This is a genomic window from Enterococcus sp. AZ188 (assembly GCF_050544075.1).
Lineage (GTDB): Bacteria > Bacillota > Bacilli > Lactobacillales > Enterococcaceae > Enterococcus_D > Enterococcus_D entomosocium.
Genome location: NZ_CP172943.1, coordinates 1,075,001 through 1,189,867, shown reverse-complemented (window position 1 = coordinate 1,189,867; position 114,867 = coordinate 1,075,001). Strand labels below are relative to the sequence as shown.

Here is a 114,867-nt window from a genome sequence, read left to right as displayed (position 1 = left end):
CTTATAAAAAACAATCCATTTTTAAACATGATATCACCTCACTATTGACTAACGACGTTAAAGTATAGTACTCGACCCCAATCAGTATTTTTGATTGCGTCTTTGGCAAGTTTCGCTGCTTTTTCTTTGTCTTCTGCCGTTGTTTCAAAAATCAACTGAATCCCTTTTTTTTCTTTAAAGGTATACTTGATCTCACCTTCTGTCAAAGACTCAAGTAATGCTTTGATGTTGTCTTGTTGCATCGCGGAATTTACAATAATCATTTTTTCTCCTCCTAAAAAAGATAGCTAGATGGGTGAAGCCACCCATCTAGTTTATTTGATTAGTTCTCTTGGTCTGCTGGATTGATTTTGTTGGCAGCAATAATAAATGGTGCCCAGATCAATAAAGCTACAGCCAAATTAATAATTGTCAAGATGATCGCACGCCAGTCTCCACCGGTAGCTAAGAAGCCGCTTAGGATCGTTGGCATTACCCAAATCACATTTACCACAACTGGTGCAACTAACCCTAAAGTTGTTGCAAAGTAAGCAATCGTTGCTGTAACTAACGGTGCAACAATAAATGGAATGATAAACAATGGGTTTAACACGATTGGTAGACCAAACATTACTGGTTCATTGATATTGAACAAACCAGGTCCAATCCCTAGTTTACCAACTGTCTTATAGTCGGCACGTTTAGAGAATAGCAAGATTGCGATCAAGAGCATTAAAGTCACACCTGCTCCACCAGGCCAAACAAATGCTTCGAATGAACCTGCTACCCATTTATAAGGAACAGCTTCCCCTAATTGATAAGCATTAGTATTTTCAACCATTGCCACACCGTAGATCGATTGTAGAACAGGTCCCATGATATTTGTTCCATGTAATCCAAAGAACCACAAGACATGGACAAGTAAAACAATGATAAATACGGCAAAGTACCCTTGAGAGAGACCCAATAATGGTTTTTGGATCGATTCGGAGATCCAGTCAATTATCGGCATACCGACAAAGCGTTCAAATAGATAGTAAATCAAACCTGAAGCATATAGTCCGGCAATCCCAGGGATAATCGCTGCAAAGGCACGGGAAACTGCTGGTGGCACTGAATCTGGCATTTTGATAATAATATTTTTTTGCATCAATTTTGCAAAGATAATAACTGAAACGAAACCAAAGATGATTGCCGTGAACAATCCAGAGCCACCCATATAGGCGCTAAATGGGAAGTAGCCCCAGCCTGCAGCGCTGATCGTTGAACCATCTGCTGCAAATCCTGATGTAGCACTTGTACTGTTGATCATGTCTACCACGTTTGCTGGTAGTGCTTCTTCTAACGCTAAAGAAAGAGAAGCAGATTGTGGAATACCCATAATAAATGCTGCTAAAGAGACCAACGCACCTGATAGTGCATCAACATTGTAAGCCTTCGCTAAATTATAACCGAATGAAGCTGAGAAGATAACCGCCATAATTGCTAAGGTACCTGTCCAAACTAAACCATTGACTGCGATCACTGGCGTGAAAAATTTCGTGATTGCATTGTCCGCACCAAGATAAGTGTTTGGAAAATCACGCATGAAGGCGTTCAGTAATACTGCAATTGCCCCAGCCATCGTTGCTGGCATCATTCCGATAAAAGCATCCCGCAAGGCAACCAAATGCTTTTGCGCACCAATCTTAGCTGCAACCGGGAGAATGTGTCTCTCCATCCAACTTGTTAATCCATCCATTCTTAATTCCTCCTATAAGTTCTATTCGTCAAAGAAGATTTTTTGATTCATCGACAATAACTACTTCTATCCGTTCAAAGATTATTCGTTATTTAGACGTCGATAGACATCAATGATTTCTTTCGCTAAATCGGTAAATGCGATTGACGTCATTAGGTGATCTTGTGAATGCACGGTCAACAATGTCACGGTCATATGATTGCCTTGCGCTTCTTGTGTCAACAATCCTGTTTGCGAATGATGCGCTTCCACAAGAGATGCTTCAGCATCTTTGATTTTTTGGTCAGCTAATTCGAAGTTCCCTTCTTTTGCTGCCGCGATTGCTTCCATTGCGTCACTTTTTGCATTACCACCATACATGATCAATCCCATAATGGCTTCCAAATTTTGCTCATCCATCTTTAAAAATCCTCCTTACACTTCGATCCTAAAAAATCTTAGTTCATTAATGTTTCTGCTTGTTGCAATACTTTTTCGCCGTTCATCATGCCATAGTCTGCCATGTTGATCACGTCCAAAGGAATGCCTTTTGGTGCTAATTTTTGTTCAAATTGTGATTTCATGAAACGTACTTGTGGTCCTAACAATAGAACATCGACTGGTTTTGACTCCAAATGTTGGTCGGCTTCTGAAGCTGAAACAGCAAAGATATCTGCTTCCATTCCTTTAGCTTCGGCTGCTTTTTGCATTTTTGTCACCAATAGACTGGTACTCATTCCTGCTGAACAAACCAGCATAATCGTTTTTTTCGCCATCGCGCATCTGCTCCTTTCTGTTGTAAGTTACACTTTACTATAAAGCAAAAAGTGTGCCAAAAAAAAATAAGTTCAGACCTTTATTTATCAATGGTCTGAACCAATTTCTCGTTTACACACTCGCAGTTTTTTCATTACACACTAAAATTGTGTGCGGATTCATCATAATTTTTGATTTTGTTTTCTAAAAACATTTGGGTTAAATAGGCGATCTCATCTTCAGAAAATTTGATTTGATAATTTTTTTCAATTTGTAATAAATGGGTTCGTAAAACATCCATTTCAATTCGGTACCGTTTTTGGAAAGTAGCTAAGTTGACGAAAGTACGGGAAGGCTCCTTCTTCAATAAACTTTCTACCAAAAAGGCTAAATGAATGACTAATCCTGCATCGACGGTTGGTTCTACAATCACATGCAATTGATTTTGAATCTGATGAACGATTCGTTGCAGACTTTCGATCAGATGATAGACGGACCCAACATGAGTTATCGTATTTTCCAATGAACGCACGATCTTTTCGATCGGCACTTCATCTGAAGCGATTCGTTTTAGCACATTCAAGCGATTGTCATCAAAAACATCATAGGCGGAGAAAAACGGAATGTTTTGATAATCGATCTCGACGGTGCCGGCAATAGCTTTGATCTCATATTCTTCTAGCAAGCCGTCAATATGTTTTTTGAAGGTTTCTTTTTCAATAAATTGCATTTGGATGATCTCGACTTTTGATTGATCGACGACGGGATAAATTCGTTGATAAAGTTTGGCAGCGACACCTTCCCCAGTAAAGCAAGTAACGATGACTGCCTTTTTATTTCCTTTTGCTTCACGAACCGTACGGAACTGTTCTTGTACGATGGTTTCAAAAGAACGCTGAATGTTTTGGTAGATATCTTCTAAACTGCGCCCACTCTCTGCCATCCGCAAAGCTTCTAAAACAATCATCGTGCTGACCATCGAAATAGCTTTCGTACGAATCCCCGTCTCTTCGGAAATCAAATTCGCAAAGGAATTGAGGGAGCCCATATCGGTTAAAAGCAATAAGCCATTGCTCATCTTCTCTTTGTTTTCATTGATATAATTCAACAGCTGGTCATACATTTGCCCGACTTCCATATCCAAAGACATATTCATTGCCTTGCCATGGTCGGTCTCCAGCAGCTCTTGGGCTGTCTCCAGCATACTGCTGGCAGTTGCCTTGCCATGCATCAAGACAATGATCTCGATTTTTTCAAGGGGCAATGGCGAAGGCTGTTTGACTTGAATCGCTAAAAACATACTGATAAAGCCGATTTCATCAAATGGGATCTCGACATGACGTTCCTCTTCAATGATCGTCGATAAATCCATTGCCACTTGAAATTCGGATTTTAAGTTTTTTCTAATCGTGTTCAAATCCGGATGAACGATCATATGTCCCTCTTTAACACGTTCCAGCGTACTTTGCAAATGCAACGCAAAGGCAAAACGGGCTTTTTCACTATAAGTTCGATCTAACCTCTGACCTGCCAAGTCATAAAGAACATTGGTCAGTTTCCAAATGTCTTCTGGAATCAACTCTTTATGAACAGGGTTTTGGATCAATTCTTCGACATATTTTTCAAAGTAGGCATCCACATCCTTAGAGATCAAGTTTTCTAAATCAACATTGGCTACACCGGTTTCAATCAGTGTGCTGACTTTTTCTTCGATCTCATTGTACACCTGCATATTCCGTTGCGGATCACGAGACCAGACAACATCTGGGTCGCCGGGTTCGAAACTCAGAAAGTCGCCTTTGCCATCTAAAAACCGATCCAAGCGTTCTGACATTTCTTTGATCTTCAACAGCCCTTTTTGAACTTGCAGTGAGCAATCGCCTTTTCGAATCAGGAGGTGTTTTTTCCCATAGGTCCGATAATGTAAGAATGCCTTCGCACAGACGAGTTTCAGGTCTCGCTTGATTTGACCGATGTTGCCTTCTGCATCATAGAGCATAAAGGCCAATATCGCATCTCGCTCGACATCGATCCGCTGATTTAGACGGGTCGCCTCTTGCTTGATAAACAAGGAAATGATTTCATACCGTTCATCTAGCGAACGACTTTCCACATTTGGCAAAGTAATAGCCATGGGAATTCGCCGATTGAAGGTTGTCAAAAAGGTTTCTGATGATTCAGTGGTGGCACCAATGATCTGCACGGCGGCTTCATGAACTTGGTTGCTTTCCCCTAATGGGCGGTAGATCCCTTTGTCAATGAAGGTAAAGAGCATTTCTTGGCCTTCTGGCGGCAGTCGATGGATCTCATCCAAGAACAATATGCCGCCATCGGCTTTTGCCATAAGTCCTGGACTATCTTCTGCAGCACCTGTGTAGGCCCCTTTTTTGATGCCAAAGATGTGACCAAACAACAACTGCGGATTTTGTGCATAATCCGCACAATTAAACGATACGAAAGGAGCATCTTTTTCTAACATATTTGATTCAACCGCAAAGTGATACATACATTCGGCAAATAAGGATTTACCGGTACCTGTCTCTCCAAAAATAATGGTATGGAGTCCTCTAGGCGGATATAAAATTGCTGCTTTGGCTTGCTGGATACTTACTTTTAAAGAAGCTTGAACCCCAACAAGACTTTCAAAACTCACTTCAGAGGAAACATCCACATGCACCGTTTCTTCTAATGGCTCATAAACGACCGGACGGCCGGAACGTTTGCCGATTTTCTTTTCTTTATAAAGCTCACTGAGATAACGGCTTGCATTGCTGCGATCGATTTGTAAGATTTTAGCGACGTCAACTGCGGTCAACCCTTGCTTATGCAGTTCGATCGTTTGAAAAATCTCTTCTTTTCGCGAATTCATTCGATAGCCTCCTCATTTTTTTACACACTAATAATAAACAACGTTAATGGTAACACAAAAAGACACTCAATGGCGTCTTTTTCCTTTGTCTTTTTGCTTTTTCGTCTTTTTCTTGGTCTTTTTAACAGGAGTGTGTAATTTTTCAGATGGTTTCTTGGAAATTTTCTGCACACTTACTATTTTCGTTTCTTTCTTGCTTTCCTTTTCGATAACAGGTGCTTCTGTGTGTAATTGTCCCCCATGCAGATAGACTTCCTTGAGTTCTATGGACAATTGATTCGCGATTTTTTTCAAATCCTTCAACGAATGGTCTTGAACGATCGTGACGACGGTTCCTTCTTTGCCCATTCGTCCAACACGTCCTGCCCGGTGCAGATAGGATTCTTTTTCTAACGGGACTTCCGTATTGATGACATAAGGCAAATCCACCACATCTAAGCCGCGAGAGGCGACATCGGTCGTCAATAATTCTACTAGTTTTCCTTGACGGAAGCTCTCCAGTGCGCCTTTTCGGGCAAGTTTGTTTTGGTCAGATGCTAATGATGCCACCGGCAAGCCGTGAAACAGCAGTTTTTCTTCTGCATTTCCCATTGCGCTTAATTCATTGAAGAAAACCAAGGCTTGAAAGCTTGGTAAATGAGCAAAGCGCCTTAAAGCATCCACGATTCGTCGTTGCGGATAATTCAAATAGTAGTGATGGATCACGCCTTTGCTCTGATCTTCTTGGGTAACATCAATGATCAGCGGCTCTTTTGTCACCAATGGTCGAATCTCATCAATCACTTCGTTAGCGGTTGCTGAAAAGAAACTACGCTGGATTTGTTTTGGCAATGTTTGATTGATCTTGGCAGCCAGTGTGAAGGCCCCTTCTTTCAATAATTGGTCAACCTCATCTAATACCAACGATTGCAACTGCTGGGTCTTGATTTTTTTTGCTTTGATCAATTCTAACACTCGGCCTGGGGTGCCAATCAAGACCTCGGGCTTGTCTTTCAGTCTTTCCACTTGGCGTTTTGTACTTGCGCCACCAATTAGCGGCAGAACGGTCAAACCAATGGCTTGGGCCCATTCCCGGGCCACTTCTGTGACTTGCATCGCTAATTCTTGTGAAGAAGTCAAAATCAGCAACTGATTGCCTTGCTTTGCCTCGACTTTTGTTAACAGTGGCAAGAGGTACGCCAAAGTTTTACCAGAACCGGTCGGTGAGACTCCAATGACAGACTCACCATCTTTTAAAGGGCCAAAGGTTTTCTCTTGTATCAAGGACGGTGCGTGATACCCTGCCGCCTGCCATTTTTCCTGCCAGATGTCTGGCAATTGTGTCAATTCAAATACTGTCATAAATGTTCCATTCCTTATTTTTTATCTGCATCAAAAATGATGCCTGCTTGTTTACGCATAAGAGCGATGGTTTCATTGACACTGCGAGCAAGTTCCACCCATTCCTCATACCGTTGTCCTTGTTGGGGATCATTTTTGTTTTCGATGATGTCTGCAAAGTCTTGTGCTTCTTCGATCATCGGGTTTTCTAAAGCACTTACTGCTAATGCCTGGGTTTGTTTTGTTTTTCGCTCATAAAATGCGGCTTCTTCGATGGCATTGACGGCATTTAGGTCTAATGTACCGTCTTCAAAATAGATTTCTGAACGCAACTCTGAATCAGCGATTTTTCCTGTTTGGATTGTGACATCAAAGTCAGCATAGCGCAACACTGCAGTCCCGATACCATCTACACCAGTCGGTAATTTACGGGCAAAATAATGAACATCTTGCGGTTTGCCAAACCAAGCGACCGCCGCATAAATCGGATAGACGCCCAAATCTGCTAAGGCACCGCCAGAAAAATGTGGAGAAAAAATATTTGGTTCCTCCCCAGCTAGTACAGCGTCATAACGAGACGAATATTTCATATAAGAAAAGTTCGCCCCAAGAATGGCACCGCGTGTCGGTAAGAATTCGGCTACAGTAGAAAAACTTGCTTCATGGATGTTGCGAGCTGCTTCAAAGAATAATACCTGTTGCTGATTTGCCAATTCGATGATCTCCGCCATTTCCTCAGGCGTTGAAAAGGCTGGCTTCTCCACAATGACATTTTTTCCTGCTAAAATACCTTGCTTGGCTTGTTCAAAGTGCAAACTATTCGGAGACGCGATGTAGACCGTGTCCATATGAGCTAAGCCAAAAAAAGTGTCCAGATCGGTCGCATACTCGATATCCCCATATTTTTCTCCAAAACGTTGTGCCGTTGCTAACTTTCTTGAGTATACGGCAACCAATTGATAGCGTTTGGTTTCGTGGGCTGCTTGTACAAATTGATCGGTGATCCAATTTGTGCCGATAATCCCTAAATGAATCATGTTTTTTCCTTCTTTCTTCTATAGATTAGGGTCGTCAAAGACGACATTCAAATCAAAAGGGATTGGTTCTTTGACCGTGATCATCCCTTGGTTTACTTGGCAATTATAGGCAAACACTTCGACACCCTTGCTTTGCGCTTCAGCGATTTTAGTGGCCAGATCCGGTTGCATCTGTCGATGGATCGTGGCGATTTGCACCGCTTCAAATTGGATCATAAACAAAACCGCCGCATAATAGCCAGCTTCTTTGGCATGGATCAATTCATTGACGTGTTTCAAGCCACGAATGGTTGGTGCATCTGGAAAAGCACCGACTTGCTTGTTTTCAAGGGTCATTCCCTTGATTTCTAAAAAGCCTTTTTCTTGTTCATCTGTTTCAAAATAAAGGTCGAATTTTGATGTCCCATAGACAACTTCCCTTCGCAAAAGCGCGATTCTCCCTTTGATATTTGGCAACTGGATCGTGCCATCCAAGAGGCCTTCATAGCCTAAACGATTCGGTACTTGACTATCGATGTTGATCCATTGGTCTTGTTTCTTGACTGAGATCAAGTCGTAATTGGTTTTGCGTTTCGGATTGTCCCAATATTGCAGGGTAACAAGCGCACCTTTGTGCAAGAGCTCTTTTCCTCGTCCGGTATTTTTTACATGGACGATTACTTCTTGACCGTCAACGAGACATCGGGCAATGAACCGGTTGTCTCGCACGAGAAACGTGGCTAAAAGGGTATTCGGATAATTCATTTTCTCACCTGCTCTTTTGAATCATAGCATATTTTGATAAAAACTTCTAAACTTCAAACTAAAGTACCATGCTTTTTTACCTTCTCATGGTATACTTATGGCAATTATTTTCTAGTGCGAAAAAGTGGACACCTGTCCACAAGGCACAACTTGATGAATCGTAAATGATAGGACGTGTATAAATGAAGAAAAGGTCTATTTTGATTGGTTTATCTCTTGCAACGGGCGTGGTCAGCTCCTTGCTGTTGCGAAAAGAAAAACAAAAAAATGAGAATCGCCAGAATTTCATTGGTAATTGGCGTTTTACTTCCAAGACAAAAGAAGATGTCACGATAGAAATAGCCAATGATTATTCGTTGACCATCGAAGGCAAGCCTTTGACTGCTTCCATCGTTGAATTGACTCCGATGCGGTTAGTTTTACTGGACACATTTGGCTATCATTTAGTTCTTGAACAAAAAGGCTCCGTCATTACTTTATATGATGAAGCAGAAGATTGCCACTATTCTTTGACAAAAATCATCTAAAATCGCTGAGAAAGACAAGTTCATGTTTTCTTCACATTTTCTTCGGTCAATTCTCAGACTTTTTATCAGCATTTCTTGGCAATCCATGCTATCATTAACTTAACAAGTGGTTGAACAAGGTGTTCCGTTGAGTGATGTTTGATCGTTCATAGATTAAGGTGTAGGTTCGATTCCTACCTTCCACATTTATTTTAAATAGAAAGAAGGGATTTTTATGTTAACGACCTTTATTTCACTCTTTTCCATCTTTGCTTTAGCTGCATTGTTAGCTGGGACATTCTTTTTAGCAAAATTGGCTATGCAACAAGAAACGAAGGCGGTGAAAGTTCCCGTCAGAGTCCAAAACCAAAACCCGAGAATCCATTCCAATCGTCGCTAAGTGAATCAGTTTGACCCTATGTCAATTCACAAAAACTTGCCTTCTATTTTATAGGAAGGTAAGTTTTTTTGTTAGCTATTATTTACAGTAACCAACCTTAGTCACGTAACGTCTCAGTTTGTCTACTGAGGGATCGGTCTTACGCAATTAAATGCTAAGTTTTCTCTTAGAGTATTGCAACGGTGGATACTCTTTGTTAAAATTTTTGCTTAGATACAACTTTAAAGGAGCTACTACATATATGCAGAAAATAACCAAGTTCGGGTATTCCATCGTTGCTGCTTTGGCAATCCTCTTTGCTGCTGCCGGCTTACCCGTCGTTTCGTATGCTGATGATACAGCTATGAGCGCCGAAGAGATCCAAGATTTTTCAGTCGATGCAAAAGCCGCTTACTCCATTGATTTTGACACAGGCAAAGTGTTGTATGATCAAGATGGTGAGACCGCCATGGGCATCGCCTCCATCACCAAGATCATCAGTCTCTACCTTGTAGCTGAGCAAGTAGAGCAAGGAACCATCGCTTGGGATGATCCTGTCCCTATTTCAGATTATGCCGCGAATCTCAGCGTGTCGCCAAACTTATCGAATGTCCCTTTGCATCAAGACGTTACCTATACAGTAAAAGATTTGTATGATGCCAGTTATATCCAATCTGCAAATGCTGCAATCGTAGCGCTCGCGGAGCTGATTGCTGGGTCTGAAAGTGCCTTTGTTGATCAAATGCAAGAAAAAGTGCAATCATGGGGCATTACCGATGCAAAGATCGTTAATGCTTCTGGCTTGAACAATACTTATTTAGGGGACAATATCTATCCCGGGTCAACTTCCACTGACGAAAACGAACTATCCGCAAAAGATGTCGCCCTGATTGCTCGCCATTTGCTGCAAGACTTTCCAGACGTTTTAGAAGTAACAAGTCTTTCCACCAAACAATTTGGCGAAGGTTCCTATTCGCCTGTCGAGATGGTCAATTGGAACTGGATGCTTCCAGGTTTTACGAATACTAAAGATGGTGTTGACGGTCTTAAGACTGGTACGACAGATATGGCAGGCGCCTGCTTTGTCGGAACCGCCGTCAAGGATGGTCAACGAATTATCACCGTCGTGCTAAACGTTAATGGTCATGCGGAAAATCCAAGCGTACGTTTTATCGAAACAGGTCGGTTGATGGACTACTCCTTCGATGCTTGGGAACAAGTAGAAATTCTACCAGAAAATGCACAGTTAGAAGATACACAGACGGTGGCAGTCAAAGATGGGAAAGAATTGAGTGTTCCCGTTGCCTTAAATCAAGGTTTGACCTTATGGGTACGTGGAGATATGGATGCAACAGCCTTTGAAACAACCATTGACTTTAATGAGCATTATCGTGATTCTGCCCTGCAAGCGCCATTGACTGAGGGCACAGAAGTCGGTACTGTAAGTGCTTCGATTCCAGCTGATACGCTTGGTTATATTGATGCTTCTGATCATGACGAAACTGCAGGATTGGTCACAACACAAACGGTAGAAAAAGCCAACATCTTTGTTCGTGCTTGGCGCGGTGTGTCTACCTTTTTCGAGAATCTTTTTTAATCCAAACCAAAGAAAAAATCTGTCCTGAGCAAAGATTGCTTCTCGGACAGATTTTTTTTATTCTACCGTTTCCACCGTTGCTGCTGCCAAAGGCTCAACAGGGAAAAACAATTCAACTTCCCCTTCTTTAAAATGAGGAAGATATCTTTCTTGGATCGCTGCTGACAAGTGGACGTTATTTTCTGGTAAAACTTCCATCAACATTTTTTCAGTCATCATGGTCAAGTTTTTTTCATCCGTTTTTACAACGAGATAGGTCATTGCGGGCATTTCCCAACGGACCCAACCGACTGGAGGAAAATTTTCTGTATGGACTTGAACGCCTGCCAAATAACGGCCGGTTTCTTGCCAAGGCTCTAACCAATTAGTGCCATCACTCATTAAGCCCCAAAATTCCAGTTCTTCTGCCTTTTGATCGCTCACTAGAAATTCGATCTCTTCAAAATCCTTTGTTGCAAGTTCCCATAGCGCTGGTACCCAAGAAGCTCCTTCTTCCGCTAATCCCTTGCCTTCTTTTCCGATCACATAAAAAGCGGGCCGTTCAACACGAATCACTTCACCTAATTGCATGTTCCTTCCTCCTTCTTTTCTTCATTTTAGCGAATTGCAAGAAATTCAGCAACTTTGACCTTAGCAACAAGCAATTTTTGTCATTTTTCGGTATACTAGGTGTATCGTTAAAGGAGTGAAAAACATGGATTTTACGCAATTGCTGATTTTTGCCATCAGCTATTTGACGGGTGTGATCGTCGTTCAAAAGTGGCGCAAGAGTAAAGATGAGCCAGATATTTTCTTTTTTGAGTGCTGTTGGACGATTTTAGCCCTGCTGATTTATTTAGCCGTCTCAGAATTACGGACAGGCAGTTTCTTTATTCTAATACCAGTCGCCTTCGCCGGCCTTTTTTTATTTTCTTATCGGCGCAACAAGCACCGACTCGTAAATGGCTTGCTCTTTAATTTGTTTGTCTTAGCATTTGGTGGCTACCTAGTCATTAATCTATACCGAACACAAGATATTCTTGTAGGTGGTCTATTGGCTGTTTTGCTAGCGATCTTCTTTGCTGTATTATTATTCGGCTTAGCCATTCTCGTGGTCTTTCTTTACTGGAATTCCATTATTGTTTTACGAAGAGAGTCGCGATCAATCGCCAATCTATTGACCCTGATCTTAGCAGTGGTTTTGACCGTTTTATTATTTTCAGATACCCTTTTGCACTTTTTCCCAGATTGGATCCGAACCTTATTCGGCGTTGTTCCCCTAAGTCTGATGTATCTATTTGTGGTCTTTTTGAACTTTTTATCGATTTCAGTCATTTATCAGTTCAATCATCCTCGTTACAATCAAGATTTTATCATCGTCTTAGGAGCAGGTCTTTTGAATGGCACCACGGTCTCCCCTTTATTGGCCAAGCGTATCAATAAAGCAATCTCGTTCTACGAAGCGCAATTTAAAGCGAAAAAAACCGCTCCTCGGTTACTGATGTCAGGCGGCCAAGGAAGCGATGAAAAGCTGCCAGAAGCTGTCGCGATGAAAGAATATGCAGTTGCGCAAGGAGTGCCCGAAGGAGAGATTTTAGTAGAAACAAATTCCACGACTACTTATGAAAACATGAAGTTTTCGAAAGAAATCATGGATTCCTTAAAGCCAAATGGCTACAAAGTTATTTTTTCCTCCAACAATTACCATATTTTTCGTGCCGGTCTCTATGCAGATCAAGCACAACTTAAAGCGGATGGTATCGGAGCACCCACCGCCTTTTACTATTTACCAAATGCCTTCTTACGAGAATTCGTAGCGATCCTTTTTATGCACAAAAGACGACACTTAATGGTATTGATCACCTTACTGATCCTTTATGTAGGCGCAGCGATCCTCCAACTTATTTTTGGCTAAGCAAACAAAAAAAGTTCTTTGAACCGGCTGGTTCGAAGAACTTTTTTCTTATTGAATCGTACGATGTTTCTTCCAGAAACGTTGTTGCCATTTTTCTTTCATACTTTCTGTAAGTGGTTCTGATGCTTCTTTGATCGCACAATATTTGTCAACCATTGTGACAATATAGCTTTCTTTATAACGTGGCGGCGCAATCGTTGCTCCCCACATATGTTTCAAGATGATATCTTTTTCTAGATCACTTAGTTCAGTGATTTTTTCAGCATTTTTTACTGCAATTCGTGGATGCATATACGCATGGGTACCTTCATCAAACTTTGTGGTACGCCAGTCATAGTAGAATAAATCATGAAGGAGTCCTGCACGAGCTGTTGCACGAGCATCGCCGCCCCATTTCTTGGCCAATTTGTAACTATAATAAGAGACGCTGATCGAATGTTCCAAACGTGTGGAGTTCATATGCTGCACAAAGTTGGCTAATTTTTTTACAGCTTCTGTTTCTAACAGGTCAGCCACGTAAGACATATATTCGCTATCTTCTTGCCATTTTTCTGTCATAAATTTTTGTCTGCCACCTTTTTTTGATCTGCTTGATTGTTACAAGACAAAGTATAGCACCTATTCATCGAAGATTCTAGGTGAGGTGCAATAGATTCAAATAGTTTAACAGTTCCTTAAAAATCTAACTGACAGAAAAATACATCAAAATTCCGGCTGCAATGGCGACGTTCAATGATTCCGCCTGACCATAGATGGGAATATACACATTTTTGTCAGTCAAAGCCAACAGTTCTGGGTGAACCCCTTGTCCCTCGTTACCTAAAATGAAGGCAGCTGTTTGTTCTTTAGGAATCTCGGTATAAGGAACGGCTTCTTTATTTAATTCGGTGCCATAAATCGTCACGCCAGCTGAGCGTAGCTGCTTTAGAAATGGCGGGATCGCTCCTTCTAAAATCGGTAAATGATAGTTGCTTCCTTGCATGCTGCGCAAGACTTTTGTGCTGTAAAGATCTGCTGTTCCTTCGCCGAGAAACACCCCGCTAAATCCAGCAGCATCCGCTGTTCGAATCATGGTACCAACGTTCCCGGGATCTTGCACATTATCTAAAATCAACCAATTACCCGTCAGTGTCTGTAAGTTTTGCTCTTGCTTTTCCACCACGGCAAAAATTCCTTGTGGTGTTGGTAAATCAGAAAGCATCGCTGCGATCTCCTCTGTGATCAAATAGCTTTCTTCCTGATAATCATCGAGCTGCCCGTTGGCTTCACTTAACCCTCGCGGTGTCACCAACAACGCTTTGATAGGTACTTTGGCCTGCAGCGCTTCTTGCACTAAATGCCAGCCATCGATCAAATACGTATTGGTCTGTGTACGGTGTTTTTTTTGTGTTAGTTTTTTGATTTCCTTGATAAAGGTATTTTTTTTCGATTGAATTTCTTTCATGTGGTCACCTCGATTTATTATAGCATGAGTCAATCGATCTAACTTGTTCTTTTACTGAAAAAACGCTATCATTATAAGCAGAGGAGGGATTGTCCATGAAGAAACTACGAATCCATGTTCAAGGGCGTGTCCAAGGTGTCGGCTTTCGTTATACCACGAAAATGCTTGCCGATCAATTAGGGGTCACAGGATCTGTAAAAAATGAGGCAGATGGTTCTGTTTCGATTGAAGCGATGGGAGATGAAAAAATCATCGATGCCTTTGTTGCCGGAGTGAAAGATTCTCCTTCTCCCGCTGGAAAAGTGAACCAAATCGACATCCAACCAGACGATACCATTAAAGAACGTACTAGCTTTGATGTAGTCTATTATTGATAATTGAATGTTTTCTAAGTCGAAAGATTGATTTTTCAATGAATTTCTCTTTGTACATTGAAATAGTCGGTCTTTTTTAGTATAGTTATTTTTGTCTAAATTTATTGTGAAGAGGAAGAATAGAATGTCTAAAATGAATAAATGGCTGCTTTCATCAGGATTATTTGGCCTGTTATTAGCATTATCAGGCTGTGTCAGTACCAATGCTGATGGTACGCCGAAAGAAACAGGAATGATTTATCGCTTTTTGGTGAAACCTTTAGGTGATATGATCACGATGCTCGTTGAAAACTTCAACTGGTCTTACGGCTGGGCGATCATCGCCGTAACGATCGTTGTCCGCGTCATTATCTTACCATTAGGGATCCATCAGTCTCGAAAAACGATGATTCAAAGTGAAAAAATGCAGTTTCTGAAACCTCAAGTGGATATTGCGCAAGCCAATTTGAAGAAAGCAACCACTCGGGAAGAACAAATGCAAGCGCAAGCGGAGATGCAAAAAATCTATTCTGAAAACAACGTCAGTATGTTTGGCGGTATCGGTTGTTTGCCTTTACTGATTCAGATGCCGATCTTCTCTGCCCTCTACTTCACCGCCCGTTACACACAAGGAATCCAAAACTCTGAGTTCTTTGGCGTATCATTAGGTGACCCCAGCATCCTCTTTGTGGCGATTGCTGGTATTTCCTACCTGGCACAAGGATACATCTCAACCATTGGGATTCCGGAAGAACAGAAAAAAACGATGAAAACCATGTTGATCGTTTCTCCATTGATGATCGTTTTCATGTCAATGAGTGCACCAGCTGGTGTGACGCTTTATTGGGTAGTCGGTGGGGTCTTCAGTTGTATCCAAACATTTATCACGAATGTCATCATGAAACCAAAAATTCGTGCCCAAGTCGAAGCAGAAATGAAAGCCAATCCGCCAAAAACGGTGGTTACGCCTCGCAAAGATGTAACTCCTGAAAAAACAGAAGCTGTCAAAAAAGCGTTGAACACGACAAAGCCTAATGGAAAAGGTCGTAACGCAGGCAAGCAGCAACGTTAGTAATTCTTGACCAAATTGCTCAATGAGTGGTTTGGTTTTTTGTTGTTTTCAAATGGGAATCAGTTGCTTCTTCTTCTGCCTTTCGCTATAGTAAATGAGAGGTGAGCACATGTTTCAAGCATATATCAATATTTTTGTCATTTTCAGTCTCATGTTTATCGGTTATTGGTTGTCTTACAAACAATGGTTTTCTAATCGAACCGCCGATACGTTTTCAAAATTGGTATTAAATGTCTCATTACCAGCCAATATGTTTTTAACGATTATTAAAAATTTTACGAAAGATGAATTTCTTTCATTGGTTTCGGGGATGATCATCCCATTACTTTCCATGATGATCACTTACTTCGCTGGTTATTTATGGCGACGTTTCGCGCAAATTGAAGCCAAACACCAAGGCGCATTTTCCGCCATGTTTACCTTTTCCAATACGATCTTCATCGGCTTACCGATCAATTTAGCTATTTTTGGTGAAAAAGCCGTTCCTTATGTGTTGTTGTACTATATTGTAAATACGACATTATTTTGGACCATCGGTATTTTTGAGTTAGCAAAAGACAATCCTGATTTTGGTGAAGCCCGGATTTCCTTTCATCCATTGGTCATGCTAAAAAAGATTTTTTCACCAGCCTTGATTGGTTTCATCATCGGTTTAATCTGGATGCTATTCACCTTACCGCTGCCCTCATTTGTTGATGGCCTTGGAAGCTATCTAGCAGATTTGACGACACCCTTATCAATGTTTATTATCGGAATCATCGTCTACTTTGGGGGACTCAAAAATTTGCGAATGACGAAAGACATTGTCGGTGTTTTGTTTGGTCGTTTCGTTCTTTCGCCCCTCGTTGTGTGGCTGTTAAGCAGAATCATCCCTGTTCCTGAATTGATGCTTTCTGTGTTTATTATTCAAGCCTCTATGCCCGTCCAAAACTCTGTCCCGATCCTTGTACGAAACTACCAAGGGGATGAAGAATTTGCAACTTCATGTCTAGGCTATTCCGTCTTACTGTACATGGTGTATTTGCCTGTTTTGCTTTTTTTCTTTTTTTAGCTATTTAACGAACTTTGTCGAAAAATACTCGTTACCAAAGGCATTCGCTTCTTTCGGTAACGAGTATTTTTCTCCTCTTTGTATGGTAAAGGTTCGATTGATTCGCTACCAAGGCTGGGCCCCTATGATTTCCCACAATAGACCACGATCTTTCTGATTTTCGTCAGATTGTGGCTGCTTAGATCGATTTCACAAACAAGACAAAAAAGCACATCATGCAGAAACTAGCTATACTAGCCATTATGATGATGTGCTTATTTTTTATCTTAAGTGAACAGCCGGTGGTTTACAACATATCAAACAACGACAACTGATTTTCATCAGGTAAATCTTTTAGAACACCGTTATCCGTCATGTATTCAATCAAAGTCTTAGAAACTTTCCCGCGATTGGCGAGATCTTCTTTCGATAAGAAAGGACCATTTTTCCGTGCTTCCACGATTTGTTTCGCTACGTTTAGTCCCAAACTCGGCACTGCTCGAAATGGTGCGATCAATTTTTTTCCGTCGATCACGAAGTTTTCCGCATCCGATTTATACAGATCGATCATCCCAAATTCATAACCGCGCTCTAACATTTCATTGGCTAACTCCAGAACGGTTAACAGATTCTTTTCTTTCGTTGACGCATCCAATCCTTTGTCAGTGATTTCTTGCATCCGTTCTTTTACGGCGTCTTTTCCTTTTGACATGGCAATCAAATCAAAATCATCCGCCCGGACAGAGAAATAAGCACAGTAATAGAGAATTGGGAAGTACACTTTAAAGTAAGCCACCCGCAACGCCATCAAAACATACGCCGCCGCATGGGCTTTCGGGAACATATACTTGATCTTCGAACAAGAATCGATATACCATTCAGGGACATTGTTCTCCCGCATCGCTTGCAAGTAAGTGTCCCGCAAGTCGTCAGGGATCTTGTTCCATTGCCCTTTACGAACCGTCTCCATGATTTTAAAGGCCATCCCGTCATCTAAGCCAGCATGGATCAAGTACACCATGATATCATCCCGACAGCCGATTACTTCTGCTAGACTGGCATCTCCGCGACGAATCAGTTCTTCGGCATTGCCCAACCATACATCGGTACCATGGGAAAGACCAGAGATCTGCAAAAGCTCTGCAAACGTCGATGGATGGGTTTGATCCAACATCCCCCGCACAAATCGGGTCCCAAATTCTGGGATGCCTAATGTACCTGTTTTGGAGTAGATCTGCTCTTCAGTCACACCTAGCACGTCCGTACCACCAAAAATACGCATCACTTCCGGATCATCCGTGGGGATCGTTTTAGGATCGATTCCTGATAAATCCTGCAGCATCCGAATCACCGTTGGGTCATCGTGTCCCAGGATATCCAGTTTTAAAATATTGTCATGAATGGAATGGAAATCAAAGTGGGTCGTTTTCCATTCTGAATTTTGATCATCTGCTGGGTATTGAATCGGCGTGAAATCATAGACATCCATATAGTCTGGAATAACGATGATTCCCCCCGGATGCTGACCAGTTGTCCGTTTGACGCCAGTTGCACCCTTAGCCAATCGATCGACTTCAGCTGCTCGATAATGGAGATTATGATCGCGCTCAAAGCCTTTTACGAAACCGAAGGCTGTTTTATCGGCTACTGTACCGATTGTTCCGGCACGATAGACATATTCTTCGCCGAAGAGCACTTTCGTATAGTTATGGGCCTCTGGCTGATATTCCCCAGAGAAGTTCAAATCGATATCGGGGACTTTATCGCCATGGAAACCAAGGAAGGTTTCAAAAGGAATATCATGGCCATCTTTGTTCAGACGTGTGCCGCATTTTGGACATTTTTTCTCTGGCATATCATAACCAGAACCATACGAGCCGTCTTCGTAAAACTCAGAATACTGGCAATCGGGACAATAATAATGAGGGGCTAATGGATTGACCTCAGTGATCCCAGTCATCGTTGCTACGAAACTAGAACCGACTGATCCCCGTGACCCTACTAAGTAGCCGTCTTGATTGCTTTTATGAACCAGTTTTTGTGAGATCAAATAGATCACGGAAAACCCATTCCCAATGATCGAATCAAGCTCTTTTTTCAAACGTTTTTCCACAATTTCTGGTAATGGATCACCGTATAGCTCTTTGGCACGGTTGTAACTCAAGTCGGTGATCTCTTGTTCAGATCCGGGAATCTTTGGTGTATACAGATCATCTTTTACCGGAATGACTTTTTCACAGAGATCAGCGATTTTATTTGGGTTCGTCACCACAATTTCTTTCGCTACTTCCGGACCTAAAAACTGAAAGGCGGTCAGCATCTCATCGGTTGTTCGGAAGTGTACATCCGGTAAACTATGTCGATTCAAGGGATTGGCGCCCCCCATCGAATTGATCAAGACCTTACGATAAATGGCATCTTCTTCGTTCAGGTAGTGGGCATTCCCAGTAGCAACAACGATTTTCCCTAACTCCTCACCCATTTGGATCAAATTCCGAATAATGTCTTCTAGGTCTTTTTCGCTTTTCACGAGCTCCGTTTCTAGGAGATGGGCATAAACTGCTTTGGGCATGACTTCGATATAGTCATAAAACTTAGCAAGTTCCCGCGCTGCATCAACCCCTTTTTGCATCATTGCGACAAAGACTTCCCCTTTATCACAAGCGGTTCCGACTAACAATCCTTCCCGCAATTTCACCAATTCTGAGCGCGGGATCCGCGGGACTTTATCATGGAAGTACTTCACATTCGACATCGAGATCAGCTTGAATAAATTCTTCAATCCCGCCTGTGTTCGGGCTAAGATCGTGGCATGAAAAGGCCGAGCTGCTTTATAGGAGTTCTCGCCCCCAACGTGTCGGTTCAAATCTTCGTGCAGCAGCATGTCATGTTTTTCCATCGCTTCTTTGACAAAGATCCACGCTAAATGACCGGTTGCCTCGGCATCGTAGATCGCTCGGTGATGTTGCTCCAAACTAACGCCGAATTTTTTGGAAAGGACACCTAAACCGAATCGCTTAAACTCTGGATACAAATAACGAGCGAGTTCCAATGTATCAATGACGGGATTTTCTGCTTCTGGAATACCGTATTTTCGATAACTTGTATTTAAGAAGCCCATATCAAATGACGCATTGTGGGCAACTAGAATGGCTCCTTCAGAAAACTCACGGAACAAACGTAAGACTTCTTCTTCCGATTTTGACCCCCGAACCATTTCATCGGTGATCCCCGTCAATTCTACGGTCGTTCGTGATAAAGGATGGCCAGGATCGATGAATTCATCAAAGGAGCCTTCCACGTTGCCTTTATGCATCCGCACAGCGGCCAATTCAATGATGGTGTCGTACACTGCAGACAATCCGGTGGTCTCCACGTCAAACACGATATAAGTGGCATCAGTCAGTGGGACAGGCTTCGGATTATAGGCAACCGCTACCCCGTCATCCACGATATTGGCTTCCACACCGTAAAGAATTTTTACCCCGGCTTTTTCTCCGGCGTGATGGGCATCAGGAAACCCTTGTGCGCCGCCATGATCGGTGATCGCAATCGCCTTATGGCCCCACTTGCCAGCTTGAGCGACAAAGTCTGCCACATTGTTGGTTGCATCCATCGTACTCATATTGGAATGCAGGTGAAGTTCGACCCGTTTTTCGCCTTCAGGTGCATAATCTTTGCGGGCCTCGTGTTTGACTTCCAGCAAATCTTGCGCATTCATAACGAGATCTCGCATAAAAGTATCTTCTTGAACACTACCACGCACTTTGACCCAACTACCTTTAGCAATGGCATCAAAGACTTGTTCATCTTTTTCATTATTGGAGAATTTTTTCACACTAAACGACGACGTATAGTCGGTGATTTTCAAAATCAAAATCTTCCGTTTTGAACGCAATTCTCGAACTTCTTTATCAAAGACATACCCTTGGATCGTAACTCTGCGTTCTTCCTCAATGATATTGATCATCGGTGTCACAGGTTCATCGGCAGGAATATTACGTCCCAAGGCAATTGGTCCGTCAAATTCGACTGTTTTGACTTCTTTTTTGCGTTGCTCGTGGGCCATTAAGTTCTCAGCGGCTTGCAATTGGAAGGCTGCCGTTTGTTCTTCTTTTCGTGCTTCAAGTTCTTTCAAGGCTGCCTCAGCCTGTTCTTTGTCTAGCTGCGGCAAGATCCGAAATTTTTGAAACCCGAAAGTCCCATAATTTTCCTCAATGATCGGTAAGTACTGTTGCTGCAAAATCGTGATGACCGCATCATTGTTGACGGGTAAAATCACTTTGTTCTCTTGAATCATAGGCATTTGATTTTTAATCACTTGATGAACTAACGGCCGATCACAATTTTGATTGGCTAACGCTAATGGCCAGTATTCTTGAATGAACTGCTCATCGAAGGAACCATCTTGAGCTTCAATGACAATGCGAACTTCCGCGATCTCTTTAAACGCTAGTTCAATGTGTTGTTTAAAGGATTGATACACCATCACCGGTAATAAACGTTCAAATTGGAAATAAAACGTCCACGCTTTTGATTGTCGATGCACGGTTACTTGTCTGATTTGGGCAGTCTGCATCAACGGATGCTGCCGAAGATTTGGGGCAGCTGCAATTTGGTCTAATAATATCTCAAAGGTCTCTCTTTCTTTTGACAATTGAAGATCCTCCTTTTCTCAGTACTCACTAGTATACCTCTTTTTGTCTTCACTTTCATTAAAAAATCGAGAAAGGATTTCCTCTCTCGATCTACCATTTGTTCCGATTTATTCTTGGTTGGCTAATAAAATCGTCAAGGTCGAAGCGACTTCTTCTTTCCTCACTTCAACGGTTGCGCCAGTATGCTTGATTTTGATCTCCACGATGCCTTCTACGGCTTTTTTACCGATGGTCAAGCGAATCGGACAACCAATCAAATCGGCATCTGCAAATTTGACCCCTGCACGTTCATTGCGGTCATCCACCAATACTTGATAGCCGACTTGGTTCATCATTTCTTCTACTTCTTCACTTAAGGCATTTTGATAGCTATCTTCAATCGACGTTTGGATGATATGCACATCAAATGGGGCAATTTCTTGGGGCCAATCGATCCCAAACTCATTGCCGTATTGTTCGACGATTGTTGAAAGCAGCCGAGAAACGCCCAGACCATAACAGCCCATGATGATTGGTTGTTCATCGCCATTTTCATCGACAACCGTCGCTTCTTGGGCCTCGCTGTACTTGGTTCCTAACTTGAAGATATGCCCAACTTCGATTCCTCGCGTAAAGGTTAAGGTTCCTTTTCCATCTGGGGAAGGATCGCCTTCTTGAACCAAGCGAAAATCGGCAAAGGCTAGTGGTTGAAAATCACGGCCTACATTTGCATTGAGAAAATAGCTCTGTTTTTCTGCCGCTGGGACGATCAGATTCGCCATATCTTGGACATGCTGATCCGCATACAATTGGATCGAATCAGCAAGCTCAATGGGGCTGCGAAGTTGTGTGTCACTGGTCAGATAGGACTCGGCTTCTTCAGCAGTCAGGACCTTCACTTGATCAGCCGCTAAAAAATGCTTGATTTTTGTTTCATTGAGACTGTGATCACCTCGAAGCAATACCATAATGACTTGCTCGTCAACGAGCAGCAAAAATACTTGAACGATTTTTTGCAAATCCGTATCGTGTGTTTTCGCCAGTTCCTCTAACGATAATGATTCTTTATGAACGACTTTTTGTAACTCTAAGTAGGTCTCATGAGATTTTTTAGCGATATACTGACTAGTTGCTAGTTTCCAATTGGCGACATAGTCGCTTTCAGTCGAATAACAGATCAGCTCTTCGCCGATTCCAGACAATGCCAAAAACTCTTTTGAATCTCGGCCACCCATCAAGCCATTATCCCCGACCACTGCCCGATACTCGATCCCACAGCGTTTCAATATGGCATGGTAAGCCATTTCGTAGCGATTATAGGTTTGATCTAAGCTGGCTTCATCGGCGTGAAAAGAATAGCCATCTTGCATGATAAATTCACGGCTGCGAATCAATCCAAAACGCGGCCGCTGTTCGTCCCGATATTTCGTTTGGATCTGATATAAGCTCAAAGGCAGCCGCTTATAAGACGTGATCTCGTTTTTGATCAATGTCGTGAACGGCTCTTCGTGAGTGGGCCCTAAAACGATCTCTCGTTCGTTTCGATCCGTCAACCGATACAAAGACTCACCATACAATGAGGCCCGTCCAGACTCCTTCCATGGTTCATACGGAAGCAAAGAAGGCATCGCCATCTCCACAGCATCGATTTCTGCCAGCTCCTCACGAATGACCCGTTTGATCTTTTCTAACACCCTTTGAGCTAATGGCAAGTAGACATAGATGCCTGCCGCCACTTGTCGAATATACCCTGCCCTAACTAACAGTTGATGACTTAACGTCTCCGCATCGCTGGGGGTTTCCCTCAATGTCGGAATCAAACATTTTGACTGTTTCATTTTTTTCTCCTTTGCTACAAAAAATCATGTTCACCCGATCAACAATTGATTTGCTTGTGCGTCTTATTTTTAAAAGAAGAAACGTTGGATATCATTCCAGGTAACGAGAACCATCAGCAGCATCAAAAACCCAAACCCAATCAGGGTAATGATGCCTTCTTTTTCTTGACTGATTGGCTTGCCTCGCACACCTTCTAAAATATTTAAAACCAGTTTCCCACCATCTAATCCAGGAATCGGCAATAAATTAAAGATCCCCAAATTGATGGAAATCATCGCCATCATGGCGATCACCGTTGTGACACCTTGCGATGCGGCTTGAGAAGACAGTTGGAAAATCGCTACCGGTCCGCCCAATTTATTGATATCTGGTTGGGCGATCAAGTTGCCGACTGCTCTAAAAATAACCAGCGAATTGTCAATGGTCGTTTGTAAGCCACCCAGTAAGATGTCTCCGATCCCAGTTTTTAACGAAGCCGTGATCCCTAAGAAACCGATCGTGGTCTCCCCTGATTCTTGACTCGCAGGAGTTGCTGTCAAATCAAGTGTTTCCGCTCCTCGTTTGACTTCTAGAGTAATCTGAGTAGCTGGGTACTTTTGGATCTCTGTCGTCAATTCTGACCAGTTGGAAACATCGACGCCTTCAACTGCTAGGATTTCGTCGCCATTTTGCAGCCCGGCTTCAGCAGCCGGGGTTCCTGCTTCGATTCCTGTCACGACGGTTGCATCTTGATTCGCGACACCACCTTGCGCAAACACCAACCCAGTGAATAAAACCAAGGATAAAATAAAGTTATTCATCGGTCCTGCAAAATTCGTCAGCATTCGTTGCCACAGCTTTGCAGACTGGAATTGAACGTCTTTTGGTGCGATCCGAACTTCAACGCCATCTTCATGAATGATCGTTGCGTCATGATCCACAGCGTACGTAACCGCTTCTTGTTCATTGCCGTTGATGAAGCCAGTGATCGTCAACTTCTCCTCCAAGTCAAAGTCGGTCACTTCCATGGGGATCGCTTGCGGCAATTGGATCTTTTTGCTTGTATTGATTTTGATGACTCTGCCAGTTGCATCTTGAACCAAGGAGACTGGCATGCCAGGCGTTAATTCAGTCTCATCTTCGCCCCAGCCTGCCATTTGGACATACCCGCCTAATGGCAGCATCCGAATCGTGTAGGTCGTCCCATCTTTCGCTTGATGCGCGAACAATTTAGGCCCCATACCGATGGCAAACTCTCTTACTAAAATACCTGCCCGTTTTGCAAAGAAGTAGTGTCCAAATTCGTGAATCACTACCACCACGGAAAAGATAATGATAAATACAAGTATCGTTTTCATGCTCGTTCCTCTCTTTCACAGCATCCCTCTCATTCAGGGCAGCCTTTCCTTATTTTATCACACCGGTTCCCGTTGAGGAACTCACATTCCCGTTGTAACAAGAATTTAAAAAAAGAAGCGCAAGCCAAGCCTGCACTTCTTAAAAATTTTCTAAAAGACACCGAATAAATACATGATTGGAAACACAAACAACATGCTGTCGAAGCGATCTAAGATTCCTCCGTGACCTGGCAGGATATTCCCTGAATCCTTCACGCCATAGTGACGTTTGATCGCGGATTCCACTAAATCACCAAATTGCCCAGCGATCGAAAAGAGGACCGTCAATAAAATCATGATGGCACTACCGTGTCCAAAATAATCTTTCCCAGGAAATGCTAATAGATACAAACCAGCTACGACCACCGCAGCAGCAATCCCGCCTAGGGCCCCTTCGATGGTTTTATTAGGAGAAATCTCCGGCCATAATTTTCGTTGGCCGTAACGCCGTCCCACCATGTAAGCCCCAATATCCGTTGCCCACACGATAAACAGCCCGAAAACTAAAACAACTAATCCATCCGTTGCTGACCGTGCCGTCAAGAAACGTTCAAACCCGACACCGGTATATAAGCTAACGATCACCGGAAACCCAGCTTCATCGATGGTATACGTATTTTTCGAAATAACCGCGATCCCTAGTAACAAAAGAACGATCAGATAGTACAAGGCACTTTTATCTGTCCCCTCTGGCAAAAAGAAAAACCAGCGTTCTTGAGGCAAAACTAAGATCACCGCTCCGAGGATTGAAAGAATTCCTTCAAAACTGAAAATAGCTAGTCCTTTCATCCGAAATAATTCATAAACACCAATTCCTGCCATTGCTGCTGCCAGCAATTCGACGGCAATACCGCCAACATAAATAATTGGCAGGAAAAAGGCTAATGCGACGACCGCAGTGATTACACGTTGTCTCACTCTTCTTCCTCCTCTGTTTTCAAACCGCCAAAACGCCGGTTTCGTTGTTGAAAGCTCCCAATCGCGTCCTCTAATAACGCAGCATCGAAATCAGGCCAGAGCGCCTTCGTAAAGAATAACTCGCTGTATGCAATCTGCCATAACAAGAAATTACTGACACGTTCCTCACCACTCGTTCGAATCACCAATTCAGGATCCCGCAAAGGGCTTGGTAAAAAACCAGTCATCAAATGCGTCCCCAGCATGTCTTCCGTGAGCTCTGGTAGGGCTTCGCCGGAAGCCGAGAGTTCTTCATAAAGCGCTTGGACAGCTGTCAAAATTTCTGCGCGGCTGCCATAATTCAAAGCAAAATTCAAGATCATTCCCGTATTGTCTTTGGTTTGGTCGATCGCTCGCTTGACCGCTTCTTGCGTGTGTAGGGGTAAAGAATCCGTGAACCCCATCACTTTGACTTGAACATTTTCTTTGATTAGCTCAGGAACAAAGGTGTCGAAAAAGTCGACTGGTAGTTGCATCAAAAAGTCTACTTCCTCGTTCGGCCGTTTCCAATTCTCTGTAGAAAATGCATAAAGCGTCAATACCTTCACACCTAAGTGTGAAGCGTGTTTCGTGATTTTCTTTACCGTCTCCATGCCTTCTTTGTGGCCAGCTACTCTTGGCAAGCGCCGATTTTGCGCCCATCTGCCGTTACCATCCATAATGATCGCGATGTGTTGGGGAATCGGCAGTGATGGATCAAATTCATGTTCAGCCGCTTCTTTGATATATTTGTCTTTTTGTGGAAAAAAACGCAGCATCGTATTCGCTCCTCTTCCAATTCTTGAAATTCATCTTTTACATTATAACAATAATCAGATTTCTTGCCTATGAAAACCAAGAAAAGATTTCCATATTAAGAAAAAACAAAAAAACAGCTGTCATATTCAAGTACATGAGCTAGTTTCGCCCATAAAAAAAGAGCCGCTGAAGCGACTCTTCGTCATTCCTTTTAAACTTCAAGTAATTCTTGTTCTTTTTCAGCTGCGATGGCATCGATTTCTTTGATGCTGTTATCTGTAGCAGTCTGCACTTCTTTTTCAGATTCCCGCAAATCATCTTCTGTGATGTCGCCAGCTTTTTCTTGTTTCTTGTAAGCTTCCATGGCATCCCGACGAATGTTACGGACGGCGATTTTCGCATTTTCAGCTTCTTTTTTCACGTCTTTTGCTAATTCTTTACGGCGTTCTTCCGTTAATTGAGGAATCACCAAACGAATCACTGTTCCGTCATTGGCAGGCGTGATACCAATATCACTTTGCATGATGGCTTTTTCAACTTCTTGGATCATTGTTTTGTCAAAAGGTGTGATCATCAAAATTCTTGCTTCTGGAATCGTAATTGAAGCCATTTGGTTCAAGGGTGTTGGTACACCATAGTAAGTAACCATTACGCGGTCTAAGATGCTCGCGTTCGCGCGGCCAGCACGGATTTGTCCTAGTTCCCGCTGCAAGTTTTCTGCTGCTTTTTTCATTTTGTCTTTTGCTTCTGTTAAAATTTTGTCAGCCATGTTATTTCCCCCTTACTGTCGTTCCAATATGTTCACCTAAAATGGCGCGGCGAATGTTTCCATGCTCATTCAAGTTGAATACGACTAATGGAATATCGTTGTCCATACTTAATGAACTTGCGGTTGAATCCATTACTTGCAATCCTTTGGAAATGACTTCTAAATGAGTCAATTCTTCAAATTTCACAGCACTTTGATCCGTTTTAGGATCTGCTGAGTAGACGCCATCAACATTGTTTTTTGCCATCAAAATGACATCGGCGTTGATTTCAGCTGCCCGTAAGGCTGCGGTCGTATCAGTTGAGAAATAAGGATTCCCGGTTCCGCCAGCAAAAATGACGACCCGTCCTTTTTCTAAGTGGCGTTCTGCTCTACGACGAATATAAGGCTCAGCGATTTGACGCATCTCGATTGAAGTTTGGACACGCGTTGGTACACCAGCGTTTTCTAGTGTATCTTGTAATGCTAAAGCATTCATCACAGTCGCTAGCATGCCCATGTAATCAGCTTGGGCTCTTTCCATCCCCATTTGCGCACCGATTTGTCCACGCCAAATGTTTCCGCCGCCGACCACGATCGCCATCTGTACACCTAATTCGTGGACTTCCTTGATCTCTTTAACGATCTCCTGGATGGTCGGTGGTTTGATCCCAAAGCCTTCGTCACCCGCTAATGCTTCACCACTTAATTTTAATACAACACGTTGATATTTTGGTTTGCCCATCATGATTCCTCCGTACATTCTCCAATACTATTGTAGCATATTGGTGCTCTTTCGTTGAAAATTATCTACACTATTTCTTCAAAAACCGTTTTTGCTTAAAAAAAGGGAGCGCACTTCCATGCGTTCCCATCTGTTCGAGGAACAGAATTATTTTTTCACTTGGCTCATTACTTCTTCAACGAAGTTGTCTTCGCGTTTTTCGATACCTTCGCCGACTTCAAAGCGGACAAAAGATTTCACAGTTGCGCCTTTTGATGCAACATATTTTTCAACTGTCATATCTGGGTCTTTAACGAATGGTTGGTCAACCAAAGCGATTTCTGCTTTAAATTTCTTCAAGCGTCCTTCAACCATTTTTTCAACGATGTTCGCTGGTTTGCCTTCGTTCAATGCTTGTTCTGTCAAGACTTGTTTTTCATGATCCAATTCTTCTTGAGAGATTTGTGCTTCGTTCACGTAGCGAGGGTTGATCGCTGCAACGTGCATTGCAACATCTTTCGCAACTGATTCGTCAGTTGTTCCTTCAAGAACAGTCAACACCGCAATACGTCCGCCCATGTGTAGGTAACCGCCGAAAGCAGCATTGTCATCTTTTTCAACAACTTCAAAACGACGGAAGCTGATTTTTTCTCCGATTACTTGTGTTGCTTCGATCAACGCAGCATCCATTGTGCCTTTAGAGGTTTCTAATTTTAAAGCAGCATCCATATCAGCTGGTTTGTTCGCTGCGATTACTTCAGCGATTTCTTTTACTAAGTCTTGGAACATTTCGTTTTTAGAAACGAAGTCAGTTTCTGAGTTCACTTCAACGATTGCTGCTGTGTTGCCGTTGATTGCTACAGATGCTAAACCTTCAGCAGCAATACGGTCGTTTTTCTTCGCAGCTTTTGCCATACCTTTTTCACGTAATAAGTCAACGGCTTTTTCGATGTCGCCTTCTACTTCAACTAATGCACGTTTTGCGTCCATCATTCCTACACCAGTCATATCGCGTAATTCTTTTACTAATTTAGCTGTTACTTCTGCCATTTTTGTTTCCTCCTAAATGTTTTTAAACAAGATTGCTTGTCTTTAAAAAAAGCTGTTTCAAAGGAGAGTGAGGCTTGGCGCCTAGCCTTTGAAACAGCTCCATCATTTATTATTCAGCTGATGCGTTGTCGCCTTCGACAACATCAACGATTTCTTCGATTGAAGTTGCGTTTTCTGTTGATTCAGCAGCAAAATCTTCTTCTGCTACTTGGTCTTCGCCTTGGTTACCTTCGATGAAAGCATCTGCCATTTTCGCAGTGATCAATTTAACGGCACGAATAGCGTCATCATTTGATGGGATAACAACATCGATTTCGTCTGGATCACAGTTTGTATCGACCATCGCTACGATCGGGATATTTAATTTGCGTGCTTCTTGAATCGCGATACGTTCTTTACGTGGGTCAACAACGTACATTACATCTGGAATTCTTGGCATATCAGCAATACCGCCTAAGAATTTTTCAAGACGTTCGCGCTCTTTGTTCAAGCCAACGACTTCTTTTTTAGGAAGAACAGCAAATGTACCATCTTCTTCCATTTTGTTGATTTGTTTCAAACGAGCAACACGTTTTTGGATTGTTTCCCAGTTTGTCAATGTTCCACCTAACCAACGATGGTTAACATAGTATTGACCTGAACGGATTGCTTCTTCTTTGATTGCTTCTTGTGCTTGTTTTTTAGTACCTACGAACAATGCAACGCCGCCTTCTTCAGCAACATTTTTCATGTAGTCGTAAGCTGCGTCTACTAATTTCACTGTTTTTTGCAAATCAATGATGTAGATGCCGTTTCTTTCTGTGAAGATATATTTCTTCATTTTTGGGTTCCAGCGACGAGTTTGGTGACCAAAGTGTACGCCGGCTTCTAGTAATTGTTTCATTGAGATTACTGCCATGTTGTGTTTCCTCCAATTTGGTTTTTTATTTTCCTCTCTTGCTCTTTTACTCCTTGAAGAACTGAATCGATCAGCACCGCTTCGCAGATGGAACAAGATGTGGGATTGACGTGAAAAACTCACGCCTTAAACAGTATACAGTAGCTAAAAAAGAAATGCAACTGATTCAAATGAAAAACTACGATTCGCGATCCAGCTTTTTTTAACACTCTAAATCTTTTCTTATAATATCTAGGTTTTTTCGGCGTTATCTGCTATGATAAGGCTGACTTAATCAATCATGCTTAAAGGAGTTTACCTATGCGAAAAGCTGATCGCCATTTACTTATTAGACAAATCATTACTGAACATACTGTACGCACGCAAGAAGAATTATTGCATCAATTGGAAGCCCAAGGCGTCTCCGCCACGCAAGCGACTATTTCTCGCGATATTCGTGATTTGAAAATCGTGAAAGTGCCCGATGAGTCAGGTCAGACAAAGTTTGTCATTTTTCAAGGAATGCAAGCTTCTGAGGATGAAAAAGAAGAAGAGCAGCGTTTGATACAGATGATCGAAGACGTTGTCACTAAAGTAGATCGTGTGCAATTCATGACCTTGATCCATACCGTTGCGGACAATGCGCCTTTGCTTTCGGCAGCGATCGATGAAGTGACCATGCCAGAAAAAGTTTGCTCGTTGGCGGGCTTTGATACAGTAGCGGTGATTTCCCGCAGCGACGAAGACGCTGAAACTTTTTATCAATTTATCAGAAACCACGCGGTCTTATAGCGCAAAAACAGCTATAGGATCTAGCTGCATTCTTCACTACAAAAAAGCGGCTCTATAATTTATGGGACTGATGAATCAGAATTGATTCTTCAGTCCCATTTTCATTTTAGGTATTAAAAAACATATCGTTCTCTAGTATGATTAAATCACCACAAAATAAACAACTGAGAGGACGATATGCTATATGAATGATTCTATCAAAAAAATGCTGAGAATAATAGAGAAAGATTTGATGATTATAGAGGTCTCTTACGAGACCCTTCAGAAGAAAAAGACGTTGGTCGTCGATGCTGTTCTCTCGCCTACTCCTCGTGCTTGTAGAAGTTGTGGTTCTACTGTGGTAGATGGAAACGGGAAAGCAATTATAGTGAAAAATGGGAAGAAGGAAACGATTGTCCGTTTTGAACAATACAATCATATGCCTTTGGTTATGCGCCTAAAAAAGCAGCGCTATACCTGTAAAAACTGCCGAACCCATTGGACTGCTCAAAGTTATTTTGTCCAACCCAGACATTCAATCGCAAATCATGTTAGATATAAAATTGCTTCTTTACTGACTGAAAAAGTATCTTTATCTTTTATTGCGAAAAGCTGTCAGGTATCTTTGACCACCGTTATTCGTACATTGAAAGAGTTTAAAAGCTATTTACCAAAGCAATCTAAGAAGATTCTCCCCAGAGTATTGATGGTTGATGAATTTCGTTCGCATGCTTCCATAGAAGATAAAATGAGCTTTATTTGCGCAGATGGCGAAACAGGAAAATTAATAGATGTTTTGCCTACGCGTAAATTACCTCGATTAACAAGCTATTTCTTAGGTTGTACCAATCCAGAAGAAGTAGAATTCTTGGTGACAGACATGAACGCCGCCTACTTCCAGCTCACCAAACGTGTTCTGCCAAATGCGAAAGTAGTGATTGATCGGTTTCATATTGTCAAACACATGAATCAAGCGTTCAATGAGTTGCGTATCCGTGAAATGAATGAACTTCGTAAAGCGGGACAGAAAAGCCAGGCAGAAAAACTGAAAAAGAACTGGCGCTTTTTGCTAAAAAATCGTGCAAACATCAACCATTATGAATACAAAACATGGAAAAGTTTCCGAGCACCAAAATACCCATTTCTTACTGAAGCAATGATGATTGATCGATTGCTTGAGTTTTCTACGCCCCTGAAGGAGGCGTACCCCTTTTTTCATGAATTAGTTGAAGCCTTTCGAGACAAAGACCCTGACTTATTTTTCTGCATATTGGCAGAACTTCCCGAAACGTTAGATGACGGCTTTCGGGAGAAGCTTCAAAACCTTCTGACTTATGAAGAAGGCATCACCAACGCAATGATCTATCCTTATTCCAATGGAAAAATAGAAGCGAAGAATACCCACATAAAGACAATGAAACGAGTATCCTACGGATTTAAATCATTCGAGAACATGAGAATTAGAATCTTTTTGATCAATCAATTAATCAATGTAAGATAACAAAAAATCTGAGCCAGAATGTGGTTCATTCTGACCCAGATTTGATTTTGCACAACTCATCAGTCCTTATTGACAAAGAGCCAAAAAAGCTGTGCCCTTGTCGAAACAAGAAGCACAGCTTTTTTTGTTACATTTTGTCGGGTGCGTGTAAACCAAGCAACCGTAAATCTTCTTTCAATAGAGTAGTTACTGCATAAACAAGAGCTAGACGTGCGTCTTTTTCCGTATCTTCGGCTAAGATTTTGACATTGGCATAATACTTGTTAAAGGCTTGTGCCAACTTGATGGCATGTTTGGCAATGACGGATGGTTCATATTTTTCCGCCGCTTGCATGACCGTTTCTGGGTAGCGCTGAATCAATTTGATAACTTCCCAGCTCTCAGCGTCTGCCAACGCCAGACTGCTGACAGCAGCGGGATCAAAGTTGGCTTTTTCAAGAATGCTCATGGCACGGGCATGAGAGTATTGCACGTATGGTCCGGTCTCTCCTTCAAAACGGACGACTTCTTCTAGCGTAAAGTCGAAATTATTCAATCGGTCATTTTTCAAATCGTGGAAAACGACTGCCCCGACACCGACTTGTTTTGCTACTTCTTCTTTGTTTTCAAGTGTTGGGTTCTTTTCAGTGATTTGTTCTTTCGCTAAATCGATCGCTTCATTCAATACTTCTTCCAAAAGAACAATCTTGCCTTTTCTTGTAGACAGTTTTTTCCCATCTTTGGTGATCAACCCAAATGGTACGTGGGTCATATCATCTGCCCACTCAAAGCCCATTTCCTTCAAAACAGCTTTTAATTGTTTGAAGTGATAACTTTGTTCATTCCCTACCACGTACAATGATTTTGCAAAATTGTAGGTCCGTTTGCGGTAAAGCGCTGCAGCCATATCCCGTGTGATGTAAAGGGTCGCACCATCGGACTTACGGATCAACGCCGGATTTAAGTCATAGGCAGCCAAATCAACGATTTCTGCCCCTTGGTCTTCTTTTAGCAAGTGTTTTTCTTCTAATAATTCCACGACTTCTGTCATTTTATCATTATAGAAAGCTTCGCCATTCAATGAATCAAAGGAAACTTCCAACATATCATAGATTTTATTGAATTCTTTTAATGATTCATCACGAAACCATTGCCACAAATCCATTGCTTCTTGGTCACCATCTTCTAGTTTCTTGAACCAAGCTCTCGCATCATCTTCTAATTGCTTATCTGTCTCGGCTGCTTCATGAAAATCAACATACAAACGTAATAGTTCGTTGATTGGTTCCGCTTTGACCGCTTCTTCTGACCCCCACTTCTTATAGGCAACGATCAATTTCCCAAATTGTGTGCCCCAGTCGCCTAAATGGTTGATGCGAATTGGCTGATAACCGATTTTTTCTAAAATAAAGCCGATCGAGTTACCAATCACAGTGGAACGCAAATGCCCCATTGAGATGGGTTTGGCAATATTTGGTGAAGACATATCGATCGGTACTGCTTGCTGATTGCCGATGGTTTGATCGCCAAAATGATTTTTTTCTTTGAGAACCAGCTCTAAGACATGGGCAGAGATTGCTTTTTTATCCATAAAGAAGTTTAAATACGGACCGACCACTTCAATTTTTTCAAAAGACGCTTGATCGATTTTTTCTGCTAAGTCTGCGGCAATTTGCTGCGGCGCTTTCCGATAGACTTTTGCTAGCGAGAAGGCTGGGAATGCCACATCCCCATGGTCGGCTGACTTTGGATTTTCCAGTAATTGCTGAACTTGTTCGATCGATAGATCTTCTTTTACTACTTGATGGATCGCTTGTGCGACGATTTCTTTGTTATTCATAGTATCCCTCCTATAATGACTGAACCCATTTTTTGATGAAACGTTGTTTGAAGCAAGCAAACAGTTGTATGTTTTTCATGCAAGAAATGATTGATAAAAACAAAAAAGCCTCTAGCGCATAACTTGCACTAGAGACGAGATTTCCCGCGGTACCACTCTGATTGTCCTTTTCGGACCCACTTTTTTCTGATAACGGCAGAATTCCGTTTGCTTAGCAAATTCTCACAAGTGCGTTTCACAATCTGATCAATTCGGCTTCCACCACCCCGAACTCGCTAACTGATACTCGAATCGCTACTTCTCTTGTTTCATCAAATCAAGGCTATTTACTTCCCAGAAAGTATAGCAAAGAAATGTTTGTTTGGCTAGCGAGATTCTGGCATTTTTCAAAAATTTTATTTTTATACTTTAGGAATAAATAGATCCCCGGCAGTCACTGCCATGATCGCTTTGATTGAGTGCAAACGATTTTCGGCTTGATCAAATTGACGAGCATACTTGCTACGAAAGACCTCGTCAGTGACTTCCATCTCAGAAATCCCATACGCCTGCGCTGCTTTTTTGCCATAAATAGTTTGTTCATCATGAAAAGCCGGTAAACAGTGCATAAAAATCACTTGGTCATTTTGCGTTTTTTCCATCAACGATTGGTTTACTTGATAAGGCAGCAGCTGTTCGATCCGCTCTTGAAATTTTTCTTCTTCGCCCATTGAAACCCAAACATCGGTATACACGACATCAGCGCCTAAAACACCTTGATCCACGTCATCCGTCACCAGGATCTTTGCGCCAGAGTGCTGAGCATAGGCTTGTGCTTGTTCGATAATGTTTGCTTCTGGTTGCAAGGCCTTCGGGGTGACGACATGAATATTGACCCCTAAAATCGCACTCGTCACTAACAAAGAATTGGCGACATTGTTGCGCCCATCCCCACAGTATGCGATGGTCAAGCCAGTCAGTTCACCGAAGTTTTCTTGAATGGTTAAAAAGTCAGCGATCATTTGTGTTGGATGCCAGTCATCCGTTAAGCCATTCCAAACAGGCACGCCTGAATAGTTGGCCAGATCTTCGACGACCTGTTGGCTAAAGCCGCGAAACTCGATCCCGTCAAACATGCGTCCGAATACTTTGGCGGTATCTTCAACGGATTCTTTAGACCCCAACTGAATATCATTGGCCCCTAAAAATTCCGGATGCGCCCCCAAATCCACCGCTGCAACCGTAAAGGCTGCTCGCGTCCGTGTTGAATTCTTTTCAAACAAAAGCGCAATATTTTTTCCTTCTAAGTAGCGATGTGGTTGATTGTTGGCTTTCATCCCTTTTAAGTGCTGGGAAAAATCAATTAAATATTGCAGTTCTTCTTTTGTGAAATCTTTCTCTGCTAAAAAACTGCGTCCTTTAAAAACTGATGTCATTGCATACCCGCCTCTCAAATAATTAATAAATATACATCAGAATATCAAATAATGAAATATAATACAACTATATCTTCTGTTTGCTCATAAATGAAACAAAAAAAACACCTAAGAACGGATCTTAGGTGCAATCATCTTAAGAAATCCTATGGGCAAAGCTGACACTTGGATCAGCATTCAATGAAAGGTCTGCTAGGTGCTGCTTTTTCAACGCAACATGGGCATAGGCACCAATCATGGCCGCATTATCTCCGCAAAGGCGCAACGGTGGAATCAACAGTTCTACCTCCGGCAATTCCTGCATTGCTTTTTGTAAAGCGTCACGCAAGCCTTGATTCGCGGCGACCCCGCCAGCGACGATCAGTTGTTTTACCGGATAGGCTTGGCATGCCCGCACTGTTTTGTGAACCAATACTTCGACTACGCTGGCTTGAAAACTGGCTGCTAGATTTTCTACTGACAATGCTTCCTCTCTTTGCTGTGCATTATGCACAAAGTTGATAAAGGAACTCTTCAAGCCACTGAAACTAAAATCAAAATTATCTTCTTGCATCATTGCTCGAGGAAAGTGATACGTATCACTACCTAGATGTGCAAGGCGATCAATTTCTTTCCCACTAGGATAAGGCAAACCGAGAACTCGACCAACTTTGTCATAGGCTTCACCAGCGGCATCATCTCTCGTTTCTCCGATGATCTCAAAAGAGCCATCTTCTGCCATATACACCAATTCGGTGTGACCGCCGCTGACCAATAATGCCATTAAAGGAAAAACCAATGGCTTCACTAGGCGAGCTGCATAAATATGTCCTGCCATGTGATTGACCGGAATCAGCGGTAAGCTGTGGGCCCACGCAAAGGCTTTCGCTGCAGAAAGCCCAATCAACAGTGCCCCAACCAACCCTGGACCATAGGTGACGGCCACGGCTGATAATTCTTCTGGTTGTGTGTTGGCTTGGGTCAATGCTTCGTCGATGCACAAAGTAATCTGTTCGACATGGTGACGACTAGCGACTTCTGGTACGACACCGCCGAAGCGCTGGTGGCTCTTGATCTGCGAAGCAACAATGTTACTTAAAATGGTGTCGCCGTTTTTAATCACTGCCACACTGGTTTCATCACAACTGCTTTCAATGGCTAAAATCAATTCATTCATTTGATTTTTTTCCGCCTACTTTCTTTTCCATAATCAACGCATCCTCTTCAGGATGACTGTAATATTTTTTTCTACGACCGATGACCGTATAGCCCATGCGCAAATAAAGGGCCTGTGCTTGTAAATTCGACACACGTACTTCAAGATAGATCCGCCGACCATCGGTTTGTTCCACGAGCGATTCCATTTGTTTCAACAATTCTTTCGCCAAACCATGCCCTTGATATGCTGGTAAAACCGCTACATTAAACAGCTCTGCTTCATCCAGCACTTGCTGAAAACAGAGAAACCCAATCAGCTCTCGGTTGGTTTTTCCATAACGAAACAAATAGCGACTGTTGCTGTTTTGCAAATCTTGCTGAAATTGCTGCAGATTCCAAGGCGAGCCAAAGGGATAGCTCTGATCCGCCAATGACCAGAGCATTTGCGGTGTCGGGATCGTTTGTTCTGCTTGTTCGTTAGTCATTTAAAAATTTCACCATATCCAATGCGTCTTCATTGCCTTCAGTGTAATACGCCGTTTTGATCGCCTGTGAAACAAACCCGAGGGTCCGATACAAACGTTGCGCATCACGATTGCCCAGGCGAACTTCTAATGTCAAACGGTCGCATTTGTTTTTCCTTGCATAACGTTCCATCTCTCCTATCAAGAAAGAACCGATCCCTTTTCCTTGATAATCAGGAATGATCGCGATATTAGTGATATGGGCATCAGCGCCTAAAATCCGCACCCCGATAAACCCAATCATCCGTTCATTATGCAAGATGCCCAAATAAAGATGTTTGACCCGTGAATAAAGTTCTGACAAAAAGGCGCTCTTGGTCCAAGGCAGTTCCCCAGCATACACGAGACGCTCCACCTGCAGCAGCTCTTTAATGTCATCACCGACTAATTCACGAACAACATACGTTTCCCCTCGTATCTCTTTTTTACGCTCTGGATATTGAATCTGACGGAAAAGAGCCAACTTTCCCGTCATCGTTTTAAATTTTTTCAACATAAGCATCCACTCCCGGTTCATGCGAGGCTAACCATTTTTCTTCGGCTTCAACTAATTTTAAATAGTCCGGTACAAAATCATGGATCGAAGCCACCGGCGCTTCTTCTTTCGCAATAGCAGCTAAAACAACGCCATTCGGGTAATTCCAAAACGACACTTGATTGATATGGGCTGTCGGCAGTTCCGCCTCGATCATGTCTTTAAATTTGACGGTATCGGCGCCGACAAATAGCACTTCTTGACCATCAACTGCTTTTAGCTGGGTCAATAACTCAGACAGTGAGATATGCTGGTCTTTGATCCTTGTTTCTAAGGTACCATTATGCCATTGGTAGGCACCTGCGTAGACATTTTGACGGCGAGCGTCAAACAACGGGACGATCACTTGCGATACGCCCACGCAATTGGCAGCGACTGCTTTCAAACTAGAAACACCAATCAGCGGGATGTTCAATGTTTGTGCCAGCGTTTTTGCTGTTGTGACACCGATGCGCAAACCCGTATACGAGCCAGGACCTTTCGCAACAACGATTTGCTCCAGCTCTTTAGGGGCCATCCCCACCGCCTGCATCAATCCATCAATGGCAGGCATCAATGCTGTGCTGTGGTTTTTGATCGCCATCGTCTGGCTTTGTCCCAACACTTCTTGACCATCGACCACCGCAACCGCCAGTGTCTGGTTTGAGGTATCAATCGCTAATGTTTTCATCTATCTTCTCCCCATTCAAAAAACTCTCTCATATTCTACCATATTCTAATCAAATGCCCAACCAAGTCTCCAAAAAGATGCCTGCGTTTAGAAAAAAAGCAATAGGACAACAATACCCGAACCTTTGAAAAAAGCAAGCACGGCTGCAGTTGCAAACCAGCGGGGCTGTTTAAAGGTTCGGGTAAGGCGATATTCATTTTTTTGTTATTTCATTAAAACTCAGTTGACGTGTGTAACGGTATCCTCCGATGATTCAACTGGTTGCTAAGAAGATTGGCGCGTAATCAGCTCCGTTGCGATCGTAACTTTTCGAGGAACGGGTGCTGCATTCGTAATGATATCCAGCAAGGTCGTCACTGCCAGCTCCCCCAGCCATTCCGTATGAACTTTGATGGTTGACAGAGTCGGAAAGACGTACTTTGCGACACTGACATCATTGAAGCCGATAATTGCGATCTTATCTGGAATCTTGATGTTTTTTTCTTGCAAAGCACGCATAGCGCCAATCGCTAAGGCATCACTGGAAGCAAATAAGGCACTTGGCAACTCTTTGTTTTGCTGCAAATACTCTTTCATCGCCTCATAACCGCCCTCTACTGTAAACGGTGCGCTGAGATGATATTGCGGGTGGTGCAACTTCAACCGACGAAGCCGTTCCTCAAAAATCCGGCGCCGAGGGTCTTCGATTTCTTGGTGATGGTCCTTGGTAAACTCAACGCCTGATAACAAGCCGATCCTTTGGTGGCCTTTTGCAATAAAGTCATCGATCACTAAATCGACCGCTTGTTGAAAGTCCACCACCAGAGAATTGACGCCCTGGGCCAATGCGTCAAAATCGACCATCAACAAATTGGATTGGCTTTTTTTCAATTGACGAATCTGGTGATCATCGAATTTCCCTAGCGCGATCGTTCCATCGACGGCGGTATCAGACAATCCTTCATAGGGTTCTTTCAGCAAACGGATCCCTAATTCTTCGGTTTTGTTTTCAATCCCGATACGGATCGCTAAATAGTAAAGATCCGCTAATTCTTCCTCGGTATCAAACCATTGGATCAAGCGCATACTACTGGTTTCTGGCTGACTCTTTTTTTTATGTTTTGTGTAATTGAGTGCTTCTGCGGCTTTAAAAATTTTCTCTTTGGTTTCAGAACTGACCGATAATTCTGAATCGTAATTCAGCACCCGTGATACAGTGGCTGGCGAGACGCCAGCCTGTTGTGCAATATCTTTAATCGTTGCCATCTTCCAGCCTCCTTTTTTTGCGGGGAACTTTTTTATAAAGTAGCTATAAAGCGAGCAAAGGCCGCTTGCCCTGTCTGGTCTCGTTTAAAGACGCCTGCATGCGTCAATACTTGTGTAAAGACTTCTCCTAATGCATTGCGCAAAATCTGCGACACGTTTTCGGCATTGCATTCTGGGTGCTGGGCTTTGATCGCATCTGCCCACGGTATATGGTAAGCCGCGATCTGATTGGGCTGATCCAATAGATAAGCAGTCACTTCTTCTAGTTCCGGAGCTAAACGCGGTGGGAGAACTGCCAAACCCATGACTTCAATCAATCCGATATTTTCTTTTTTGATATGCTGCACTTCTTGATGTGGATGAAAAATGCCGTCAGGATGTTCTTTGGAAACATTATTATCCCGCAAGACTAAGTCCATTTCAAACAGCTCTCCTTGCTTGCGGGCGATCGGTGTCACTGTATGATGAGCCGTCCCATCTTCTGAAAAAGCAAGGATCGAAACACTTGGATCTGAGTACTGTTGCCATTGGGCTAACACATATTGGCAAGCGGCGGCTAATTTTTGTTTGTTTTTCGCTTGTAATCGTATCACCGACATTGGCCACTTCACGATCCCCGCAGCTACATCAGGAAACCCAGTCAAAGAAAAGTGTTGTTCGATTGGCGCTTTTGCCATGGCAAACGTATGCCGCCCTCCTTGGTAATGGTCATGGGACAAGATCGAACCCCCAACGATCGGCAGATCGGCATTGGACCCGACAAAATAATGCGGCATCACTTCAATGATCTGCAACAAGCGAGCGAAGGTTTGCAAATTGATTTTCATAGGCCGATGGTCTAAAGAAAGAAAAATCGAATGCTCATTGTAATAGGCGTAAGGAGAATATTGGAAGCCCCACGCTTCATTATCCAAATTCATACGAATGATCCGATGATTGGTCCGCGCTGGGTAATTGACCCTTCCTTGGTAGCCTTCATTTTCCAAACACAACATACATTTCGGATAATCTACAGAAGCAGCGGTACCTTCTTGGGCAATTTGCTTCGGATCTTTTTCAGGTTTTGATAAATTGATCGTGATCTCGATCTCCCCATACTCCGTATCAACAGGAAAGACGATATTTTTAGCGATGGCCCGAGTCTTGATGTAATCATTTTGACGGCACAGCTCAAAGAAATAATCCGTCGCTTCTTTAGGATCATTGGCATAATGTTGCGCAAAAAAAGCATTGACTACTGAAGGTGGTGGCGTCAAAAAGTCCATCAACTGGGCTTCAAAGATTTCTCTTTCTGCGTGAGAATCGCCAATTTGCTGATTGCTCAATGCACATGCCACCAGTTCGTCCATCATTTCAATCGAGGAACGAGCAACAGAACGAATTTCGCTGGGCTCAAAAACAGCTTCCCCGATCATAGCTAGTACTCGGTTTTGCAAATAAATACGATCCATTTCCATCCAGCCGCCAGCCTTGATTGCTAAAGTGACGAAATCGCTGATTGTTTGGCTGATCGTCATTGGTTATTCCTCCTGCCCTTGATACCCATTTGGATGGCTGACATGCCAATTCCAAGCAGTCTCGATGATTGCTTCGACGTCGGTATAGACTGGTTTCCAGCCTAAAACCTTTCGTGCTTTTTCACTCGATGCCACTAAGGTACTTGGATCACCGGCACGGCGAGGCGCCACTCTGGCTGGGATCTCTTTTTTCGTTACATTGCGGGCCGCTTCCACCATTTCTTTCACAGAGTACCCATGATTGCTGCCTAAATTGAAGACATTGCTCTCATTGCCTTTTTGTAAATATTCTAATGCCAACAGGTGAGCAGCGATCAGATCTTCGACATGGACATAATCACGAACACAAGTCCCATCTGGAGTATCGTAATCCTCCCCAAAAATCGCGACTTCTTTTCGTTGTCCTAAAGCAGCTTGTAAGATGATCGGTACTAAGTGTGTTTCTGGATCATGGTCTTCACCGATCGAAGCATCCGACTTCGCGCCAGCCACATTGAAATAACGCAATGCGACATACTTCATACCATAGGCTTCATCGCACCAACGCATCATTTTTTCCATGATCAACTTGCTTTCGCCATAAGGATTTTTAGGATTTGTTGGGGTTTCTTCCGTGATTGGACTATGATCAGGTTCCCCATAGGTTGCTGCTGTAGAAGAAAAGACAATATGTTTCACTTGATGTTCCTTCATCACTTCTAAGAGGACCTGCATCCCATACACATTATTGTTGAAATATTTCAATGGTTTTTCTACGGATTCCCCCACCAAAGAGCTGGCAGCAAAGTGAATCACGCCGTCGATCGTTTCTTTTTCAAAAACCGATTGTAAAAATGCTTTGTCGCGAATATCCCCTTCATAAAAGGTTGCTGCTGGATGGATCGCTTGGCGATGTCCTGTCAGCAAATTGTCAATGACAACTACTTGTTTTCCTTGTTCGATCAATTGATCGACTGCATGAGAACCGATATAGCCGGCTCCTCCTAATACTAAAATCGCCATATTTTCAGCCTTCTTTCTAAATTCCTTCATCATTTCTTATTCTACAGTTTTCGTGCACCATCATCAATACTTGCTTGATAAATGTCGGTTGCGTAGCCGATTTCTGCTAAATAGGTTGCTTTGACGGACGCTTCAAAATCAGCCCATTCACTTGCTTTGACCAATGCGATCCCGCAGCCGCCAAAGCCCGCACCAGTCATCCGCGCACCTAAAACAGCAGGATGCGCTTGAGCAGCTGCGACCAATGTATCTAGTTCACGCCCTGTCACTTCATAATCATCCCGCAATGAAGCATGCGAAGCATTTAACAACTGGCCGAATTCTTCAAGATCACCAGCAGTCAAAGCGGCTTTTGCTTTTAATGTCCGTTGGTTTTCCGTCACTGCATGTTTCGCCCGTTTGATCAAGCGTGGATCATCGATCAATGCTGTATTTGCAAAAAAGGTTGCTTCGTCCAATGCGCCCAATGAATCAACGGCTAATGATTTTTGCAAACGAGCTAATGCTTCTTCACATTCTGCACGTCGTTCATTGTATTTAGAATCAGCCAATTCGCGGCGCTTATTGGTATTCATGATCGCTACGACATAATCACCAAATGCCGCTGGTACGACTTCATAATTTAAAGTGTTCGTATCTAAAAGCAATGCATGGTCTTTTTGACCCATTCCGATCGCAAATTGATCCATGATCCCTGAGTTAACGCCAATAAACTCATTTTCGACTTTTTTGCCGATTTTAACTAAGTCCAAGGTCTTCAGGGTTAAATCAAAGAGATCTTTTAGACAAACCCCCGTCAGCAATTCAATCGATGCAGAAGAAGAAAGACCTGCGCCATTCGGAATGTTGCCATAAAAAGCGATGTCAAAGCCACGATCGATCCCTTGCCCCGCTTCTTTTATGAAACGAACGACCCCTTTCGGATAGTTTGTCCAATCATCTTCTTTTCGGTAATCTAGCTCATCTAACTGAAAGGAGATCACGCCTTTTTCTGGAAAATTCTCTGAATAGAGTTGGATCAACTGGTCTTCACGTTTTCGTGCTACTGCATACGTCCCTAATGTGATTGCCGCCGGGAAAACATAACCGCCATTGTAATCTGTGTGTTCACCGATCAAGTTGATTCTCCCTGGCGCAAAATACATGCCTGTGCCTGCTGTTCCAAATTTATCAATAAATATCTGTTGCAATTGCTCCATTTTTCTCACTCCCGCTTTCTTTTTAGTAAACTTATTGTAAATTATTTACTAAATTATTTCAAGCGTTTTCAATCCCAAAAGTGATTTTTTTTGATATTTTTTCCGTTTTCATTCATAATGAACCTATAACTAAAGGCGAGGTGTTTAATGATGAAACGATTTCTTTCAGGATTTTTAGTAGGAACAGTCGCAACGGTTGCTGCAGCTGCAAGTGTTGTTATGACGGTCAAGAAACAAGTGATTGATCCAATTGACGAACAACAAGCAGATCATGATGAAAAACGGAAACGCGCGATGCGTAAAAGCGTTGCCCGCTAATCATTTGCTAAAAAAGAGCCGTCAGCCTTCAATAGGCTGGCGGCTCTTTTAGGTAATCATTCTGCCTTCTCCAGTAAGTCCTGCAAAATCACGGCTTGATTTTGTTCTTCATTTTTCGCTCCGTAAAGTAAGGTCACGGTCTGTTGTTCAGCAACCAACGCTTTTAACCGTGCCAAGGCATCTTTAGCTGGCGCTTTCTCTAATTCTTGTAGATAGCAGCCTTTAAACGCATCAAAACGTTCAGGATCATGCCCAAACCATTTGCGCAATTCAGTACTTGGTGCGACTGCTTTGAGCCATAGATCGATCTGGGCTGCCTCCTTTTTCATTCCTCTAGGCCAGATGCGATCCACCAATACCCGATAGCCATCTGTCGTTTCCGCCACTTCATAAATTCTTTTTCGCTTGATCAACGCACACTCTCCTTATCGATAGACCTAAGTTCTATAAATAAAGGCAAAAGCCCACAATGTAAATTGAATAATGACTTACTTGAAACACTCCGTTTGGTGTTTCGTCGCTCATTCAAATTTGCTTGTGTTCTTTTGCCTTAAGTTCTCTCTTTTATAAACTATTTTTCTTTTTCGTCTTGCCACTCCAGCCTTCATAACCTTCTTTTAGGATATAGACATTGGTAAAGCCTTCTTTTCGTAATTTATTTGCTGCGCGAATACTCAACGATTTACGCGTGTCATATAAGTAGATTGGTTGATCTCTACGAAATGCGCTGAAGGAATTGGTTAAAACCGTAAAGGGAATATTACGCGCCCCTAAAATATGCCCACTGTCAAATTCATTTTTTTCCCGAACGTCGATCACTTGGGCTTTCTTCATTCCTGCTTTAAATTCATCTTCTGAGATGATCGTTGCTGAACGGCGTCCCATAATTTGAAAATACGCCCAGTTCAAAGCGATTGCTAAGATTATTAATGCCAAAACCAAGTTTAGCCACATAATTGGTGTCATTTCTTCTATTCCTCTCTATTGTAACAAACATTCTTTTTTGATTTATGCTGCTTTAATCTATCATTGCCTAGCAGCTTGTCATCTATGCTTTTGCTGCAAACTGCAAAGCTAATGATGCTGCCCCAATCACACCGGCATCATTCCCAAGTTCGGCCAATTTGATTTCAGTACTTTCCGTTACCTGTGGGAAGGTAAATTGAGCAAAGTAGGCAGCAACCCGTTCACGTAAAAATTCACCGGCTGCTGATACGCCTCCACCTAAAACGATACTTGATGGATTTAATGTGTTTCCTAGGTTTCCGCATGCCAACCCAAGGTAGAAGCACACTTTATCAACGACCATCAAGCCAAATGGATCGTTTGCTTGAGCCGCTTCAAAAATATCTTTACTTGAAACATCTTCCCCATTGTCCAGCTGTTGTTTCAATGCCGAGTCGCCAGCATATTCTTCTGCCAACTGTCGAGCAACTCGCACAACACCCGTCGCACTAGAAACCGTTTCTAAACAACCACGTTTGCCGCAAGTACATTCGAACCCTTCAGGATCAACAGTGATATGACCGATTTCTCCGGCACAACCAGCAACCCCATGAAGCAATTGCCCTTCCATGATGATACCGCCGCCAACACCTGTACCTAGTGTGATAAAGATGACATCAGGATTGTTATCCCCTGCCCCTTTCCAACGCTCACCTAAAGCTGCTACATTGGCATCGTTATCGATGGCAAAGGGGATTTTTGTGCCTTTTTCAATCAGTTCTTTGACTGGCTGAAGTGTTTCCCAGTTCAGATTGTAGGCACCTATGACGGTTCCTTTGTCACGGTCGACACTTCCTGGTGTCCCCATACCAATACCGATAAATGCTTCCGGCTGTAAGCCATATAATTCTAGGCGATGATTGATCGATGCCACGATTTCTGGCACGATATGTGAGCCTTCATCAAGAATATTGGTGTCAATACTCCATTTTTGCTGAATCTCGCCTTCGCTCGTTAAAATAGCGAATTTCACAGTTGTTCCGCCTAAATCAATTCCGATGATTTTTTTGTCCATCACTTGTTTTCCTCCCGGCTTTCTTCAATTCGATGCTCCCGCGTAAGAATTCGCCGGGCAGTCAGATATACATCCCGATCTATCAAGCGACTGTCATAAAAGTTTTTCAACTCGATTTGCATCAGTTCTATATCGTAGATCCGCTTGCCGACATATACGTAAACACCAAATTGTTTCAGTAATTGTTGTACGTCATATAACGTTTCCATTTAACCACTTCCTGCTTATTATACAAGTAATTAATATTTTTTAAAACCATATATCACAAAAATAGCCAATAAGAAAACAAAGAGTCCGCCAGAGAGGATTCTGGTGTGGATCGAATATTTTCCATAGTTCTTTGGCAATGCCAAAAGATTTCCTAACAATAACCCACCGAGGATCCCGCCAATGTGTCCCCACATATCAATCGTTTGATCAAACACCCCAAAAACCAGGTTCAATCCAACGAATAGGGCAAATTGCCGTACCATTGCTTGGATGCGGTAATCATTTCTAAAATGCCAACCTAAAATCAAAAATGCCCCGAAAAGCCCGAATAATGAAGTACTAGCGCCTGCTGATTGAACCCCTATTTGGTTGAAAGCAAAACTCATGGTATTGCCCATGATGCCGCTTAGTAAATACAAGGCAAAAAAACGGCTATGACCATAGATGGCTTCTACTTGTTGCCCCATATAATAGAGAATCACAGAGTTGATCGCAAAATGTGCCAACCCGAAATGCAGAAAGATTGGGGTAACGAAACGCCAATATTCATTTAAATAGACGACAAACGGACCAAACATCACCCCGCCTGATTGAATAGAGGGACTAAAATAACCCAAGATAAACACAATAGTTTGGATAGCTAAAAATAGATACGTGAAGATCGGCTGATTCAGCCATCTTTTCATTTGAGAATTCATTGACGTGCTCCTTTACGTGCGAATAAGCGAATCCGTATAGATTTTATCGATTGGAATGTCGAATACATCTGGTGTCCATTGATCGTTGAATTGTTCTCCGAAGACCAAAGAAACGGTCTTGCCATCAAAAGCAGACAAGAAACGATCATAATAGCCGCCGCCAAAGCCGATGCGATAGCCTTTTTTCGAAAAAGCCAAGCCGGGAACAATGAGTAAATCCAAGTGATGGGCTTCTTGCTCACTGATCGGCTCTTCAACCCCAAATGCCGACGTTTCATAACGCGTTACCGGCTCCACATGATAAAACTGCAATTTTTTTTGTTGTGCTTTCGGCACTGCGATTCGTTTGTTTTGTTCAAATCCTTTAGCAAAAATAGCCGCTGTATCAAATTCAAATGGCAACGAACGGATCACTCCTACTGACTTAGCCGTTTGCCAAAGCTGAGAAGAAAACAGCAACTGCAAAATCACCGTTTCTTTCTGCTGCTTTTGTTTGCTCGGCATTTTTTTTAATGTTTGGATCATGTGCTCTCTAATGACTGGTTTTTCCATTGGATCACTCCTCTCAGAAATAGTACCAAAAACTGTGTCCAAATAGCAAACTAGAATCGCAGATTTCTTGGCAAGATCATGACTATCTGCTCATCCTTCTTTACGCCGGATCAGTAAAAAGACAAAGTACGGTGCCCCCACGATAGAAATGATGATACCAGCTGGGATCTCACCGCTTGTCAATAGTAAACGACCGATCGTATCACTTACTAAGACCAGCAGACTGCCGATCATTCCCGCTAAGAAAAAGGCACTGCGAGATTCTCTGCCGATGAGTCCCTTGGCGATATGAGGCGCCAATAAGCCCACAAAGGCTAAATTACCGGTATAGCCAACCGTACTGGCAGCCAAACCAACCGCAATCACTAAAAACCACGTCCGCAACCGTGTCAAAGAAACCCCTAAGCTAATTGCCTGTTCCTCACCAAAACCAAGCAGATTAAGTTTAGGTACGGTCCAGAAAGCTGCGACAGACAATACGATGACCCAAGGAAGCAGACTGGTAATTTGCTGCCACGAGGTTCCCCAGATAGATCCAGAAAGCCATGCTGTTACAAAGCGATAGCGGTCTTTTGATAATTCCACCGTAAAAAGTAAAGTAGCCGCGGCCAACCCTGCATTGACGGCGATTCCCGCCAGCAACACTCGCTCCATCGACAACAATTGGCGGTGTTTATAGGCAATCAAATAGACCAGTACAGCAGCCAACAAGCCACCGAAGATCCCAACGACAGGTAAAAGCTGCGATCCTTGGGTATAAACCCCTAAGTAGATCATTACAAAGAGACCCGCGCCATTGTTGATTCCTACGATACTTGCATCAGCCAGCTCGTTTCTCGTCACCCCCTGCAAGACAAAACCAGAAAAACCAAAGGCACCGCCGGCGATCAGCGCCAGACAAGCCCGTGGTAGTCGAAACTCAGTAAACGTCAGTACCTGACTCGAAGAAGCCGTACCTTGAAAGATTGCCCCTAATGTCTGAAAGGTTAAGATTGTTTTTCCCACCATGACACTTCCTAAAAAAGCGGCCATCACCAGTAGAAAAAAAACAAAGAGTGTTTTTTTCATCAGTCTTCCCTCCGTATCTTGACCAATAGAAAAGGCACACCGATCAATGCCATCAGTATCCCAAAGGGTGTCTCAAAAGGGGGATTGATCAAGCGACCTGCCAGATCAGCGGCCATCACTAGGGTCCCACCTCCAATGATCGTCAAAGGCAAAATTAATTGGTAGTTTTTGCTCACCATCCCCCGCACGACATGAGGAACCATTAAGCCGACAAAGCTGACCGGTCCTACAAGCGAAACCGCCATTCCCGCCAAAACTACGACTAACAGTAAGGCAGATGCCCGAATCAGATGCGGGTGCTTGCCTAATGAAATGACGGTGTCATCTCCTAGTGCTAACAGATTGAGGGCTTTTCCTAGCCGTAGCACAAAAACGATGGCGATCAGATAGATGGGGCCCACAAAACGCAGTTGCTGCCAAGTCACATTCGCCGCACCACCGATAAACCAAAAGGCTATCTCTTGGTTTAAATCAAATTGCAATGACAGAGTTTGACTAATGGCTGAGAAAAAAGAACTTAATGCCACACCAGCCAAAATCAGTCCCGTGGGCGACATGCCTAGTTTGGCGTATCTGGTCAGTAAAAAAAGCAGCCCAGTTGCCGCAAACGCACCAAAAAAGGAAAACAGCGCCGCTTGACTCGGTTGCACACTAGGAAAGAGGATAAATGCGATCGCTAGTCCCAAGGCAGCCCCACTATTGACACCTAAAAGACCACCATCTGCCAAGGGATTTCTCGTAATCCCCTGCATGATGGCTCCTGTAACAGCAAAACAACTTCCTACTAGAAAAGCAGCCAAAACACGCGGCAACCGAATATTGCGCAAGACTTGATGCAGCTGATTCTCATAATCAAAAGCAAAGACGGCATCCCAGATCGTTTCAAAAGAAAGGTCCGCTGCTCCTTGAGTGATCGCTAAAAAGAAACAGATAATAAAGCAGCCACTAAAAAGCAGCAGCAGCCAAGGAAACTTTTTCATATCTGCGCTCCTAACTCATAGGTCAAGACCAGCGGCTTTGTACTATTAGGAAAGGTACCTAACACGGCATCGATCTCAAACAAACGCTGCAGCCATTCTTTGGTCAGTACCGTTTCCGGTGTACCGGAAACCAAAAGCTCTCCACCTTTTAATGCGTAAATATAATCAGAAAAACGTGACGCATGATTCAGGTCATGAATCGACATAATGATCGTTTTCCCATAGGTTTTATTGATTTGCTGTAATAAGAGCAAAATTTCTAATTGATGTGCAGGATCTAAAAAGGTTGTTGGTTCATCTAAAATCACGATATCCGTATCTTGCGCCAGTGCCATGGCGATCCATACGCGCTGCTTTTGCCCCCCTGACAGCGTACTGATCACTTCTTCTGCTAGTGCCGTCAAACCAGTTGCTTGCAAAGACCAGTCGATCGCTGCAAGATCTTGTTCCGATAGACTATTCAGTCCTTTTTGATAGGGGAAACGACCGTAAGAAACAATTTCGCGAATCGTCAAGCCAATCGATGAATCGCTAACTTGTGAAAGCAGCGCAATCTTTTTAGCCACTTCTTTGGTTTTGATGTTCTGGAGGTTTTGTGTATCTAATAGGACCTCACCAGACAAAGGCTGTAAAATTCGGGCGAGTGCCTTTAAAAATGTCGATTTTCCACTGCCGTTCGGGCCAATCAAGCCGATGATTTTCCCTTCTGGAATCTCAATTGTTAGATCTTGCACAATTTTTTGTTTTTGATAGCCGACACTCAAGTCAACTGTTCGTAATTTCGCCATATTCGTCCCCAAAATAATTGATTGATAATGCTTATCAATTATGAATGTAATCCTACTATTCGTCAATAGTTCTAAAAAAAGGAAATAAAAAAATAAGATTGACAAATCAGCGTTTCTCCGTAATAATAGCAATCAGCAAATGAGAATTATTCTCAATTAAAATGATAAGTGCTCATCTTTTAACAAAGGAGGAAGTTTTTCTATGAAACAATGGTCAAAAAGAAGTACTTGGCTTACCCTGCTAGCAGCCTGCTCCCTTATCCTACTGGGTGCTTGCGGTACGAATAATGACTCAACGGATAGCAGTGGAAAAGCCACTACTTCTTCAGAAATAGCAACAACCTTTACCGATGCGATGGGAAATGAAGTCACTGTTCCCGAAAACCCACAACGGGTGATCGGTAGTTACTTGGAAGATTATTTGGTCGCTTTAGGGGTAACCCCGGTTGCTCAATGGACAGTCGGCAATGACAGTGATCAAGCATACTTGCAAGATAAACTAGCAGATGTGCCAAGAATCAACTATGATCTGCCCTATGAAGATGTCTTGAGCTTTGAGCCAGACCTACTGCTGATGGATAGCAATTCCATGGTGGAAGGCGACAAATATGATCAGTACAGTAAGATCGCGCCGACCTATGTGGTCACAAATGGCGAGGAAGTAACCTGGCGTGAACGTCTGACAGATATCGCAAAGGTCTTACACAAAGAAGAGGAAGCTGCCCAAGTAGAAGCTGATTATGATGACTTAGTCGCTACTACCAAGGAAACGTACGCTGATCAAATCCAAGGCAAGTCGATTGCTGTTTTATGGGTGGTCAATAATTCTGTCTTCATGGTTTCAGAAACAAAATCAAGTGGTCAACTGCTGTATCACGAACTCGGTTTTGAAGTTCCCTCGCTTGTTTCAGAAATCAGTGAAAGTGCCACTGCTGACTGGTCTGCCGTTTCTCTGGAAAAATTGGCAGAATTGGATGCCGATTACTTGATTTTAGTGAATAGTGATAAAGGCGCTGATTTTTTCAGCGAACAAGTCTGGCAAAATCTTGATGCAGTCAAAAACAATCATTTATGGGAATTCGGTCCTGAATCAAGCTGGCTCTACAACGGTCCTATCGCCTATACCAAAATGATCGAAGATATCCAGAGCAAATTGGACTAATGCGTTTCAAGTAATTCGTCAAGTAAAACTACTTAACAAATTTCAGGAAAAAGCTAGCATTCCCGCACAAAACATGCTATTATATTTTAGTCTGAGAGATTTCTTAGAGGATTCTTGTATCGTTAGGGGGGAAAATCATGCGCGTAAACATCACATTAGAGTGCACTTCTTGTAAAGAACGCAACTACTTATCAAACAAAAACAAACGTAACAATCCTGATCGTTTGGAAAAGAAAAAATATTGCCCACGTGAAAGAAAAGTTACTTTACACCGCGAAACAAAATAATACTATTTAAGAAGTTCGCAAACGCTGATAACCAAGGCGTTTGCGAACTTCTTTTTTTTCAGACATTTTGCAATGATAGCTGCTGCATTTTTATTTCCCTATTTACACAACCACTCCCCTATTTTCACTTATTTGCTTTGAACTTTTGAGCCAACTTTTTCTTTGAAGCGACGTATAAATAAATTTTAATGTATAATGTAAAAAAGAAACTAATGTTCAACAAAGGCGGCACATAGAACATGAACTAGCTTTTTCTTCTAGCTGTCCTTTCAATATACTTTGAGTGCCAGTCGATCCTTTCATGCTATACTGCCTATAGGAGGTGAACCCATGCTTGGCAATTTTACGTATCTACCTAGTAACTATCGTCTGTTTTATGGCGCTTTTCTTTTTGCTCTTATTGGAAATATGCTTTTCATTTTCATTAAACACCCTGCTTGGACCTTTAGCTTACCGACAGTGATTATCCTCTTCTTAATAAATGTCTTCTTTTGGACAAAATACAAGAAGAAAGTTATTCCTTGCACAACTGATGCACTGTTTTATGTTCTGCTCTTCCTATTGGTATTTTACAATCACTAACATAATGCTTATTTTGATACTAATTTTTTCTCTTCCCCCTATTTCGTCATAACGAAGGAGTGTTGATGCGATGGAGATTTCCCATATCACGTTGATCGTACAGAATTTAGCAAAGACGACAACGATGTTGGAAACATTGTTTGAAGCAGAGGAAATTTATGATAGCCGAGACCAGCCCCATTCTTACTTCCCAGAAAAATTCTTTTTGATCGATGGCTTATGGCTTGCTGTTATGGAGGATGCCTCCCAGAAGCTGCCGAAAACGTATAACCATATTGCCTTTAAAATCGATCAAACTCAAATCGATTCCTTGATTACGCGCATCCAAGGACTAGGATTGAAGATCGAAAAAGATCGTTCTCGTATCAAAGGCGAAGGTGCTTCCATTTACTTTTACGACGATGACAACCATTTGTTTGAACTACATACTGGTACGTTGGCTGAACGGTTGCACCATTACCGTCTGACAGAAACGAGGTAATCTTCATTGCTAGCAACTGCATTGACTGTTATGGAAAGAATTCCCACAAGAAAGGAAGAAAACAATGAAACTAGATATGGTTGGTATTATCACAAAAAACATGGAACAGGCACTGGCTTTTTATCAAGTACTTGGCTTCACGCCATTAGGTCAGCACTCAGAAGATTATATGGAATTAGCAAACGACGGGGTTCGCATCTCTTTGAATAGCCGCCAGATGGTTGCCGGGATCTACGGACATGCACCAATGACTGTTGGTGACACAATTGAATTAGCCTTTTTATGTGATTCCCCTGAAGAGGTTGATGCCCTTCATGCAAAAGTCGTAGCTGCCGGGTATCAGTCTTTCAAAGAACCTTGGTGTGCCTTTTGGGGGCAACGCTATGCCATCGTCAAAGATATAGACGGCAATCTCTTAAGTTTGTTTGCAATGCTACCTGCCGAAAATTGATTTAAGCTACGACAGTCGGTCCAATGGATCGGCTGTTTTTTTAATCACACCTTCGGGTAAAAAGACAAAATCACGTTTTTATGTCCAATCGGATTCTGATAACCTGAAATGAATGTATCCCTTATAAAACAACGTTTCCCATCATTATAAGCCAAAAATAATCTCTCTATAAAAAAACAAATCCACCCATCCGCTCCTGTTCGCTTGACAAAAAAGAACAAACGTTCGTATAATCTCGGTAAGGAGTGATAAAAATGGGTGGTTTTAATTATGCGCTCGAGCCAAAACGCGATATCTTATTTATCGATGTCAAAAGTTTTTATGCTTCTGTCGAATGCATCTCGCGCGGCTTAGACCCTATCCAAGCGATGCTGGTCGTCATGTCTCATTCTGACAATACTGGAAACGGCTTAATCTTAGCGGCTTCCCCAAAGGCAAAATCGGCTTTAGGAATTTCAAATGTGACCCGCAATGACAATCTGCCGACGCATCCCGATTTGTACAAAGCATCGCCACGTATGAGTTTTTATATCAAAGAAAACACCAAAGTCAATAATGTCTTTCGCAAATATGTTGGACAAGATGATTTGCTGCTCTATTCAATCGACGAAACGATGATGGATCTGACCCGTACACTGGATCTTTTCATTCCTGATAACACGATTTCTCGCGAAGAAAAACGTTGGCTGATTGCCCAGCAAATTCAAAAAGACATTTACGAAACAACGAAATTGTATGTCACCATCGGTATTGGTGACAATCCTTTGTTAGCAAAACTAGCTTTAGATAACGAATCCAAACACAACCGTTCCTTGATTGCCGAATGGACCTACGAAGATGTCCCGACAAAAGTTTGGCAAATCAGCCCCATGACTGAGTTTTGGGGAATCGGTCGACGCACAGAAAAACGACTTCACTTGATGGGGATTGAATCTATTGAACAATTGGCTCATGCCAGTCCTGATCTTTTGCGCAGTCGCATGGGAATCATTGGTGAGCAGCTCTACCATCACGCTCACGGCATTGACCGCACCATTTTAGCCGAACCGACACCGCAGGTCATGGAAAAAAGCTACGGCAATAGTCAGGTCCTACATCGCAATTATTATTTACAAGAAGAAATCGAGATCGTCATCAAGGAAATGGCAGAGCAAGTTGCCGCTCGAATTCGCCGCCATCATTGTCAGACCGCTTGTATCAATGTTTACATCGGCGTAGCCTTTGGTGAAACTGCCTCTGGCTTTTCCCGACAAATGAAAATCCCGCCAACTGACAATACACGTAAGCTTGTTGCTCATTGCCTATTTCTCTTTCGAAAATTTTATACCGGGCAAGTCGTTCGCCACATCGGTATCACCTATTCAAAATTGGTTTATACAGAAAATGTCCAGCTGGATCTTTTTGAGCAAGCAGAAACGCAATTACGCCAGCGTAAATTAGATTTGATCATCGATAAGATTCGTGAGAAATACGGCTTCACTTCGATCGTTCATGCCACAAGCCGAATGGAAGGCGCTCGTGCCATTGCACGCAGCAAATTAGTCGGTGGTCACGCTGGTGGTCTAGATGGGATCGCCAACATAGGACCTGTCCATCAGCAAAAAGAAAAAGAACCGTTTGCTGATGGTTCAAAAAATACCGGCACTTGACTCGTTTTTCTTTCCTTTTCGATGACAAATCTTAAGATAACATTAACAAACGATCCATTTTTTAAAGATTTATGTAATTTCGAGGCCCCCATCTCCCCCTTTACTTCTTTCTAAGGTACTTTAATAGCAAGGAGTGTGAGCAGATGAAAATTGACAAAATCGAATACAAACGAGTCATCAATGGTGCGGGACACCTTGAGTACGATTTGCTGCAATATTTAGAAAAGAATCGGGCGACTGCTGCACAAAACCTGAAACAGTCTGAGATCGATTACCTTCTGGAAAAAGATATTCAGCATCGGATCATTCAACATGCTCGTAAGAGTTTCTTTGGCGATACAATCGTTTTAAAGGATGAATATGCCGAAGATTATCTTTTATTAAAAAAGTATACGGATATGTTCCAAGAAACATTCTAAAAAAAACGCAGAACCAACTGGTTCTGCGTTTTTCTTATTCTTCGAAATGTTCTTGATAAACATCATCAACCGTTTGATTTGGGTCGATCACGATATACAGACTCTTCGTTTTTTCACTGATTTTTGTTGATTGGTATACATTATCCAATCCTTCCGTATCTTTGTCCTTGTATGGGAAATAAACAAGATCCGGTGTACCGTTACGGTAAAGAATTTCCATCCGTTCAATATCTTCATATTTCAACGCACGAGCAAACATCCCTAATTCAAGTCCGCCTAAGTTGATGTCATGTGTTGCCACATGATCGCCTTCTTGGAAGATTTCAATTTTGAACCCAGCACATGGATGAATCTCAACGAATTCGCTTCCGTGGATACGGCCAAAACTGGTCGTGATTTGTTTGATCCATAAGTCACCGATGTAACGGCGCTCGATCGTCCATGTTTCTCCATTACGGAAATAAAATTTTAAAGCTTTCATTTCTCTAGCCATGACAAAACGCTCCTTTTTATTAATAATACATTTTAATTCTAACACATAGTCGCTACTGGGACACAAATTAACTTTGGTTTTCGTTGACTTTTTTCATAAACCGAGAGATTTCCACCGCCGCTCGTTGATGAGTCCCTTTGGCAATGAGTTGTTGCGCCCCATCGGTCACCTGATAATCAAACTGGAATCCTTGTTCTTTTTCCCATTGTATAAGAACTGTGATTGTCGCTCCGACTGGCGAAGGTTTCAAATGATCGATCGAAAACTTTGTACCAACGGTGGTAAACCCTTTATCTAAAGTAGGCTCAAGGGCTTCCCAACAGGTGTTTTCCACCATTGCGACCAGTCGAGGGGTTGCTAAAACCGCTAAACCGCCAGAACCCAAAACAGCCGCAGTGTCTTGAAGGTCAACGAGAAAGTCTTTTTTGCTTTCCATTCTTCAGTTATCCCTCCTTCGCTAAATATGCTTGAGCAAACGCCAATAGTGCTTCTTTTTCATTAGGGATTTTTCGTGTGATGACTGCAGCTTCGGCAGCGGCCAAGACTTCTTTGAGCCACGGACCAGAAGAACGATCAACTGTCTGCAGTAAATCACGTCCATTGATCGCCAGCTCCTTCAGTGAATGGATCGGTAGCTGCTGATAGCGCTGACTGATTTTTGCAGGATCATTGGGCAGCTTGTCATAACGCAATAATCCTTCAGCTAAACAGGTTGCTTCTAAACCGAACTGATACAACAGCAGATCGTTCCATTCGCCGTTCCGACGCATTAGCAGTGCTTGATAGACCGTTTGTACTTGGCGGATGCAGTCATTCGAACATTTCCAAGCTTTTAAAAAGCTGCGGACTGCCTCAAGAGCTAAACCGATTTGGTCAATGAGCAATACCCAAGCCGTCGTTTCGTTTTCTAATGGGATCGCTGGCAGGTCTGCCATCCGCAGTAACGCCTCACCGTATTCCCGCAAGCCTGGGCAATAGATATAGCATTCGGTTTCTACTAGTGCTCGTAGTGCTTGGTTCCGATGATTGCCTAACAGCAATTTCACGAATTCAATCATGATCCGTTCAACAGAGATTTTCCCCAACAAGGCATGATTCGCATGGATAGCAGCCAATGTTTCTGTTTCTAAAACAAAGCCCAATTGACTGACAAAACGCAGCCCCCGCATCATTCGTAGGGCATCCTCATGGAAACGTTCCTGCGGGTGACCCACTGCTCGTAAAATCTGATTGTCGATATCTGCCAGACCATCGAAAAGATCAATGATGACCCCATCTTCTTGAAGTGCCAATGCATTGATGGTAAAATCCCGCCGCTTTAGATCTTCTTTCAAGGACCTGACAAAATCAACTTTGTCAGGTCTGCGATAATCCTGATAGGCGGCTTCGGTTCGAAAGGTGGTAATCTCATATTGCGCCTGTTCCCACAAGACCAGCACCGTCCCATGCTCGATACCAATGTCAATGGTTCGAGGAAAAAGCGCCTTGATTTCGGCTGGAAACGCACTGGTAGCAATATCGACATCATGGATCGGCTGGCCTAAAATCGTATCCCGCACGCTGCCGCCAACAAAGTATGCTTCATAGCCCGCGGCTTCGATTTTTTTTAGGAGTGGCGCAGCTTCTGCAAATTCTTTTGGTAATTTAGTCAGCTTCATGTACTTTCCCATCTTTTCTTTCAAAACGATACGCATCCCGCTGATTGAATTTTGCCATATTTTCCTCAAACACTTCAGTCAGGTCGATGTCTAGTGAATTGGCCATGATCATCGTCACAAAGAGTACATCGCCCAGTTCTTCTGCCACGGTCTTTTCAACTTCATCGCTTTTTTTATTTTTTTCCCCGTAATAGTGATTTACTTCTCGCGCCAATTCGCCAACTTCTTCAGTCAAACGAGCCATTTGGGCGAGGGGGCTGAAATAGCCAGTTTTAAATTGTTGAATATAGGCGTCGACTTCTTCTTGCATCGATGCCAAGGAACGTTTATCTGTCATCTTCTTCACCCTTTCTCGTTTATCTTACCAAAAGAATGGCTGCCTGCCTAGATAGAGCCCCCTCAGGATTTGTTGTACATTCAATGATTTCGTGCTACATTGATACTTGTGGAAGTTGAATAACGGAGGAAACAGGATGCGGGCATTTTTTTCATGGCGAACGATTCGCGACATTGTTTTGATTATTTTCGGTACGAGTATTTATGGCTTCGGTCTAGTCTATTTAAATATCCCAAATGACTTAGCAGAAGGCGGTGTGACAGGGATCACCTTGATCCTGCGAGCCTTATGGGGAATCAATCCTGCCATTAGTACATTGATCTTAAATATTCCGATCATTTTGATCGGTGGCAAAATTCTTGGTCGACGCTCATTAGTGTATACGATTTTAGGAACCTTTGGTTTGTCTTTTTGGTTGGCATTTTGGCAGAGTGTTCCCCTGTTGATCGATCTACAGCATGATCTACTGATCGTCGCACTCTTGGCTGGTTTGATTGCAGGGATCGGTAGTGGGATCGTCTACAAAGTCGGTGGAACAACAGGTGGCGTCGATGTACTGGCGCGCATTTTAGAGAAAAACTTTGGGGTGACGATCGGGCGGTCGCTTTTGATCTTTGATGTGTTCGTCCTGTTGCTTTCTTTGACCTATATAGATTTGAACCGCATGATGTATACCTTGATTTTTTCTTATGTCTTCACTCGTGTGATCGATTCGATCTTAGACGGCGGCTATTCAGCCAAAGGGATTTTAGTGATCAGCAATCATAGCGAAGAGATAGCTCCTGTTTTAATGGATGAATTGGAACGCGGTGTCACGTTTTTACAGGGCGAAGGGGCTTACTCAAGAGTATCGAAACAAATCATTTATATGGTGGTCAGCGGACGGGAGATTTCTGAAGTCAAGCGCATTGTTCATGACTTTGATCCGCAAGCGTTTGTTTCTGTCATCAATGTCCATGAAGTCGAAGGCGAAGGCTTTACCTACTTAAGACCTAAGTCACGGTTCTTACAGCGCAAAGCAGCGGTCTCTAAAACAAAATAAAGACTAAAAAAGCAGTCCCGGTTAAAGGACTGCTTTTTTATTTGTCAGCGGCTTTCTTCTTTTTGTTGGAGCAAGTGCCGATTTACTTCATCGGAAAGTTCTAAGAAGGCATCACGATCCCCATTTTCCAATGCTAGATCGATCTGCCGATACAAGGTATCAATTTTGGTTTTTGCTTCTTCTTTTTCAAGGTACTGGGTAACATATTGGGTCATTTCTTGATCCAAGTGGTCGTTCCAACGTTCATAAGGATTGTCTTCTAAAACTGCTAAATAAAAGGATTGCGACCAAGAATCTGGAAAGAGACATTCAAGATACAAGGGTTGTTTCCAATTCATGCGAATCTCGTGAAAAATCTGATCAATGTCATAAAAGGTCTGTCCTTCGATACTCAAGACAAAGGGTTCGCCTCCAACTTCCGTACTGCGGACACTTAAGCCCCGTTTGGCTGCGGCTGCCCCTTCTACAAAATGAACATTGGCCAAGATCGCTTCATGGTTCGCCAGATAGTTTAACACCCAAGAGACTTCTCGGCGGCTGAAGGAAACGGTCGAAACTAACCAATTAAGAAACTTTTTCTTTTCTTGTACATTGATGTTCATTTCTCTCACCTATCTTTCTAATAAGTCCTCCACGATCGACTGTACTTCTAAATCACCTGGTTCGTGTGCCAAATAATGTTGTAGCAAATGAAGAGCTTCAGGTAAACGCCCTTCTTCACGTAAGAAAATGCCGTATTCCTTCATAAACGCCGGTTCATGGTGCAAATCAGCATTGGCTTCTTCGTAATATTTTGCTGCTTTGTCAAAATCTTCTAACGCATTGAAGGCTTGCGCTAGATTCCATAAAGCGTGAGGCTGTTCATTGTCTTCCATTCGCTCGATCGCCAAGATCGCTTCTTGCCAACGCTCTTCATTCAAGTATAAATTACTTAAAGTCAGTAATGTATCCTCTTCTTTTTCACCAGTTTCCAGTGCTTTAAGTAAAAATGACTCGGCTGCTTCACTGTCATGAAGTCGGTAAGCATTCTCGGCAGCAAAATGATAGAAATCCACTTGATATGGATCTTCATGAATCCCTTCTTCGATCACACGTTGCGCTTCTTCCAGCTGTTCTTCTTCTTGCAATGCTTCAGCCAAATAAAGATACAAGGCCCGGTATTGGGGATTCATGACCCGCAACTGCTGCAAGTAGCGAATCGCTTGTTCATTTTCCTTCAGCTGCAAATAGACTAAAGCCGTTTGAAAGAGACGCTCGTCCGTCTGTTCGTCTTCTAAGCTTGCTTCAAAATATTCCAACGCCTCTTCAAACTTACCTGCCATACTCAATGACGTTCCGGTCCGTTCAACGATCGAAATCCCCGAAATATCCGTAATATCTTCTTCCAGCAATCCTTGATAAAGGTCAACAGCTTCTTGATAGCGATCCGTTGAAAAAGCTAACTCAGCTAAGGCAAAACGAATCAAGGGTTCCTCTGGCACAAGGCTTTGCGCTTCTTTTAATTTGGCTTCGCTGACTTCCGGAATACCGATCAGTTGATAGAGATCCGCACTCAATAACAAGGCTTGCAGATAAGCTTCACTCGTTGGTAGTATTTGATCGATATAAGTGAAGGCTGTTTCAATCTGGTCTTCTTCCATCGCAATTTCCGCTAAAGGAAGCAGCAAAGCTTCATTTTCAGGATGCCGCTGCTGCAAGGTTTCAAATAACGTTTTCGCCTCTTCTAAAAAACCGATCTGCAGTAATTCATCGCCTAAAGCGCCAAGTGTCTCATCATCATCTTTTTGCAGTGCTTCGTTAAAATTCAATTGTGCTTCAGCCAACTCTTCTGCGGCTAGTGCTTTTAACATTTTTTCACTATAAGTTTCCATTTAGACCCCTCGAATCTCATTGATTAATCGCTGATAAGTCTCCATCGTTTGGACAAGATCTTTCTCCTCGATTTCCGTTCTGCCCCCTATTGTACCAACTTTTGCCAAAAATAACAGTTTTTTTTCTTTTTGCTGCAATTCTAGTACACGGCTGAAATATTCGCTTAAGGAAAAAGACTCGGGCAATTCGATAGGAAAGCCTAATCGTGCAAGCCATTGGCAAAATACTGGCAGATCGACAGTCAACTGCTGCTGCTGGACTGTCCACATAAAATGAAACAAAAAGCCAAAGAACAATTTCATCGCATCAGACAGCAAGTGACCATTTTCTGTTTGATAAGCAGCATCGGCAAAGAGTTGCCCAAACTCCTCTAATTCGCGTCCCGACTGCTGATACAATTGGATCAGCTGATTGGTATAAGCTGCCAACGAGTGTCTCATCAATGCCTGATGACTGGGGTACGTTCGATAAAGTTCCTTTAAAAAATCGCTATCGGCAAGCACGCCACAACGAATCAGAGTCAAAAAATCGACCAATTTCCCATCGATCTGTTTTTCTGCGATCGTCTGATCGTAAATAACAAATTCGGGTGTATTAGGATTTTCCAGCATCGGGATATCTGGCTTTTTCACAACGATCGCTGTTTCTTTCACACTTTTAGCTAAGGCCCGCAAGGAAACGGGAATCAGCCAAAGCTGTGTCGTCAGAACCGACGTCGCGTGGATAAAGCTGCTCAATGCCAACACGCCTTCATTCCCAAACCCGACGATCAGCAGCGGCTCTTGTTTTGAAAAGCGGCCGAAGAAATCCATTGCAGCTTTAAACTCGGTAAAGTTGTTGCAATACATTTGGTTGGTACAAATATACCAATTGACCTCGCGCGGCAAAAACAGGCGGGTTACTTTTTCTGAAAAGCGGTCATAATAACGCTGATTCGTCAAAATGATCACCTGCTGCGGCTCGATCGACTGTCCTTTCATGACCGATGCCAATGTTTCCCCGTAAGAAATCTGGGTTTCTTGCTCATTTCTGTAAAAAACAGCTTCCATCGGCTCACTCCTTTGTTGCTACTACTTACTATTATAGCAAGAAGCCGCTGAAACACCTACTAAATCGCTAACCATTAGGAAGTATTTTCGCCGATTTGTCCCATGATTCTATGCCAAAAAGCAAAAAACATGGTTTCCTGTATTACAAAGGAAACCATGTTTTTTTTCTAAACCAAAAGCGAGTAAAGTGATTGATTTTGCTGAAGGTTGATGTAGCCTTGATCAAACTGTTCAATTCGTGACAGTAATGCGGGTAGATCGTTTTTTTGTTTCAACAAGATTCCCAGCATTACTGGTCCTGTTCCACGATTGATTTTTTTCGTATATTCAAACCTCGTGATATCATCATCAGGCCCTAATACATGGCTAACAAATTCCTTCAACGCACCGGGACGTTGTGGGAAATTGACGATAAAATAATGTTTCAATCCTTGATAAATCAGTGATTTCTCTTCGATCTCTGCCATGCGGGAACTATCATTGTTACCACCACTCACAATACAGACGACCGTCTTGCCTTTGATTTGCTCTTTGATCTCATCCAGGGCTGCCACGCTCAAGGCACCAGCTGGTTCAGCGACGATCGCTTGTTTGCTGTATAATTCTAGAATCGTTTGGCAGATTGCACCTTCTTCCACCGTTACCAATTGATCCACATAGCGTTTGGCATGGGCATAGGTCTGAGCTCCGACTTGTTTGACTGCCGCACCATCGACAAAGGTTTCAATATGCTCTAAAGCCACCGGTCCTTGGTGATCAAAGGCTGCTTGCATCGAGGCGGCCCCTACAGGTTCTGCTCCAACAACTTTTATATTTGGCTGCTTTTCTTTCAAATAGGCTGCGGTCCCGCTGATCAAACCACCGCCACCAATGGCAGCCACCACTAAATCGATCGATACTTGTTTTTTTTCAGCATCCGCCAACATTTCCACGGCTACTGTTCCTTGTCCTGCGATAATATTGGGATCATCAAAAGGAGCAATGAAAGCCATTTGCTTTTCTTTTGCAAATTGTTTGGCAGCCTGCGCCGCCGCATCAAAGGTATCTCCCACCAATTCGATTTTGACGTAGTCGCCGCCGAAAAAGAGAACTTGCGCGACTTTTTGTTGCGGCGTCGTTGTTGGCATGAAAATGACCGCATGGATCTGCTGTTCTTGGCAGGTATAAGCAACGCCTTGGGCATGATTTCCGGCACTGGCACAGACGACGCCACGACTGGTCTGCACAGGATCTGCTTGGGTGATCGCATAGTAGGCACCTCGTAATTTGAAGGAGCGGACTTTTTGCAAGTCCTCTCGCTTCAACAAAACCGTCGCTTGGTATTTTTCAGATAAAAAGCGATCATACTGCAGCGGTGTATGACTAACTGCTCCCCGCAGTCGTTCATATGCTTGTTCGATTGCAGAAACTGTCACCAACAAACGCGCCACCTCTAATCTTTCGCAACAAACGGCATCATTTTCCGTAACTCGCTGCCGACTTTTTCAATTTGATGGTTGCTGTTTTCTTCACGCATTTTATAGAATTCAGGGAAGCCATTTTGATTGTCTTCAATGAATCCTTTCGCGAATTGACCATTTTGGATATCTGTCAATACGGCTTTCATGTTTTCTTTGGCTTGTGCGGTGATCACCCGAGCACCGGAAACGTAGTCGCCATACTCTGCCGTATTCGAGATCGAATGGCGCATTTTTTTGAATCCTCCTTCATAAATCAAGTCAACGATCAGTTTCAATTCATGACAAACTTCAAAATACGCCAATTCCGGTTGGTACCCGGCTTCTACCAATGTTTCAAAGCCAGCTTCGATCATGCTGGTCAAACCGCCACAAAGTACGGCTTGTTCCCCGAAAAGATCGGTCTCGGTCTCTTCTTTAAAGGTCGTTTCCAAAACGCCGACCCGTGTGGCACCAATGCCTTTTGCATAAGATAAAGCTGTCGCTTGTGCGTTGCCAGTCGCATCTTGATAGACTGCAAATAAGGCTGGCACCGCAAACCCTTCGGTAAAGGTTCGACGCACCAAGTGGCCCGGTCCTTTAGGCGCAACTAGGAACACATCCACCTCTTCTGGCGGCGCGATCACATCAAAATGAATATTAAAACCATGCGCAAATGCTAATGCATTGCCGGCAGAAAGATTCGGTTCGATCTCATTTTTATACAACGATCCTTGGATCTCATCGGGTGCCAAGATCATGACTACGTCCGCTTTTTGAGTGGCTTCGGCTACTGGAAAGACTTCAAATCCGTCGTTTCTTGCAGCTTCTGCTGACTTTCCTTCACGAATGCCGATAAAGACTTCATGACCTGTGTCCCGTAAATTTTGCGCATGAGCGTGCCCTTGAGAGCCGTAGCCGACGATCGCAATCTTCTTGTCTCCTAGATTATCTGTAACTTCCTCGTTGTAATATACTTTTACCATACTTGTTTCCTCCGAATTCTTTCTTTATTTTAAGCAATTCAAAATTGCACTTACCCTCTTGTAAAGCCAGTGACACCCGTTCGTGCCAACTGTTTGATCCCGTAGGGACGCAAAACTTCGATGCATGCTTCTACCTTTTTCGTATCACCGGCAACTTGCACAACGATCGTTTTCAGTGCGACATCGACAATGTGCGCTCGAAACGGATCAATCACTGCTTGGATCTCCGAGCGGCTAGTGGTTGGTGCATTGACTTTGATCAGCACCAGCTCTCGTTCGATATGAGGAACTTCTGTAATATCAGAAACCTTCAAGACATCTATTTGTTTATTTAAATGCTTGGTCACTTGTTCTGTTTCTGCCAAATCGTTCACGTTGACAATGATCGTCATTCGTGAAAACTCTGGCCGTTCCGTTGTGCCGACAGAAATACTCTCGATATTGACCTGCCGGCGGTTTAAGACACTCGTGATGCGGCTCAAAACACCTGCTTCATTATGGACGATTGCTGCTAATACCCGTTTCATCCCCTTAGACCCCCATCATTTCATGATTGGCTTTCCCCGGTGGGATCATCGGCAACACATGCTCTGAGGGCGAGACCATTACTTCGATCAGTTGCGGCCCCGTATGTGCAAAAGCTTCCGCTAGCATAGCAGAAAGCTGAGTGGGTTCATCGATCCGACAGCCTTCGATGCCATAAGCTTGTGCTAGTTTAACAAAATCAGGTTGCTGTGCAAAAACAGAGGCAGAGCGTCGTTTGCCATGAAATGTTTCTTGCCATTGGCGGACCATTCCTAACGAACGATTATTCAACAAAACAAATTTGACATTCAAGCCATACTCATTCAAAATAGCAAATTCCTGGTTTGTCATTTGGAACCCGCCATCGCCAACAAACACCACGACCATTTTTTCTGGATGAGCAAATTGGACGCCAATTCCCGCAGGGATACCATAGCCCATCGTGCCTAGTCCGCCACTGGTGATCAACTGCTTAGGAAAGCGAAACGGATAATACTGCGCGACCCACATTTGATGCTGCCCAACATCGGTGATGACGTAAGCCTCTCCTTTGGTCAAACGCCCTACTTCTTCGATGACTTTTTGCGGTTTGATTTCTTGTGCTTGAGTGCGATCATAGCGATAAGGTTTTTCCGTCTTCCGTGTTTGGCATAGATCCGACCAGGCAGACCACGTTCCTCTAGTTGGCGGATACCGTAGCATCTGTTGCAAAGCAGCCTTGGCATCGCCGACGATTGGGATCTTTGTCTCTACAATCTTGCCAATCTCCACCGGGTCGATGTCGATATGAGCAACGATGGCCTGCTTGCCGAACTGACTGCCGGCAGTCGCTAAGCGATCATCGAAGCGAGAGCCGATATTGATAATCAAATCGGCTTCTGATAAAGCCATGTTCGCCGCATACGTTCCATGCATACCGCCCATGCCCAAGAAAAATTGATGATCATTTGGCAGTAAGCCTAAGCCGAGCAACGTTGTGACTGTCGGCAACTTGTACTTGGCAATAAATGCATTTAATTCAGCCGCAGCTTCAGCCGCGATCACGCCTGCACCAGCCAGTACCACTGGTCGCTGTGCTTTTTCTAAAACGTGCATCAATTTTTCAATTTGCAGACGGGAAGGCTCTGCATTCGGTTGATAACTTTTCCTTGTGATCGGCAATGAGCAGGTTTCAGCGGTTTCTTGCAATGTAATATCTTTCGGAAGGTCGATCACAACAGGTCCCTTACGCCCAGTTGAAGCGATGTGAAAGGCTTCAGCGATCACTTTCGGTAAGTCATCCACACAACGGACTTGGTAATTGTGTTTCGTGATCGGCAACGTGATACCTAGAATATCCGCTTCTTGAAAAGCGTCTTTGCCAATTCCTGGTACGGCCACTTGCCCCGTGATAACCACCAACGGTACGGAATCGCTCATAGCATCGGCAATGCCCGTGACGACATTCGTAGCACCTGGACCACTTGTCACTAAAACGACCCCAACATTGCCAGTAGCTTTGGCATAGCCTTCAGCGGCGTGGATCGCGCCTTGCTCGTGACGCGTCAAAATATTCGGAATCGCTGCATCATATAATTGGTCATATAACGGTAAGACGGCGCCACCCGGGTAGCCAAAGATCATTTCGACGCCTTGCTCTTGCAAGCTGTCCACTAACACTTGCGCGCCAGTCCTTAGATGCGATGCTTGATAGTCGATGTTTTCCATTGCTACTCCTCCTCATCAGGTACTCGCATAATCCCGCCCGTATTCGCAGAGGTCACTAAAGCGGTATAACGTGCAAGCCATCCTTTTTTTACTTTTGAACGAAACTTCGGTCGTTCTTGCGCACGCTTGGCAAGCTCTTCTTCTGAAACTTGCAGATTTAGCGTTCGATTTGGCAAATCAATAATGATCTCATCGCCATCGTTGACTAGTCCTAATGGACCACCGGCTGCAGCTTCCGGAGAAATATGTCCAACTGCGATCCCCCGCGTCGCTCCTGAAAAGCGGCCGTCTGTAATCAAGGCGACATCTTTGCCTAACCCACGACCAACGATACTTGAGGTAGGCGCCAGCATTTCCGGCATTCCCGGCCCCCCTTTCGGGCCTTCATAGCGGATCACTACAACATGTCCTTTTTGTACGGTATGATTGTCGATTGCTGCGACTGCTTCATCATGAGAATCAAAACAGATCGCTTTCCCTTTGAACACTTGGACACTTGGATCGACCCCGCCAACTTTGATGACACTGCCTTCTGGGGCGATGTTTCCGTACAAGATCGATAGACCGCCAACTGGACTATACGGGTTTTCTTTCGGATGGATGACTTCTTCGTTGTGGATCTTCGCTTCAGCGACATTTTCTCGTAACGTCTTACCGGTAACAGTCGGTCGATCGGGATGAATCGCTCCTTCGATATCACATAGCTCCCGAATGATTGCTGAAACCCCACCGGCTTCATGGACATCATGCATCGAATAGGCTGATGATGGCGCGATTTTTGAGAGATAAGGCACTCTTTTAGCGATTTCATTGACCCGTCTTAAGTCATAATCGATCTCTGCTTCATTGGCGATCGCTAAGGTATGCAGCACTGTGTTGGTGGAACCCCCCATCGCCATGTCTAAAGCGAAGGCATCATCGATAGCTTCTTTGGTCACGATGTCTCGAGGTTTCACTTGTTTTTCAACAAGATCCATCAACTTAAAGGCGGCTTGTCTAACTAGTTCTCGTCGTTCTTCAGACACGGCGAGGATCGTACCATTGCCTGGCATTGCCAATCCTAAGATTTCTAAGAGGCAATTCATCGAATTGGCAGTAAACATCCCTGCGCAGGAGCCGCAAGTCGGACAGGCATTTTGTTCCATAAACTCAAAATCTTCTTTTGTCATATTACCCGTCTTGTACGTCCCAACGGCTTCAAACATGGAAGATAAGGTTATTTGATGTCCCCGAGGATCAATGCCGGCTTTCATAGGACCGCCGGAACAAAAAATTCCTGGTACGTTGGTCCGCATGGCTGCTAAGATCATGCCAGGAGTGATCTTGTCACAATTTGGGATATAAAATACGCCGTCAAACCAGTGGGCATTGATGACGGTTTCTGCAGAATCAGCGATCAATTCTCGGCTAGGTAGCGAATATCGCATACCGATATGTCCCATCGCAATGCCATCATCTACGCCGATTGTATTGAACTCGAAAGGGATGCCGCCAGCTTCACGAATCGCTTCTTTTGCGATATCTGCTAACTCCCGTAAATGCACATGCCCAGGCACGATATCGATATAGGAATTACATATCGCAATAAATGGCTTGTTCATATCATGGATATTTTTAACTTGTCCTGTGGCATAGAGCAGACTCCTAGCTGGCGCTGCATCGATCCCTTTTTTAATTTGATCACTTCTCACACTCATCATCTCCTGCATTTTGGAATAAAAAAAAGCATCCCGGTTATAAAAAACTGGGATGCTTTGCCAGAATCCCATTTTACTTACGCAAATAGGACTCAAACAAACGGATAATTTTTGCTTCCGTGTTCTAAGTCCTGGTATCAATAATAATGACTAATAAATATTGATTAAAATTACGCATAGAAAATGGCTCCTTCATTAGAAATAGTAACGTTCTTGTAATTGTTTACCAATATACCCTTTGCAAAATCACTTGTCAACGAATTTTCTGAATTTTTTTTCAATAATGACAATTCCAAGGAACCCTTTCTCACATCAGATGTCATTTAATCGCTTGCTTCTTTTGATAAGAATCACTTTTAAATCACCTTTATTCTTGCTTGAGAATTAAAGTGTGCCAGCAACCCTTGTTTTTTTTAGACCAAAAGAAAAACAAAAAATATTTTTGAATTTTCTGACAATAATAACCGTTTCTTTTCCCATTCGATCCGCCTGCATAGTGGCAGTTCCTAGTTAGACAAAAGAAAAAACCCTTGATTACTCAAGGGTTTCTACAAGACTCAATTATTTCACTGCGTCTTTAAGAGCTTTACCTGGTTTGAATGCAGGTACTTTGCTAGCAGGGATCTTGATTTCTTCACCAGTTTGTGGGTTGCGTCCTTTGCGTTCTGCACGAGAACGAACTTCAAAGTTACCAAAGCCGATCAATTGAACTTTTTCACCGTTAGCTAAAGCGTCTTGAATTGTTGAGAATACAGCGTCTACTGCTGCAGTTGCGTCTTTCTTAGTTAAGTCAGTAGCTGCTGCAACTTTTTCGATTAATTCTGCTTTATTTGCCATGGATGGTTTCACCTCCTGATATTTTTTTTGATGTCATGCATCAACAAAAATCTTGAGTGGTCCAAGGTTTTTGTCAAATATTGATTACCATCAATATTCTGATATAACGTTATCATAAGAACCTTGTAATATCAAGGATTTTAACGTTTTTAGGGGGTTTTTTTTTGGTTTTTTCCCATTTTTCTAGAAAAGGACAGATTTCTTTGTAAAAAGAAACAAAGTATGATAAAATCTCTATTTTCTTCTGCGTGGAATGATCCGAATCGGCGTTCCTTCAAAAGTGAATGCCTTGCGGATTTGATTTTCTAAGAAACGCGCATAAGAGAAATGCATCAGTTCTTCTTCGTTGACAAAAATAACAAAAGTTGGCGGTTTGACAGCCACTTGCGTCGCATAAAAAATCTTCAAACGTTTGCCTTTGTCTGTTGGTGTTGGGTTGATCGCCACCGCATCCATAATGACGTCATTCAACAACGCAGATGGAATACGCATGTTTTGATTCATGCTGACTTCTTCGATCAACTGCGGCAACTTATTCAAGCGCTGTTTCGTCACTGCGGAAACGAAAATGATTGGTGCATAATCCAAATATTGGAATTCATCTCTGATTTCTTCTTCAAAATCACGCATCGTATTCGTTTCTTTTTTCAATGTATCCCATTTATTGACAACGATAATGATTCCACGGCCTGCTTCATGGGCATAGCCAGCGATCCGTTTGTCTTGCTCGCGAATTCCTTCTTCGGCGTTCAAGACCATCAAGACGACGTCTGAGCGTTCAATGGCCCGCATTGCTCGCATGACACTGTATTTTTCAGTAGATTCGTAGACCTTCCCTTTTTTACGCATGCCGGCGGTATCGATCATGGTAAATTCTTGACCGCTTTCGCTGGTAAAATGGGTATCGATCGCATCACGAGTCGTTCCTTCGATATCTGAAACAATTACTCGCTCTTCTCCAAGAATCGCATTGATCAAAGAGGATTTCCCGACGTTGGGTCGACCAATCAAACTAAACTTGATGATGGAATCGTCTTCTTCTTCCGCTTCATTGGTAAAGTGTTTGACTGCTTCATCTAGGACATCACCGATCCCTAATCCATGACTTCCTGAGATTGGGTATGGATCGCCCAGACCTAAACCATAAAATTCATAGATATCGTTGCGCATCTCGGGATTATCAACTTTGTTGACCGCTAAAATCACGGGTTTGTTGCTTTTGTATAACAAACGAGCCACAAGCTCGTCAGCATCTGTTACTCCTTCACGAGCACTCGTAATAAAAACAATGACATCTGCTTCATCGATGGCGATTTCTGCTTGATGCTTGATTTGATCCATAAACGGCTCATCACTTAAATCGATCCCACCAGTATCGATTACGCTAAACTCACGGCCTAGCCATTCACCAGTGGCATAAATACGATCTCTGGTCACTCCTGGAGTATCCTCAACGATCGAAATTCGTTCTCCAGCTATCCGGTTGAAAATGGTCGATTTCCCCACATTCGGACGTCCAACGATCGCTATTGTTGGATTTGACATTTTTTACCCTCCATTTAAAAAAGCAGTCCTTGTACGCTGCTTCTTGTATTCAATCTTACTTAGTTTACCTAAAGCCATGGAAAGTTGCAAGCTTTCTCGGCAAACAAAAAATCAGCTTATAACAAATTCAAACATCGAATCGTTATAAGCTGATGGCATACAATTACTCTTCGTCGCTGTCTTTTAAGGCATCGCCTAAGATATCACCCATGGTAAACCCAGTTGATTCTTCTGGCAATTGATAATCATCCTCTGAAACTTCTTGTGTTTCATTGGTATTTTCTGCTTTTTCTAATGCTTTGATACTTAATGCGATTCGGTGTTCTGAAGGGTTCACTTCGAGCACTTTCACTTGCACTTCATCGCCTTCTTGTAAGACTTCATGTGGTGTCGCAATGTGTTTATGGGAGATTTGTGAAATATGGATCAGCCCTTCAACACCTGGGAAGACTTCCACAAACGCACCGAAGCTTGTCAAACGTTTAACAGTCCCAGTTAAGACACTGCCAACAGCCGCTTGCTCTTCAATATTGGTCCAAGGTCCAGGCAATGTGTCTTTGATTGAAAGAGACACACGTTCTTTGTCTGCATCAACAGATAAGATACGGACGTTGACGGTATCTCCAACAGACAAAACGTCACTCGGTTTGCCAACATGCCCATGTGAAATTTCAGAGACATGGACAAGTCCATCGATGCCGCCTAGGTCCACGAAGGCACCAAAGTCAGTCAAACGAGCTACTTTTCCTTCTACTTCTTGTCCTTCATATAAATCAGCTAGTAAAGCTTCTTTTTGTTTTGCTTTTTCTGCTTCAACAACAGCTTTATGAGAAAGGATCAAGCGGTTTTCAGAAGGCTCGATCTCAACGATTTTAAAGGTCAATGTTTTCCCTTTGTAATCTTCAAAATCCGCAACAAAATGATCTTCGACCATTGATGCTGGAACAAACCCACGAACCCCTACGTCAACCACTAATCCGCCTTTAACGACGTTGGTGACTGGTGCTTCGATGATTTTTCCTTCTTGGAAATCTTTTTCGATATCTTCCCAAACTTTTTTCGCATCTAAGCGACGTTTAGAAAGGAGATAGCTGCCATTTTCTTTGTCTTTCCCAATTGCTGAAATCACAACTAATTCTAAGACATCCCCTACCTTGACTGCTTCGTTGATGTCTTCAACAGGTAAAGTCGATAATTCTTTTGCAGGAACAACGCCTTCGACACCGGCGCCTTCGATCCCTACGATCGCTTGTTTATCCTCAATGGCCAATACCTCGCCTTTAACGATATCTCCAACTTTTACTTCTTGGAAATTGTCTAAAGCGGCTTCCATTGATTCATTTCCACTCTCAACCTGATTATTTTCAAATTCTGTCATCTCTCATGTCCTCCTAACCAACAATTCTGCAATAATTGCACTACATCTTTTAGTTTAAAATAGAATGAAAAAAAAATAAAGCGATTTCTCTTATTTTCCTAAAAAACTACGGTTTTTTCGTTGAAAAAGTCTTTTCACGTCTGTTTTCTTGCTTGCTTTCATCTTTTTCGTAGGAAAAATAAAAAAACAATGGGGAACACCCATTGTTTTCGCTAGTCGATCTTTTCTTGGATCGTTTTTTTGATCGCTTCTACGACTTGCTCGATTGTTAAACCGGAGGTGTCAATTCGAACGGCATCTGTTGCTTGTTTCAAAGGGGAGACTTCCCGATGAGAATCCAAGTAATCTCTTTGCTGAATCTCTTCTTTTAAAGTTTCATAATCGGTACCGATCCCTTTTTGCTGATTTTCTTTGAAACGGCGCTGCGCCCGTTCTTCCACACTTGCTACCAGAAAAATCTTGACTTCTGCTTGTGGTAAAACCGCCGTACCAATATCGCGGCCATCCATCACGACACCGCCATCTTTAGCGATCATCTGCTGTTGTTGGACTAGTTTTTCGCGGATCGCAGGGTATGCCGATACCTTCGAAACTGCGTTGGTTACTTCTGGCTGACGGATCGCTTCTGTGACTTGCTCTCCTCCTGCAAAGACCTCTTGACCGTGTTCAGTCGGTTCAAAAGTGATGGAGTATTGATCGATCAAAGCAGCGATCGCCGCTTCATCCTCTAATGAACAGCCGCTTTTTAAGGCCAAATACGTGATGCTGCGGTACATGGCCCCGGTATCTGTATAAATAAACCCTAAATCATTGGCGATGATTTTTGCCACGGTACTTTTCCCAGATGACGCCGGACCATCAATAGCGATGTTGATTTTTTTCATTTTTCTTACTCCTCGTTTCCCAACGATGTGTATTCTTCATCGTTTCTGCTTATCGTTCACCTTGGCTTCTTCCTACCAAGAAAAAAAACCGCCAAAGCGGTTTTTTATTTAATTCGTAATGTGTCGCCAGGGTATAGCATGTAGTTGTTTGGATCAATCCCATTTAATTGATATAGGGTTTCAACTGAGATGCCTGTACGGGCTGCCACTTGTTCAGGACCTTCACCTGCTTGCACCGTCGTGTATTCCTCGGTACCAGTCGCTCCTTGCCCTTGATTATTTTGCGTAGTGTCTTGCCCTGCATTGTTTTCCTGTTGAGCCGGCTCACTACTACTTGATGGCGTTGTTGAAGCTGGTGCAGAACTGCTACTGCTTGATGAAGAACTTGATTCACTTGTTGACGAACTCGTTTCACTTGTCGATTCAGCAGTTGATGATTCCGTTGTTGATGACTCAGTTGTCGAAGATTCTGTCGTACTTTCTACTGTACTGCTCGAACTTGCTGCGGTCGGGGCATCACTGTTATGATTCAACACCCAAATACCGGCACCAACCGGAATTGCCACGATCAAGAAAAGCAAAACTAAAACGATCGTCAAAAAGAGTGAATTCCCACGCTTTTGTTTTCTTTGTTGGGATCTTGATGCAGAATCATCGTATTCTGTATCATAGATTGGTTGTTCCCACGGTTCTTGATTTTCTGAATTGTAGTCATTGTCTTTCTTGCTCACTCGTATTCCCTCCTAGTTTCCTTCCGATGTATTATACCATAGGTAAATAAAAACTGTCCTGCAAAATACGATTCAATTTATATCTTTAAAAATTTTTATTAAACGTTCTTGCCAATGAAGGATGACTTTTTTTTCTAAAAGCTCTTCTTCCGCTGCCAATTCGATCCCGTCATTGTCGCAACAATAAGGATTTGCTGGTGCTTCTTCCCCAAAGTGCGCCAATAAAAACTGGCGACGACAGCCGGTAAAATGAATATAAGCCAACATTTTTTGTAATTGTTCTTGCTTTTGCTGTTCGTTTTGTTTTAGCGTTTCCAGCCAAAACGCAGCCCCCAACTCCTTCATCTTCAGCTGCCATTTTTCTTGCAGCGGTGTCAAAGGTCCTTTCATCTTTTCCTGATCCATTCGTTCTAAAGCACGGCGTTCTTCTTTGTTTTCTCGCTGAAAGAAGTAGTGAATCTGCTCATCGTGTTCCTGATAAAGCAAGATCGCACTGCTTTGTTTGCCATCGCGGCCTGCTCGACCGATTTCCTGACTGTAGTTTTCCAGCGAATCAGGCAAGTCATAATGGATCACAAAACGAATATCTTCTTTATTGATCCCCATCCCAAACGCATTGGTTGCGACGAGCAATTTTAGTTTATTCTGAGAAAACTGCTGCTGCAACGTTTTTCTTTGATCGCTCGCTAGACCACCATGATAATAGCCTACCGAATAGCGCTGACGCAGTTTGTTATAGACTTCTTCGACTTTGCTTCTTGTGGAACAATAGATGATCCCAGCCCCGCCTAAGCGGCTGAGATAGTCTGCCAATGCCGCATCTTTGTCTGACGTTTTCTCTACGAACAAGCCGATATTGCTGCGGTTCATCGAATAACGGTAGACATTGGCGTTCTTTGCTAACAACACTTGCCGAATATCTGCTTCGACTTGCGCCGTGGCAGTAGCCGTCAATGCTAATGTGACGGGTGCCTTCAACCGTTTTTTTACTTCACCAAGCTGCAAGTACTCTGGTCGAAAATCAATGCCCCATTGGGAAACACAATGAGCTTCATCCACCACGAGCATAGCGATCTTAGCTCGTTCGAGTTGTTGCAAAATGGCTTCTTGCACGATCATTTCTGGACTTAAAAACAAAAATTTGTACTGCGATAAATGCTGCATCACATAGTGACGATCGGCAAGGTCCAGTTGACTATTAAACGCAATCGCGCGTTTTTCCCCTTGCTTTTGTAGGCCATAGACTTGATCTTCCATTAAAGAAACAAGCGGTGAGATAATGATTACGATGCCATCTATGAGGTACCCTGGCAGCTGATAACAGAGACTTTTGCCATTCCCGGTAGGCAAAATCGCCAACGTATCTTGCTGCGCTAAAACACTTTCGATGACTTCTTTTTGTCCTTGACGAAATGTTTTGAAGCCAAAGTACTGATTCAGTGCGTTTTCTAACATCGAATCCCCCGTTTCTGAGCAATCTGTAACAAACGGATCGTCAAAAAATCAGTCGTAAGAAGCTCCTGTAATTCTTGATAGCTGTTTTTCCAAGAAGTTTCTGGCAGCTTATTCAGCAATGATGTATCAAAGCGCTGATACGGAAATGTCGGATCAAGCAGTGCCCACTCAATCAAATGATCATTAACGGTTCCTCGTTTGATCCTTCTTTTTTCCATGATCTGCTCAACAGAAGCTCCTTGCAAGAACAATGCACGACTTTCCAGCATACTTTGATTCAGATTCCTATTTAGAAAAGGCGACAATCCTTGAAACAGAACCATCTGAGACTCTTTTTCAACCAGGGCTAAAAATTGATGGATCGCAGCTCCTACATAAAGATTGTCCCAAGGCTTACCTTGTACAGATTCTGGCAAAAGTTGGAAAAACGCCTGCCCCAGAAGATCAGGACCAGATAAGGTACCCGCTAAAAAATCTGCGACTTCTGCGGGAAGTTGGGCAAAAACTGCCGAAAGTTCTCGATGAGTGATCTTTTTGATTTCAGGGTATTGATGGATCAGTCGACGCACAGGTTCTGTATATAAAGGCGTGTTCTCAACAGGAATATACTGATTCGTCACCTCTTGATATGCAGCTGCTTGAACCAGCAGTCGGACAAAACGCCACGCCTCCTCCGTCGTTCGTCCATACCGAAAATAATCCGTATGATGCAACAACATTTCTCTTGACTGTTCATAATTTGCAGCGGTCCTTTTGAGCAGCAGACCATCTGAATCTCGACTTAGCATCCCTTGTTGGATCAAGTCAGCGATCGTCTGTTGATACTCCCTCTCATTCAACTGTGGCAACGCTTGAAAAAGACCTAATCGATCATAAAAAAAGGCATAACTCAAGACAGAGCTAGTGCGCTTACCAATGAGAATTTGATAAAGTGTCGATGGACGCAACTTGTCAGTATCAGAAAACAGCGCTAAAATAAAAGAATCCATATCTTCCTCCCAGAAAGGACTAAAAAATGTCACAACGCTGTAAAATTGTTCCTGAGCGCTGCATTGCTTGTGGACTATGTGCGATCTATGCTCCCGAGATCTTCGATTATGATGAAGATGGGATCGTTTTATTTGCCCAAGAACCGAGTGCACGGCAACAGTTTATCATAGAAGAACAACAAGAAAAAGTCAAAACTGCTTATCGCAAATGCCCCACCAGAGCGATCCTTATAGAAAAATAAAAAAGTCGACCTGCCATTAACAGACCTTTCGTCTGCCACAGCAAGTCGGCTCATTTTTTATTTTCCTATAGCAGAATGATGGGGCTGCTTACGAGCCAACCATGGGAGCAGTTTGGCATGTAGTGCTAAAAAGACGGCACTGACGATCGCTCCTTTAACCAAATTGAAGGGTAAAATCCCGATCGCCACATATTGCGGCAAAGACATCCCTAAAAATTGATCGGCTGTGACCCCGAAAAAGCGTAGATAAAGCGGTGTGATCACAAATAGGTTCGCCACACTCATAAAAATCGTTACCGACAAGATACCGCTGATGACACCAACCATTTTGTTTTTGGTGTGGATACCTTTGCGGAAAAAGTAGTACATTGGCAAAGTAAAGGCACATGATGCTAAAAAGCTTGCCGTATCTCCCACCATATCAGCAGGTGAAAAACCAGATAAGAACAAATGCAGGACCGAACGAATGAAGGCAGTCACTACCCCACTCCAAGGACCAAATAAAAACATCATGATCATCACGGGAATATCACTAAAATCGATCTTTAAAAAGCTGAATGCCGGAAAAATTGGAAAAGCGATAAATTGCAAAATTGTTCCCATAGCAGCACACATGGCGATCGTCACCATTTTTCTTGTTTTGTTGTTCATCAGTATAAATCCTCCTAAGTTCAGGATTCCTCTTCAAACGAACCTATTAAATTTCCTCGGCTTTCTTGTCGGCGCCAGACAAAAAATGCCCTCTTTTTTCCACAGGGAAAAAAGAGGGCATTCGAAATAGCCATAAGCAAATCAAATACGCTCTATCTTCTTTATCCAGACTGTACTGTCGGTATCGGAATTTCACCGATTCAGCTATTTCCGAAGAAATAGGTCGTGGACTATAACCACCGGTCGGGAATTGCACCCTGCCCCTGAAGACGAACCTTTATTCTATTTATTACATGTTCTATTATACACAAAATCTAAAAATTAACAATAGTTACGTTTTCAGATACTTTTCAACTATTTTGCACTGTTTTTCAGCTGGCTGACTTCTTTCTTCGACAACTCTCGGTATTCCCCTGGACGAAGACCTTTTAAATCTAACGGACCATAGTTTTCCCGTTTTAGTTTTTGCACAGGCAAACCAACTGCTTTTAGCATGTTTTTGACTTGATGATTGCGACCTTCGTGGATCGTCAATTGCACAATACTAGATTGTGCCGTTTGGTCTGTCGATAAGATTTCAAAGCGAGCAGGCGCGGTCTTACGCCCTTCGATCCGAATTCCTTTTGTCAATGGGAGCAGTTGCTTTTTATCCGCAATGCCTTTGACCTTGGCAACATACACTTTTTCGACTTCGTGTTTTGGATGCATCAGTGTCTGTGACAATTCCCCATCATTTGTCAGTAGCAGCAAACCGGAGGTATCATAGTCCAAGCGGCCGACTGGATACACCCGTTCAGGGACTTCAGCAAAATAATCCAAAACGACTTTGCGTTTTTTATCATCTGTTACAGCTGAGATCACGCCACGAGGTTTATAGAACAGATAATAGACATGTTGTTCTTGTTCGATCGGAACGCCGTCCACTTCAACGACATCTTTTGAACCGACTTGGACCCCTAATTCTTTGATTACTTGTCCATTGACTCGCACACGGCCTTCGGTTATCAGTCCTTCAGCTTTTCTTCTTGAGGTGATGCCGGCATGGGCAATCACTTTTTGCAAACGTTCCATCTTCATTCTCCTTCTGTTTCTGCTTGTTTGTAGCGGTCGTAAAAAAGATCAAACGGTGTATCTTCTTCAAGTTCATCTTCCATTGATTGGATGTCAGGCAATTCAGCCAAACTTTTTAAGCCAAAATAATCCATAAAGTATTCCGTCGTACCGTATAGGATCGCTCGTCCTGGTCCGTCCACGCGTCCCTTTTCTTCAATCAGCCGCTTTGCCACCAGTTTTTGGACCGAACCGCTGGATTGAACGCCGCGAATCTCTTCTACTTCCATCCGAGTGATCGGTTGCTTATAAGCAATGATCGACAAAGTTTCCAAAGCGGCTTGCGACAATGAACTCCCCATCGGTGATTCGGCGTATTTCTTCAATAAAGGGGCAAATTGCTTTTTAGTGGTTAAAATAAAATGATTGCCAACTTCTAGAATATGCAACGCGGTATGTTCATTTTCTTCATATTGCTGATTTAGTTCCTGCAAATGCTGATAGACACTGGCAGTATTACTTTTGACTAAATAACTCAGTTCTTCAAGTCCGATCCCCTCATCACCGACGACGAATAAGATCGCTTCTAATTCACTATATTTACTCATCTTCTTTACCTGTTGGATAGAGCAGAATCGACGCATAATTGTCTGATTGCTCTACTCGAATCGTTCCTTTTTTCATTAATTCTAACAGTGCCATAAAGGTTACCACAACTTCTGTTTTATTGTAAGAAGTAAAAAACGAATCAAAGCTGCGGCCTTTTTTAGCACTCACATGTTGCATCTCCAACTGAATCGCCGCCATCTTTTCATCGATGGTGCTTTCATCAGGAGAAATCTTGGTTTCTAGTACTTGGCGATTTTTCTTTTTCTCGATCATTTTTTGAAAAGCCAAAAAGAGATCGATCGTGTTGAATTGATTGGCTCTTAATTGATCTTCTTCCTCTTTGTATTCATCGACATCCATCGGATCTTTCGTGTAATACAAACTGCGCTCTTCCGCTTTTTCTGAAAGCTGTTCGGCTGCGTACTTAAATTTTCGGTATTCTAGCAGTTGTGCCACCAGCATATCCCGCGGATCTTCTTCGTACTCTTCGACTTCAGCAATCAACTCTTGTTTAGGCAACAGCATCTGGCTTTTGATCGCCATCAAAGTCGCCGCCATGACTAAATACTCTCCAGCGACTTCTAATTCTAAAATTTTCATGGCATGGATGTACTGCATGTATTGTTCGGTGATGGTAGCAACTGGAATATCATAAACATCGATCTCCAGTTTTTTGATCAAATGAAGCAGCAAATCCAACGGTCCTTCAAAGACAGCTAATTTTATTTTGATTTCTTCCATTCCATCCTCGATTTCTAGGCGCGCGGAAAGTGCTGCTTGTACACTTCCGTCATCCGTTTCTTCGTTATATGCGTGTAAATCTGAGTGGTCGAGATGTCTGCGTGCCCTAGCAACTCTTGAACCGTTCGTAGATCTGCCCCGTTTTCTAATAGATGGGTCGCAAAACTATGGCGCAGCGTATGGGGAGTCACATTCTTGGTGATCCCAGCTTGTCGAACCAAGGCTTTTAAATTTTTCCAGATCCCTTGACGAGACAGTTGCGTACCATGGTTGTTTACAAACAGATGGCTTTCATCCGGCGTTTTTCTCGTCAAATACGGACGCGCATCGCTGAGATAGGTTTCGATCCATTGAATCGCTAAGTCCCCTAATGGAACGATCCGTTCTTTGTCGCCTTTTCCGGTTGTTTGCAACAATCCCATACTTAAATGCAGATCGTTTAATTTTAACCCGATCAACTCACTGACGCGCAAGCCCGTCGCATACATCACTTCCAAAATCGCTCGGTCACGGATGCCCAAAACTGCTCGCGTATCCGGTGTTTCGATCAACCGCTCCACTTCTTGTAAACTCAAGGTATCAGGCAGCTTCTGCTGTTTTTTTGGTGAATCAATATGCTGCATTGGATCATGATCGGTAAACCGTTCTTGACGCAAAAATTGATGAAACCTTCGCAAACTGGAAACCATCCGAATCACGGTTGCCGAGGATTTTCCCGCTTCTTGCAGACTTTGCAAAAAAGACAAAACGATCACTCGGTCGATCTGCTGCCACTGAGTGACTTGTTTTTTTTGTAAAAACGCAAGATACTGTTGCAGATCTCGCTGGTAGCTGGCACGGGTATTTTGGGATAGCCCGCGCTCAATGGTCAAATAATGAAGATAATCAATGATTTGTTCGTTCATGGGCTTCCTCTACTTTCAGCTTTTTTATCATATCAAATTCTGGCTCGTTAAGATAGTAGCTTGCCAATAAAAAAGAGGCATCTACCCGTATCTTTTGCCCAAGGAAACACCCGAATCATAGCAGATTTTTCGGTTTCTTTCAAATCGGAAAAAAGAGCACTCTTCCTATTGGAAACCATCTGACTATCATTCGGGTGATAACAAACGTTTATTTAAGATCGCCAAAGTACAATCACTCGGCTTTGCTTTGGCACTTTTGACAGACACCATGAAAGGTCAACCGATGATCCTTTACTAAAAAATGGTACTTTTGTTCAACGATCTCTTCGACACTGCCCAGCAGATCCTCTTCGACTTCTTCAATATTGCCGCATTCCAAACACAACAAGTGATGATGAAAGTGTTTGGCACCTTCTTTACGTAGATCATAGCGAGCGACACCGTCATTAAAGCTGACTTTATCGACAATTTTCAGATCCGTTAAGATCTCCAATGTTCTATAGACGGTTGCCAAGCCAATCTCAGAATTTTTTTTTCGCACAAAAAAGAAAATCTCTTCTGCGGATAAATGGTCTTTCTCATTTTCTAATAAGACCAACAACGTCGCTTCTCGCTGAGGAGTTAATTTAAACCCCGACTCGTGCAATTGTTTCTTGGTCTTTTTTAACGCTGCTGTTGTGTTCATAGTTGCCTCCGTATGCCGTTAATTTATAACGATTCTAATCTGAGTGAAAATCACTCAAGACAAACATTGTAATCATTATAAATTAGAACGATAAAAGAAACAAGTATTCTCAATTAGGTTTTTTGATAAGAATCGTAAAGCCGTCTTTTTGCTCAATCAAACGCTGTTTCATCAAGGTTCCTAATGCCCGTTTAAATTGGCCTTTACTAATACCAAATGTTTGCAAAATCTCTTCTGGGGCTGATTTGTCCGTGAAAGGAATTTTGTTCTCAGGCGCTCGTTCTAAAAAGGTTAGAACCATGGCGGCATCATTTGAGATCGCCTCGTGGGCTCTTGGTTTCAATGAAAGGTTCAAGACACCATCTGGACGAATCCCAATCACTCGCCCTTTGACCACTTCCCCAAGGCGCGGCTCTTGATACCGTTCTGATGGATGGACGAAGCCAATATAAAAATCATCCGTCAGCAAGTAAGTACCCGCTAACTTCAAACGGTACACGCTACCTGTAACATCTTGATTCTTCATTTGCTCCGTACCATTTTTGCTCAATGCCTTAAAAATTTTCTCATCTGCTAATGAAGCCCAAATACGCTCTTTGTCATCGACCCGCAAGCTGACCATCAAACGGTCTCCTTTTTTGGGCCAAAGTTCCCGCATTGTTGGCAATTCATCTAATGAAACCACCATATCTTTGTCTTTCAAACCGATATCGACGAAAACGCCTAAGTCGCGACGGCTTCCTGTGACTGTACCAAAGGCATAATGCCCTTTGCGGCTTTTCGGAATATTCGTAGTGAGCACATTTTCTTGCTTTTGATTTTGATAGCCAAACCCTTCGACGGCTTCACCTAAATGATGTTCGCCTTCTTCCTTGGCTAGTCGGAAGGTAACCCCGCCTTTTTGAACAAAATAATTCTGTTCGTTTTCATCAATGATCAATCCGCTGAATACGGATGCTAATAAGTCTTTCATCTATTCTCTCCTTTTTCTTTAAAACTGCTCGTTCCTATAAAAAGAAACGCAACAGCGCCATAGCAATAACGCCTGTGATAACGATTTTCATCAAATCTTTGGTATAATACCCCACCAATAATGCCGGGATACAGGCAATGGTTTCTTTAACTTTCAAAATGGGGAATTGGCCTTCTCGAAAGATCAGCAAATTTTGCACCAACAATGCCGCCAAAATACACAACGGTAAGTAACTCAAAAAGATGGTGAAAGGTTCCGGAAATATGAGCTTTTTCGAAAATAAAAAAGGAGCGATCCGCGGAAGCCAAGTAACCAATCCACATACTAGCATCAGTATAACAAAATTAGTCATGGTGTGTCACCGTCCCAACCAAACATCCTGCCAGTGTCGCCGCAATTACCGCAATCTCTGCGGTCGAAAAACGCATAAATAAAATCAAGGTCCCCACAACTGTCCCTAGTATCAAGAGCGTTTGCTGGGTTTTCTTCTTAAGCGGTCGCTCTACTTGAAATAAAAAAAGACCAACAAACATAGCTACTAAGGCAAAATCTAAGCCTAACGCTTCTGGATCTGGGATAAATGAACCCAATAAACCACCCAAAAACGTCGCAAAAATCCAACTCAAATAAGCCATTACGTTCAACCCGTGGGTCCATTTCGCTGTGACTGGTTTGTCTTGTTGCAGTGCCGTCGTCAAAACGCCATAGGATTCATCAGTCAAAAGTGTCCCGATACCAATGGCAGAAAGCAACGGTGTCTTTTTAAAATAGGAAGCTACTGACAAACTCATTAAAAAGTGTCGTAAATTCACTAAAAAAACTGTTGCGACGATTGTCATGAAAGGTGCTTGAATCGCTAGTAAGGCGCAAATGATAAATTGAGCACTGCCAGCATAGACAATAATAGACATTAAAATAATTTCTAGAATAGACAACCCAACGCCTTTTCCCACAACCCCCATTGCAAAACCAATGCCCAGGTACCCAAGAATTGTTGGTACACAAGCAATGACCCCGTCTTCAAACCGATCATATCTCTCAATTTTCTGCACAAAAACCCCTCCTTGTTTGAACGATTATCTCTCATCATATCGAAAACAAGGAGGGGAAACAAGTATTTTTCACATGTGCATGTAATAACTCTGAAAATTTTCTAGTGTCTCAGGAGACTTAGCGAACGGTGTGATCGTTCCCATTGCCTCTGAAATAGCCAGTTTTGGCGTTTACCGTAAATAAGTATAGCGGGAACGCTGAATCATCCGTTCCTTTAAGCAAGCTGCCTTGGGCATTTGTCGCATAAAAATTGTAATAGCCTTCACCATTGACGATTCGTACACGTTCAAAAGTATAGCCGCCTTCTACCACATAACCGCGAGCAATCGCTGTGGCGATGATTTTTTCTTGGACACCATCTGCCCACACCCAGGCGCTATTGTTTACATCATTCAAATCACTTTGGCGGGCTGGAATAATTGGCTGATTGTTGGTATTTGTTGGTGTATTCGGCGAAAGCACATACTCTTCTTCAGAAGTACTTTGCGCGGGCGTCGCAGCGCTTGTAGATCCGCTGCTCGAAGCGGAAGCGTTGTTCTCGGAAGCCGCCGCTTGTGCTGCTTCTTGGGCCGCTTGTTGTTGCGCCGCTGCTTGTTGGGTAGCTGTTTCACGCTTCGTCAAGGCAGTATCGACTTTACGTAGTTCCGTCGTAAGACTTTCAACCAGTGAATCGATTGGCAAAGCTTGGATTTTTTTCATCAAGGCATTGTAGTTCTCACGAGTGACACTCGCCGGTGCTTCACCGTCACCACTTAAAGCCACCATGCTCTTCACTGCATTTTGAACTTCCTCGATCGCGCTGAACTCTTTTTGTCCCATGTCGATGGCTTGATTGATCAACTCATCAAAGGCATCCCCGTTCTCACGCTTCGCCATTGTGACAGCAGCAGCTTCTTTCAACGAGACTTCTTCCAACTGATCCTCCACAACTGCAGGACTGCTGAAATAGCTATTGATCTCTGTCAAAGCTGCTAATTTGTCAGCAATTGTCTCTGCTTCTTGTGACAAGATATCGTATCGTTCGTGGTCTTGAAAATCTGCCAACTGATTCGTCACAGCCGTCAGCTGTTCTGCTGTTTTGTCGCTTTTAATGAACACTCGCTCATCATTTGTATAAAAATCATTCAACTCATTTTCGATCTGATCTAACGTACGGTTCTCTTGCGCCAGTTGCGTTTGTCGGGCAGTTTCTTGTTGCTGCTGTTGATAGTAATAAGCCCAACCACCACCCGCTGCCACTAACAAACAAGCCGCTGTAATATAGAGTGCTTTGCGAGGGCTCTTCTTGCTTTCACTGGAAGAAGACGTTTCTTCTTCAGCAGTCGCCTTTTGTGGCGTTTCATCCGCTGCGGTGATTGGTTCAGGAATTGGATCGATGACTGGTTCTGGCTGCTTCTCAACTTCTTCAATAACTGGCTCCGTCACCACTTCCTCCTCGCTTGACGGCAGAGGTTCCTCGCTGGCTTGCATCTGACTTTCCTCTTCAGCAGAGGAAAGATCAATGGCGGTTTCTTCTGCTTCTAGAGCAGCTGCTGCCTTTGCTTCTTCATCAAGTTTGTGCTGTCGGATATAAGCGGCCAAAATCTCAGAGTCATGCTGTTCATCCGTACTCAGTGCATCGGTCTCATTAACTTCTTCACTGGCTGAAATTGTGTGTTCTTCTGTAGACTCAGAGTTTTCCACTGTTTTTGGTTCTTGTTTAGACTCTGATTCAAGTGTTGTTTTTTTCTCATCAGAAAAAGCCTCTTGCTGTGCAAGGTCGATCGTTTCTTCATTCGAGGATGGCCGATCACCTAAGTGCTCCTCCATTTTTCCAATCGGAACATTTTTAAAGTCAGACCAGCGAATATCATCGTTTTTGTTTTGTAGCTCTTCTGGCGTAACGGAAGAGTCAGATGATAGTTCCTGTTCATTCTCCTTTGCTTGGTTCCATTGAAACCCGCAATTGGGACAAACGGGTGTTTCTTCTATTGCTTGAAATCCACATTCAGGACATGTCTTCTTCATTGATTCAAACTGACTCCTTTTGTTTTTTGCATTTCCTTCTATGAAGCAGTACCCTACCAGATCAAACGCTTGACGCGCTCACTGCTTCCTATTTCAAAGACCGACAAATAATGGGTCTTTTTTCGCATTTCTTTTTTATTACTCAATTGTGCAGATGCACAAAATTAAATTTATCACATTCTAGGCAATTAGCCAACACTTGCTTGGTTACGTTTTTATTAAGTTCTTTACTTATCCTATGGAGAGATGACAAAACCTGAACAAAAAAGACTTTCCAAAGGGAGCCTTTGGAAAGTCAATAAACCTTAATTATTCTAAGAAATCTTTCAATTGTTTTGAACGAGATGGGTGGCGTAGTTTCCGTAACGCTTTTGCTTCAATTTGACGAATCCGTTCTCTGGTTACCCCAAAGACTTTGCCGACTTCTTCTAAGGTCCGAGTACGGCCATCATCGATTCCGAAACGCAAGCGTAGCACATTTTCTTCACGGTCAGTTAACGTATCCAATACATCTTCTAATTGCTCTTTCAAAAGCTCATAAGCCGCATGCTCTGCCGGACTTGTAGCATCTTGGTCCTCAATAAAATCACCTAGATGAGAATCATCTTCTTCACCGATTGGTGTTTCTAATGAAACGGGCTCTTGAGCGATCTTCAAGATTTCACGAACTTTTTCCGTTGGCAAATCCATTTCTGCGCCGATTTCTTCTGGTGTCGGTTCGCGTCCTAAGTCTTGCAATAATTGCCGTTGGATACGAATCAATTTGTTGATGGTTTCCACCATATGCACTGGGATCCGAATGGTTCGAGCTTGGTCAGCGATGGCACGAGTGATCGCTTGACGGATCCACCAGGTCGCATAGGTCGAGAATTTAAACCCTTTGCGATAATCAAATTTCTCAACGGCTTTCATCAAGCCCATGTTTCCTTCTTGGATCAAATCAAGAAATTGCATTCCCCGACCCACATAACGTTTGGCGATGCTGACTACCAAACGTAAGTTGGCTTCTGCCAAACGCTGTTTCGCTTCTTGGTCGCCTTCTTCGATTTTCAGAGCGAGAGCCACTTCTTCTTCTGCGGTCAAAAGCGGTACCCGACCGATCTCTTTCAAGTACATCCGCACAGGGTCATTGATTTTCACACCAGTCGGTGCAGACAAATCTTCTTGAGGTTGGGTTTCTTGTCGTTTTTCATTACTCTTTAAACTATGGACTGAAGGCTCTCCATTTTCATCCACGACACTGATGCCGGAATCCTCCAGTTTTTGAATTAGTTTGTCCATTGCATCAGCATCCAAAGTATAAGGCGTTGCTAAACGATTGGTAATGTCATCGTAAACAACTTGCCCCTTTGTTTTGTTTTCTCGGATGTATTCGGCAACTGCTTTGTCATACGTTTTTTTTGTTTCTTCTGCCATGAAAGAAAGCCCCTTTCAGTTCGCTATTTAGCTTGTTTCAACCGTTTGGTCAAATCAATGATTTCGATTGCAAGTTCAAGTTCTAATTGCTGGTTTCCTATTTGTCTTGCTTCTTGCTGCTGGATTCGTTTTTGATTGATTTCTTCAGCAATGCCCGACTTTTGAAAGACCTGCAGAATGTCCTGAAATTCTTGTTCAGACCCTTCCTCAGAAGCTTTAAGATCTGCAATATCGATCACCATTTTTTTCATTGAATCTTCTTTTAAAAAATCTAAGAACTTTGCTAAAACAAAGTGTTCTTCTGTTTCCATATACGCATCAAACAGCAGATACAGTTGTTGATAACGATCATGGATAAAGGATATACCACTCGCTCGAAAGCGATGGTTTAACGTACTGTCATGAAATAAACGGTACAATAATAATTCTTGCGCTTTTTCCACCTGTGTTTTGGGCTGCTGCCGTGTAGGCGGCGTAAAGACCACAGGGGTGTCTGTTGGCGGCGGTGGCGCTACATCTTGCATCGTCCGTTGCTCTTGCCGGTTTTGCTTGAGCTGCTGCTGCAAGGTCTCACGACTCAAATTGAACTCTGTAGACAACTGAGTCAAATAGCGGTCTTGCTCCAACAAAGAATCCACACGCTGCAATTCATTTAAAACAACTTGGACATAGTCCAGTTGCTCCTTCTCATTGGCTAAATTGCGATTCATCCGATGATAATCCATCTTGAAGGCAAAAACGGTTTCTTTGCCGTGGACAGCTAGTTTATAAAAAGCTTCTGTCCCATATTTGCGCAAATACTCATCTGGGTCCATCCGTTCCGGCACTCGCACCACAGATAATTTCAAACGACTATTGTTTTGCAGAAGCTCTATCCCGCGGTTTGTCGCTTCAACCCCTGCACTATCTCCATCGTAACAAAGAATCACTTCTTGTGCCACTCGCTCGATATGGGCGATCTGCTGATTGGTCAAGCTGGTCCCCATTGAGGCGATCCCATTTTCGATTCCTGCCTGCCAAGCGGCGATCACGTCCATAAATCCTTCAAATAAATACACTTGGCCATCTTTGCGCATCGCACGGCGTGCTTTGTCAAAGTTGAACAGAACCTCGCGCTTGTTGAAAAGGATCGTTTCTGGACTATTTAAATATTTCGGCTGGTCTTGATCACCAACTTTTTCGCTTGCTAGCCAACGACCAGAAAAACCAATTGTTTTTCCTTGAGGATTACGGATCGGAAACATGATTCGTTGGTAAAAGCGGTCTGCCAATGAGCCATCGTTTCGTTGAACAAAGAGCCCTGTATCAGGAAAAAATTCAGCTTTGGCTTGTTCATTCAAAAAGACTTTCTCCAAAAACGAGCGTTCATTCGGCGCAAAACCAATATTGAATTCTTCGATCAATGCCATCGTCAATCCGCGATCCAATAAATAATCAAGCGCTTCTTGGCCAGCAGCCGTATTCACCAACATGTGATGATAGACCTCGGCGGCTTTTTCATGCAGCGCAATCAATTGACTCGTTTGTGAGGTCGCTTCATTGATGCCTTCTGATTGCTGGTATTGCGGATCAAGAGGAATATCGTTCATTTCTGCTACTTTGACGACTGCTTCAGGAAAACTGATGCCTTCAAGCTCTTGCAAAAAACCGTAAACATTGCCCCCACGACCGCAACCAAAACAATGAAAAATTTGTTTGTCTTCTGCAACGGAAAAAGAAGGTGATTTCTCATTATGGAAGGGACACAAACCAAAATAATTCTTTCCAGATTTCTTTAACTGGACATACTGTCCCACGATATCAACAATATTGCTACGTTCGCGAATGTCGTCAATGATCGTTTGAGGAATTCGTGCCATCCACTCACCTCCATTTGGTAAGTATTCATCGTTTACTAGGTAAAAAAACGCACTAATAGGTATCAGTGCGAAGAATAATTAGACGGAATCACTCATAATGATTTTACCATATTCTATTTGTATTTCAAGCTTTTTTACTTCAGTTATTTTGTGACGATCAGGAAAAGAACCCTGCCGTAACATCGATTTTCCATCGGTTCAATTTTATTAGATCCGCATAGAACATGTTGCCGCCATTGTGATACAAATGACCGCCATTATAAAAGACCGATTGGATGCCCCAATAACGATAGGTTTGTTCTGTATCATTGCCTAATAACGGGGATAAAACCTCTCTGGAATATGTTTCTGCTAATTCTAAGGTGTTCACGCCACCCCGTTCAGCGACATAATCAATATAATCTGTACCAAAATTATAAGCCTGGACTGCGGTCCAAAGATCACAGTTCATTTGCTCTGCTTTTTCGATCAACTCGGCTAAATAAGAAACCCCTTGTTCGATGCTTTGTTCTGGCGTATCAAATTGGTTTTGTTTTCCATATACACTTTCAGAACTTTGCATCGGATCATTGCCTTGTCCTTTTGACTCCGTCAGCATGATACTCATTGCTAAAGACTGATATTCAGAGATGTCGTGGGCTTGTGTCTGCTGTGCGATTTCCGCTTCATACGCATAGACAGCTTTCAATGCCGTGTAGTTTCGATAGCCCCAAACCCCTGCTCCAATCAGCAGCACCAAGAGTGCAAGCTTCAGTACAAATCCTAGGAAACGTCGAATTTTTCTCATCAAATACATCCCATCTTTTCTAAGTCAGAATCTATCGTACTATGAAATGAACAGGCTGACTAGAATTTTTTCTCTCCTAAAAAATCCTTAATAAAATCACAAGATTATTTAGAAAAAAACAAGCAATCCTAAGCTGATGGAGGGATTGTTGCTGGTCTGACATGAAAAAGGAAACAGTGCTCCTTCAGATAATGGAAGCACTGTTTCACTGATTTTTATTTTTCGATCGTGGTCACGATACCAGAACCAACTGTTCGTCCACCTTCACGAATGGAGAAAGTCGTTCCATTTTCCACAGCGATTGGATGGATCAATTCCACATCGATCGTTACGTTGTCACCAGGCATAACCATTTCCGTTCCTTCTGGTAAAACGATATTCCCAGTTACGTCCGTTGTACGGAAGTAAAATTGTGGGCGATAGTTATTAAAGAATGGGGTATGGCGACCGCCTTCTTCCTTTGTCAACACATAGACTTCTGCTTGGAATTTCGTATGTGGTGTGATGGAACCTGGTTTTGCTAACACTTGGCCCCGTTCAATTTCATCCCGGGTGATTCCCCGTAATAATACCCCTACGTTATCACCAGCTTCCCCAAAGTCCATCGTCTTACGGAACATTTCTACTCCTGTCACGACTGCTTTTTGTGTTTCAGGTTTGATTCCGACGATTTCTACTTCATCACCGACTTTTACTGTTCCGCGATCGATCCGACCGGAAGCAACGGTTCCCCGTCCAGTAATTGAAAAGACATCTTCGATCGGCAATAATAATGGTTTATCAGTGTCTCGTTCAGGTGTTGGGATATATTCATCTACCGTATCCATCAGCGTTAAGATCGCTGCTTCAGCCTCTGGGTCACCTTCCAAGGCTTTTAAGGCAGAGCCTTTGATCACAGGAATGTCATCACCTGGAAAATCATATTCAGTCAGCAATTCTCTGACTTCCATTTCAACTAAATCGATCAACTCATCATCATCGACAAGGTCTGTTTTATTTAAAAAGACGATCAAATGTTTCACACCCACTTGACGAGAAAGCAAAATATGTTCACGGGTTTGCGGCATTGGGCCATCTGTCGCTGATACGACCAAGATTGCGCCGTCCATTTGGGCAGCCCCTGTAATCATATTTTTCACGTAATCCGCGTGTCCTGGTGCATCGATATGGGCATAGTGCCGTTTTTCTGTTTCGTATTCTACATGGGCAGTATTGATGGTGATACCACGTTCGCGTTCCTCAGGAGCCGCGTCGATACTTGCGTAATCTTGCGGATTGGCAAGTCCTTTTTTCCCAAGAACTGTGGTAATAGCAGCAGTCAAGGTTGTTTTCCCATGGTCGACGTGTCCTATCGTTCCGATATTAACATGGGGTTTGCTACGATCATAATGTTGTTTTGCCATATTGTTTCCCTCCTAGAGAAAGTTGAGTCGTTCTTTGACTCGAATCATATTTTGCGATTTACGCTTCCAAATTCATAAGTATCAACTTATTTTTTGTAAGTTTAAATCTACTCTTATTATAGGTCAAAATTAGTCAAAGTCAAGTGAGATGTCTCGTCTGCTAATCCCTAAGAATTTCTTTGCTTTTTTCGATCTATTGGACGTAGGACAATTTTTATGAATAATAGAAGATGAGGTGAGAAATGTGAAAAAAATCATTGCAACGCTGGTTTTTGCAGCAATTTTCCTTGGTGGCTGTTTTGCTACTTATCATTATTACTATGGTGGAAGTGACTACTATACAGTCATCAGGGATGCCGGCGAGCACGACACGGAAATTAGTGATAACGGAGTTGCCGAAGATGTCTACCGTTACACACAAGACGCTTACAGTTCCTCTGGAGAAGTCAAAACGGTCAAAATGAATGAGCACCGTTCCGCGCCTTTAAGAGAAGGTGCCTATTTGAAATTATTGGTCAATCCTAATAAAGGTGTTCTGAGCTGGGAAGAAGTTTCTGAAGAAGACATTCCCAAAGCCGCCCTTGAGAAACTGACCGATCAATAATTGCTGATATTGATCAAAGATATCCAGAAAAAAAGCAGAGACTCCTCATTACTTAAAGAGGAATCTCTGCTTTTTTGTGCTCGTTCTATGTTGTTAGCTCCGCATCATCCACACATAAGACCTTTGTCCTACATCCGATTAATTACTTCTTCTACATTTTTGATCGTTACGGAAATCGTTCCGTCTGGATTATTGATAAATTCGATCAAATTTGGATCTCGGTAAACATCCAAAGGAACGATCAATTCGATCCCGTTAGATAATTTTAGTTTTTGTTTCCCGAATTTTTTCTCTGAGATCTCACGGACATCCCGCATCATTGGTGCCTGATTGACAAATCCTTTTTCAGCCACTTCTTCTTGAAAAGAAAGCTGAGCGGTAATATTGTCTTTAAAGACTTTTTGCGCCACTTCACTGACATCAATGTGTCCTGACTCTTCGATCGTGTCGTAAACCGCTTCTTTTAGATCGGCAACAACGTTATAGGTAGGTGTTTCAAATTTCTGACCAATTTTTTCCGCTACTTTTTTGATGACTTTGACGTTTTCTTCTAACGAGGGAATCGGTTCGGCATCAATGACTTTCGTTGAAAAGTAGGCATATTTTTCACCTGAAAAGCTATATTTCTTTTCAATCAGTTCAAAGTCTAAGCTCTCCACATCAATTGTGATCCCTTCATCGGCCTTTTGAGTTTTACCTGCTAGTAAGGCACGATGCAAAATCAGATTGTTTTCGATCCCAGCTTCCCCATTATCAATAAAGTGCGTATAGCCGTCTTGATAGTTGACCTTCAAAAACGCCAACTGCATTCTTGTATCAAATTCATACAAGACCACAAAGGCATCCGCACTTGGTGCATCTTCACTTTCCTTGTACGCTTCATACCACCGTTGGACGATCGCTTCACTGGCTGCGACAAAGTCTTTGGGTGCTTGTTGGACCAGTTGAGCGATCATTGATGTTTCGAGTAAACGCCCTGTTTTGGTTTGCGGTGTTGCAAGTTTCTGTATTTTTTTCGTCAAATAATCGCGGATGTATTCCGTGGTCAAATCGAGTTCAACTTGAGAAAAAACCGGATCACCAGTTTGACGGTCAATAATGTGTAATATCGCATGTTTCAAATAAATATCCATTAGTTACGCTCCTTATCCATTTGTCTAGTGTACAAAAAAAATAGGCGAACTGACAAGAGCCAAACGTCATTTTTCTTATTGGCCACTTCCTTTTTGAAAGATGCATTCATTGGAAAATCCGTCCTCGTCTGCTAAACTAAAGGTATCACAGAAAACGGAGGAATGAACATGAACAGCTATACGTTATCAAACAATGTAACCATCCCTGAGTTAGGTTTTGGCACATGGCAAACACCAGACGGCGACGTTGCCGTAGCATCAGTCAAAAAAGCACTGGAAGTAGGTTACCGCCATATTGATACAGCCCAAGGCTATAAAAATGAAGCCAGTGTTGGTCAAGCGATCAAAGAAAGCGGCATTACCCGCGAAGAACTCTTTTTGACTACAAAATTGTGGAATGCGAACCATTCCTATGATCTTGTGATGTCTTCTTTTGAAGAGTCCTTAGAGAAACTACAAACAGACTATATCGATCTTTTCTTAATCCATTGGCCAAACCCAGTAGCCTTTCGTGACAACTGGCAAACAGCGAATGCAGAAACATGGCGCGCTTTTGAAGAACTGTATCAGGCAGGCAAAATCAAAGCGATCGGGGTCAGCAACTTCTTGCCTCATCATTTTGAAGAATTGAAAAAAACAGCGACCATCTTCCCAATGGTCAATCAGATTTTCCTTGCACCTGGCGAGTTACAAGAAGAAGTGGTAACTTATTGCCAAGAACACGATGTATTGCTTGAAGCATACAGCCCATTAGGTACCGGGAAGATATTTGATGTACCAGAAATGAAAGCATTAGCTGAAAAGCATCAAAAATCAATCGCTCAAGTTGCATTACGCTGGTCTTTACAACATGGTTTCTTGCCATTACCAAAATCAGTCACATCGAGTCGGATCGAAGAAAACATCCATGTCTTTGATTTTGAGCTATCTGAAGAAGACATGAAAACGATCGATCAATTAGATGGTGTCGTTGGGAAAGCGACCAATCCAGATACGACAGGGTTTTAATTTTACTCTCTATAAGGAGAAGCCTATGAAGACAACTGATTTGATTCACCTCTCCCCTGCTGTTCAAAAAGCCTTACATGCTGATTTTGTTTTTCTTGTATGGCCAGACAAAGTCCAACATTTTCCGGCGCGTCAATGGTCGTCTAGCGACTATCAGCAGATGCTGGCTGAGAAACTCACTGGGGAAGTACGCTTTTTTCTTTGGGAAAACTACTTAGTCGCCACTGGAGACAAGGAGCTTTTGATCCTAATGCCTAAGTACCATCAAATCAATGATCTAGTAGAAACGCCAACGCCGCTTCTTTAGCAGCGCTGGCGTTTTTTCAGGAAATATATAATTTTTTTTGTATTTTTTCATGAGAATGACTGTTCTTTTCTGCAAATTTTCCTTATAATCGATAGTGATCGAGAGGAGAAGATTATGAAAAAGAAACAATTAGCAAAATTGAAACAACAATTCCGCCCGTCTTATGAAACAGCTCGACAACAGTTGTTTACAGCGATCGAGCGCAAAACAGCAGATAAGTTCGACCTTCCGACAACTGTTTATATCAATCCTAAAAATCAAGAGGAATTATTGATTGAATTGTTGAAGGAAACACCCAAAGAACAAAAAATCGCTGTTCCTTTAGATGAGAACTTCAAAATCGTCGTGAAACGAATTCAACGCTTAGAAGCTGGCTTACTTGATCGTTTCAGCGATAACTTAGTCGATGAGATCGCTGCTTACTGGTTACCGACCAATCCGCAAGAAAGTGCGGCACCTACCTCCGCTCCTGCGAAAGAACCAGCAGAAGTGAAGGAAGAAACGGCACCAACTAGACCTGCATCAACTAAAACTAAAGAAGTGGAAAAATCAACGGCTGATGATTCTGACGAATCCATGACTTTTTCAGCATTTGCCGAAAAAATCGCAGCATTCCCTAAATTTTCTGCAAAACAATCTTCAGGAGAAACGACCGTGATCGAAGCTTCCCCGAAAGAAGATCGTGTTCTAGCAACAATTTCTGAAACAGAAAGTGATACTTTTACCATCGAAACCGCTCTAGAACGCAAATACAAAGTAAAACTAGAAGTCATTCCATTGATCGAGGCGTATGCCCACACGGCGATTTCTAAACGATAAACAAAAGGTTCTCTAGGAATTTCCCTAGAGAACCTTTTTTAGTTGCGTATTTCTGTTAAAAATTTACGGGCTTGCTCTTGGTTCATTTGACTCGCCGCTCGCAGCTTAGCTGCCAGCTGATCGATCTCAGTTCCTTTTGCCCCAACTGAAATAGCTAATGAACGGGCTTGCATGCTCATATGGCCTTGCTGAATTCCTTCTGAAACCAATGCCCGCAAAGCTGCCAGATTCTGAGCCAACCCGACACTTGCCGCTAGCGAAGCTAACTCACTCGCCGTTTCAACACCGGTCAAAGCCAACGCCGCTTGGGCTTTTGGCAATACTTTTGTGGCACCCCCGACTGTGGCGATCGCCAACGGAAGTGTGATACTACCAATCAAACAGTCTTCTACTATTTTCCAAGAAGTCAGCCCTTGCATGCGACCATTACGGGCAGCATAGCCATGACAAGCTGCCGAAACGGCGCGAGTGTCATTTCCGGTAGCCAAAATCAGCGCTTCAACGCCATTCATGATCCCTTTGTTATGGGTGGCGGCACGATATGGATCAATCTTGGCAAAATCAGCTGCATGAACGATTTTTTCGGCAACCTGTCTACCCTTTCCGATCTTGCTCAGTTTGTCAAAAGGCACGGAGCAAGTGGCTGTTACTAACGATTCCGTGGCAAGATTACTTAAAATACTAAAGAGAATTTCTTCTTCTGGGAACCACTTCCGAAAGAGGTCGGCCACTCCTTCTAAAATCGAATTGATGATGTTGGCGCCCATGGCATCTTTGACATCAACCAACAAATCGATTGAGACATAGGCTGTTGCTAATTCAGATTCTGTTGGCGAGAAGTTCCGACTAATCACTCGTCGTAAGCCCCCACCGCGTTTTACGATCGAGGGATACGCCGCGTTCGCCACTGCAAAAATCGCCGCTTGCTCTGTGTTGACTTTTGCCAAAATGGCATCCGGGTCCTGAACAGTCATAAAGACGATCTGGCCTCGAAGCAAACGTTCTTGACTGGTCGTTGTAATGGGCCCAGCCATTTTTGCTCCATTGCTCATCGCTGCAATCACAGAAGGTTCTTCTGTGGCTAACGGGACATTGTATCTCTTGCCATTCACTTGCAGATTCAACCCCACACCTAAGGGAATCTCCACTTCACTGATCTGGTTTTCGATCAAGTGATTGGAAATTTCCTTGTCTAATGCCATTTCTTGAAAAACCAAGGATTCGGCTGCTGTGATCGCCCCTTGTGCTTCAAGAAAGGTTAGTCGTTCGTTAGGCGTAAGGGCGTAAAACTTTTTTTTTTCTGTTTTTTCTGATGCCGACTCTTCATGAAAATCGGTTTGACTTGCTGCCGCCGAAGGGTTTTCTAACAGCATCGCTAGCCCTAACCCGCCACCGACACATAAAGAGGCGATCCCATAACGTTCTTGTGTGTCTTTTAGCTGATAAGCGACGGTCGTTGCGATCCGAGCACCGGTTGCTCCAATCGCATGGCCAAGGGAAATGCCCCCACCGTAACGGTTGACTTTCTTGGGATCCAAACCAAGTTCACGTTCTACTACGATCGAGGAAGCTGCAAAGGCTTCATTGATTTCAAAAATACCGATATCTTCAATCGACAGTGCTTGCTTTTTCAGCAAAGTATCGATTGCTTTGATTGGTGAGATTCCCATGATCTCTGGGGCAAAGCCAACTTCAACGATCTCTTTGATCACTGCCAGATAAGGAATCTGATGCTCCTCACAATAGCTTTTTGAGGCGATCAAGACCATGGCAGCCCCATCATTGATGGTTGAGGCATTCCCAGCAGTCACCGTACCGTCCTTTTTGAAAACCGTTTTTAGTTCAGCTAATTTTTCGACTGTCGTAGCGGCGCGAATGCCTTCATCCTGGGAAACGGTAGCAGACTTTTCGGTCACGGGTACGATCTCTTGCTCAAATTTCTTTTCCGCTTGTGCTTTGGCAGCCTTCATTTGGGAGTGGTAGGCAAATTCATCTTGTTCTTGTCGAGTGATGCCATATCTTTCTGCAACAGTTTCAGCCGTTAAGCCCATCGGTTTGCTGCTAAAAGCGTCTGTTAAGCCATCATGCATCATTGTTGATACTGGATTTGAATACTGATCATCCGCCTTGTTATAATAACTGAATAGCGGCGCATTCGTCATACTTTCGATCCCACCTGTCAAGACGACTGATGCCTTGTTTAACTGAATTTGCTCCATGCCCATTAGAATCGCTTTCATTCCCGAACCGCAAACTTCGTTGATCGTTGAGGCTGGAATATCTGAAGAAAGCCCACTTTGCAGGGAAACTTGGCGACTTGGATTTTGCCCACTGCCTGCTTGCAGGACATTTCCGATAATCACTTGTGCGATATGTTCTTTTGCTTGTTGGTTTCTTGCCAACAAGGCTTTCGCAGCAATTGTTCCTAATTCTACTGCTGAATATTCTTTTAATGACCCATGGTATTTGCCAATTGGCGTTCTTAGTGCGTCGATAATGACAACTTCTTCCACGTACGTCACCTCCTCTTGAAATATATCATTAAATCCTCCAAAAAAGAATACCCCACATCAGCTTGCTGTGCCCTTTTCTACTTTCTTTAATAAAGTTTAAATTCTAATCAATTCTTTTTCATTTTTTTCAAAAAATATGATACCTTAGAACGTGTAGCCTACTAAGTACGTAGAACATAAAGGAGCGACGGAATGAACGTTGGTATTGATAAAATAAATTTTTATGTCCCCCCCTATTTTATAGATATGGTTGATCTAGCTCACGCCCGAGAGGTCGACCCAAATAAATTTACGATCGGGATCGGTCAAGATCAAATGGCGGTCAATAAAAAAACGCAAGATATCGTCACCTTTGCCATGCATGCGGCAAAAGATATCCTCACAAAAGAAGATTTACAAGCAATTGATATGGTGATCGTCGGCACAGAATCCGGCATCGATGAATCAAAGGCTTCGGCAGTGGTTTTGCATCGCCTATTGGGTATTCAACCATTTGCCCGCTCCTTTGAAATCAAAGAAGCGTGTTATGGCGCAACAGCAGGCTTACAGTTTGCTAAAGCCCACGTACAAGCCAATCCAAAAAGCAAAGTTTTGGTGGTGGCTTCAGACATCGCCCGGTATGGCTTAGCTTCCGGTGGAGAGCCCACTCAAGGCGTAGGTGCAGTTGCTATGCTGATCTCTGCAGATCCAGCGATTTTGCAGTTGGATAACGATAATTTGATGTTGACGCAAGACATTTATGATTTTTGGCGTCCCGTTGGTCATCAATATCCAATGGTAGATGGCCACTTGTCAAATGCCGTCTATATCGATTCCTTTAAACAAGTTTGGCAAGCCCATTGCGAAAAAACGCAACGCACAGCAAAAGATTACGCTGCATTGAGTTTCCATATTCCTTATACAAAAATGGGAAAAAAAGCCTTATTGGCTGTTTTTGCCGAAGAAGAAGAAACGCAACAAGAACGCCTGATGGCTCGCTATGAAGAATCGATCGTTTACAGTCGTCGTACCGGCAACTTGTATACGGGTTCATTGTACCTAGGCTTGATCTCTTTATTGGAAAATTCCTCCAGCTTACAAGCCAATGATCGGATAGGACTGTTTAGTTACGGCTCAGGAGCGGTTGCTGAATTTTTCAGCGGCGTATTGGTACCCGGTTATGAAAAACAGTTAGCACAAGCTGCTCACCAAACGTTACTTGATGCCCGTCAAAAACTAACGATCGCTGAATACGAAGCAATGTTCAATGAGACCATCGATATTGATCAAGATCAATCCTTTGAGGATGATCTGCTTTACAGTATTCGTGAAATCAAAAATACCATTCGTTATTATAAAGAAGAAAACGAGTGATGTTAAGAAAAACTTTGTTTATTTTCAAGCAAGAAAGCTTGATGAAACAAAGTTTTTTTCTTTCTTTTTAATTTGTTGAAACAAAGCATCTTTTTCAGACTTTTTCTGATTGTTATTCAAAAATTTTCAGATAATTCAGGAAAAACATTTGACAGTCCGCTTTTTTTTGTCTATACTAAAAACAATTCAAGTATGGAGGAACTTTTTTATGTTAAAAACGACCGTGTCCCCACAACTGAATATCTTTTACTTTAGCTACTTTAGATAGTTTGTATTCATAACACATTATGGATGCAAACCGCAAAACGAGTTTTGTTTGTATCTATGATGGCTAAAGCATTTTAACTTGAACTTGCAGCCATGTAGAAAATCTTCTAAATGGTTGCCAATATACGTTTACGCTTGGTATAGGATCGAATCCATTTAGACGATTGTCTGAATGGATTTTTTTGTTCAGGTAAACCCCAATTAAAAAAGAAACGTTTATAGGAGGAGTTACAATGAAAATGAAAAAATGGATCACAACTGGATTATTAACGGCTTCACTACTGGCACTGGCAGCTTGTGGGGAATCAAACAATGCTTCTGAGGGAAACGACGGATCAAAAACAGTCGGTGTCTTGCAACTCGTGGAACATGGCTCCTTGAATGCCGCCTACGAAGGATTTAAAGAAGGCTTAGCAGAAGCGGGCTACACAGAAGGTGAAAACCTGACGATCGAATACCAAAATGCGCAAAACAGTCAAGACAACTTAAAAAGTATGAGCGAACGCCTAGTGAATGCCAACCCTGATCTTTTATTGGGCATCGCTACCCCTGCTGCTGTTTCGTTAGCAAATGAAACCACTGATACCCCAATCGTGGTTACCGCAGTTACTGACTTAGTTGGGGCAAAATTAGCCGACTCAAATGAAGAACCCGGTCGCAACATCACCGGTACGTCAGACATGGTACCCATTGAGCAGCAGATCAATTTGCTGTTAAGCATCGTCCCTGACGCCAAGACGATCGGCATTATGTATAATGCAGGTGAAGCTAACTCGAAAATTCAAGCAGACTTGGCAGAAGAAGCCTTAAAAGCTGCTGGAGTCGACGTTAAAGTATTGACCGCCAATACCACCAATGATGTGCAGCAAGTGACCACTAGCCTGGCAAAAGATGTCGATGGCATTTATATTCCAACAGATAATACCTTTGCCTCTGCTGCTGCAATCGTCGGTGAAGTGGCGAAAGAAACCAAAACACCGATCGTCGCAGGTTCCGTGGAACAAGTCGATGATGGAGCTCTAGCAACTTATGGTATTGACTATAAATCACTAGGCATTCAAACAGGAAAACTAGCAGCAAAAATTTTGGATGGCGATGCAGAACCAGCTACCACACCCGTTGAAACAGCGGAGAATTTAGAGTTAGTCGTCAATGAAGAAATGGCTGCAGCTTTAGGGATTGATCCTGCCAGCATCACTGCCCCAGAATAACCATACTATTTTAGATTTGAGGAAATCATATGAATTTAGTCGACACGTTCTTACTATTACTACAATCTGCCACCTCTCAAGGGATCCTTTGGGCATTGCTGGCAATCGGGGTATTTTTGACCTTCCGTATTCTGGATATCGCTGATTTAACTGCAGAAGGAAGTTTTCCATTAGGTGCAGGGATCGCTGCAATCAGTATTACGAATGGCGTTTCCCCCATACTAGCCAGTTTGATGGGCTTTGGCGGTGGCATGTTAGCCGGCTTGGTATCCGGACTACTGCATACAAAACTAAAGATCCCAGCCTTGTTGGCCGGGATCATCACGATGACTGGGCTTTATTCCATCACAAATCGTGTGATGGGTGCTCCCAACATTGCCTTGTTAGGACAAGACACGGTCTTCACCCAATTTCAAGCAATGGGTCTGACCAAAAACAATGCCGTGATTCTTGCGGGCTTTCTCTTCGCAGCTATCGTCATTTTGTGCTTGTTCCTCTTTTTCCGTACAGAGATCGGCTTAGCATTGCGCGCAACAGGTGATAATTTAGCTATGAGTGAAGCCAACGGCATCAACACCGATAATATGAAGATCATCGGTTACATGATCTCTAATGGCTGTATCGCCCTTTCAGGTGCTCTTTTAGCCCAAAACAACGGTTTTGCTGACCTAAACTCCGGAATCGGTACGATCGTGATTGGCTTAGCATCGATCATTATTGCAGAAGTTTTATTTGCCAATAAATCTTTGCTTTTGCGGTTGATCACCATCGTGATTGGAGCGATCGTTTATCGCTTTATCCTGGCCGTCGTTTTCGAGTTCAATGTCGAAGCCAATGATATCAAACTGGCATCCGCAATCGTCTTAGTCATCTGCCTCTCGTTACCGCAGCTTCGTTCAAAACTAGGACTTAAAAAGATGCTGCCAAAAACCAAAGGAGGCCAATCCTAATGACTTCAGTCTTAACAATCGAAAATCTACACCAAACCTTTGAAAAAGGGACGATCAATGAGAACCATGTCTTGCGAGGCATTGACCTGACGATGAATGCCGGAGATTTTATCACGATCATCGGTGGCAATGGTGCCGGAAAATCGACCCTTTTAAACAGTATTGCAGGAACGATCCCAACAGAACAAGGAAAAATCACCTTAGATGGGAAAGACATCACCCGTTTATCCGTTACGAAACGCTCAAAGGATATTAGCCGAGTCTTTCAAGATCCACGTATGGGGACAGCGGTTCGTTTGACTGTTGAAGAAAACTTAGCACTTGCTTACAAACGGGGCCAAGTCCGAGGGTTTGCGACAGGCGTCAAAGCAAAAAATCGCGCGTTTTTCCAAGAAAAATTAGCCAGTCTAAACTTAGGCTTAGAAAATCGTCTTTCTGCCGAGATCGGTTTGTTATCAGGCGGACAGCGTCAAGCGATTACCCTCTTGATGGCAACATTGCAACAACCTAAATTGATTTTATTAGATGAACATACCGCTGCCCTAGATCCAAAAACCTCGTTGACTGTCATGGCATTGACCGATCAATTGATTCGTTCACAGCAGTTGACGGCCTTCATGGTTACTCATGATATGGAAGATGCCATTCGCTATGGCAATCGCCTGATCATGCTTCATCAAGGCAAGATCGTCGTGGATATTGCCGGTGAGCAAAAGCAACATTTAACAGTCCCTGAATTGATGGAAATGTTCCATCAAAATAGTGGTGCTGAATTAAAAGATGACCAACTGCTCTTACGCTCTTAACAAGCAAAAAGACACGTAGAAAGGAACCCCCTTCTACGTGCCTTTTTTGATTCTTCCAAATGATTGGCAAAATCCTTACTTTGCTTCATTTTCCGCAATGATATCTGTGACCTTCATCAAGCGGGTCAATGTTGCTCGTTCGTCTTCTGCCAGATTGCTTTCGATGTATTGAATGGTTTCCGTCAGCTTGGGAATCGTCATATACTCTAACGCATTGACTCTTCGCCTCGTCCGCTCGATCTCATTGGCCATCAGTTGACAGGTTTTCTCGATTTCGGCCAACTGAAGCATCACTGGCAGCATCTGATCAAGATGAGACAACGAGAGATCCAGCTCACTGGTGGTACTTACAAAACCGTAGGAAAAGTCATCATCGGAGCTCTCTTCTTCGTAAACAGGATTTAACACTGGCACATCCATATTCATGATGGTCCGACTTTGTACATCTAGGGTCACTTTATTTAAAGGGATCATAAATGCTTCTTGCAAAACGACATCGGGAATACTACTAGAAGCCAGCACATACTCTTCCATCCCTGCTTGCAGCGCAGTTTCCATTTTTTTACGAAGCTCCTGGTTTTTCTTTACTAGCTGAATGAATTGGCGCACCAGCTCATCTTGCTTGTCTTTCAATAATTTGTGACCACGGGTTGCCGTCGTCAGCCGTTTTTTCAAACGACTTAGTTCCATCCGAGTTGGATTGACATTTAAGATCGCCATTAAGAACTCACATCCTCGTCCGTTGGGTAATAGGCGTCGATAAATTCTTCTTTGATACGGCTCAACTCTTGTTTTGGCAAGGTAGCTAATAGCTTCCAGCCTAAATCTAACGTTTCTTCAATCGTCCGGTTGGTTTCAAATCCCTGGTTGACATACTCTTTTTCGAAAAGATCTGCAAAACGCGCGTACTTTTTATCAAGATCAGACAAGGCAGACTCTCCTAAAACGATCGATAACTCTTTGGCAGCTTTCCCATCGGAATAGGCGGCATAAATTTGATTCATCGTTGCCGCATGATCTGCACGGGTCTTACCTTCTCCCGTTCCTTTGTCCTTCAACCGAGAAAGACTTGGCAAAATATCCACTGGCGGATTGATATTGCGTTTGTAAAGGTCCCGCGACAAAATGATTTGTCCTTCTGTGATATAGCCAGTCAAATCAGGAATCGGGTGGGTTTTATCGCCATCTGGCATCGTTAAGATCGGAATCTGTGTGACCGATCCTTCTTTGCCCATCAAACGTCCTGCCCGTTCATACAGTGTAGCTAAGTTGGTGTATAGATACCCTGGGTAGCCGCGACGTCCCGGAACTTCTCGGCGGGCAGCGGAGATTTCTCGCAATGCTTCGCAGTAGTTCGTCATATCGGTCATGATCACTAAGACGTGCATGCCTTTTTCAAAAGCCAAATACTCTGCTGCAGTCAATGCCATCTTAGGAGTAGCGATCCGTTCGATTGCTGGATCGTTGGCAAGGTTCATAAACAAAACAGATCGATCTAATGCACCGGTTTTGCGGAATTCATCCACGAAAAATTCAGCTTCTTCAAACGGAATCCCAATTGCTGCGAAGACGATCGCAAAATTGCCTTCTTGGCTGGGTACTGTTGCTTGTCGTGCGATTTGAGCAGCGATCTCTTTATGAGGCAAACCAGAAGCAGAAAAGATTGGTAATTTTTGTCCACGAACTAATGTATTTAAATGATCGATCGTTGAAATCCCAGTTTGGATAAATTCATCCGGGAAGTCCCGTGCCATCGGATTGATGGCTTCACCATTTACATCGATGCGTTTTTCGGGCAAGATTCTCGGGCCATTATCTTTTGGTTTTCCTAAACCGTCAAAAACCCGACCCATCATATCTAGAGAAACCCCTAAAGTTAAACCAGTTCCTAGAAACCTTGCTTTGCTTTCTTCAGCACTCAAATTACTGGTACCTTCAAATACTTGGACAACAGCATTGTCATCACTGACTTCCAGTACTTGTCCTTGACGGATCTCGCCTGTGTCCATGCGGACCTCAACGAGTTCGTCGAATTTAACGCCTCGAACATTTTCGACCACCATTAAAGGGCCGGCAATTTCGGAAACTGTACGATATTCTTTTAACATCAATGAACACCTCCAGTTTCAATGATTCGTTGTAACTTTTCTTTGATGTCATGCTTGATCGTATCCAAGCGGGTCAATTCTTCTTCAGGAATGTATTTGCTGCGGGCGATGCGCTCACGCAGATCAACCGTTCCTTTTGTGATCTCATCTAAGTAAGCACCTAGCTGCAGTGCACGTTGGGCTTGTTCATTAAAGTAAAGAATATTCTCCAACATTTTGAACTGCTTATTGCGAGATGTATACGTGTCAACGTCATCAAAGGCGTTTTGCTGCAAGTAATCTTGTCTCAAAGAACGGGCTGTCATCATTGTCAAACGGTCTCTTTGAGAAAGAGAATCCATCCCTACCAATTGAACGATTTCTTCTAAACGGCTTTCTTCTTGGAGAATCGCCATTGATTCATTGACTAGCTCCGACCAGCGATCGCCTAATAATTGATCTAAATAAGAATTGATTTGATCTTCATAAAGGGAATAGGAATTCATCCAGTTGATGGAAGGAAAATGCCGTTTTTGCGCCAGCATACTATCCAATGCCCAGAAGACTTTCACGATTCGTAAGGTATTTTGGGTGACCGGTTCTGAGATGTCTCCACCAGCAGGTGAAACCGCACCAATTGCGGTAATGCTTCCTTCCCGAGGCTGTGTGCCTAATGAATGGAAACGCCCCGCTCGCTCATAGTATTCCGCAATTCGACTTCCAAGGTACGCCGGATAGCCTTCATCTCCTGGGATCTCTTGCAATCGTCCACTCATTTCCCGCAGCGCTTCTGCCCAACGTGATGTTGAGTCTGCCATGATAGCAACACTATAGCCCATGTCACGGTAATATTCTGCAATCGTGATTCCTGTATAGATTGAGGCTTCCCGAGCAGCAACTGGCATATTCGACGTATTGGCGATCAAGACCGTTCGTTCCATGATTGACTTGCCGGTATTTGGATCGATCAGTTCAGGAAATTCATTCATAACATCCCGCATTTCATTGCCTCGCTCGCCACAGCCGACATAGACCACGATATCCACATCCGACCATTTAGCAATTTGGTGCTGAACAACCGTTTTTCCGGCACCAAATGGTCCGGGAACGGCAGCTGAGCCGCCTTTTGCCACTGGAAAATAGGTGTCGATGACTCGCTGTCCAGTGACCAGTGGTTCGCCTGGATTTAATTTAGCAGTAACGGGACGTGGTTGACGAACCGGCCATTTCTGAACCATCGTCAAGTTTTTTTCACCCTCAATGGTTTCTAAGACACAGATCACTTCAGTAATAGCAAAATTCCCTACCATGATTTCTTTGACGGTTCCTTCATAGTTTGGTGGCACCATGATCTTATGCTCGATCACCGATGTTTCTTGTACTGAACCTAAAATGTCGCCACCTTGTACGGTATCACCGACTTGTACTTGAGGGACAAAGGTCCATTTCTTTTGGCGATTCAGTGGATCGATGGTAACCCCTCGTTCCAAAAAATCACTTTCTGTTTGCGACATAAACGTATCTAATGGTCGTTGGATCCCATCAAACATCTGAGTCAACAAACCTGGTGCTAGTTCGACAGACAATGGTGCGCCTGTCGTTTCCACGGGCTCGCCTGGTCCGATTCCCGCTGTTTCTTCGTATACTTGGATCGAAACCAGCCCTTTTTTGATCTCAATGATCTCACCGATAAGGCCCTTGTCACTGACTTTGCAGATTTCGTGGATTTTTGCGCCACTTAATCCTGAGGCGGTGACCAGTGGTCCCGATACTTTTTCAATTGTGCCAAATGCCACATTTATTCCTCCTAGCTGGCTGACTTGTCTGTTATGAATCTAATATATTCATTCCTACCGCTTTTTCCACATTTTGCTGAATTCGTGCCATGCCGATCCCTAAACTACCCGTACTACTTGGAATCGGAATGATCGCTGGTGTCGGTACTTCTTCATAGCGGCGAACGATCGGTTCTAATTGTTCGATCAGTCGCTCAGTCAAAAAGATTACCCCATAGGCTTCAGCCATTTCTTCTAGTTGTTGGGCGGCTTCATCCAAATCGCTGACTGGAAAGATGTCGATCCCTAGCCCTTTGAAAGGCAAGATCGAGTTCTTACCACCCATCATTGCTATTTTTTTATGCATAACTATCACGCACCCGACTTCTTAAAATCTCTTCCGGCACCTTATTGATTTTCCCAATCAGGAGAATACGCAAGTTCTTGCTTTCAATTTCCTTGGCGTACAAGTACCCTGCCAATGCTGAAGGGCCAAAAGGAACAATTTTATGTTCTTTGAGCTTCGCCATTAGAAAATTGTCTTTGCGTATATCAAAGGTATTCAAGGTCTTCTTCTCTACCAACTCTTCATAGCTGTGATTGATCAGTTCTTTATAAGGAGTCCCTTGCAAATATGCCACAAATGCCTCAAGGGAAGTCGTGATCTCAGCTAACAATTCTTTTGCAGGTAGGTTTCCATGATCGGCTAAAACTGCGCTGATAAAGCCGCGCTTGCGTTTCATCGCGTAACTGCGCAACGTTGTTGAAATGTTGAAAATATCGATTTGTCGACGAATCAAGCTTTGCAGCAGATCGTCGTCGTATTCTTTGCCAATCGTCCACAATTGTTCCCAATAGTGGTTATCAAAGATGATGTCGATCGATTGGACCTCATGGTAGTTCTCAATATAAGAGAAGACTTCTTCCACACAATCAACCATCTCTTTGGCAACAAGATTGCTTTTTCTGGTCTTGACCAGATCCTTAAGGACGGAAAGCGGCTGGGTACCAATTGGGACAAGATATTCAGAAAAATCTTCTTGCATGTACGCCGCTTTTACCAAGACTTTCAGATTTTGATAGTCATATTTCAAAGCAAAGAAATCAACGATCGCTTTTTCCGGTGTCAGCTGATACATCGTGTCGTATACCCGTTTCAACTCCGCCATCAACACATGTTCAAAGTCGTGTACACGATCATCCTCGTTGATGAAGTCACCATAAACCGTTTCTTGCAACATACTGTAGATTTCTTCTGCGCTAGCAGCCGAGAGCATCCGCTCATAGCGGCTGCGATCGAATAATTGCGATTCATACGTCCGAATTCTCGTATTTAAGGTATTGTACTTGATGTCATTCATCTGTTTGCACCTGCTTACTGTTCAAAAATCAATTGCAGTAACGTATTACTTAACTCTTCTTTGTTGGCTTCTAGTAGCGCATCAAAAGTAAAATTCAACTCGATCGCTTCTTGTCGCAACAAAAAGCCACCCTTACGAGGGATCGTTTTATTTACCAGTTCCAGCTGAACATCTGGGGCAGATGCCTGCAATTTAGCGAGGAGCTCCTCATCCACTAAATGGCGGGTCTTCTCACCTAAAAGCAACTCAACCTCACCAGTTAACCTTGCATTCGCCAAGCCATTAGCGATAAACGCATAAAATGCTGCTTGATCCATCGTATTTAAACGGGTCAAAGCCTCAGTAAACAGCTCATCTAAGACCGACTGCTTTGCTGCCAAGACCTTGTTTCTTGATTGAATATGCACATCTGAGATTTCCAAATACATCGCCGCACGTTTTTCTTTTTCATAAAAAGCTAACCGCTCACTAAGCTCTTTTTCTAATTGCGTTCGCTTCAAGTTTTCTTGATTTTCACTTTCTTTTTTCGCTTCTTTGATTTGCAGCTGGTATTTCTTTTCCGCATCAGCGGTTATTTTGTCAGTTAAACGTGTAATATCAGACATTCACTTTTCCCTCCTCTTAATTCAAGACAAGCAAGAAGGAAATAACGAACCCTAAAATACAATACGTTTCCATCATCGCTACCAAGATAATTCCTTTGGTCACATGTTCTGGTTTTTTGGCTAAAATCTGCATCGCAGCACTTGCGGCACGTCCTTGCCATTTTCCGGCTACGATCGCTGTTAATGCGATTGGCAACGAAGCAATAAACAAGTACAATCCGCGATCGAATGAGAGCGAACCGCTGATCTGACCAAAGATCATAAAGGAAATTACGAATCCGTATAACCCCTGAGTACTAGATAGCAACTCTAAGATCAACGCTTGTCCGAATTTCTCTGGCTGCTCTGAGATCAAGCCTGACGCTGCTTCACTGGTCATCCCAACACCAATCGTTGATCCGATACCGCCGCAAATCGTTGCGGTCGCTACACCTAAAGCTGCAAAAACAATTCCACCATTTTCGTAAAAGAAACTAATCCAATTTTCCATTATTGTCCTCCTGTAACTTCTCTTCTGAGATGATCTCTACATAGTTTTCATTTGATTTGAAGGGGTCAAAGGCACGTCCGCCCCCCGTAAAGAATTTTCCAAAATACTCTAAATACTGCAAACGGATACCATGAACATACGCACTAAGGTAACTTAAGAAAATATTTAGGCCATGCAATGCCACAAATAATAAGATACCAACCGTAAACCGGGCTGCTGGCGGCAGGTAGCTGATGATCAAGTTGAAGGCTGAGGCGATACTTCCGCCGGCAACCCCTAACGCCATCAGACGGGTGTAACTGATCAAGTCACCAACATAATTGGTCACATCCATCAATCCGTACAATCCAGAACCGATTTTTCCGGCTAAGGTTTTACCTTCTAAACTGCCTCCGATGGCCACTGCTAATAGACTGGCAGCGATCATTACGATCCCAATCGTTTGTAACGGTGTGTCAGGGAAAAGCAGCATTCCTGCGGCAACAAAAGCCACACTGATCAAAAAGACGATCCATGAACCGGCTTGGAACATCGCGGCCAGTTTCTGGTCTTTTTTCTTCCATAGAATATAGAATTTCAGCGCCAAACCAAACATGATCTGGATGTACCCAAAAATCACGGATAAGACTAAGATCTGGTTGACATCATCCTGGGCAGACAACAGTTGGAATGAGAATTCAAATCCGAAGAAGTTGCCATAGATCAAGCCCCAAATAATCGTAGGGATCGAGCATAACTGAAAGAGGGTCAAGTTTTGTTCCAGCCCTTTGCTGAGGTGGAACAGCTTTTTCCCAAGAAACGTCGCCAGAAACAAAAGCAAACCATAGCCAAAATCGGCAACCATCATCCCGAATGCCACCATATAAAAAGGCGCCATAAATGGTGTCGGATCTAACTCGTCATATTGCGGCAAGCTGTACATCCGAACAAGTCCTTCAAAAGGCTTGATCCAACGTGCGTTTTCTAATAAAATCGGCACATTACTAATCTCTTTTTCCGTCACTTCTTGGTATTCGAGGTAATAGTTATCCGTGGTTCCTTTTTTGATGCGTTTTTCTAATTCGGCCGTCCCATCAACAGGAACCCAGCCAGAAATCGAGACCGCATGAGTAGAACGTAAAAGCATCTTATTGCTTTTTAAGCGGGTGATTGCTCCATCTAAATACTCGGCAACGATCCGCAAAGTTTCTTGCTCGTTTGTCATTGCACGAAGAGAGGCTTTGATCTCTTTTTCTTCATCAATTAAACGTTGGGATTTTTCTTTCATCGTTTGCAGATCTTCTTCTGGGATGCCCTCATAAGGGTAGATGTATTGCTCAAAGGCTACTTTTTTAAGAAGTGAAGTTACTTTTTCTTTTACATCTTTGTGGAAAAGGACCAGTAAATAAGTGGTTGTTTGTGATTGATAAACAGTTTCCACATAGACGAGCGGCAGCTTCTCACTGTTCGTCGTAAAGTCAGCCATTTCAGAAGTGGGAATCGAACCTAGCAAGCCACCTGATTTTTTTAATTCCTTTAAAACCGCTGGACGCTCTTTAAAATACTTCCAAATCGACAGCTCTGCTTCTTGTGCTAATACATCGCGTTTTTCTTGATCGATCAAGCGAAGACGTTTGTCTTGTTTACGAAGGGTCTGGCATAATTCTTGCCAGGGATAGGTGTGGGCTGTTTCAGCCAATTCTTGAAGGGTATATTTTTTGATTGGTTGCCGCAGTTGTGCCAGCATTCCTTTTTTGGGTACATATTCTTCTAAAAAATTTAAGCTCCAGTTGACTTGACCAAACTGGTTCTCCATTTCTTCTTCAGACTGTTCCTCGCGAACCGGTGTCAAAACACCCGTCGTTTCTTCAGAATCGTAGTATTTCTCCGAAGAAAGCAGTTCTACGCCCTGAAAGTCTTGCAGCTGCTCTAAAACAGCTTCTTTCTGATCGTAAAAGGTCAACAGACTGAACTTTTGCATTTTTGCAATTGCCATTTATGTCACAACCTTATTTATTATTATTGCCAATGCTTCTTCCTTTAACTCATTAGGGATCGTTCGTAGTGTTTCCACTTCTGCTTTCGTTTTAGCCATGAGCGGTTCTTTTGACTGTGTTAACTCAGCTGCGATTTTTTGATTGATTGCTTCTTTTTGTTGGGCTTCTTTTTCTGCCAACTCTTTTTTAAACGCCTTCAACCGTTCTTCGCGTTCTTGTGCCAATTGTTTTTTTTCTGCTTCCGCTTCTTGGTTTTTATTTTCAGCAAATTGCTCTGCTTCTTGTAATAATCGAATTGCATCTACTGCCATTTTCTCACCTGCTTTCCCTTTTTTTCCGCAAAAAAAACCACTACAAATCAAGCATATGGCATTCGCTGATCGTAGGGTGTCAAAAATCAATAAGTGGCAAATACCTTCACCTATTTCCGTTTTCTAATATAACCGTACCATAAATTTAGCGATAGAACAAGGTTCCTAGCGTTTTTTTATAGTCTTTACATATAAAAGTCACAAAAATTACACATTTTCACAAAAAGAAATCCTTTTCAATTTATAGGGGGTTAAATGATGACAAAAAAGAAAGATTAGAAACAGAATGCCGTTTCAAATCTTTCTTTTATTTTTCTCTCTTCTATTTCTTAACTTTCATAATTTCAAAGCAAAAATCCGTAATTAAAATAACAAAGATTCGTCCTACTCACGAATAAATGGCATACTCATACAGCGTGGACCTCCACGTCCGCGAACCAATTCACTTCCTGAGATCTCATTCAACTTGACGCCTGCCTCTTTTAACAACCCGTTGGTGATGGTATTGCGGTCATAGACCACGACTTCCCCTGGGGCGATCGCCAATGTATTGGAACCATCATTCCATTGTTCTCTGGCTGCTGCCGCTAAGTCGTCACCACCACAGCGAATCAAGTGTACTTCAGGCAAATCTAAATAACGGCAAAGAATGTTTTCCAACGTATCTTTTTCCTCATATACTCGCACACCGTCCTTGTGTTTAGTGATTGAATACAGCGAAAGTTCTCCCTCGATTTCTGGATGGATCGTGAACTTATCATGATCCACCATCGTAAAGACCGTATCTAAGTGCATAAATTTTCGTTCTTCACCAATATTAAATGCCAAGATATGTTCAAAACTCGGTTCTGTAGCAAAAATCGTTTCGGCAATTTTTTCGATAGAAGCAACCTCGGTTCGTTGAGAGATACCGATCGCCACGATTTTATCAGATAAAATCAGCTGATCGCCGCCTTCCATCCGCGTCGTTTCGTCCCGATGATACAAAAAGTTCGTCTCATTGCGGGAAAACATCGGGTGGTGCGTAAAAATTTGTTTTCCGTAGAGGGTTTCTCGTCTTCTCGTTGCAGAATACATTCGATTCAAGGAAACGCTATGACCAATCGTAGCAAACGGATCTCTCGTGAAATACAAGTTTGGCATGGGATCGATCAAAAAAGGATATTCCGTTTCAACGATCGCCGTTAACTTGCTAGCTCTTGGAATTTCTACCTCACTTTTTTTCAAGCCCGCCATCGTATGATCGATAAAGGAGCGATTATCTTTGATCGACAGGAAAAAATTGCGCACTTCGTTGCGAATCTCTTCATCAAGGATCGTTGTCTCATTTAAATAATCTTCTAAAAAAGCTTCTTTGGCACCGGTCGTCGACAATGTCTCTGCAGCAAGATCTTCCAAATAAAGGACTTCCACCCCTCTGTTTCTTAACGTCTCGGCAAAAAAATCATGCTCTTTTTGTGCTTGGTCTAGAAAAGGAATATCATCGAACAACAAGCGATCAAGATAATCCGGCATCAAGTTTTCCAATTCTGCTCCTGGACGATGCAACAGCACCCGCTTTAAGGGCGCAATCTCAGAAAAGATCTGTATTGGCTGGTTCATGGACGTGTCTCTCCTTTTTCGCATTTTTTGTGGAATAACTTATGTCATTCCTCGTTTATGACTCCTCGACACATAATTATTCATTTCTTTGACTCATAGTAATCTTCTGCTAATGTTTAATAGTTTTTTTGATCTGTTGGTTATAAACATGCATTTTTTTATAAAGAAACTATTAATAAAAAAACAACTACTTAGAGAGATAAATTTTAGATGTTTTAATTTACCGCCTTTTTCAATTGTATATTTTTGTTAAAAAAACAGCAAGGCAAAAGAACTGGCGGACTATAGCCCTAGTTGCGAAACCAGATTGAACTATCTTTGTTTTTTTGGATCATTTCATGATTTTCAAATGATACCGCTATCAAACAGATGAATATTTGATATGATTCAAGTATCTTGATACTAAAGAAACGTCTATAAAGGAGCGATTTGATGAAAACGCAACGTCAGCTTTACTATGGTGCCGACTACAATCCTGAACAATGGTCTAAAGAAGTCATTCTTGAAGATATGCGCTTAATGAAAGAAGCAGGTGTGAACTATGTAAGTATCAATATTTTTGGCTGGGTCAATCTGCAGCCAGATGAATCCACCTATGATTTTGACTTTCTGGACTGGTTGATGGATCTTTTATATGAAAACAATATCATGATCGACCTAGCCAATGGAACAGCTTCTCCTCCCGCTTGGCTTGTTCAAAAACACCCTGAGATGCTGCCTGTGACCATTCATGGCAATCGACTGGTTCATGGTGCGCGCCAGCACTACTGTCCGACTTCCTCTATCTATCGTCAATATGCCGCCGATTTGTCTGAAGCAGTCGCAAACCGTTATGCTAATCATCCAGGGCTGGTCATGTGGCATATCAATAATGAATATACGTGTCACATCCACGAGTGTTATTGCGATCATTGTCGGAAAAGATTTCAGACATGGTTAGCAGAGAAATATCTGACCATCGCTGGATTGAATGATGCTTGGTCAACGAAGTTTTGGAGTCAATCCTATGGCAGCTGGGAGGAAATTTTCTTACCAGAGGCAATGCCAACCTTCAAAAATCCTGCACAGCAATTAGACTACCGTCGGTTTCTTTCCGACATGAATCTGGAACTTTATCAAATTGAAAAGGCGGCGATCGCAAAATATTCCCATGAAATTCCTTATATGACCAATCTTATGGGCTTACACAAATACGTAGATGGATTTAAATGGGCCCCTGAAATGGATGTGGTCAGTTGGAATTCGTATCCGAATCCCTTTGAAAAAATTCCTTACCCGCAATTTCTTGCTAACGATTTAACCCGCAGTTTGAAGAAAAAGCCATTCTTGATCATGGAGCAAGCCACAAGCGCTGTTAATTGGCGACAAATCAACGGGGCCAAGACACCCAACCAGTTGCGTCTTTGGAGTTATGAATCGCTAGCTCATGGTGCTGATGGTATCATGTTCTTCCAATGGCGACAGTCTCGTGGCGGTGCGGAAAAATTTCATAGTGCGATGGTGCCTCACGGAGATCCTCAGTCAAGCCGTATCTTTCGTGAATGTGCACAATTAGGCAACGAATTTTCGCAACTATCCGAAATCGTTGGGACGCGCTTCTTGGCTGATGTCGCGGTTGTCTTCGACTGGGAAAATTGGTGGGCGCTGGAATTGGATGCCAAACCAAGAACCTTAAAGTACATTCATCAGTTACGCAGCCTGTATGCCGCGCTAAGGGCGTTAAATTTGAGCGTAGACTTTGTCCATCCTTCCGAATCCCTAGATGGCTATCCTTTAGTGATCGCCCCAAATCTCTATTCAGCACCCGAAGCATTCGGTAAGAAGATCCATGATTACGTGCAACAAGGCGGTATCTTCTTGACCAATTTCTTTAGTGGGATCGTCAATGAAAATGACCAAGTCTATCTTGGGGGCTATCCAGGCTTGTTTAGAGACACATTAGGGATCATTGTAGAAGAGTTTTACCCAATGAAAGCAGCTACCCAGCATCAGATTGACTTTCAAGGTCATCGGAACGACAATTCTCTATGGGAGGAAGTCATTCATCTAAAAGGTGCGAAAGCTTTGGCAACCTTCCAATCCGGTTATTTGACCGATAAGCCCGCCATTACCATGAACCGGATCGACGATGGGTATGCGTATTACGTGGGAACAGAATTGTCTCTTGAAGGACTAACTACATTTTTAGCGACCATTCTGGAAAATCACAAATTAACGACTCATGCCCAGCACTTCTTGGCTGCTCCTACTGAAATCTCCGTTACCTGTCGCAAAGGTGCTGGCTATACACTCGTCTTTTTCTTAAACCATACCGAGCAGACAACAGAAGTGAAGCTGAAAGCCGCTGGAGTAGACCTTCTAACCAAAGAAACCAAACAGTTGGCAGTTCTGAAACCAAAAGAAGTCGCAATCCTTAAGTATATTGATTGATCTAAGGAAAGAACCTCCATGAAGCGATCGCTTCATGGAGGTTCTTTTATTGAGGTTACTAGATTAGAAAGGTTCATTAGACTAACGATAGGCGTTTTCTAAATAAGAGCTTATCTTTTGTCTTCGCTCTCCATCTCTTTTTTCTGAATAGTGATACTCTGGATTAGTCCAATGGGATTTGTCATACAACCAAACAGGCATTTTTTTCGCTTCGTCGGTTTCCCATTCATAACGAGGAAAAAGATGTGCATGAAGAAAGTTATCGGTATTTCCCAATAGTTCATAATTGATTCTCAATGGAGAACAAGCCTGTATTATAGCATCTCCTAAAAGAGTCATATCAGTTAAGAAAATCTGTCGCTCGCTTAAATCTAGATCATTTAAAGAAGCCACCTCTCTTTTAGGTAATAATACACAATATCCGGGAAGAAATTGGACATCGCCATAAACAGCAAAACTGCCAGGCAATTCTTTGATCACCATTGGATTTGTCCCATCTATCGCCGATTTGATTCTATTCTCATACCATTTCAATTTGATCCCCCCTCTTTCCTGTTCCTTGCAGCTATTCAAGTAAAAACTATACAAGATTAAGGAAAGGCTTTCAATAGTAACAAAACAAAAAAATCTTTGCTATATGAGTTGTCCTCCAAAATCGTATTTGTAGACTTTTATAAACAAAAAAATGTATCAATCTTATAAAAGACTGATACATCAATGATACCGGCGGCCGGGGTCGAACCGGCACGCCCTCAACGGGCACTGGATTTTGAGTCCAGCGCGTCTGCCAATTCCGCCACGCCGGCATGTTGAAAGGTTAGTATTTAGTACTAAGGCGGTAACCGGATTTGAACCGGTGATGAAGGTTTTGCAGACCTCTGCCTTACCACTTGGCTATACCGCCATTATACTATTGTTGCAATCTACAATCAAGTGAAGATTGTACTGGGGTAGCTGGATTCGAACCAACGCATGACGGAGTCAAAGTCCGTTGCCTTACCGCTTGGCTATACCCCAAAAATGAAAGGGCGAATGATGGGAATCGAACCCACGAATGCCGGAGCCACAATCCGGTGCGTTAACCACTTCGCCACACCCGCCGTAATAAGAAACTATTGAAATATATAATGGCAGGGGCAGCAGGAATTGAACCCACACTAACGGTTTTGGAGACCGCTGTTCTACCTTTAAACTATGCCCCTATAAATGGAGGAGAGTGGATTCGAACCACTGAACCCTAAGGAACGGATTTACAGTCCGTCGCGTTTAGCCACTTCGCTACTCCTCCATGGTGGCGCGGGACAGAATCGAACTGCCGACACATGGAGCTTCAATCCATTGCTCTACCAACTGAGCTACCGAGCCATATAAGAAAATATAAGTTTTACAAAAATAATGAAACGGTCTGGACGGGACTCGAACCCGCGACCTCCTGCGTGACAGGCAGGCATTCTAACCAACTGAACTACCAAACCGTAATGGGGGTTAACGGGATCGAACCGCTGACCCTCTGCTTGTAAGGCAGATGCTCTCCCAGCTGAGCTAAACCCCCGGAGGTTGTTCATTAAATTGTAATGATCCGTACGGGATTCGAACCCGTGTTACCGCCGT

113 protein-coding genes, 10 tRNA genes, 1 riboswitch and 1 other annotated feature (2 of these 125 only partly in view) are annotated in these 114,867 nt (G+C 43.0%); of the genes, 27 read left to right on the top strand and 96 right to left on the bottom strand.

The genetic code is table 11. The features are described from left to right. From IGI86_RS05575 to sfsA, 9 genes are all read right to left on the bottom strand, one after another. On the bottom strand, positions 1 to 29 hold the start of the coding sequence (locus IGI86_RS05575; protein ID WP_005236946.1) for a hypothetical protein. The gene continues 166 nt to the left of window position 1, outside the view; the window shows 29 of its 195 coding nt (coding positions 1-29); its start codon is at positions 27 to 29; the stop codon falls past the left edge of the window. Positions 30 to 41: 12 nt separating this feature from the next. Then, complete coding sequence (locus IGI86_RS05570) at positions 42 to 263, bottom strand: hypothetical protein (protein ID WP_005236947.1); 222 nt, start codon at positions 261 to 263, stop codon at positions 42 to 44. 59 nt (positions 264 to 322) lie between these two features. Beyond that, positions 323 to 1,720 carry a PTS sugar transporter subunit IIC gene (locus IGI86_RS05565; protein WP_005236948.1) on the bottom strand — a complete coding sequence of 466 codons (1,398 nt, stop codon included), beginning with the start codon at positions 1,718 to 1,720 and terminating at the stop codon, positions 323 to 325. A gap of 81 nt (positions 1,721 to 1,801) precedes the next feature. Continuing rightward, positions 1,802 to 2,119 (bottom strand): PTS lactose/cellobiose transporter subunit IIA, encoded by a 318-nt coding sequence (locus IGI86_RS05560; RefSeq protein WP_005236949.1) that lies wholly within the window; start codon positions 2,117 to 2,119, stop codon positions 1,802 to 1,804. Positions 2,120 to 2,157: 38 nt separating this feature from the next. Continuing rightward, entirely contained in the window at positions 2,158 to 2,475 is a 318-nt protein-coding gene (locus IGI86_RS05555) for a PTS sugar transporter subunit IIB (protein WP_005229471.1), read from the bottom strand. A gap of 134 nt (positions 2,476 to 2,609) precedes the next feature. Beyond that, positions 2,610 to 5,324 carry a sigma 54-interacting transcriptional regulator gene (locus IGI86_RS05550; RefSeq protein ID WP_016613177.1) on the bottom strand — a complete coding sequence of 905 codons (2,715 nt, stop codon included), beginning with the start codon at positions 5,322 to 5,324 and terminating at the stop codon, positions 2,610 to 2,612. 66 nt (positions 5,325 to 5,390) lie between these two features. Continuing rightward, on the bottom strand, positions 5,391 to 6,665 hold the full coding sequence (locus IGI86_RS05545) for a DEAD/DEAH box helicase (protein ID WP_430617788.1): 1,275 nt from the start codon (positions 6,663 to 6,665) through the stop codon (positions 5,391 to 5,393). A 14-nt stretch (positions 6,666 to 6,679) separates the two neighbouring features. Continuing rightward, positions 6,680 to 7,681, bottom strand: a complete 1,002-nt coding sequence (locus IGI86_RS05540; RefSeq protein ID WP_008381134.1) for a Gfo/Idh/MocA family protein — start codon at positions 7,679 to 7,681, stop codon at positions 6,680 to 6,682. An 18-nt stretch (positions 7,682 to 7,699) separates the two neighbouring features. Further along, complete coding sequence (gene sfsA / locus IGI86_RS05535) at positions 7,700 to 8,425, bottom strand: DNA/RNA nuclease SfsA (protein ID WP_016613175.1); 726 nt, start codon at positions 8,423 to 8,425, stop codon at positions 7,700 to 7,702. Positions 8,426 to 8,607: 182 nt separating this feature from the next. Here sfsA and IGI86_RS05530 point away from each other — a divergent pair, with 182 nt between their 5' ends. The 3 genes from IGI86_RS05530 (at position 8,608) to IGI86_RS05520 (ending at position 10,907) form a co-directional block, all read left to right on the top strand. Then, on the top strand, positions 8,608 to 8,952 hold the full coding sequence (locus IGI86_RS05530) for a DUF4828 domain-containing protein (protein WP_008381130.1): 345 nt from the start codon (positions 8,608 to 8,610) through the stop codon (positions 8,950 to 8,952). 214 nt (positions 8,953 to 9,166) lie between these two features. Then, positions 9,167 to 9,331: a hypothetical protein gene (locus IGI86_RS05525; protein WP_008381128.1), complete on the top strand. Its 165-nt coding sequence runs from the start codon at positions 9,167 to 9,169 to the stop codon at positions 9,329 to 9,331. A gap of 241 nt (positions 9,332 to 9,572) precedes the next feature. Beyond that, positions 9,573 to 10,907: a serine hydrolase gene (locus IGI86_RS05520; protein WP_016621251.1), complete on the top strand. Its 1,335-nt coding sequence runs from the start codon at positions 9,573 to 9,575 to the stop codon at positions 10,905 to 10,907. 57 nt (positions 10,908 to 10,964) lie between these two features. Here IGI86_RS05520 and IGI86_RS05515 read toward each other — a convergent pair whose 3' ends face one another. Next, positions 10,965 to 11,477, bottom strand: a complete 513-nt coding sequence (locus IGI86_RS05515; RefSeq protein ID WP_008381124.1) for a GyrI-like domain-containing protein — start codon at positions 11,475 to 11,477, stop codon at positions 10,965 to 10,967. A 124-nt stretch (positions 11,478 to 11,601) separates the two neighbouring features. Here IGI86_RS05515 and IGI86_RS05510 point away from each other — a divergent pair, with 124 nt between their 5' ends. Further along, positions 11,602 to 12,801 carry a YdcF family protein gene (locus IGI86_RS05510; protein ID WP_008381122.1) on the top strand — a complete coding sequence of 400 codons (1,200 nt, stop codon included), beginning with the start codon at positions 11,602 to 11,604 and terminating at the stop codon, positions 12,799 to 12,801. Positions 12,802 to 12,849: 48 nt separating this feature from the next. Here the strand turns inward: IGI86_RS05510 and IGI86_RS05505 are convergent, their stop codons facing one another. Together IGI86_RS05505 and IGI86_RS05500 are read right to left on the bottom strand one after the other, a co-directional pair. Next, positions 12,850 to 13,359 carry an HD domain-containing protein gene (locus IGI86_RS05505; protein ID WP_005236965.1) on the bottom strand — a complete coding sequence of 170 codons (510 nt, stop codon included), beginning with the start codon at positions 13,357 to 13,359 and terminating at the stop codon, positions 12,850 to 12,852. Between the two features lie 124 nt (positions 13,360 to 13,483). Beyond that, positions 13,484 to 14,245 (bottom strand): TrmH family RNA methyltransferase, encoded by a 762-nt coding sequence (locus IGI86_RS05500; protein ID WP_194199422.1) that lies wholly within the window; start codon positions 14,243 to 14,245, stop codon positions 13,484 to 13,486. Between the two features lie 95 nt (positions 14,246 to 14,340). Here IGI86_RS05500 and IGI86_RS05495 point away from each other — a divergent pair, with 95 nt between their 5' ends. The 3 genes from IGI86_RS05495 to IGI86_RS05485 all read left to right on the top strand — a co-directional run bounded on the left by IGI86_RS05495 (position 14,341) and on the right by IGI86_RS05485 (position 16,721). After that, positions 14,341 to 14,619: an acylphosphatase gene (locus IGI86_RS05495; RefSeq protein WP_005236969.1), complete on the top strand. Its 279-nt coding sequence runs from the start codon at positions 14,341 to 14,343 to the stop codon at positions 14,617 to 14,619. 124 nt (positions 14,620 to 14,743) lie between these two features. Beyond that, positions 14,744 to 15,670 (top strand): membrane protein insertase YidC, encoded by a 927-nt coding sequence (yidC, locus tag IGI86_RS05490; RefSeq protein WP_005236971.1) that lies wholly within the window; start codon positions 14,744 to 14,746, stop codon positions 15,668 to 15,670. Positions 15,671 to 15,779: 109 nt separating this feature from the next. Beyond that, positions 15,780 to 16,721 carry an AEC family transporter gene (locus IGI86_RS05485; protein WP_061053921.1) on the top strand — a complete coding sequence of 314 codons (942 nt, stop codon included), beginning with the start codon at positions 15,780 to 15,782 and terminating at the stop codon, positions 16,719 to 16,721. A 286-nt stretch (positions 16,722 to 17,007) separates the two neighbouring features. Here the strand turns inward: IGI86_RS05485 and IGI86_RS05480 are convergent, their stop codons facing one another. The 9 genes from IGI86_RS05480 to rpsB all read right to left on the bottom strand — a co-directional run bounded on the left by IGI86_RS05480 (position 17,008) and on the right by rpsB (position 29,667). After that, positions 17,008 to 21,357 carry a PolC-type DNA polymerase III gene (locus IGI86_RS05480; RefSeq protein WP_005236975.1) on the bottom strand — a complete coding sequence of 1,450 codons (4,350 nt, stop codon included), beginning with the start codon at positions 21,355 to 21,357 and terminating at the stop codon, positions 17,008 to 17,010. A gap of 108 nt (positions 21,358 to 21,465) precedes the next feature. Further along, a complete protein-coding gene (locus tag IGI86_RS05475; protein ID WP_008381112.1) occupies positions 21,466 to 23,175 on the bottom strand; it encodes a proline--tRNA ligase in 1,710 nt (569 codons plus the stop codon). Positions 23,176 to 23,244: 69 nt separating this feature from the next. Continuing rightward, the gene (gene rseP / locus IGI86_RS05470; RefSeq protein WP_194199421.1) at positions 23,245 to 24,513 is read right to left on the bottom strand and encodes an RIP metalloprotease RseP; all 1,269 of its coding nucleotides are present in this window, start codon (positions 24,511 to 24,513) and stop codon (positions 23,245 to 23,247) included. A gap of 150 nt (positions 24,514 to 24,663) precedes the next feature. Beyond that, complete coding sequence (locus tag IGI86_RS05465) at positions 24,664 to 25,470, bottom strand: phosphatidate cytidylyltransferase (RefSeq protein WP_005236992.1); 807 nt, start codon at positions 25,468 to 25,470, stop codon at positions 24,664 to 24,666. Further along, entirely contained in the window at positions 25,467 to 26,267 is an 801-nt protein-coding gene (locus tag IGI86_RS05460) for an isoprenyl transferase (RefSeq protein WP_005236994.1), read from the bottom strand. The genes IGI86_RS05465 and IGI86_RS05460 overlap by 4 nt, the downstream gene beginning before the upstream one ends. Before the next feature lie 191 nt (positions 26,268 to 26,458). After that, positions 26,459 to 27,016 (bottom strand): ribosome recycling factor, encoded by a 558-nt coding sequence (gene frr / locus IGI86_RS05455; protein ID WP_005229434.1) that lies wholly within the window; start codon positions 27,014 to 27,016, stop codon positions 26,459 to 26,461. A 1-nt stretch (position 27,017) separates the two neighbouring features. Beyond that, on the bottom strand, positions 27,018 to 27,740 hold the full coding sequence (gene pyrH, locus IGI86_RS05450; protein ID WP_005229433.1) for a UMP kinase: 723 nt from the start codon (positions 27,738 to 27,740) through the stop codon (positions 27,018 to 27,020). Between the two features lie 147 nt (positions 27,741 to 27,887). After that, entirely contained in the window at positions 27,888 to 28,769 is an 882-nt protein-coding gene (tsf, locus tag IGI86_RS05445; RefSeq protein WP_005229432.1) for a translation elongation factor Ts, read from the bottom strand. Between the two features lie 109 nt (positions 28,770 to 28,878). Then, positions 28,879 to 29,667, bottom strand: a complete 789-nt coding sequence (gene rpsB, locus IGI86_RS05440) for a 30S ribosomal protein S2 (protein ID WP_005229426.1) — start codon at positions 29,665 to 29,667, stop codon at positions 28,879 to 28,881. A gap of 300 nt (positions 29,668 to 29,967) precedes the next feature. Between rpsB and IGI86_RS05435 the strand changes: the two genes are divergently transcribed. Continuing rightward, entirely contained in the window at positions 29,968 to 30,438 is a 471-nt protein-coding gene (locus tag IGI86_RS05435) for an arginine repressor (RefSeq protein WP_016613165.1), read from the top strand. A 184-nt stretch (positions 30,439 to 30,622) separates the two neighbouring features. Continuing rightward, positions 30,623 to 31,918: an ISL3-like element ISEfa11 family transposase gene (locus IGI86_RS05430; protein ID WP_429972316.1), complete on the top strand. Its 1,296-nt coding sequence runs from the start codon at positions 30,623 to 30,625 to the stop codon at positions 31,916 to 31,918. A gap of 127 nt (positions 31,919 to 32,045) precedes the next feature. Here the strand turns inward: IGI86_RS05430 and argS are convergent, their stop codons facing one another. From argS to IGI86_RS05380, 10 genes are all read right to left on the bottom strand, one after another. Then, entirely contained in the window at positions 32,046 to 33,737 is a 1,692-nt protein-coding gene (gene argS / locus IGI86_RS05425) for an arginine--tRNA ligase (RefSeq protein ID WP_430617787.1), read from the bottom strand. 127 nt (positions 33,738 to 33,864) lie between these two features. Further along, positions 33,865 to 34,058: a binding site (T-box leader), on the bottom strand. 80 nt (positions 34,059 to 34,138) lie between these two features. Next, positions 34,139 to 35,152 (bottom strand): ornithine carbamoyltransferase, encoded by a 1,014-nt coding sequence (argF, locus tag IGI86_RS05420; RefSeq protein ID WP_005237003.1) that lies wholly within the window; start codon positions 35,150 to 35,152, stop codon positions 34,139 to 34,141. 136 nt (positions 35,153 to 35,288) lie between these two features. Next, entirely contained in the window at positions 35,289 to 36,308 is a 1,020-nt protein-coding gene (tsaD, locus tag IGI86_RS05415) for a tRNA (adenosine(37)-N6)-threonylcarbamoyltransferase complex transferase subunit TsaD (protein ID WP_016621244.1), read from the bottom strand. Then, on the bottom strand, positions 36,301 to 36,774 hold the full coding sequence (gene rimI / locus IGI86_RS05410; RefSeq protein WP_430617786.1) for a ribosomal protein S18-alanine N-acetyltransferase: 474 nt from the start codon (positions 36,772 to 36,774) through the stop codon (positions 36,301 to 36,303). The genes tsaD and rimI (IGI86_RS05410) overlap by 8 nt, the downstream gene beginning before the upstream one ends. After that, a complete protein-coding gene (gene rimI / locus IGI86_RS05405; protein WP_008381099.1) occupies positions 36,767 to 37,309 on the bottom strand; it encodes a ribosomal protein S18-alanine N-acetyltransferase in 543 nt (180 codons plus the stop codon). Before rimI (IGI86_RS05405) ends, rimI (IGI86_RS05410) begins: the two co-directional genes overlap by 8 nt. Further along, positions 37,293 to 38,018, bottom strand: a complete 726-nt coding sequence (gene tsaB / locus IGI86_RS05400; protein WP_005237009.1) for a tRNA (adenosine(37)-N6)-threonylcarbamoyltransferase complex dimerization subunit type 1 TsaB — start codon at positions 38,016 to 38,018, stop codon at positions 37,293 to 37,295. Before tsaB ends, rimI (IGI86_RS05405) begins: the two co-directional genes overlap by 17 nt. A gap of 264 nt (positions 38,019 to 38,282) precedes the next feature. Further along, positions 38,283 to 39,263 (bottom strand): LacI family DNA-binding transcriptional regulator, encoded by a 981-nt coding sequence (locus IGI86_RS05395; RefSeq protein WP_008381095.1) that lies wholly within the window; start codon positions 39,261 to 39,263, stop codon positions 38,283 to 38,285. 32 nt (positions 39,264 to 39,295) lie between these two features. Then, positions 39,296 to 40,780: a UDP-glucose--hexose-1-phosphate uridylyltransferase gene (gene galT, locus IGI86_RS05390; RefSeq protein ID WP_086332202.1), complete on the bottom strand. Its 1,485-nt coding sequence runs from the start codon at positions 40,778 to 40,780 to the stop codon at positions 39,296 to 39,298. Positions 40,781 to 40,783: 3 nt separating this feature from the next. Next, entirely contained in the window at positions 40,784 to 41,782 is a 999-nt protein-coding gene (gene galE, locus IGI86_RS05385; protein WP_034878687.1) for a UDP-glucose 4-epimerase GalE, read from the bottom strand. A 41-nt stretch (positions 41,783 to 41,823) separates the two neighbouring features. Beyond that, positions 41,824 to 42,981 (bottom strand): galactokinase, encoded by a 1,158-nt coding sequence (locus IGI86_RS05380; RefSeq protein ID WP_005237018.1) that lies wholly within the window; start codon positions 42,979 to 42,981, stop codon positions 41,824 to 41,826. Positions 42,982 to 43,131: 150 nt separating this feature from the next. Here IGI86_RS05380 and IGI86_RS05375 point away from each other — a divergent pair, with 150 nt between their 5' ends. Next, positions 43,132 to 43,299 carry a DUF3042 family protein gene (locus tag IGI86_RS05375; protein ID WP_017144401.1) on the top strand — a complete coding sequence of 56 codons (168 nt, stop codon included), beginning with the start codon at positions 43,132 to 43,134 and terminating at the stop codon, positions 43,297 to 43,299. 56 nt (positions 43,300 to 43,355) lie between these two features. Here IGI86_RS05375 and IGI86_RS05370 read toward each other — a convergent pair whose 3' ends face one another. From IGI86_RS05370 to IGI86_RS05330, 9 genes are all read right to left on the bottom strand, one after another. Next, positions 43,356 to 43,712 carry a DUF488 domain-containing protein gene (locus IGI86_RS05370; protein WP_005237034.1) on the bottom strand — a complete coding sequence of 119 codons (357 nt, stop codon included), beginning with the start codon at positions 43,710 to 43,712 and terminating at the stop codon, positions 43,356 to 43,358. Between the two features lie 151 nt (positions 43,713 to 43,863). Then, positions 43,864 to 44,265 carry a rhodanese-like domain-containing protein gene (locus IGI86_RS05365; protein ID WP_005237036.1) on the bottom strand — a complete coding sequence of 134 codons (402 nt, stop codon included), beginning with the start codon at positions 44,263 to 44,265 and terminating at the stop codon, positions 43,864 to 43,866. Positions 44,266 to 44,347: 82 nt separating this feature from the next. Continuing rightward, entirely contained in the window at positions 44,348 to 45,319 is a 972-nt protein-coding gene (locus IGI86_RS05360) for an ROK family glucokinase (protein WP_430617943.1), read from the bottom strand. Next, the gene (locus IGI86_RS05355) at positions 45,319 to 45,528 is read right to left on the bottom strand and encodes a YqgQ family protein (protein WP_005229394.1); all 210 of its coding nucleotides are present in this window, start codon (positions 45,526 to 45,528) and stop codon (positions 45,319 to 45,321) included. The genes IGI86_RS05360 and IGI86_RS05355 overlap by 1 nt, the downstream gene beginning before the upstream one ends. A 30-nt stretch (positions 45,529 to 45,558) precedes the next feature. After that, positions 45,559 to 46,227 (bottom strand): rhomboid family intramembrane serine protease, encoded by a 669-nt coding sequence (locus IGI86_RS05350; RefSeq protein ID WP_005237037.1) that lies wholly within the window; start codon positions 46,225 to 46,227, stop codon positions 45,559 to 45,561. Positions 46,228 to 46,239: 12 nt separating this feature from the next. Next, on the bottom strand, positions 46,240 to 46,779 hold the full coding sequence (locus tag IGI86_RS05345; RefSeq protein ID WP_016613156.1) for a 5-formyltetrahydrofolate cyclo-ligase: 540 nt from the start codon (positions 46,777 to 46,779) through the stop codon (positions 46,240 to 46,242). 90 nt (positions 46,780 to 46,869) lie between these two features. Further along, complete coding sequence (locus IGI86_RS05340) at positions 46,870 to 47,847, bottom strand: FecCD family ABC transporter permease (protein ID WP_016621237.1); 978 nt, start codon at positions 47,845 to 47,847, stop codon at positions 46,870 to 46,872. Continuing rightward, positions 47,847 to 48,827, bottom strand: coding sequence for a FecCD family ABC transporter permease (locus IGI86_RS05335; protein WP_430617785.1), 981 nt, complete (start codon positions 48,825 to 48,827; stop codon positions 47,847 to 47,849). Before IGI86_RS05335 ends, IGI86_RS05340 begins: the two co-directional genes overlap by 1 nt. After that, the gene (locus IGI86_RS05330) at positions 48,824 to 49,615 is read right to left on the bottom strand and encodes an ABC transporter ATP-binding protein (protein WP_005237041.1); all 792 of its coding nucleotides are present in this window, start codon (positions 49,613 to 49,615) and stop codon (positions 48,824 to 48,826) included. The genes IGI86_RS05335 and IGI86_RS05330 overlap by 4 nt, the downstream gene beginning before the upstream one ends. Positions 49,616 to 49,817: 202 nt before the next feature. On the opposite strand from IGI86_RS05330, the gene IGI86_RS05325 reads away from it, so the two are divergent. The 6 genes from IGI86_RS05325 (at position 49,818) to IGI86_RS05300 (ending at position 54,646) form a co-directional block, all read left to right on the top strand. Beyond that, the gene (locus tag IGI86_RS05325; protein WP_086372706.1) at positions 49,818 to 50,777 is read left to right on the top strand and encodes an ABC transporter substrate-binding protein; all 960 of its coding nucleotides are present in this window, start codon (positions 49,818 to 49,820) and stop codon (positions 50,775 to 50,777) included. Between the two features lie 137 nt (positions 50,778 to 50,914). Next, positions 50,915 to 51,064: a 50S ribosomal protein L33 gene (gene rpmG, locus IGI86_RS05320; protein WP_005229384.1), complete on the top strand. Its 150-nt coding sequence runs from the start codon at positions 50,915 to 50,917 to the stop codon at positions 51,062 to 51,064. Between the two features lie 652 nt (positions 51,065 to 51,716). Beyond that, positions 51,717 to 52,127 (top strand): FosX/FosE/FosI family fosfomycin resistance hydrolase, encoded by a 411-nt coding sequence (gene fosX / locus IGI86_RS05315; RefSeq protein ID WP_008381069.1) that lies wholly within the window; start codon positions 51,717 to 51,719, stop codon positions 52,125 to 52,127. A 64-nt stretch (positions 52,128 to 52,191) separates the two neighbouring features. Further along, on the top strand, positions 52,192 to 52,578 hold the full coding sequence (locus tag IGI86_RS05310; RefSeq protein ID WP_061053912.1) for a VOC family protein: 387 nt from the start codon (positions 52,192 to 52,194) through the stop codon (positions 52,576 to 52,578). Between the two features lie 254 nt (positions 52,579 to 52,832). Then, positions 52,833 to 54,227 carry a Y-family DNA polymerase gene (locus tag IGI86_RS05305; RefSeq protein ID WP_194199416.1) on the top strand — a complete coding sequence of 465 codons (1,395 nt, stop codon included), beginning with the start codon at positions 52,833 to 52,835 and terminating at the stop codon, positions 54,225 to 54,227. 143 nt (positions 54,228 to 54,370) lie between these two features. Beyond that, positions 54,371 to 54,646 (top strand): hypothetical protein, encoded by a 276-nt coding sequence (locus IGI86_RS05300; RefSeq protein ID WP_008381063.1) that lies wholly within the window; start codon positions 54,371 to 54,373, stop codon positions 54,644 to 54,646. A gap of 34 nt (positions 54,647 to 54,680) precedes the next feature. On the opposite strand, the gene IGI86_RS05295 is transcribed toward IGI86_RS05300, so the two are convergent. The 4 genes from IGI86_RS05295 to IGI86_RS05280 form a co-directional block, all read right to left on the bottom strand. Beyond that, positions 54,681 to 55,139: a hypothetical protein gene (locus tag IGI86_RS05295; protein ID WP_008381061.1), complete on the bottom strand. Its 459-nt coding sequence runs from the start codon at positions 55,137 to 55,139 to the stop codon at positions 54,681 to 54,683. Positions 55,140 to 55,206: 67 nt separating this feature from the next. Then, positions 55,207 to 55,575, bottom strand: a complete 369-nt coding sequence (locus tag IGI86_RS05290) for a thioesterase family protein (protein ID WP_008381059.1) — start codon at positions 55,573 to 55,575, stop codon at positions 55,207 to 55,209. Between the two features lie 7 nt (positions 55,576 to 55,582). Next, complete coding sequence (locus IGI86_RS05285) at positions 55,583 to 56,797, bottom strand: CCA tRNA nucleotidyltransferase (RefSeq protein WP_016621022.1); 1,215 nt, start codon at positions 56,795 to 56,797, stop codon at positions 55,583 to 55,585. Continuing rightward, positions 56,784 to 57,134 carry a nucleotide pyrophosphohydrolase gene (locus IGI86_RS05280; RefSeq protein WP_008381054.1) on the bottom strand — a complete coding sequence of 117 codons (351 nt, stop codon included), beginning with the start codon at positions 57,132 to 57,134 and terminating at the stop codon, positions 56,784 to 56,786. Before IGI86_RS05280 ends, IGI86_RS05285 begins: the two co-directional genes overlap by 14 nt. 136 nt (positions 57,135 to 57,270) lie before the next feature. Here IGI86_RS05280 and IGI86_RS05275 point away from each other — a divergent pair, with 136 nt between their 5' ends. Then, a complete protein-coding gene (locus tag IGI86_RS05275) occupies positions 57,271 to 58,176 on the top strand; it encodes a YitT family protein (protein WP_005237068.1) in 906 nt (301 codons plus the stop codon). A gap of 44 nt (positions 58,177 to 58,220) precedes the next feature. Here IGI86_RS05275 and IGI86_RS05270 read toward each other — a convergent pair whose 3' ends face one another. The 15 genes from IGI86_RS05270 to IGI86_RS05200 form a co-directional block, all read right to left on the bottom strand. Then, positions 58,221 to 58,778, bottom strand: a complete 558-nt coding sequence (locus IGI86_RS05270; protein WP_194199415.1) for a YpiB family protein — start codon at positions 58,776 to 58,778, stop codon at positions 58,221 to 58,223. 9 nt (positions 58,779 to 58,787) lie between these two features. Beyond that, positions 58,788 to 60,047, bottom strand: coding sequence for a tetratricopeptide repeat protein (locus IGI86_RS05265; protein WP_194199414.1), 1,260 nt, complete (start codon positions 60,045 to 60,047; stop codon positions 58,788 to 58,790). Then, positions 60,048 to 61,097: a hypothetical protein gene (locus IGI86_RS05260; RefSeq protein ID WP_430617784.1), complete on the bottom strand. Its 1,050-nt coding sequence runs from the start codon at positions 61,095 to 61,097 to the stop codon at positions 60,048 to 60,050. 167 nt (positions 61,098 to 61,264) lie between these two features. Continuing rightward, positions 61,265 to 62,518 carry a threonine ammonia-lyase IlvA gene (ilvA, locus tag IGI86_RS05255; RefSeq protein ID WP_034878691.1) on the bottom strand — a complete coding sequence of 418 codons (1,254 nt, stop codon included), beginning with the start codon at positions 62,516 to 62,518 and terminating at the stop codon, positions 61,265 to 61,267. 11 nt (positions 62,519 to 62,529) lie between these two features. Next, positions 62,530 to 63,519 (bottom strand): ketol-acid reductoisomerase, encoded by a 990-nt coding sequence (gene ilvC, locus IGI86_RS05250; RefSeq protein WP_005237076.1) that lies wholly within the window; start codon positions 63,517 to 63,519, stop codon positions 62,530 to 62,532. Between the two features lie 50 nt (positions 63,520 to 63,569). After that, positions 63,570 to 64,046, bottom strand: a complete 477-nt coding sequence (gene ilvN, locus IGI86_RS05245) for an acetolactate synthase small subunit (protein WP_005229349.1) — start codon at positions 64,044 to 64,046, stop codon at positions 63,570 to 63,572. Between the two features lie 4 nt (positions 64,047 to 64,050). Further along, positions 64,051 to 65,751 carry a biosynthetic-type acetolactate synthase large subunit gene (gene ilvB, locus IGI86_RS05240; RefSeq protein ID WP_086316991.1) on the bottom strand — a complete coding sequence of 567 codons (1,701 nt, stop codon included), beginning with the start codon at positions 65,749 to 65,751 and terminating at the stop codon, positions 64,051 to 64,053. Between the two features lie 2 nt (positions 65,752 to 65,753). After that, positions 65,754 to 67,442: a dihydroxy-acid dehydratase gene (ilvD, locus tag IGI86_RS05235; protein WP_008381045.1), complete on the bottom strand. Its 1,689-nt coding sequence runs from the start codon at positions 67,440 to 67,442 to the stop codon at positions 65,754 to 65,756. Between the two features lie 567 nt (positions 67,443 to 68,009). After that, entirely contained in the window at positions 68,010 to 68,285 is a 276-nt protein-coding gene (locus IGI86_RS05230) for an HU family DNA-binding protein (RefSeq protein ID WP_003126821.1), read from the bottom strand. Positions 68,286 to 68,519: 234 nt separating this feature from the next. Beyond that, complete coding sequence (der, locus tag IGI86_RS05225) at positions 68,520 to 69,830, bottom strand: ribosome biogenesis GTPase Der (protein ID WP_005237082.1); 1,311 nt, start codon at positions 69,828 to 69,830, stop codon at positions 68,520 to 68,522. 163 nt (positions 69,831 to 69,993) lie between these two features. After that, positions 69,994 to 71,208: a 30S ribosomal protein S1 gene (gene rpsA / locus IGI86_RS05220; RefSeq protein ID WP_005229333.1), complete on the bottom strand. Its 1,215-nt coding sequence runs from the start codon at positions 71,206 to 71,208 to the stop codon at positions 69,994 to 69,996. A 212-nt stretch (positions 71,209 to 71,420) separates the two neighbouring features. Next, positions 71,421 to 72,092: a (d)CMP kinase gene (gene cmk / locus IGI86_RS05215; RefSeq protein ID WP_244733328.1), complete on the bottom strand. Its 672-nt coding sequence runs from the start codon at positions 72,090 to 72,092 to the stop codon at positions 71,421 to 71,423. 104 nt (positions 72,093 to 72,196) lie between these two features. Continuing rightward, positions 72,197 to 72,823 carry an SAG1386/EF1546 family surface-associated protein gene (locus tag IGI86_RS05210; RefSeq protein WP_005237087.1) on the bottom strand — a complete coding sequence of 209 codons (627 nt, stop codon included), beginning with the start codon at positions 72,821 to 72,823 and terminating at the stop codon, positions 72,197 to 72,199. A 72-nt stretch (positions 72,824 to 72,895) separates the two neighbouring features. Continuing rightward, positions 72,896 to 74,278 carry a RecQ family ATP-dependent DNA helicase gene (locus tag IGI86_RS05205; protein WP_005237092.1) on the bottom strand — a complete coding sequence of 461 codons (1,383 nt, stop codon included), beginning with the start codon at positions 74,276 to 74,278 and terminating at the stop codon, positions 72,896 to 72,898. Then, the gene (locus tag IGI86_RS05200; protein WP_005237094.1) at positions 74,272 to 75,267 is read right to left on the bottom strand and encodes a helix-turn-helix domain-containing protein; all 996 of its coding nucleotides are present in this window, start codon (positions 75,265 to 75,267) and stop codon (positions 74,272 to 74,274) included. Before IGI86_RS05200 ends, IGI86_RS05205 begins: the two co-directional genes overlap by 7 nt. A 26-nt stretch (positions 75,268 to 75,293) precedes the next feature. On the opposite strand from IGI86_RS05200, the gene IGI86_RS05195 reads away from it, so the two are divergent. Next, complete coding sequence (locus IGI86_RS05195; protein ID WP_005237096.1) at positions 75,294 to 75,509, top strand: ferredoxin; 216 nt, start codon at positions 75,294 to 75,296, stop codon at positions 75,507 to 75,509. A 57-nt stretch (positions 75,510 to 75,566) separates the two neighbouring features. On the opposite strand, the gene IGI86_RS05190 is transcribed toward IGI86_RS05195, so the two are convergent. From IGI86_RS05190 to tuf, 14 genes are all read right to left on the bottom strand, one after another. Next, positions 75,567 to 76,160, bottom strand: coding sequence for an ECF transporter S component (locus tag IGI86_RS05190; protein ID WP_016613081.1), 594 nt, complete (start codon positions 76,158 to 76,160; stop codon positions 75,567 to 75,569). A gap of 150 nt (positions 76,161 to 76,310) precedes the next feature. Continuing rightward, a riboswitch (FMN riboswitch) is annotated at positions 76,311 to 76,435 on the bottom strand. Between the two features lie 79 nt (positions 76,436 to 76,514). Then, positions 76,515 to 77,231, bottom strand: a complete 717-nt coding sequence (locus IGI86_RS05185; RefSeq protein WP_034872188.1) for a pseudouridine synthase — start codon at positions 77,229 to 77,231, stop codon at positions 76,515 to 76,517. A 2-nt stretch (positions 77,232 to 77,233) separates the two neighbouring features. After that, positions 77,234 to 77,818, bottom strand: a complete 585-nt coding sequence (gene scpB / locus IGI86_RS05180; protein WP_016613078.1) for an SMC-Scp complex subunit ScpB — start codon at positions 77,816 to 77,818, stop codon at positions 77,234 to 77,236. Continuing rightward, positions 77,811 to 78,560 carry a segregation/condensation protein A gene (locus IGI86_RS05175; protein WP_008381030.1) on the bottom strand — a complete coding sequence of 250 codons (750 nt, stop codon included), beginning with the start codon at positions 78,558 to 78,560 and terminating at the stop codon, positions 77,811 to 77,813. The genes scpB and IGI86_RS05175 overlap by 8 nt, the downstream gene beginning before the upstream one ends. 14 nt (positions 78,561 to 78,574) lie before the next feature. Next, positions 78,575 to 79,465 (bottom strand): site-specific tyrosine recombinase XerD, encoded by an 891-nt coding sequence (gene xerD, locus IGI86_RS05170; protein WP_005237104.1) that lies wholly within the window; start codon positions 79,463 to 79,465, stop codon positions 78,575 to 78,577. Between the two features lie 232 nt (positions 79,466 to 79,697). Next, entirely contained in the window at positions 79,698 to 80,150 is a 453-nt protein-coding gene (locus IGI86_RS05165; protein ID WP_005237105.1) for a Fur family transcriptional regulator, read from the bottom strand. Between the two features lie 109 nt (positions 80,151 to 80,259). Beyond that, the gene (locus IGI86_RS05160) at positions 80,260 to 81,123 is read right to left on the bottom strand and encodes a CvfB family protein (protein ID WP_008381026.1); all 864 of its coding nucleotides are present in this window, start codon (positions 81,121 to 81,123) and stop codon (positions 80,260 to 80,262) included. 34 nt (positions 81,124 to 81,157) lie between these two features. Continuing rightward, positions 81,158 to 81,475 (bottom strand): AzlD domain-containing protein, encoded by a 318-nt coding sequence (locus IGI86_RS05155; RefSeq protein WP_430617783.1) that lies wholly within the window; start codon positions 81,473 to 81,475, stop codon positions 81,158 to 81,160. Then, on the bottom strand, positions 81,468 to 82,175 hold the full coding sequence (locus IGI86_RS05150) for an AzlC family ABC transporter permease (RefSeq protein ID WP_008381022.1): 708 nt from the start codon (positions 82,173 to 82,175) through the stop codon (positions 81,468 to 81,470). The genes IGI86_RS05155 and IGI86_RS05150 overlap by 8 nt, the downstream gene beginning before the upstream one ends. Before the next feature lie 118 nt (positions 82,176 to 82,293). Then, positions 82,294 to 84,183 carry a cell division site-positioning protein MapZ family protein gene (locus IGI86_RS05145; protein ID WP_430617782.1) on the bottom strand — a complete coding sequence of 630 codons (1,890 nt, stop codon included), beginning with the start codon at positions 84,181 to 84,183 and terminating at the stop codon, positions 82,294 to 82,296. Positions 84,184 to 84,492: 309 nt separating this feature from the next. Next, a complete protein-coding gene (gene rpoD, locus IGI86_RS05140) occupies positions 84,493 to 85,599 on the bottom strand; it encodes an RNA polymerase sigma factor RpoD (protein WP_005229298.1) in 1,107 nt (368 codons plus the stop codon). Between the two features lie 23 nt (positions 85,600 to 85,622). Further along, positions 85,623 to 87,458 (bottom strand): DNA primase, encoded by a 1,836-nt coding sequence (dnaG, locus tag IGI86_RS05135; protein WP_430617781.1) that lies wholly within the window; start codon positions 87,456 to 87,458, stop codon positions 85,623 to 85,625. A gap of 157 nt (positions 87,459 to 87,615) precedes the next feature. Beyond that, positions 87,616 to 88,245, bottom strand: coding sequence for a lysozyme family protein (locus tag IGI86_RS05130; RefSeq protein WP_196044174.1), 630 nt, complete (start codon positions 88,243 to 88,245; stop codon positions 87,616 to 87,618). Positions 88,246 to 88,460: 215 nt separating this feature from the next. Further along, positions 88,461 to 89,648: an elongation factor Tu gene (gene tuf / locus IGI86_RS05125; protein WP_005237121.1), complete on the bottom strand. Its 1,188-nt coding sequence runs from the start codon at positions 89,646 to 89,648 to the stop codon at positions 88,461 to 88,463. Between the two features lie 244 nt (positions 89,649 to 89,892). Between tuf and IGI86_RS05120 the strand changes: the two genes are divergently transcribed. Continuing rightward, complete coding sequence (locus IGI86_RS05120; RefSeq protein ID WP_086332196.1) at positions 89,893 to 90,252, top strand: YxeA family protein; 360 nt, start codon at positions 89,893 to 89,895, stop codon at positions 90,250 to 90,252. A 128-nt stretch (positions 90,253 to 90,380) separates the two neighbouring features. Here the strand turns inward: IGI86_RS05120 and IGI86_RS05115 are convergent, their stop codons facing one another. Beyond that, the gene (locus tag IGI86_RS05115; RefSeq protein ID WP_430617780.1) at positions 90,381 to 91,385 is read right to left on the bottom strand and encodes a nucleoid-associated protein; all 1,005 of its coding nucleotides are present in this window, start codon (positions 91,383 to 91,385) and stop codon (positions 90,381 to 90,383) included. Positions 91,386 to 91,547: 162 nt separating this feature from the next. Here IGI86_RS05115 and IGI86_RS05110 point away from each other — a divergent pair, with 162 nt between their 5' ends. The 3 genes from IGI86_RS05110 (at position 91,548) to IGI86_RS05100 (ending at position 93,519) form a co-directional block, all read left to right on the top strand. Further along, complete coding sequence (locus IGI86_RS05110) at positions 91,548 to 92,393, top strand: aldo/keto reductase (RefSeq protein WP_430617779.1); 846 nt, start codon at positions 91,548 to 91,550, stop codon at positions 92,391 to 92,393. 25 nt (positions 92,394 to 92,418) lie between these two features. Next, positions 92,419 to 92,700 carry a hypothetical protein gene (locus IGI86_RS05105; protein ID WP_016613070.1) on the top strand — a complete coding sequence of 94 codons (282 nt, stop codon included), beginning with the start codon at positions 92,419 to 92,421 and terminating at the stop codon, positions 92,698 to 92,700. Between the two features lie 114 nt (positions 92,701 to 92,814). Then, positions 92,815 to 93,519 carry a hypothetical protein gene (locus tag IGI86_RS05100; protein WP_196044173.1) on the top strand — a complete coding sequence of 235 codons (705 nt, stop codon included), beginning with the start codon at positions 92,815 to 92,817 and terminating at the stop codon, positions 93,517 to 93,519. 38 nt (positions 93,520 to 93,557) lie between these two features. Here the strand turns inward: IGI86_RS05100 and IGI86_RS05095 are convergent, their stop codons facing one another. Continuing rightward, a complete protein-coding gene (locus tag IGI86_RS05095; protein ID WP_430608221.1) occupies positions 93,558 to 96,032 on the bottom strand; it encodes a hydroxymethylglutaryl-CoA reductase, degradative in 2,475 nt (824 codons plus the stop codon). A gap of 192 nt (positions 96,033 to 96,224) precedes the next feature. Here IGI86_RS05095 and IGI86_RS05090 point away from each other — a divergent pair, with 192 nt between their 5' ends. The 4 genes from IGI86_RS05090 to IGI86_RS05075 all read left to right on the top strand — a co-directional run bounded on the left by IGI86_RS05090 (position 96,225) and on the right by IGI86_RS05075 (position 100,619). Beyond that, positions 96,225 to 97,385, top strand: a complete 1,161-nt coding sequence (locus tag IGI86_RS05090; protein WP_016613067.1) for a hydroxymethylglutaryl-CoA synthase — start codon at positions 96,225 to 96,227, stop codon at positions 97,383 to 97,385. A 500-nt stretch (positions 97,386 to 97,885) separates the two neighbouring features. Beyond that, entirely contained in the window at positions 97,886 to 98,863 is a 978-nt protein-coding gene (locus tag IGI86_RS05085; RefSeq protein WP_005237146.1) for an ABC transporter substrate-binding protein, read from the top strand. Positions 98,864 to 98,892: 29 nt separating this feature from the next. Then, positions 98,893 to 99,813: an ABC transporter permease gene (locus IGI86_RS05080; RefSeq protein ID WP_005237148.1), complete on the top strand. Its 921-nt coding sequence runs from the start codon at positions 98,893 to 98,895 to the stop codon at positions 99,811 to 99,813. Continuing rightward, on the top strand, positions 99,813 to 100,619 hold the full coding sequence (locus IGI86_RS05075) for an ABC transporter ATP-binding protein (RefSeq protein ID WP_005237149.1): 807 nt from the start codon (positions 99,813 to 99,815) through the stop codon (positions 100,617 to 100,619). The genes IGI86_RS05080 and IGI86_RS05075 overlap by 1 nt, the downstream gene beginning before the upstream one ends. Before the next feature lie 75 nt (positions 100,620 to 100,694). Here the strand turns inward: IGI86_RS05075 and IGI86_RS05070 are convergent, their stop codons facing one another. The 10 genes from IGI86_RS05070 to arcA all read right to left on the bottom strand — a co-directional run bounded on the left by IGI86_RS05070 (position 100,695) and on the right by arcA (position 110,826). Next, on the bottom strand, positions 100,695 to 101,339 hold the full coding sequence (locus IGI86_RS05070) for a V-type ATP synthase subunit D (protein WP_005229243.1): 645 nt from the start codon (positions 101,337 to 101,339) through the stop codon (positions 100,695 to 100,697). Further along, positions 101,339 to 102,727, bottom strand: coding sequence for a V-type ATP synthase subunit B (locus IGI86_RS05065; RefSeq protein WP_005237151.1), 1,389 nt, complete (start codon positions 102,725 to 102,727; stop codon positions 101,339 to 101,341). The genes IGI86_RS05070 and IGI86_RS05065 overlap by 1 nt, the downstream gene beginning before the upstream one ends. Further along, the gene (locus IGI86_RS05060) at positions 102,727 to 104,502 is read right to left on the bottom strand and encodes a V-type ATP synthase subunit A (protein WP_008380990.1); all 1,776 of its coding nucleotides are present in this window, start codon (positions 104,500 to 104,502) and stop codon (positions 102,727 to 102,729) included. Before IGI86_RS05060 ends, IGI86_RS05065 begins: the two co-directional genes overlap by 1 nt. Before the next feature lie 31 nt (positions 104,503 to 104,533). Further along, positions 104,534 to 104,848: a V-type ATP synthase subunit F gene (locus IGI86_RS05055; protein ID WP_005229240.1), complete on the bottom strand. Its 315-nt coding sequence runs from the start codon at positions 104,846 to 104,848 to the stop codon at positions 104,534 to 104,536. Further along, positions 104,841 to 105,842 (bottom strand): V-type ATP synthase subunit C, encoded by a 1,002-nt coding sequence (locus IGI86_RS05050; protein WP_140965387.1) that lies wholly within the window; start codon positions 105,840 to 105,842, stop codon positions 104,841 to 104,843. The genes IGI86_RS05055 and IGI86_RS05050 overlap by 8 nt, the downstream gene beginning before the upstream one ends. A 14-nt stretch (positions 105,843 to 105,856) precedes the next feature. Then, positions 105,857 to 106,447, bottom strand: a complete 591-nt coding sequence (locus IGI86_RS05045; protein ID WP_016613061.1) for a V-type ATP synthase subunit E — start codon at positions 106,445 to 106,447, stop codon at positions 105,857 to 105,859. A 16-nt stretch (positions 106,448 to 106,463) separates the two neighbouring features. After that, positions 106,464 to 106,937: a V-type ATP synthase subunit K gene (locus IGI86_RS05040; protein WP_005237160.1), complete on the bottom strand. Its 474-nt coding sequence runs from the start codon at positions 106,935 to 106,937 to the stop codon at positions 106,464 to 106,466. Then, positions 106,921 to 108,912, bottom strand: a complete 1,992-nt coding sequence (locus tag IGI86_RS05035; protein ID WP_430617778.1) for a V-type ATP synthase subunit I — start codon at positions 108,910 to 108,912, stop codon at positions 106,921 to 106,923. The genes IGI86_RS05040 and IGI86_RS05035 overlap by 17 nt, the downstream gene beginning before the upstream one ends. Next, positions 108,913 to 109,224 carry a hypothetical protein gene (locus IGI86_RS05030; protein WP_008380980.1) on the bottom strand — a complete coding sequence of 104 codons (312 nt, stop codon included), beginning with the start codon at positions 109,222 to 109,224 and terminating at the stop codon, positions 108,913 to 108,915. Positions 109,225 to 109,608: 384 nt separating this feature from the next. Beyond that, positions 109,609 to 110,826, bottom strand: a complete 1,218-nt coding sequence (arcA, locus tag IGI86_RS05025) for an arginine deiminase (RefSeq protein ID WP_008380978.1) — start codon at positions 110,824 to 110,826, stop codon at positions 109,609 to 109,611. Positions 110,827 to 111,258: 432 nt separating this feature from the next. Here arcA and IGI86_RS05020 point away from each other — a divergent pair, with 432 nt between their 5' ends. Continuing rightward, positions 111,259 to 113,256 (top strand): beta-galactosidase, encoded by a 1,998-nt coding sequence (locus IGI86_RS05020; RefSeq protein WP_429967086.1) that lies wholly within the window; start codon positions 111,259 to 111,261, stop codon positions 113,254 to 113,256. An 81-nt stretch (positions 113,257 to 113,337) separates the two neighbouring features. Here IGI86_RS05020 and IGI86_RS05015 read toward each other — a convergent pair whose 3' ends face one another. The 11 genes from IGI86_RS05015 to IGI86_RS04965 all read right to left on the bottom strand — a co-directional run. Further along, positions 113,338 to 113,790, bottom strand: coding sequence for an HIT family protein (locus IGI86_RS05015; protein WP_086316980.1), 453 nt, complete (start codon positions 113,788 to 113,790; stop codon positions 113,338 to 113,340). Positions 113,791 to 113,977: 187 nt separating this feature from the next. Beyond that, positions 113,978 to 114,062: transfer RNA gene (locus tag IGI86_RS05010), tRNA-Leu, on the bottom strand. A 27-nt stretch (positions 114,063 to 114,089) separates the two neighbouring features. Further along, positions 114,090 to 114,160, bottom strand: a tRNA-Cys gene (locus IGI86_RS05005). Between the two features lie 41 nt (positions 114,161 to 114,201). Further along, positions 114,202 to 114,273, bottom strand: a tRNA-Gln gene (locus IGI86_RS05000). Between the two features lie 10 nt (positions 114,274 to 114,283). Next, positions 114,284 to 114,356, bottom strand: a tRNA-His gene (locus tag IGI86_RS04995). Positions 114,357 to 114,384: 28 nt separating this feature from the next. After that, positions 114,385 to 114,458 (bottom strand) — tRNA-Trp (locus IGI86_RS04990). Positions 114,459 to 114,463: 5 nt separating this feature from the next. Further along, positions 114,464 to 114,544, bottom strand: a tRNA-Tyr gene (locus IGI86_RS04985). A gap of 1 nt (position 114,545) precedes the next feature. Further along, a tRNA-Phe gene (locus IGI86_RS04980) sits at positions 114,546 to 114,621 on the bottom strand. 36 nt (positions 114,622 to 114,657) lie between these two features. After that, a tRNA-Asp gene (locus tag IGI86_RS04975) sits at positions 114,658 to 114,731 on the bottom strand. 4 nt (positions 114,732 to 114,735) lie between these two features. After that, positions 114,736 to 114,808 (bottom strand) — tRNA-Val (locus IGI86_RS04970). Positions 114,809 to 114,831: 23 nt separating this feature from the next. After that, positions 114,832 to 114,867, bottom strand: a tRNA-Glu gene (locus IGI86_RS04965) (it continues 36 nt past the right edge of the window).

What these genes read in the sequence shown, in the direction of transcription:
- IGI86_RS05570 (WP_005236947.1), bottom strand. Translation starts at nt 263, where the DNA reads ATGATTATTGTAAATTCCGCGATGCAACAAGACAACATCAAAGCATTA.
- IGI86_RS05565 (WP_005236948.1), bottom strand. Translation starts at nt 1,720, where the DNA reads ATGGATGGATTAACAAGTTGGATGGAGAGACACATTCTCCCGGTTGCA.
- IGI86_RS05560 (WP_005236949.1), bottom strand. Translation starts at nt 2,119, where the DNA reads ATGGATGAGCAAAATTTGGAAGCCATTATGGGATTGATCATGTATGGT.
- IGI86_RS05555 (WP_005229471.1), bottom strand. Translation starts at nt 2,475, where the DNA reads ATGGCGAAAAAAACGATTATGCTGGTTTGTTCAGCAGGAATGAGTACC.
- IGI86_RS05550 (WP_016613177.1), bottom strand. Translation starts at nt 5,324, where the DNA reads ATGAATTCGCGAAAAGAAGAGATTTTTCAAACGATCGAACTGCATAAG.
- IGI86_RS05545 (WP_430617788.1), bottom strand. Translation starts at nt 6,665, where the DNA reads ATGACAGTATTTGAATTGACACAATTGCCAGACATCTGGCAGGAAAAA.
- IGI86_RS05540 (WP_008381134.1), bottom strand. Translation starts at nt 7,681, where the DNA reads ATGATTCATTTAGGGATTATCGGCACAAATTGGATCACCGATCAATTT.
- sfsA (WP_016613175.1), bottom strand. Translation starts at nt 8,425, where the DNA reads ATGAATTATCCGAATACCCTTTTAGCCACGTTTCTCGTGCGAGACAAC.
- IGI86_RS05530 (WP_008381130.1), top strand. Translation starts at nt 8,608, where the DNA reads ATGAAGAAAAGGTCTATTTTGATTGGTTTATCTCTTGCAACGGGCGTG.
- IGI86_RS05525 (WP_008381128.1), top strand. Translation starts at nt 9,167, where the DNA reads ATGTTAACGACCTTTATTTCACTCTTTTCCATCTTTGCTTTAGCTGCA.
- IGI86_RS05520 (WP_016621251.1), top strand. Translation starts at nt 9,573, where the DNA reads ATGCAGAAAATAACCAAGTTCGGGTATTCCATCGTTGCTGCTTTGGCA.
- IGI86_RS05515 (WP_008381124.1), bottom strand. Translation starts at nt 11,477, where the DNA reads ATGCAATTAGGTGAAGTGATTCGTGTTGAACGGCCCGCTTTTTATGTG.
- IGI86_RS05510 (WP_008381122.1), top strand. Translation starts at nt 11,602, where the DNA reads ATGGATTTTACGCAATTGCTGATTTTTGCCATCAGCTATTTGACGGGT.
- IGI86_RS05505 (WP_005236965.1), bottom strand. Translation starts at nt 13,359, where the DNA reads ATGACAGAAAAATGGCAAGAAGATAGCGAATATATGTCTTACGTGGCT.
- IGI86_RS05500 (WP_194199422.1), bottom strand. Translation starts at nt 14,245, where the DNA reads ATGAAAGAAATTCAATCGAAAAAAAATACCTTTATCAAGGAAATCAAA.
- IGI86_RS05495 (WP_005236969.1), top strand. Translation starts at nt 14,341, where the DNA reads ATGAAGAAACTACGAATCCATGTTCAAGGGCGTGTCCAAGGTGTCGGC.
- yidC (WP_005236971.1), top strand. Translation starts at nt 14,744, where the DNA reads ATGTCTAAAATGAATAAATGGCTGCTTTCATCAGGATTATTTGGCCTG.
- IGI86_RS05485 (WP_061053921.1), top strand. Translation starts at nt 15,780, where the DNA reads ATGTTTCAAGCATATATCAATATTTTTGTCATTTTCAGTCTCATGTTT.
- IGI86_RS05475 (WP_008381112.1), bottom strand. Translation starts at nt 23,175, where the DNA reads ATGAAACAGTCAAAATGTTTGATTCCGACATTGAGGGAAACCCCCAGC.
- rseP (WP_194199421.1), bottom strand. Translation starts at nt 24,513, where the DNA reads ATGAAAACGATACTTGTATTTATCATTATCTTTTCCGTGGTGGTAGTG.
- IGI86_RS05460 (WP_005236994.1), bottom strand. Translation starts at nt 26,267, where the DNA reads ATGCTGCGTTTTTTTCCACAAAAAGACAAATATATCAAAGAAGCGGCT.
- frr (WP_005229434.1), bottom strand. Translation starts at nt 27,016, where the DNA reads ATGGCTGACAAAATTTTAACAGAAGCAAAAGACAAAATGAAAAAAGCA.
- pyrH (WP_005229433.1), bottom strand. Translation starts at nt 27,740, where the DNA reads ATGGGCAAACCAAAATATCAACGTGTTGTATTAAAATTAAGTGGTGAA.
- tsf (WP_005229432.1), bottom strand. Translation starts at nt 28,769, where the DNA reads ATGGCAGAAGTAACAGCTAAATTAGTAAAAGAATTACGCGATATGACT.
- rpsB (WP_005229426.1), bottom strand. Translation starts at nt 29,667, where the DNA reads ATGGCAGTAATCTCAATGAAACAATTACTAGAAGCCGGCGTACACTTT.
- IGI86_RS05435 (WP_016613165.1), top strand. Translation starts at nt 29,968, where the DNA reads ATGCGAAAAGCTGATCGCCATTTACTTATTAGACAAATCATTACTGAA.
- IGI86_RS05430 (WP_429972316.1), top strand. Translation starts at nt 30,623, where the DNA reads ATGAATGATTCTATCAAAAAAATGCTGAGAATAATAGAGAAAGATTTG.
- argS (WP_430617787.1), bottom strand. Translation starts at nt 33,737, where the DNA reads ATGAATAACAAAGAAATCGTCGCACAAGCGATCCATCAAGTAGTAAAA.
- argF (WP_005237003.1), bottom strand. Translation starts at nt 35,152, where the DNA reads ATGACATCAGTTTTTAAAGGACGCAGTTTTTTAGCAGAGAAAGATTTC.
- tsaD (WP_016621244.1), bottom strand. Translation starts at nt 36,308, where the DNA reads ATGAATGAATTGATTTTAGCCATTGAAAGCAGTTGTGATGAAACCAGT.
- rimI (WP_430617786.1), bottom strand. Translation starts at nt 36,774, where the DNA reads ATGACTAACGAACAAGCAGAACAAACGATCCCGACACCGCAAATGCTC.
- rimI (WP_008381099.1), bottom strand. Translation starts at nt 37,309, where the DNA reads ATGTTGAAAAAATTTAAAACGATGACGGGAAAGTTGGCTCTTTTCCGT.
- tsaB (WP_005237009.1), bottom strand. Translation starts at nt 38,018, where the DNA reads ATGAAAACATTAGCGATTGATACCTCAAACCAGACACTGGCGGTTGCG.
- IGI86_RS05395 (WP_008381095.1), bottom strand. Translation starts at nt 39,263, where the DNA reads ATGGCAACGATTAAAGATATTGCACAACAGGCTGGCGTCTCGCCAGCC.
- galT (WP_086332202.1), bottom strand. Translation starts at nt 40,780, where the DNA reads ATGACGATCAGCCAAACAATCAGCGATTTCGTCACTTTAGCAATCAAG.
- galE (WP_034878687.1), bottom strand. Translation starts at nt 41,782, where the DNA reads ATGGCGATTTTAGTATTAGGAGGAGCCGGCTATATCGGTTCTCATGCA.
- IGI86_RS05380 (WP_005237018.1), bottom strand. Translation starts at nt 42,981, where the DNA reads ATGGAGCAATTGCAACAGATATTTATTGATAAATTTGGAACAGCAGGC.
- IGI86_RS05375 (WP_017144401.1), top strand. Translation starts at nt 43,132, where the DNA reads ATGAAACGATTTCTTTCAGGATTTTTAGTAGGAACAGTCGCAACGGTT.
- IGI86_RS05365 (WP_005237036.1), bottom strand. Translation starts at nt 44,265, where the DNA reads ATGACACCAATTATGTGGCTAAACTTGGTTTTGGCATTAATAATCTTA.
- IGI86_RS05360 (WP_430617943.1), bottom strand. Translation starts at nt 45,319, where the DNA reads ATGGACAAAAAAATCATCGGAATTGATTTAGGCGGAACAACTGTGAAA.
- IGI86_RS05355 (WP_005229394.1), bottom strand. Translation starts at nt 45,528, where the DNA reads ATGGAAACGTTATATGACGTACAACAATTACTGAAACAATTTGGTGTT.
- IGI86_RS05350 (WP_005237037.1), bottom strand. Translation starts at nt 46,227, where the DNA reads ATGAATTCTCAAATGAAAAGATGGCTGAATCAGCCGATCTTCACGTAT.
- IGI86_RS05345 (WP_016613156.1), bottom strand. Translation starts at nt 46,779, where the DNA reads ATGGAAAAACCAGTCATTAGAGAGCACATGATCCAAACATTAAAAAAA.
- IGI86_RS05340 (WP_016621237.1), bottom strand. Translation starts at nt 47,847, where the DNA reads ATGAAAAAAACACTCTTTGTTTTTTTTCTACTGGTGATGGCCGCTTTT.
- IGI86_RS05335 (WP_430617785.1), bottom strand. Translation starts at nt 48,827, where the DNA reads ATGAAAAAGTTTCCTTGGCTGCTGCTGCTTTTTAGTGGCTGCTTTATT.
- IGI86_RS05330 (WP_005237041.1), bottom strand. Translation starts at nt 49,615, where the DNA reads ATGGCGAAATTACGAACAGTTGACTTGAGTGTCGGCTATCAAAAACAA.
- IGI86_RS05325 (WP_086372706.1), top strand. Translation starts at nt 49,818, where the DNA reads ATGAAACAATGGTCAAAAAGAAGTACTTGGCTTACCCTGCTAGCAGCC.
- rpmG (WP_005229384.1), top strand. Translation starts at nt 50,915, where the DNA reads ATGCGCGTAAACATCACATTAGAGTGCACTTCTTGTAAAGAACGCAAC.
- fosX (WP_008381069.1), top strand. Translation starts at nt 51,717, where the DNA reads ATGGAGATTTCCCATATCACGTTGATCGTACAGAATTTAGCAAAGACG.
- IGI86_RS05310 (WP_061053912.1), top strand. Translation starts at nt 52,192, where the DNA reads ATGAAACTAGATATGGTTGGTATTATCACAAAAAACATGGAACAGGCA.
- IGI86_RS05305 (WP_194199416.1), top strand. Translation starts at nt 52,833, where the DNA reads ATGGGTGGTTTTAATTATGCGCTCGAGCCAAAACGCGATATCTTATTT.
- IGI86_RS05300 (WP_008381063.1), top strand. Translation starts at nt 54,371, where the DNA reads ATGAAAATTGACAAAATCGAATACAAACGAGTCATCAATGGTGCGGGA.
- IGI86_RS05295 (WP_008381061.1), bottom strand. Translation starts at nt 55,139, where the DNA reads ATGGCTAGAGAAATGAAAGCTTTAAAATTTTATTTCCGTAATGGAGAA.
- IGI86_RS05290 (WP_008381059.1), bottom strand. Translation starts at nt 55,575, where the DNA reads ATGGAAAGCAAAAAAGACTTTCTCGTTGACCTTCAAGACACTGCGGCT.
- IGI86_RS05285 (WP_016621022.1), bottom strand. Translation starts at nt 56,797, where the DNA reads ATGAAGCTGACTAAATTACCAAAAGAATTTGCAGAAGCTGCGCCACTC.
- IGI86_RS05280 (WP_008381054.1), bottom strand. Translation starts at nt 57,134, where the DNA reads ATGACAGATAAACGTTCCTTGGCATCGATGCAAGAAGAAGTCGACGCC.
- IGI86_RS05275 (WP_005237068.1), top strand. Translation starts at nt 57,271, where the DNA reads ATGCGGGCATTTTTTTCATGGCGAACGATTCGCGACATTGTTTTGATT.
- IGI86_RS05270 (WP_194199415.1), bottom strand. Translation starts at nt 58,778, where the DNA reads ATGAACATCAATGTACAAGAAAAGAAAAAGTTTCTTAATTGGTTAGTT.
- IGI86_RS05265 (WP_194199414.1), bottom strand. Translation starts at nt 60,047, where the DNA reads ATGGAAACTTATAGTGAAAAAATGTTAAAAGCACTAGCCGCAGAAGAG.
- IGI86_RS05260 (WP_430617784.1), bottom strand. Translation starts at nt 61,097, where the DNA reads ATGGAAGCTGTTTTTTACAGAAATGAGCAAGAAACCCAGATTTCTTAC.
- ilvC (WP_005237076.1), bottom strand. Translation starts at nt 63,519, where the DNA reads ATGGTAAAAGTATATTACAACGAGGAAGTTACAGATAATCTAGGAGAC.
- ilvN (WP_005229349.1), bottom strand. Translation starts at nt 64,046, where the DNA reads ATGAAACGGGTATTAGCAGCAATCGTCCATAATGAAGCAGGTGTTTTG.
- ilvB (WP_086316991.1), bottom strand. Translation starts at nt 65,751, where the DNA reads ATGGAAAACATCGACTATCAAGCATCGCATCTAAGGACTGGCGCGCAA.
- IGI86_RS05230 (WP_003126821.1), bottom strand. Translation starts at nt 68,285, where the DNA reads ATGGCAAATAAAGCAGAATTAATCGAAAAAGTTGCAGCAGCTACTGAC.
- der (WP_005237082.1), bottom strand. Translation starts at nt 69,830, where the DNA reads ATGTCAAATCCAACAATAGCGATCGTTGGACGTCCGAATGTGGGGAAA.
- rpsA (WP_005229333.1), bottom strand. Translation starts at nt 71,208, where the DNA reads ATGACAGAATTTGAAAATAATCAGGTTGAGAGTGGAAATGAATCAATG.
- cmk (WP_244733328.1), bottom strand. Translation starts at nt 72,092, where the DNA reads ATGAAAAAAATCAACATCGCTATTGATGGTCCGGCGTCATCTGGGAAA.
- IGI86_RS05205 (WP_005237092.1), bottom strand. Translation starts at nt 74,278, where the DNA reads ATGTTAGAAAACGCACTGAATCAGTACTTTGGCTTCAAAACATTTCGT.
- IGI86_RS05200 (WP_005237094.1), bottom strand. Translation starts at nt 75,267, where the DNA reads ATGGATTCTTTTATTTTAGCGCTGTTTTCTGATACTGACAAGTTGCGT.
- IGI86_RS05195 (WP_005237096.1), top strand. Translation starts at nt 75,294, where the DNA reads ATGTCACAACGCTGTAAAATTGTTCCTGAGCGCTGCATTGCTTGTGGA.
- IGI86_RS05190 (WP_016613081.1), bottom strand. Translation starts at nt 76,160, where the DNA reads ATGAACAACAAAACAAGAAAAATGGTGACGATCGCCATGTGTGCTGCT.
- IGI86_RS05185 (WP_034872188.1), bottom strand. Translation starts at nt 77,231, where the DNA reads ATGGAACGTTTGCAAAAAGTGATTGCCCATGCCGGCATCACCTCAAGA.
- scpB (WP_016613078.1), bottom strand. Translation starts at nt 77,818, where the DNA reads ATGAGTAAATATAGTGAATTAGAAGCGATCTTATTCGTCGTCGGTGAT.
- IGI86_RS05175 (WP_008381030.1), bottom strand. Translation starts at nt 78,560, where the DNA reads ATGGAAGAAATCAAAATAAAATTAGCTGTCTTTGAAGGACCGTTGGAT.
- xerD (WP_005237104.1), bottom strand. Translation starts at nt 79,465, where the DNA reads ATGAACGAACAAATCATTGATTATCTTCATTATTTGACCATTGAGCGC.
- IGI86_RS05165 (WP_005237105.1), bottom strand. Translation starts at nt 80,150, where the DNA reads ATGAACACAACAGCAGCGTTAAAAAAGACCAAGAAACAATTGCACGAG.
- IGI86_RS05160 (WP_008381026.1), bottom strand. Translation starts at nt 81,123, where the DNA reads ATGAAAGACTTATTAGCATCCGTATTCAGCGGATTGATCATTGATGAA.
- IGI86_RS05155 (WP_430617783.1), bottom strand. Translation starts at nt 81,475, where the DNA reads ATGACTAATTTTGTTATACTGATGCTAGTATGTGGATTGGTTACTTGG.
- IGI86_RS05145 (WP_430617782.1), bottom strand. Translation starts at nt 84,183, where the DNA reads ATGAAGAAGACATGTCCTGAATGTGGATTTCAAGCAATAGAAGAAACA.
- rpoD (WP_005229298.1), bottom strand. Translation starts at nt 85,599, where the DNA reads ATGGCAGAAGAAACAAAAAAAACGTATGACAAAGCAGTTGCCGAATAC.
- dnaG (WP_430617781.1), bottom strand. Translation starts at nt 87,458, where the DNA reads ATGGCACGAATTCCTCAAACGATCATTGACGACATTCGCGAACGTAGC.
- IGI86_RS05130 (WP_196044174.1), bottom strand. Translation starts at nt 88,245, where the DNA reads ATGAGAAAAATTCGACGTTTCCTAGGATTTGTACTGAAGCTTGCACTC.
- tuf (WP_005237121.1), bottom strand. Translation starts at nt 89,648, where the DNA reads ATGGCAAAACAACATTATGATCGTAGCAAACCCCATGTTAATATCGGA.
- IGI86_RS05115 (WP_430617780.1), bottom strand. Translation starts at nt 91,385, where the DNA reads ATGGATATTTATTTGAAACATGCGATATTACACATTATTGACCGTCAA.
- IGI86_RS05110 (WP_430617779.1), top strand. Translation starts at nt 91,548, where the DNA reads ATGAACATGAACAGCTATACGTTATCAAACAATGTAACCATCCCTGAG.
- IGI86_RS05105 (WP_016613070.1), top strand. Translation starts at nt 92,419, where the DNA reads ATGAAGACAACTGATTTGATTCACCTCTCCCCTGCTGTTCAAAAAGCC.
- IGI86_RS05100 (WP_196044173.1), top strand. Translation starts at nt 92,815, where the DNA reads ATGAAAAAGAAACAATTAGCAAAATTGAAACAACAATTCCGCCCGTCT.
- IGI86_RS05090 (WP_016613067.1), top strand. Translation starts at nt 96,225, where the DNA reads ATGAACGTTGGTATTGATAAAATAAATTTTTATGTCCCCCCCTATTTT.
- IGI86_RS05085 (WP_005237146.1), top strand. Translation starts at nt 97,886, where the DNA reads ATGAAAATGAAAAAATGGATCACAACTGGATTATTAACGGCTTCACTA.
- IGI86_RS05080 (WP_005237148.1), top strand. Translation starts at nt 98,893, where the DNA reads ATGAATTTAGTCGACACGTTCTTACTATTACTACAATCTGCCACCTCT.
- IGI86_RS05075 (WP_005237149.1), top strand. Translation starts at nt 99,813, where the DNA reads ATGACTTCAGTCTTAACAATCGAAAATCTACACCAAACCTTTGAAAAA.
- IGI86_RS05070 (WP_005229243.1), bottom strand. Translation starts at nt 101,339, where the DNA reads ATGGCGATCTTAAATGTCAATCCAACTCGGATGGAACTAAGTCGTTTG.
- IGI86_RS05065 (WP_005237151.1), bottom strand. Translation starts at nt 102,727, where the DNA reads ATGTTAAAAGAATATCGTACAGTTTCCGAAATTGCCGGCCCTTTAATG.
- IGI86_RS05055 (WP_005229240.1), bottom strand. Translation starts at nt 104,848, where the DNA reads ATGCATAAAAAAATAGCAATGATGGGTGGTAAGAACTCGATCTTGCCT.
- IGI86_RS05050 (WP_140965387.1), bottom strand. Translation starts at nt 105,842, where the DNA reads ATGAATGACATCAAGTACAATACCTTAAATACGAGAATTCGGACGTAT.
- IGI86_RS05045 (WP_016613061.1), bottom strand. Translation starts at nt 106,447, where the DNA reads ATGTCTGATATTACACGTTTAACTGACAAAATAACCGCTGATGCGGAA.
- IGI86_RS05040 (WP_005237160.1), bottom strand. Translation starts at nt 106,937, where the DNA reads ATGGAAAATTGGATTAGTTTCTTTTACGAAAATGGTGGAATTGTTTTT.
- IGI86_RS05035 (WP_430617778.1), bottom strand. Translation starts at nt 108,912, where the DNA reads ATGGCAATTGCAAAAATGCAAAAGTTCAGTCTGTTGACCTTTTACGAT.
- IGI86_RS05030 (WP_008380980.1), bottom strand. Translation starts at nt 109,224, where the DNA reads ATGGCAGTAGATGCAATTCGATTATTACAAGAAGCAGAGCAATTTGCT.
- arcA (WP_008380978.1), bottom strand. Translation starts at nt 110,826, where the DNA reads ATGAACCAGCCAATACAGATCTTTTCTGAGATTGCGCCCTTAAAGCGG.
- IGI86_RS05020 (WP_429967086.1), top strand. Translation starts at nt 111,259, where the DNA reads ATGAAAACGCAACGTCAGCTTTACTATGGTGCCGACTACAATCCTGAA.